We start from the raw sequence: 80,995 nt of genomic DNA, 5'->3' as shown, positions 1-80,995 counted from the left end.
GACCAGCTCGAGGAAGCCCAGCGCATCAACGCCGAATACCGCCGCGCCGCCGGGGCGGCCGACCCGCCGACCGCGGCCTGAGACGGTGCGCGCCCGTCGGCCATCGGCGGGCCCCGCGCACAGGAACACGACACCCTGATCGATGCGGCGGCGATCAGGGCGATCCCTCACTCGCCCACGCCGAGGTCTTCCCACCTGCCCCGCCTGTTCCGGAGGCTGGTTTTGCGCCCTTGTGGCCGGACATGGCGGTCCGTCACCTTCGGTAGCGACACCCGTGTCGATCGCGAGGGGGACCTGTTGGCCAATCCGACCGCACCCGCACCCCGACCCTTCACCCTCTGGACCGGCCGCGCGCTCCTGTACTGGGCACGGCTTCTCCAGCGCACGGTCGGCGTCCCGCGACCGCCGCCGAGCCCGCGTCGCCCGCCGGAACGCCGCGATGCGCGCCGCACACGAACGCGGCATCGACAGGGAGACGATCGCCCACGCGGTCGGTCTGAGCCAGACCCATGTCGGCCAGGCGCTCCGCGGGGTACCCACCGCCGAGTAACCGGCGGGTAGGCCGGCCGGCGGCGGAACCACCCCTGGGGGAGTGCTTCGTCGGCCCGCCCTCGCTCTCCGTCCGACCCGTGGACGAGCTCTCCCACGATCACCATCTCTGCCCCCCTGCGACGGACAGCCGATTCCGCGGCCGCCGCTGTGCGTGACGGCCACCCTGGTGGCCTGCGGCAACTCGGCGGTCCCGCAGTCTTCCTGCGGATCGACGACACCGGCCGTCAGGTGATGGAGACGGCACGGAAGGCGGCGCACGACCAGGGAATCCCCTGCTCCGTCCAAGGCGTTGGCGCCATGTTCCAGACCGTCTTCACCGCCGACGGCCGCCCCACCCCGCCACTACCGCGACCTGCTGCGCGTCGACCGGGCCCGGTCCCACGCCTTCCGACACGAACTCCTCAAACGCGGAGTCCACGCCAACGCCTTCCCACGGCCTGCTGGTTCGTCTCCGCCGCGGTCACGGACGACGACCTCGCGGCCACCTGCGAGGCCGTCGCGGAAGCGTTCAAAACCCTGTGGCGACAAACCCACGATCACCCCGCTGTACCTGAACTCGGGGAGGCGACGTCGGTATCCCGTCCTTCGGAGACGCTTCTCAGTAAAACGATCTACGGGAAGCCAAGTGACCCGCGAATCCGGAAATGATCACCATGGAGGGAATGGTCGGGCATGCTGGTCCGTGATGACGCGGCTGCCCACCTGGGCTACCGGGTTTCCGTCGAGACCGGTTCGAGGAAGAAGAGGCACTGCTTCGCGTTGAATTCGCGCACCTCGGCGACGAAGCGGAACTTATCGCCCGCGCGGACGGTGTCGGGGGTGTTCCGGCCGGTCAGTTTCAGGTTGAGGATGTTGACGTCCTCGTACTGGAAGGCCGGTCCGATCCCCGTGCTCGGTCCCTTGTCACCCGGGCCCAGGAGGAAGTCGTAGCGGGTGTCGTAGTCACCGTGGGGCGCCATATTCACGATCGAGCCGTCGAACGCGACCGTCTTGCCCTTGTACTTGGTCGCGAAGTCCAGGTTCGCGTTGTCGCACGAGTCCGGCGTCTTCAACAGCGCCGCGAACTCCGAGTTGTTCCGAGGCGTGATCACCTCAGCGGCAGCCGACCTGGCCGCTGTCGGGGCCGACGGTTCGGAGGGCTCCGCGCTCGCAGTGGCCGCCGCCGACTTGTTCGACTCGTCCTTGTTCCCGTCTCCGTCTCCGTCCTCGAGCGCCGCGGCCACGCCGATGACGATGGCCAGGATCACGAGGCCCCCGACCGCGGTGCCGATCAGGAACCGCGGCAGCGGTTTCTTCGGCCGGCGGAAGTCGAGGGTGGAGCGCACCATGCCCTGGGTCTGCTCCACGAGCTCCCAGCCGTCCTTCTGCATCTTCGAGATCACCAAGCCGTCGGTGCCGCGAACTGTCTGCACGGTTTTGTGCTCGTACTTGATCTCGTCGGCCATGTGGCTCCGCGCCCCCCCCGAATGAACTGCTCGTACCAACCGCCTCGCGAGCATAGGGGACTCTGCGAGGAACCCGGCATCACCGACGTCGCCCCGGGCCCCAAGCTCGCGACTCGGACCAAGGAGCACTCGGTCCCTGCCCCGACGCCCGAGCCGCCACGCGGACAGCGTCGGCTCGATCAACTCCCAGCGGGCATCGGACAGATCACTCGGATACGGACGTCGTGCAGTCATGCTTCCGGCGTACCGCCGCGGACCGAATGTGCCCAGGCGCACGGCAGCGGCAGTGGAAGCGCACGACCACGCAGAACGGGCATCCTGGGACGAGACAGGATCACGTCGCTTTCCGCCCCGTCCGCAACCTCACAAGCCCCGCAGGCATCGACGGCCTCCATGACCTCACCCGTACGTCCATACAGCGCCTCAAGAATCTGCCGATACGGGGACAGCGCAGGTGAAAACTACCTCTGCATGGTCTTCCATCTGCCGAACGTTCGGAAAGGCCCCGCCTTTGACGCGACGGGAACCTCTCCCGTCGCTGCCCAGCGGGGCCCCATGGCCGCAGCTACTCGGAATACACGGAATCGAGTGCTGTCGCGGCGTCGTGTCAGGAACGCCGTCTGACGCTCCGGCCGGCCCCGATGCCCGCCACCTGCAGGGCCAGGGCAGTCAGCCCGAGCAGCATCACGTTCGCCGAGGTGAACGCGTCGTTGGTGCTGATGTCCGCCGCGTTGATCAGGAAGGCGATGAAGAACAGCACCGCCGCAACTATGCCAAGCATGAACAGGCTCCTCTCGAAGGGTGCTGTCCGTATGCCCCCGCATCAGCCTTGTAAGCCGAGACGGCCGCTCACCGGCACGTCAGAGATCGCTGTCGATGCCGGTGACGGCCGGCGGCCCGAGCGGGGCGTCGGCTTCCGCGATTCCCGCCTCCCCCAGTGCGGCCGAGACGAGCCTCGTCGCGTCCAGTTTCGCCTCGTAACGGTCGGCGGCCTCGACCTCCAGCCGGATGGCGAACGTGCCGTCCTCGTTCAGCGTCAGCAGGTTCACGCCTTCGCTCTCGCTCACGTCTGTGTGCTGGGGGGCCAGCTTCCGTTCGAGGGCGGCGCGCTCGGAGTCGGTGATGCCCGAGGTGAACGTGCCGGGAACGGTGATGACGAAGGTGGTCATAGGGACTCCTCGCGTGGGACGGAGTGTGAGCGTCGTTCTGCTCCCTCATCCTCCGTGATGATCGTGCTCCGAAAGGCTTCTGACATGGCATCGGGCCGCGGTGAAAAGGTGGTGCGTCGAGGTACCGACCTCAGGCGCTCGTGTGGCGTGGAGCGGCTACGCGTCACGGGGCGGCGTGATACGTACGTGCGTGACCCAAGGCGGTGTGCCGTGTGCGTACGCGGCCAGGGGCGGCGTGATGCGCGGGCTTGGGGCCCGGGGCGGCCTGGAAGCGCCACAGCCAGACGGAGGTCGTGGCGAGCAGGCCGGCGAAAACCGCCAGGAGGAGAAGAGACACCCACATCTGCCGGCTTCCGGGATGGGTCCATCCGGTCCAGGCCGCGGCTGCCGCCCACAGCAGGGCACCGGCCGAGTAGAAGGCGCGAACCCGGCGCAGCTGCCGTGCGGCCCGCAAGGACATGAGGCGTTCAGTCTTCGTCGACATGCCCGCCCGTGTACCCCGATCCGCGCTGTCCATCAGCGGCGGCTGGGAGCTGTTCGGCCGATCATGAGGCCCGCTCTTGGGGCTGCCTGCAGCGCGCGGTGCAGGACTCGGTCGGTGCTGCTGCCCGCGAGGAGGCTTGTCCGAACCCAACAGGCCGGCCCGCCGTAGTCGCCGCGGCGGCCCAGGCGGCCCAGGTGCTGGTGTCCGGTGATCATTCGGCGTTGAGCAGACCGCCTGGCGCCGGCTGTCGCCGGCCGCACGGCACCGAACCGGTGACCGCGTGGAGGGCTGGGCGGGTACGGGATGTCGGCATGGTCCTTGAGCCGGGAATCAAGCCGAGGCCGTGTGCCGTTCCCCCGGCATGAACTCCGTACGGGTAACCCCCGAGGTCCTGCGTTACACCGCCTTCTCCGACGATCCCGAGGGAGGCAATCCCGCCGGAATCATCCTCGACGCCACGGGCCTCAGCGACGAGGAGATGCTGGCGACCGCCGCCGACGTCGGCTACAGCGAGAGCGCGTTCCTGACAGCAGCTCCGTCCGGCGAAGCGGGTTCCGGCGGAGCGTCGGACGCCGGGCGCGCGTACACCATCCGCTACTTCAGCCCCAAGGCGGAGGTGCCCTTCTGTGGGCACGCCACCGTCGCGACGGCCGTGGCCCTCGGTGAGCGCATCGGCCCCGGGGACCTGGTGTTCAGCACACCCGCCGGGATCGTGCCGGTCACCGTGACGCGGGAGGGCGGCGCGCTGCGGGCCACGCTCACCAGCGTCGAGCCGTACGTCGAGGAGATCGCGGCCGAGGACCTGGCCGAGGCACTCGCCGCCCTCGACTGGCCGGCCGGCGACCTCGATCCGGCATTTCCTCCCCGTGTCGCCTTCGCGGGCGCCCGCCATCTGATCCTGGCCGCCGCGACCCGCGAGCGCCTGGGCCTCCTGGCGTACGACTTCGCCCGCTTGGAGGCCCTGATGCACCGGCTGGACCTGACGACGGTGCAGTTGGTGTGGCGCGCCGATGCGGAGGTCTTCCACGTGCGCGACCCGTTCCCCGTGGGCGGGGTGGTGGAGGACCCGGCGACCGGGGCGGCGGCCGCCGCGTTGGGCGCGTACCTCCGCGAGCTCGGAATCGTGCCGGAGGCGACGGTTCTCACTCTTCATCAGGGTGAGGACATGGGACGCCCCGGTGTTCTGACAGTGGAACTGCGGGCGGGTGACCGGCGGATCAGGGTCAGCGGTGCGGGGGCCCGCATCCCGTCCTGATCCGAAAGGCGTCGGACTCCGACCGATCACGTCGACCGATCCGCGCCCTCACACGCACGCTGCTCGTCCCCGGCGGCCGCGCCGCGATGCCGGCCGGGGACGATGCTTCTTTGCGGGTGGCTACCCGATCCGGACGATGTCCGGTACGGACAGATGCCGGGTGAGACGGTTGATCACGCAGACGACGGACAGCTGCCCGATGGATGCGGCGCGCACGTCTTCGCCCTCGGGGTCGCCGGCGTTCCACTGCGGCCGGCCCCACGGGGAGCGCACCGCGATGTCGAGGGCGTCGCGGACCGTCCCCTTGGCTGGTGCGGAGAGCCCGGTGAGCGTCTTCGCGGCGGCCGGGGACAGCCGTACCGCCCAGTCGGCGGTCACCGACGGGCGCCGAAGACGTCGCCGAGGTCGACGAAGCCGGTCTCGTCCCGTCCGGAGCCCATGTACTCGTCGACGGCCGGAGCCGCGGCGAGGCGCAACTGCCAGATGCGCGCGATGTCGTGCGACGGGGTGAGGCTGAAGCTGGGGCGGGAGCCGTCAAGGACCTTGACCCGGTCCCGCTCGAAGGCGGGCACCCAGACATCGGCACGGCGGTCGGCGCGCAGCTGCACGAGAACCTCGGCGGGCGCGCCGGGGGGCGGGCGGACGGACAGGCGGGGCGCGAGGGCCGTCGGCGGTGCGACTGTGGGGTCCCACCTGTGTACGTCAGGCTCCATCTATTCATCGACATGACTACTCACTTTATTGAGTAGTATGCGCTTCCGGGTGCGGCACGCTGGTGCCGCGGGAGAGACGGACTGCGCATGAGCAACGGTCAGTACGTGCGATACGTCGCGCTGGGCGACAGCCAGACAGAGGGGGTCGGCGACGGCGACGACATCACCGGGCTGCGTGGCTTCGCGGACCGCCTCGCCGAACGGATCGCGGCGGTGAGCCCCGAGCTCCGGTACGCCAACCTGGCCGTCAGGGGCCGGCTCGCCGGACAGGTCCGCGCGGAGCAGCTCGGCCCCGCGCTCGCCCTCCGTCCCGATGTCGCCACGGTGATCGCCGGGGTCAACGACCTGCTGCGACCCCGGTTCGACCCGGACGAGACCGCTGCCCATGTGGAGGCCATGTTCGCCGCGCTCACCGGTGCGGGTGCACGCGTCGCGACCGTCACGTTCCCCGACATCGCCCGTATCGCGCCTGTCGCGCGCCCCGTCGCACCCCGGATCGCAGCCCTCAACGACCGCATACGGCTGGCGGCGGCCCGGCACGGCGTCGCCCTCGCCGAGACCTCTCCGCACGCCGCCGCCACCGATCCGCGTCTCTGGGCCGCGGACCGACTGCATGCGAGCTCGCTGGGACACGACCGGATCTCCGCCGCCCTCGCGCACGCGCTCGACCTGCCGGGCAGCGACGACTCGTGGACCAGGGAAGTGGCGCCCGACACGGCCGGGACCGCCGGCGCGGTACGTACGGCAGCCGCCGAACTGCGCTGGGCCGCCGGGTTCCTCGGCCCCTGGGTGCTCCGACGCCTGCGCGGCCGTTCCTCCGGCGACGGCCGCGCCGCCCGGCGCCCGGAGCTGCTGCCGGTGAGGATGCCGCCGACCAGCCTCTGAACAACAAGAGTGCCGCGTGGTCGTACCGCGACGATCACGGTCAAGCCGAGGGGGGTGTTCCCTTCCGGCGGGGCGGCGCATGGCGCTCGGCCGAGCCAGCACGGTTGCGGTGCCGACGGGATTCGAACCCGCGAGACAGACAGGGGCAAGGCCGCCCCGTCTCCGTCACTCGCCGCGGAGGGGCCATCCCCCACGGCGATCGCATTGGACCGCTCTGCCACGGCACGCAACCTGCAGGACCACGCGCGGTCCCACTCCGACTCAGGGTAGAGACATCGTTCGTCGCAGACGAGTCCATATCTGTGACGCGACGACCATCGCGAAGCGGCGGTCCCCTGCGGCTTGAGCGGCAACCGGCCGGCCCCCCTCCACCGTCTTCCACACCACACCACGCCGGACGGCAGCCGGCCAGACAGGCCCGGCGTAACCCTCAGGGGCGCTCGAAGGCCTGGAGCACGCCCCCGATCGAGAAGCACAGTGCGCCGGACAGCGTCCCCCAGTTGGCGATGCCGGTGTTGATCAGGCTTCCGGTGTCCGGCCGGGTGAACGCGGCGAGTGCCGAGACCATGAAGAGCACCGAGCCGAACTGATTCACGGCGACGACCCACCAGCCGAGGCTGCGCGAGCGAAGACAGGGCCAGGGCCGGGACCGATGGCAGATCTCGACGAACGCGAGATGCCCCGACACCAGGAACAGCACGCATCCGACCACGTCGGGCGTCCAGATCAGTCGGTTGATCTGCTGCGTGGTGAGCCCCTGCAGAAAGGAGTCCAGCAGATTGACGGCGAAGACGAGAGTGCCGACGAACAGCACGAACGTGCTCAGCCAGTCCAAACGCATCGGCTCGTATCCCCACCACCTCCAGCCGGCCGTGACAAGTCGACCGCCTTCGGGGGAGTGACGGGGCGCGTTCAGCACCTGCAAGAGCGAGGTGTAACCCCCGATGTTGAAGAACAGGCCCCCCGCGAAGTAGATCGACGCACTCTCGACGGCGTCGCTGCCCGAGCCGAACTGAGCGACGGCGGCTCCGAGCGCGAAGAGTGCTCCGCCGATCACGAACGCGGTCGAGGCGACGGCATTGAGCCTACGGAGGCGGCCGAGGGCCTCGGCGTCGGCAGCGGATGACGTGGTGACCGTGCCACCCTGCGCGCGGACCGACAGCGCCCCGCGTTTCCGCGCGAGCCGCGACTCCCACACCACCGTTGCCCCTTCGGAGCGGTGCCACGTGAGTCGGGTGGTGAACGGTCCTGCACCTTCGGCGCGCTGCTCAGGCTGTCCCACGGCGCGAGCCTAGCTCCGTGTGCAGTGACCGATGAACAGCGAAACGTACCTTTTCGCACTATCGGATCCATCCGCTCCCGTCCTGGAAACGGTGTCTTCAGACGGCCTGTCCCGCGCCTCTGGTGCCGCATCAGGCGACGCGCGTCCTCTGCCGAGCGGGCCCCGCGTGACCGCTCGGCAGAGGGCGAGGCGACGAGCGCACGTGGTCAGTGACGGAATTTGTCTTTCGCGCTTTCCTTGGCCGCCCGGGCCTTGCCACGGGCCTCCAGTGCCGCGCCCTTGGCAGCGGTGCCGTCCTTCCCCATCGCATGGGCAAGCTTTCGCACCATCTTGCCGACGACCTGCTCGGTCGTGGCCTTGGTCTTCTCCCCGGTACTCATGACTGTCCCTTCATCGACACCCACCATGCGGCTGCCCCTTGCGCCGGTAGGAAAACGAATCCGGACCTGTCATGTGGCTCTGGCGTGCGCGACGCATATGGGCCCCGGTCAGCCTGCGCAGCGGATGCGGATGCGGATGCGGATCGGGCCTCGGGCCTCTTCGGGCTCGACGGGGTGGCCGCCCTGGGTGGTCTCCACTTCGGCGGCCGTGGCCAGCCGCCGGGCGGCGCGGCGGCGCGCCGGGCCTGCTCAAGACGCTGCGCGAGCACGATCCGGCCGACTCACGTCCATCACCAAGGCCGTCCTCACCCTCGAGAGGCGACGCTGGTGATCCTCAGTAATCCTCCGTCTGGCCGGATTCGGCGAGTCGAACGGCGTTCGAAAAGGCCAGCAATCCGGCCAGGAGCTCCGTACGCCGTACTGCCGGCATCCGGCTCAGTGCCTCGCCGAAGCACGCGTATCGGCGGGTGAGCAGAGCATCGATCAGCCCGTCTCCCGCTGCGGTCAGGACCAGGCCGATCTCTCGCCGGCTCGTGCGGCCGGGTTCGCGGCGCAACAGGCCGGCTGCTTCGAGGCGATCGCACAACCTGCTGACAGCAGGGGGAGCCGCACCGATTTCAACGGCCATCCGGGTGAGGTTGATGCCCGGCTTGTGCCGCAAGATCATCAGTGCTTCCAGTTGGAGGGCCGACAACCGGGGCGATGCGGTGCGAGATGCCTTCGTCCATGCGGTCACCAAAGCCTCTGCGGCCTCGGTCACCTGGACCGACAGCTCGTGGAGAGGGCCCTGCGGTCCCGCGAGGTCCATACGGACGTCACTCCCATGAACAGTTGTGCACCTCTGGAGGAGGCGGACGCTCTTGCGGCACGCATCGGGCGGATCTGTTCCTTGTCGTCTGCCCGCTCTGCCGAAAGTATTCCTGCCTGAGCGTCGTACTTCCCGGAATGTCCCAACCAGGGTGGTCCTCGAAGAATGCCCTGCCCGGTTCGGTGTGTGATCGGTTCGACGGGGCACCCGGAGTTCCGGAGGTGAATTCATGGTCGAGGCGTTGTGACGGGTCGCGGAAGCTGCTCGGATCTTCGGCCCGGACCAGGACGGGCGGCACCGCTGGTATCGCCGGGAGCCACGTCGGCGAAAGGCCGACTGAACAACAACAACTGAACAACACATGCGCAAGTGCCCCGGGAACGGGGGTGTTCATCGTATGCGGAAAAGGAGTGCGTTTCACATGAGCGAGAACGCGTGGAATTTCGCGGAGACGTCGGGCCATCTGGCGGGCACGGATCTGACCGGGTGGAGGGTCGAGGCGACCGACGGCCACATCGGGAAGGTGGACAAGCACTCCGACGAGGTCGGGGACGCCTACCTGGTGGTCGACACGGGGGTGTGGATCTTCGGCAAGGAGGTGCTGCTCCCGGCGAGCACGGTGACCCGGGTCGATCTCGTCGAGCACACGATCTACGTGGACCGCACCAAGGAACAGATCAAGGCCGCGCCGGAGTTCCACTCGGACAAGCATCTCGCCGACCAGCAGTACCGCGAGGAGATCGGCATCTACTACCGCACCGGCGGCCCCTTCGGCGGCATGCCGGTCTGACCGGACCGATGGACGACGCCGGGCGGTCCGCCCCTCGGGGACGGGCCGCCCCGTGCCGTGGTGGGGTCGACAGCCTGGCACCGGCCCCGGAAGGGAAGTGGAGCGATATGGCCGCGCATACGGCAGAGGGTGAGCCGCGCATCGGCGTTCGGACGTACACAGAAGTCGACCTGGCCCTCGGCCGCGTGGAGGAACGGACGTCGGAGACACCGCAGTTCCGCGCCGGCGCGGCTGCCGCGTACCAGTGGGCGATGAGCCGCACCGAGCGCTCGCCCATCACCGGTGCGGAGGCGTGTGGCAGCCCGGACCTGCCGCTGCTCACCGCCGAAGTGGATGCGGCTCTCGTGCAGTTGGTCGGCCCTGCCATCCCGGAGGACAGCCACGCGTACGTGCGTGGAGCCCACGACGCCCTCGCCTGGATCTGCGGGCAGCGGGACCGGGCCGCCTGACGGGGACGGGTTCCCTCGGGCTTCAGCGTTCGTGAGGAGTGGTGGACGCCTGGAGATCGACGGGTGAGGCGGGCAGTCCGGCGGACTCGTCCGCAGGCACGAGGGAGGGGACCAGCCCGTCCTCCTCCGCCCGGCTGAGCGCGTCGGGAGCATTGCCCGGATCGGGCCTCAGCGACAACGGACGAGGCTTCCGGGCCACCGCGTCGGATGTGTAGGTGCCCAGCTCTTCTCCGTCCGGCCCCACGATGGCGAGCTGCGCGGGGAACCCCGTTCCTCCGGTCACCCGGACGACCGGCACGCCGTCCTCGTGCTCCAGTGCCAGCTTCGCCGCGATGGTGGCGGGAGCGTCGGCGGCAGGCTGTTCCTGTGTCATGAAGCGTCCTGTGTCATGAAGCGTCTCCGGCGAAGAGCTGACGAGGCCAGGTGCACACTAACCGGCGCTATTCGCTTGATCCCGGACATCACCGCCATGCGTCCCCGTGTCTCCAAGGCGTGGGCCTCGGCGCCTGAGCGAGACCCCGGATGCCGCGGAGGACGGACCACCACCCGCTCTGCCCGGACCGGTGCCGGGGGTGGCGTCAGACGGATTCCACGGCGCCGCTGCCACGCGCCCCCCGTTCTTCGGGCCGGTCGCCTCGACGGCCGCGCGGAAGCTGTTCAGGCCTTTCGCGAGGGCGTCCTGGTCCTCGGGCGGCATGGACGTGATGATCTTCAGGAGCCCGAGTTCGCGGCGGGCTCTCAGATCCTTGAGGTAGGTTTCCCCATGGCTCGACAGACGCAGCTCCAGTTCGCGCCGGGTGGCCGGGCTGGGGGAGCGTCTGATGAATCCCAGGGCGTGCAGTCGGTCACACATCCGGCTCACCGAGGAGGGTGCCGAGCCGAGTGCCTCGCCCAAGGTGCGCAGGTTGATTCCCCGGTCACGCTCCAGGACGTAGAGCACGCGCAGCTGTGACGAGGAGACAGGAGCGGTCGGTGCCATGTCCCGGCCCTGGCTCCAGAGCACTTCGAGCAGTTCGATGACCCCACGGGTGGTCTGCGCCACAGCATCCCGATCACGGTGCGGGGAAGTCTCGGAACGCATGCCCTCAACTGTGACACTGCACAATGGCTCTGTCAGTCGCTGAGGCATGAGATTTTCCTCATTCATCTCGGATAGGTGGGAACCCAACGGTGGACAGATTCATGGTCGTGGAACGCGCACTGCGAAGAGCCGCGCCGCACGGCCTTCTCGAAGCGGTTCGGGAGACTCTCACCGCCCACTACGCCGCCGAATCCGTCGACCTGCTCATGGCCGACTACGCGATGACCATACTGCAACCCGTCAGCGCGCTTCCCTATACCGTCGACCCCATCCCTGTCCACACCAGCGCCCCCGGCAGGGCCTTCGGCGCACAGGAGCCATACGTCGAGACCGCCGACGGGACCGACCCGGTGACCGTGCACCTTCCCATCAGCGTGCGAGGGGACCGCATCGGCATCCTCACCGTCGTGCTGCCGGCAGACTCCTACGACCGCGTCACCGCACGGGAACTGGAGGACGTCGCCGAAGTCCTCGGCCACGCCATCGTGGTCGCCGAGCGCGACACCGACGTCTATCTCCAGGCCCGTCGCGCCGACCGCCTCACACTCGCCGCGGAGATGCAGTGGCAGTTGTTGCCAGGCCGCTCCTGCACCCGCCCCGAGTACGAACTCGGTGCCCAGCTCGAACCCGCCTACGCGGTCCACGGTGACAACTTCGACTGGTCCACCTCCGCCGACCACCTCACTCTCACCGTGAGCAACGGCATGGGAGAAGGCATCGAGGCGGCCCTCCTCACCAACCTCGCGATCAACGCGCTGCGAAACGCCCGCCGTGCCGGCCTGTCCCTCGCCGATCAGGCGTTCCTGGCCGACCAGGCCATCTACGGGCAGTACCAGGGAGCCGTCCATCTCTCCGCACTGCTTCTGCGCTTCGACCTGGTGACCGGGGAAACCGAGGTCATCGACGCCGGTTCTCCCAAGATGTGGCGTCTGAGGGAGGGCAAGGCCGAGCCGATGGAACTCGAGGCGCAGCTTCCGCTCGGCATGTTCGAGGACACCATCTACACCGCGCAGCGCTTCCAGGCGGAACCGGGGGACCGGCTCCTCTTCGTCAGTGACGGCGTCTACGACGTGACATCACCGGCGGGCGAGCGCTACAGCGAGCGGGCCCTGGTGCGCGCGATGACCAACACCCGTCTCCTCCCACCGTCACAAGTGCCCCGCGCGGTGCTCCAGGAGCTCTCCGGGCATCGCGGTCCCATCGACGCCGAAGACGATGCGATGGTGCTCTGTCTCGACTGGCACGGCCGCCCGGAGCCGGCACCGGAGCCGTAGTGACTGCCGGAGGAGCCGGACGGTCCGCGCGGCGTGGTGCGCCGTCCGGTCTCGCTCCACCCGCTCGTGTGCCCGGGGCAGGATTACTGCCCGTAATTCCGGGTAGTCGCGTCACTACCCTCCGTGATGGCGGGGGTGTCGAGCCCTTCGTGGGGTCGACCGAGGGAAGGAGCGGCCGTGGAAGAGTCCGTGGAAGTACTGCTTGATCGAGTGCAGGAGCGCGGCGGGTACGCTCACCGGCCGGAAGCGGCCGGGGCGGTGCACAGTGTGCTGGAGGTGCTCGGGGCGCATCTGGTCGGCACCGACCGCACAGACCTCGGCCGTCTGCTTCCGCGCCAATGCGGTCGCCTGCTGATGGACGCGGGAGCGGCGAGTGAGCCGCTCACACCGTCGGGCTTCGTCCAAGCGGTGGCCCTGCGCGACGAGATGGACGTCGCACAGGCGAGGCGTGCCGTCACCGCGGTGCTCGCTTCTGTGGCGGACGTGGTGGACGACGAGCTGCTGCGCCGCATCCTCACGCAGCTGCCGCCGGGGCACGCGGGTTTCTTCGGCCGTGCGGGGCTCGCGTGAACGACCGGCGCCCGTGTTGTGTGCCGATGGTTGGGCGTGCTCGGGCGGGGTAGGGAAGGCCGGTGGCCGACCGGGCCCGTCACCGGCACGGCTCGACGTGCCGGTGCGCAGAGAGAAGGACCAGGCAGAGAGGCGGTTCCCCTCGTGACAACCCCCGAGCGAGAGGCCGTGACCGGTACGGGGACGACGGTCGAGCCACTGCTCGACATCCAGCTGCAGTTGCTCATCCGTCTCCTTGAGACGGAACCGCGTTCGAGCCTGCCGATCACACTCACCATGCCGGGCGGCGTGGTCTGTGGAGACCTCATCACGCAAGAGGCGTGGAAGGCCGAATGGGCGCAGAGCGTGCGTCGACTGGGCGGAAAGGGGGCGCAGTTGATCGCCGACTTTCCCGAGAGCGTCGACCAGGTCGTGGACGAGACGTCCCGCGGGCAGCTGCCCGAGCACCTGCCCCGCTGGGTGCACCTGCGGGACGCGACGCTGAGTACGGCGGTGAAGGGCGCCTTCACCCTGCCGGTATGGCGTGGCAGGCTTGCGGACGTATCGGGGTGGTCGTTGGCCAGGCCTGAGTAGGCACGGCGCACCGCGGCGCGGGACCGTGGCTTCATGGCCCCGCGCGGACTTGTCGGTGGTGGTCCTCAGGTCGTGGGTGCCTGGTAGAGACCCCGACCCGCCCGATGCGCGCGGGAAGTCGCGACCAGGCGGTCCAGGGTGGAGCGTACGGTGTTGATGGCGCCGTTCGAGCCGTCGCGGCCGATCACCGCGGCGACCTCCCTGGCTCGCATGGGCGTACCGGCTTTGCCGGCGAGCACGGCGATCACCTGGTCGGTGAGACCGTCGGCATCGGAAAGGGAAGGTGCGCCTTTCCTCCCGGCCGCCGCCGTGTCATTCGGGACCTTCGCCGCCGCCGTCTCGGTTTCCCCGTCCGTAGCCGGTCGCGCCGCCGGGATGTGCGCCTCGGCCTCGACGCCCGGGACGAAGGCGGTTTTCGCGGCGGACAGCGCCTGCAGGGCGGCGAGGGCCGTGCGCACCGATTCGAGCCGCAGTGTGACTGCCGCGATGTCTTCTTCCAGCGCTGCTCGTCGCTTTTCCAGATACGGCAGTTCCGCCTTGAGCTGAGCGGTGGTGGCTTCGAGATTGTCCGTAGCGGTGGCTGGCGACGGCACAGCGGCCTCCTGCGGGTAGGCATAAGGACAGAGCGCTACGTTGCAGACTATGACCGCGGTGTTGTGATCCGCAAATAACTGATGGCACAGGGGCGGCAGTTGAAGGAATGCAACTGTTGCCGTTCGGCTATAGAGCATGCTCCGGCGCCTTGCGCCAGGCATGCGGTGCGTGCCGGGACCGCCCCAGGTCGGACGTCTCGATAGCAAACGGGCGTGTCGACCACGCGCGGGTGCGGCGTCGGCACCGCGAGAAGCGGCCGGCCCGGCTCCGCGTCGCACGGAGCCGGGCCGCCTTCGGTCCGCCCGGTGTGATCCCACGGGCGGAAAGCGAGTCAGTCGTTCATCTCGTTGCCGAAGTCCTTCGCGCACGCGTCGCGCTCACTCTGCGAGTTGGCGCGTTCGACGCAGTCGTCGAAGTTCTTGAACTCGTCCGAGTCGAGGATCGACGCGCCGATGGCGAGGATGACGGCGGAGGCGATCATTCCCAGGGCGCCGAGAACGGCACCGATGAGGGACATCCTGCCGTGTCGGCCGCGCCCGGCGCGGACCTTGCGCGCGCCGATGATGCCGAACACCAGGGCCAGAAGGCCGAGCACGAGGCCACCGAAGACGGTCCAGAAGAGAAGGATCGCCGCGATGCCGAGGACGAGCGAGGCGATCGCCAGACCGCTGCTCCGCTTCCCGCCCGTGGCCGGGGCGGTCTGCGCGGAATCGCTCGGCATCGCAGGGTGGTCGGAGAAGGACACGCCATCACACTCATCTCTGTTGCCGTTCCAACGAGTTGTCTTCGTGCCATGTGCCCGGGGGCGGGCGATGAATGCGTTGTCAACCGGTGTTATCGGGGGAGGACGGCTCGGACGGTCTTGCCGCTCGGCTTCGTGGTGACGGTGACGGCTGTGGCCAGGTCGCGCACCATGGGCCAGCCGAAGCCGCCGGTACCGCCGGTGAAGTCGGGCGTCCGTTCCTGCGGCGGCCGGGGGTCCGAGTCGGTGACGTCGACGGTGATCGAGTCCGTCCGGACCTGAAGGCGCAGGGAGCCCGCGGCACCTCGTGCGTGGCGTACGGCGTTCGTGACGAGTTCGGACACCACGAGTTCGACGGTCGCGACGGCCTGCGCGTCCATCGTCGGGTGGAGCGTGCTCATGAACGTACGGGCGGTTTCCCGAGCCTGTGCGACGGCTTCCGGTCGCTTGGTGAAAGCCATGTGGTCCGGTGGTCCGGTGTTCAGGCGCACGGTGCGTGTCCGCATGAGCCCCTCCTCGTACGGCATGGACGATGTCTGAGACGCACACTTGCCCCGAAACGGACTTGTCACACTCCGCGACGTCGCGGCGGAGTGATGCACAGGGGGAGTGTGACGTGTGGATGCGGGGGTAAGCGTGACTGACCGGCCTGTCGGGGGACGACACGGGCCGGTGGACAGGGGAGGGCGAACATGACGACGACCACCAGGAGATTCACCGGCACCGCCGTCACGGGGCTGCCGGTCATCGTCTCCCCGCGGACGGTCGCGCCGAAGGGCGCCCGCGATCCGACGAGGATGTTCCTCGGCCGGCTCGCCACGGGTGCGGTTCGCCTCGTTCGCCGTGCCGTACATCGTGGGTGGGAGCAAGCGGTTCTTCCGTGACACTTCCTGGGCCGTGCACGTTCCGCGTCGCCTCCGGGAGGCACGCGTCGGACTCGCCCGGGCCACCGAGGAAATCGGCCCCCGGCTCGGTCGCGCTCCCAAGGCCGGCGAACTCGCGGCACTGATGAACCTCACCGAGGAAGAGGTCGTCGAAGCTCGCATCGCCTCCAACGGCTACAGCGCGACCTCACACGTCTCCCGCCTCCTGTCGTGAACCCTGGCGCGGCTTCGGGAAGGAACGAACACCACTGACTGACGTCGTGTCAGGCCGGTGCGATGCGGCTGTGGACCCGGAACCGGACGGTCGCCTCGCCCGCCGCGGGCCGGAGAACGACGGCAACCCGTCCGACGAAGCTGTAACCCTGCTCGGCGGCATGCCGGCACACGACGTTCACGAGGCAGGGCTCCAGCGGTACATCGCAGGCCGTGAGCCGGCGGTGGATCTCCGGGAGCAGCTCGATCACGAAGGTGTTGGGAATCACGACACGCTGTCTGCTCAGGATCAAGGCATTGTCGTCACACTGCCGACGCAGTATCGCCACGAGTTCCTCGTGTCGCTGTTTCGGAGGGAGGAGCAGGGACCAGAGCGGTGTCGTCCATCGTTCCATGACGTGTTCCGCGGTTCTGAGAAGGTGCATCATCTGCCCCTGCCCGACCCTCTGCTCCCCACGCTCACCCGAGAGAGTGACGCCACGATCTCTTCGGATCAGGTCAGGATCCTGCCTGCCGAGGCGGAGACGTTCATCCCCGAGGGTGCGGAGCGGCTGCCGCTCCCTCTGGGTGAGGACGAAGCGCTCCGGGTGCAGCAGGAGTGCTCGCCCCAGTCCGTCACGGACATGGAGAGTGAGCTGCTCGACTTCCGGGAGACGACCCAGGACCGGGAGGCGCTCGTCCACCGTGCGTTGACGGCGGGCATTCCCGCTCCGCGCATCGTCGGGTTGACCGGTGTCGACCCTCATGACATCGGCCGCCTGGCCATGTGACCCCTCTCGAGCAGCGGCGTGGTCCGGGCCCGCGGTCCGGTCCCGGCCTCCTTGCCGGTGAGCTCGCTCCGGAGCAGGGCATCGCTTCGGGCCGGCGTGCGGGCGGCTGCGGAGCACCGGGTCGGCTCACCCCAACGGCACCAGTGCGTGGACGGACTTCCCGCCGGGCGCGGGCGTGATGGTGACGTCCTTGCTGAGGCGCCGGACGAGCCGCAGGCCGAATCCTCCGGGACGCGGTCCTCCCGCATCGGCGGCAGTGTCGGTGGGTCGGTCCCGGTTGCGGTCCGTGACCGTGATCCAGAGGCCTTCGTCGGCGACGGACAGCGTGAAGGCGCGGACGCCGCCACCGTGTCGGATGGCGTTGGTGACCAGTTCGGAGGTCACCAGCAGTGCGTCGGCGAGGACGATGTCCTCGCCCGTCGCCGGCCGCTCCTGGGAGAACCGCTCCTCGAGGATGCCGCGTACCTGGTCACGGGCCATGGCCGCCGTCACCTCACGACGCTGCTCCAGGGTCTCCTTCCGGACGGTGACCGTCTCACCCGTTGTCATGAAGGGAACCCCCTGCTCGGCCTCTTGGTGTACACATGGTGTGCATCTGCCCGCTGAGACCGTTTGCACACGGTAAGTGCCGTTCTGGTTGCATCAGTGCCGCCGGCAGGCCGAGGGCCGCACGGGTCGGACCGCCGCCTCCGTGCCCACCGGTCCCACCTGTGCATACGCCCACACCGGTGCGGAGAGATCTTCGGTGGGCTGCCGTTGACCTGTGACGTAGGGCGAGGCGCGGTGGCGTGCCCCGCCTGTCCGCGCGCGTGCTCGGCTTCGGCGGCCGGGGCTGCTCGAATAGTTGTCGTACGGCTACCATCTTGGGCGAGTCGTCGATGCGGCTGGATCATGCAGGCAGAGGGCGTCTGAGAGGCGAAGATGAGTTCCACCGAGTCCGTCGTGCGGGATCGTCTGGCTGAGGTGCTGACGCGGCGCGGCGCCGATATCGCCGACCGATGGGTACAGCTGCAGCAGGAGCGTGCCGATCCCGACGGGCAGCCCGTGCACGAGGCCGAACTGCGCGAAGAGGCCGACGCGCTCGTCGCCGCTCTGAGCACGGGCATGGGGAGCGACGTCCCGGTCGACCACGTGGTCACCCTGCAGCGTGAACTGCGGGAGACGGTCGTCGACATGTCGCTGCGCCGGGCGAGGAGAGGGGCGCTTCCCACGGCCACCTCGCTGGCGGTGCTGGGGCTCAAGGAAGCTCTCCTGGAGGCCGTGCGGCAGGAGTCGTTCGAGACGGACGATCTGTACGAGGCCGCTGTGCTGATCAACCGGGCTCTGGACGCGGCGAGCGCGTTGTCGTTCGAGACGTACGTCGAGGGCCGCGAGGAGATCATCCGGCGGCAGAGCCGGCAGCTGCTCGAGGCGTCGACGCCGGTGGTGCGGCTGTGGCGGCACGTTCTGGCCGTTCCGCTGATCGGCAACCTCGACACGGCCCGTAGCCAGGTCGTGATGGAGAGCCTCCTCGAGGCCATCCAGAAGGAGGAGGCGCTGGTCGCGATCATCGACATCACCGGTGTCGCCACCGTGGACACCTCCGTCGCCCAGCACCTCATGCAGACCGTGAAGGCGGTGCGGCTGATGGGCGCCGAGTGCATCGTCAGCGGTATCCGGCCGGCGATCGCCCAGACCGTCGTCCAGTTGGGCATCGACCTGTCGGACATCCTGACCCGTGCCAGCCTCGCGGACGCGCTGGCGACCGCCATGCAACTGACCCGGCAGGAGCCCGCCACGGGTGCCGTGGGCGCGGTGCAAGGGGGGACCGGGCACGGGCAGGTGGAGCGATGAGCCGACCGGAAGCCGCCCGTGTGCCGATCCTGCGACTGGGAGACACCCTGGTCACCGGACTGCTCAGCGAACTGGACGACACGTCGGCCGTCGCGCTGGCCGAGGAGCTGACCACCCGCATCGCGGACGACGGCGCGCGGGGCGTCCTCGTGGACATCTCACGGGTGCAGATCATCGACTCGTTCGTCGCGCGTGCCTTGATGGAACTCAGCACGATGGCCCAGTTGCTGGGGGCGCGGGTGATCGTCGCGGGAATGAACCCGGCCGTGGCCGTGACACTGGTGGAGCTGGGGATCGACCTCACCGGCGTCGAGACGGCGCTCAACGCCGAGCAGGGCATGGCTGCCCTGGGCTGGTCGAAGACCGGCCCGGGACCGGTGCCGGGGCAACCGACGGTGGATGGGATGTCAGCGTGATGCGCTCCGAGGAGTCAGGGCCGACACGGTCAGGCGGACCACCCAGGAGGGCAGGGAGCGCCACGGCGACGGCGACGGGCGCGCAGGTCGGAGCCCAGCGAGGCTCCCTCGCCGCCTCCCGCGACCCGAGGGGCGCCGGAGGTACGAACGGCAGCACCCCCTTCGAGTGCCACGTGCGGACCGAGGAGGACCTGCTGCGGGCCCGTCATGCCGTGCGGGCCGCGACACAGGAGCTCGGGTTCAGCCTCGTGGACCAGACGAGGATCGTCACCGCGGCGAGCGAGCTGGCCCGTAACGCCTTCGTCCACGGAGGCGGCGGCGTGCTCTCCATCGAGAGGCTGCGGCGGGCCGGCGCGACGGGTCTGTGCCTGACCGTCCGGGACGAGGGCCCCGGCATCGCGGACCTGGAAGGGGCGCTCACGGACGGATTCACCACCGGCGGGGGACTGGGTCACGGACTGGGAGGAGCGCGGCGCCTCATGCACGAGTTCGAGGTGCGCTCCGCGCCCGGTCAGGGCACCACGGTGATCGCCGTCCGGTGGTCCGACCGGTGACTCCTCTCCCGTATCCGCGGCCGCCCACCGTCCACGTGCCGATCGACCACTACAGCGCCGTGCACCTGGCCACCACCCACGCCCGGGAGATGGCCGTGCGCTGCGGCATGGAGGCGTCGTGGCCCGACCGGGCAGCCGCGGTGGCGAGCGAGTTGGCCAGCAACCTGGACAAGCACGCGACCGACGGGATCGTCTACCTGCAGCCGCTGCCGATGGGGGAGGGGCTGGAGATCCTCGCCGTCGACCGCGGCCCCGGCATGGCCGAGCTCCAGCGGTGTCTGACCGACGGGTACACCACCACGGGCACCCTGGGCACCGGCCTCGGGGCGGTGGGCCGAGTGGCCACCGATTTCCTCATCCGCACCGAGGTGCCGGAGGGAACGGTCACATCGGCCCGTATCAGCGCCGTCGGCGGAACGACCGCCCCGGGCACGGGCATGGTGTGCCTGCCCGCCGACGGCGAGCAGGAGTGCGGTGACGGCTGTGCCGTGTTCGAAACGGACGGTGGCCTCACGGCCGCTGTCGTGGACGGTCTGGGCCACGGAGAGGCGGCGGCCCGGGCGACCCGAAGCGCCCTGCACGTCTTCCGCGACATGAGCGACCAGCCGCTCCCCGACATCATGCGGTCGCTGCACCGGTCCCTGCGCCGCACCCGGGGCGCCGCCGTCGGCCTGGTCCGACTCACGCCCGGAGGCGTGGAGTTCTGCGGAGTCGGTAACATCCGGCTGTGCCTGTTGTCCGTCCACCACGTCCGGCGCCGTCTCGACGGCAGGCCGGGAGTCGTCGGATGGAACCTGCCCACACCGCAGGTGCAGACCGCGGCCGTGGAACCGGGCCAGATCCTCCTGGCGCACTCGGACGGCATCGAGTCCCGCTGGTCGCACGACCCGTCCCCCTTCCTGCTCCGCCTTCCTGCCGAACTGCTGCCGGCAGCAGTGGCCCACCGCCACCGCCGGTCACGAGACGACGCCACCGCACTCAGCCTCACGGGACTGCGATGATCGAACACACCTACGGCGAAAACCTGTTGTCCACCCTGTCCGAGGTGCGGCGGGCCGTGCGCCGCCTCGCCGGCCTGTACGGGCTCCCGGCGGGGACCCGCGCCCGGCTCACCGCCTCCGTCGTGGCGGTGGCCCGGGCCGGCCTGGAGAACGGGCAGAGCCTCCGTATCGCCGCCCGGCGCGGACCGCGGGAGGAACCGGCCGGCCCCGACACGCCGACACTCGTCCTCACCCTCTCCCTGCCGAGCGGCCCCGGGAGCCTGGCGAAGCTGCCGCTTCCCCCCGTCACCACCGAAGGCGGAGTCGAGTGGCGCATCGCTCTCCCCTCGCCTCGGGAGGTCACGGAGGCGGCCGCCTCCGACGAGGCGGTCGAGGAAGAAGCGGTCGAGGAAGAACTGGCCGCCCTCCTGACGGACCTCGACGCCCTGGCCGCCGACCACCAGCAGCTGAAGGCCGAACTCGACGAGACCAACAGCGGCGTCCTCGCCCTCTACGTCCAGCTCGAGGAACGCGACGAGCAACTGCGCCGTGCCCACGGGCAGATGCTGCGCGAGCTGGAGGACGCCCTGAGGCCCGCGCCGCTGAGCGTCCCGGGCCTCGAACTCGCCGTCCACTACGCACCCGCCGACACCGACGCCCCCACCGGTGGTGACCTGTACGACTGGTTCGTCCTTCCCGACGGCAGCGTCCACATCACGGTCGTCGACGCGCTGGGCCACGGAGTGGGCAGCACCCGGGCCGCGCTCGACGTCACCCACACCGTGCGTACGCTCGCGCTGGACGGCTACCCGATGAAAGCCATCGTCGGGCGCGCCAGCGAAGTCCTCAACGGCATGGATCCCCAGCTGATGGCGACCGTGCTGCTGGCCCGGATCAACCCCGCCAGCGGGGAACTGCTCCTGGCCAACGGCAGCCACCCCCCGGCCCTCGTCGTACGGACCGACGGGCCGACCGAGTACCTCGAAGTACCCGGCCGCGGCGTGGGATACCCCCTCCCGGGCAGCGAGCAGGTCCTGCACAGTCATCTCCGCCCGGGTGACCTGCTGATGCTCTACACCGACGGTCTGACCGAGAGCCGCAGGGACCCCCTGGAGGGCGAACAGCGCCTCGCCGCATCGGCCACCCGCAACGCGGGACGGCCCATCCACGAGATTCCCGGCGCCATCGCCGACGACATGCACACCGTGGTCCACCACCCCGACGACACCCTGGCCCTCACGCTGCGTCGCCCGGACGGTGCTTCCGGCCGCTGAACGTCCGCGCGTCAGGAGTCCGGGCCGGGGTCCGGGTGGACCGGTTCGGAGATCCGGGCGCGTGCGGCTTCCAGCTGAGCGGCGAAGGCGACGCCGAGGAACAGGGCGACGCCGGTGAGATTCGCCCACAGGAGCAGGGCGACGAAGGCGGTGAGCGGGCCGTACACGGCGCCGAACGAGCCGCTGTACTCCACGTAGAGGGCCAGTAGCCAGGTCGCGGCGATCCACAGGACGAGATGGACGGCCGATCCGAAGGCCAGCCACGTGTAGCCGGGTTGGCGGCGGCGCGGGGCCCAGCGGAGGATCACCGCCGAGGCGATCACCGCCAGGGCGACGCCGGCGGGGATCTGCGCCCAGTTCCACCACTGCGGCAGGCCCGACGCGGCGTCGGAGGCGGTGCCGGACGCGGTGACGACGGCCTCGGCGAGGGTGTCGCCGGCCACGAGAACGAGGAACCCGGCTGCCATCGGCATCCCTGCCCCCACGGTCAGCAGCAGACTCCTGCCGTACTTGCGGGCGAAGGGCCGGTCGCGTTCGATCCCGTAGATCCGGTTCGTGCCGCGTTCGATCTGTGCCATGGCCGACACCAGGCTCAGCACGGCGAAGCCGAGCCCCAGCCACATCGCCAGCGCGCCGGCCGCGTCGGTGCCGGCGCTGCGGCGCCCCGTGGCGAGGACGTCTTCGATCAGAGCGGAACTGGCACCCGGGGCGATCTGGGTGAGGGCGAGCTCGACCGTCCGGCCGATGCCGTCGGAGTGCAGGGTGGACGCCACCCCGACCAGCGCGATCACGAAGGGCACCACGGCGAGTGCGAGCTGGAAGGCCAGGGCGCGGGAGTGGCTGAAGCCGTCGGCGTACCGGAACCGGAGGAAGGCGTCGGTCAGGAGCGTGCGCCCGCCGTACCGTCTCAGGGCCGTCCATGCCTCGTCCCCGGAGAGCTCGTCGCCGGCCATGTCCCGGGTCTGCGGCACGCGCACAGCCGATCCCATGTTCCACCTCTGTCTTCAGCCGTCGGTCTCCGCCGCGTGTGCTCGTTGTGCACCTCTACCCGGGCAGCGGTCGAATATAATTGCCGTGTAACAAATGTTGTGTTGGTTTCGTACAATGAGGTTGTGACTGTGCCGCGGTCCGTCGGTACGCTGGCCTGTGAGGGAGCGTGCGTGGCCCTGGCCTGCCGGGCCTGGCTCCCGGCACATAGAGAAGCTGGATGACGTGGACAAATTTGCCGCTGTCGAGCGGGCTCTGCGTAGCGCTGCACCGCACACCCTGCTGAACGTGGTGACCGTCGCGCTCATGGAGCAGTACGGCGCCGAGCGTGTCGAACTCCGTCTGGCGGACTACGGGATGCGCTCGCTGCAGGCTGTGGAGAGCGTGCCCTACACGACCGAGCCGGTGCTCATCCACGGCTCACCGCAGGGACGGGCTTTCGGCGCTCAGGAACCGTGTGTGACGCGGGGCAACGGCTCCTTCGACGTCCACCTGCCCGTCACCATCCGCGGCGACCGGATGGGCGTGCTGACCGTCACGCTGCCGGAGGACCGCTACGCGCAGTCGCTGCTGCCCGAGATCCAGCACGTCTGTCAGGCCCTCGGTCACGAGATCCTGGTCGCCGAACGTGACACCGACCTGTACGTCCTGGCCCGTCGCGCGGCCCGGCTCACCCTCGCGGCGGAGATGCAGTGGCAACTCCTGCCCGGGCGCTCCTGCGTACGGCCCGAGTTCGCCCTGGGCGCCCACCTGGAGCCGGCCTACGCCATCTTCGGCGACAACTACGACTGGTCCGCCTCGGCCAACCACCTGACACTGACGGTCACCAACGGCATGGGGGAGGGCATCGAGGCCGCCCTGCTCACGAACCTCGCCGTCAACGCCCTGCGCAACGCGCGTCGGGCGGGCCTGGACCTGGCGGGGCAGGCGGCGCTGGCGGACCAGGCGGTGTACGCCCAGTACCGAGGCAGTGCGTACGTCTCGGTACTGCTGCTGCGCTTCGACCTCGACACCGGCGAGGTCGAAGCGGTGGACGCCGGCTCCCCTCGCATGTGGCGGCTGCGGGAGCGTTCGGTCGACGCCATCTCCTTCGACGCGCAGCTGCCGCTCGGCATGTTCGAGGACACGGTCTACGTCCCCGAGCGGTTCACCGTGGAGCCGGGTGACCGTCTGCTGTTCGGAAGCGACGGTGTGTACGAGGCGTCCTCCCCGGTGGGGGAGCGTTACGGAGAGAGGGCCCTGGCCCGTTCCCTGCTGTCCACCAGACTGCTGCCCCCTGCGCAGGTGCCGGGCGCGGTTCTGCGTGAACTCGCCGGGTACCACGGGGAGACGCCCCTGGACGACGACGCGCTCGTCGTCTGCCTCGACTGGCACGGGCGGCCGGAGGGCGGGGAGGCGGGCGAGGCTTTTTAGCGCTCCTGGGTGCCTCTCGGGGGTGCTCCTCGCCGGTCGGTCTCAGACGCTCCGCGGTGAGGTGCGTGGCGCGGAGTGCGCTCGCGCGCGGTTCCGGGGTCTTCCAGGGCCTCACGAAAGGCCCTGAGGCCGTCCAGCAGTGCGTCGCGGGCGGCGGGCGGCATGTTCTGGATCGGCGCCAGGAGGATCTCCTGCCGCAGTGCCCGCAGCTCGGCCAGGTGGGCCTTGCCGCGGTCGGTCAGGCAGAGCATGAGTTCGCGGCGGCTCACCCGGCTGGGGACGCGCTCGACGAAGCCCATCGCCTCCAGACGGTCGCAGAGTCGGCTCACCGAGGGAGGGGCGGCCCCCAGGAGGTGGCCCAGGCGGCGGAGGTTCATCCCCTCCTCCCGCTCCAGGCAGTACAGGACCCGTAGCTGGGAGGCGGAGACCGACGAGGAGGCGGTGACGTCATTGCTCCGTCCCCACAGGACTTCGAGCAGTTCGATGACGGCACTCGCGGCCTGGGCCGCGCCTTTGGCGGGTTTCGGACGGGGGGCGGGATCTGTGCTCATGCCGGGACGCTCCGCTTCACTCCGGACCGCAACCATATCTCTCCTGTCCCGGGGAGCCGGGGACAGCCGCGTACGTCCGGACGTGTGGGAGGCGGCCGGTGCCCCGGGTGGGATCACGAAGGCGGAGGGGGCCACAGGGGCCGCTCGTCCCCGGGTACGGCGGCCAGCGCCCGGCTCACGGAGGGGAAGCGGCGGAGAGCCTTGCCCGTGCCGCTGACCGTCAGCGTGCGCATGACCTGGGAGCCCACCCCGGAGAGCAGGAGCCGGCCCTCCATGTGCCGGCAGAGCCAGTTCAGTGACAGCAGGCAGTTCAGGCCGCGGGAATCGCAGAAGGCGAGAGCGGTCAGGTCCAGGACCAGGTACCGGTGCCCGTCGGCGACCCGCCTTCCGGCCTGGTCGAGCAGGTCCGTCTCGGTCCGCAGGTCCAGCTCTCCTGTCACCCGCAGGACGGCGCACGAGCCGCCCGCCAGCAGTTCCGTGACGATGATCCGGTCCTTGTCGCCGTACACGCAGTCTCCCTGGCCAGCTTACGACAACCCACGTCAACAGTTGCCACAAAACAACTGTATCCTTGTGGCAACGCTATGGGTCGGACTGCGGGGCGCCGACAGTGACGTCCCGGCATCGGAAAGTGAGAAGACGGGAGTGCGAATCGACTGGGCAGTCCTCGTCCGGCGAGGTCAGGCGGACCGGACGCTCTCGACCGAAGGGGATCGCTGCGGGACGTCGCCCGCATCGTTGAGCGCGTCCTGGAAACTCGTCAGCCCCTTCAGCAGCGCGTTGCGCGCCGACGGAGCCATCGAGTCGATGACCGCCAGGAGCGCCTCCTGCCGCTGGGCCCTCAGGTCGTGCAGGTACGCCTTGCCCCGCGTTGTCAGGTGGAGCTCCAGCTCGCGTCGGCTGACCGGGCTCGGAAGCCGCTGGACGAACCCCAGCGCCTCCAGCCGGTCGCACAGGCGGCTCACGGACGGGGGAGCGGAACCCAGCACCTTGCCCAGCGTGCGCAGGTTGATGCCCTCGTCCCGGTCGAGGCAGTACAGAACGCGCAGCTGGGACGCCGAGACGGGGGTCGAGGACACCATGTCCTTGCCACGCTCCCACAGGACTTCCAGGAGCTCGATGAGCTCGCGGGCCGCCTGGGCGGTCTCCTGTGGCCGACGCTGAGAAGAAGTGGGGTTCGCGTCCATGTCTAGTGACACTCCCAATCAGACGTCTTCGACCGACGGCGCTGCGTGTGCGCCACGTTTCCAGTCTCCACATCTCTCCAGAAAGCGGTAATGGTTCGGTGGAACGACGTGTGATGGTGGAACGCGCCTTGCGCGGAGCACCGCCCCATGGCCTTCTGGACTCCCTCCGTACTCACCTTGCGCAGCACTTCGCGGCGACCGCGGTCGACCTGCTGCTGATCGACTACGGGTTGAGCAGCCTCCGCGCCTTCGGTCACCGCGACGCCGTTCGAGGGCCGGTTCCCGTGGAGGCGAGCCCGGCGGGCACGGTCTTCTCCGAGCAGCAACCATATCTTTCCACCGGAGCGGACCTCACGGTGACGGCGTATCTTCCCGTGGCGGTACGTGGTGAGCGGTATGGGGTCCTGGTGGTCACGCTGCCGCAGGGCCACGAACCGCCCGAGGTCCTCCTCGACCACCTCGGTGCCATCGCCCAGATGCTGGGGCATGCCCTGCGGGTGGCCGAACGGCACACCGATGTGTACCGCGAAGCACGGCGGAACGCCCCGCTCACCCTGTCCGCGGAGATGCAGTGGGAGCTGATGCCGGGGCGCTCGTGTTCGCGCGAGGAGTTCGACCTTCACGCGCACGGCGAACCCGCCTACGCCTCCGGGGGACACCTCTTCGACTGGTCGGCCTCGGCGGACCAGCTCACGCTGGTCGTCGCCAACAGCGCCGGAACGGATGCCGAGGCCGTCCTGGTGAACAACCTCGCTCTCAACGCGATCCGCAACGCCCGCCGCGCCGGCCTCGACCTCGCCGGCCAGGCGGCCTTGGCCGACCAGGCCTTGTACGGGCAGCACCGCGGCACGAGGCATCTGTCGACCCTGCTGATGTGCTTCGACCTGCGCACCGGAGCGGCGCAGATCGTCGACGCCGGCTCCCCGAGCGTCTGGCGCGTGTCCGGGCGGACGGCGTGGCGGGTGGAACTGGAGAGCCAGCTCCCGCTGGGCATGTTCGAGGACACCGTCTACACCGCCCAGCATCTGAGGACCCGGCCCCGGGAGAGGCTGCTGTTCGTCGCCTGCGGTCCTGAGCTGCCGGCATCGCACCCGGCCCACGCGGACTTCGACCGGGCCGTGAGCCGGGCGATCGCCCGCGCGGGTCACCTCCCCGGCGCGGACACCCCCAGGGCCGTCCTGCGCGAACTCGCCGAGCAGGGAGCCGCACCGGACGGCGGACTCGTGCTCTGCCTCGACCTCCGCGGACCGTCGGCGGGCGGCCCGGAACGGAAGGGGTAGGTCTGCGGGGCGCGTTGGCGGGCGGGTGGAGGCGCCACCGCCTGGGCCGTCACGGGGTTTCCACGCTCGCGTACCGGTCGGCCGCGTAAGGGTGGTGCTCGTCCGTCCGCATCGCCGGCTCGGCGGTCGCGTGACCGAGTGCCTCAGGTCACAGGGGGAGAAGGGGCCTTGAGGATGTGGGCCCAGACGCGCTTGCCGTCCTCACGGCTGTCGACACCCCAGCCCGCGGCCAGGTGGTCGAGAAGGTGGAGTCCGAAACCGCCGGTCGCGGTCGTGACACCGGGCGCTCGCTGAGCGGGCCGGGCAGGGCTCTCGTCGCGGACGGCGATGCGAGCGCCGTCGGGTATGGGCTCGAGGTGGAGCCAGGCGTCCGTGCCGGCGTGACGGTGGGCGTTGGTCACGAGCTCGGACACGAGGAGCACGGCGACCTCGATGCGGTCCGTCGGCCAGCCCCAGGTGCCGAGCGCGGTGGCGGTGAGGTCACGGGCACGGGCGAAGGCGCCCGTCTCCAGCGGAATGTGCCAGGTATGCCCGCTCATGTCCATCCCATCCACCAGGGTCCTGGGTCACGCACTCAGAAAACGTCGGATGGAAGGGTACCCGCAACCGTCGCGGCGGACCGGGTTTCGGCCAGGTGGGAAGTGCGGCCGAGGCGGGGTTGTGCGAAGTGGCTTCGCGGGGCATACGGCAGCCATGAGTGATCTTGACGCGGTCGCCCGCGGTGGCGATATGACCGTCTCCCTCGGACGGTCGGCACGTGAGAAACGGAGCGCGGCCTTCAGTCTGCGACAGCTGGTCCTGGCCCTCGGGCTCGCCGCCATCGCCCTGTGCGCGGTCGGACTGACGCTGAAGCTGACCGTCAGGACGGTGACGGAACGCCCTGGCACGGCACTGACCGGGGTCCTGCTTCTCGGCTGCCTCGTCGCCCTGATGGGAAGCAGGCGCCGCCGCCGTGCCGCGGGCCGTGTCGCGTCGAGCCTCGACGGCCTCGCCCACCGCATGGCGGAGGTGCCCGTCCCGCCCGCCGAACCTTGCTCCTCACCGGTGGCCGTGGACGGCGAAGTGCCCGGTGCGTCCGAAGCGTTCCGGGCCGAGGACCTCGCCGCGATGGACCCGGACGGCTTCGAGCAGGCCGTCGCCGCGCTGTGCGAGCGCGACGGCTGCCGGGACGTCCACGTCGTGGGAGGCGCGGGCGACCTGGGCGCCGATGTCGTCGCCACGACACCCGACGGACAGCGCGTCGTCATCCAGTGCAAGCGCTACGGCCCCTTGAACAAGGTCGGTTCCCAGGACGTACAACGCTTCGGTGGCACCTGCTTCTCGATTCACGAGGCCCAGGTGGCAGCCGTCGTGACCACCGGCGAGTTCACACAGCCGGCGGCCGAATACGCCCAGCAGTGCGGGATCCGCTGCGTGGACCACCGTGAGCTCGTCGCATGGACCGAGGGCACGGGCCCCGCTCCCTGGGACTGAGAAGGCGAAGACCGGGCGCCTGCGGGCGTTTGCGCTCGGCGTTGCCGGTGAGACGGAGAGGACCACGGCCGCGGTGCGCACTGCGACGGTGAGACACGCGACAACGAGGAGGAACGGCGATCATGACCGACTGGCGCATCAAGGCCGTCTGCCGCGAGGAGGAGGACCCCGACCTCTTCTTCCCCGTCGGCAGCACGGGACCGGCTTCGCTCCAGGCGCAGGAGGCGAAGACGGTGTGCCGCCGATGCCCGGTTCGGCGGCAGTGTCTGGCCTGGGCCATGGAGGAACGACAGGACTTCGGCGTATGGGGCGGTCTGGACGAGGCGGAACGCCGTGCACTCCGGCGCCGCACCGCACGCGCGGCCCTGATCGTCGGCGGTGAGTGACGCCGTCGGTGATCGCCAGTCGGTGGTCAGCAGGCCTTCGCGGAGGGAGGCGAGGGCGCGGGAGAGCAGGCGTGAGACGTGCATCTGGCTGAGGCCGAGCCGCTCACCGATCTGTACCTGGGTCAGCTCGTCGACGAAGCGGAAGTGGAGGATCCGCCGGTCGCGCTCCTTCAGGGCGGTGATGAGGGGAGCGAGGGCGTGGAAGTCCTCGACCCTTTCCATGGCGGGGTCCTCCGCGCCGATGAGGTCCGCGAAGGCGTCCTCGCCGTCGGGCGCGCCGGTCCCGCCGATGGGGGCGTCGAGCGAGGAGGAGGTGTAGCCGTTGGCGGCGATCCTGGCCTCGATGACCTCCTCCTCCGAGAGGTTCATCAGGGCGGCGAGCTCGCTGACCTTGGGGGCGCGGCCCAGACGGCTGCTGAGTTCGTCGGTGGCCTTGGCCAGTTCGACGCGGGCCTCCTGGAGCCGGCGCGGGACATGGACCGCCCAGGAGGTGTCGCGGAAGAACCGCTTGATCTCCCCGACGATGTACGGCACGGCGAAGGTGGTGAACTCCACCTCGCGCGACAGGTCGAACCGGTCGATGGCCTTGATGAGGCCGATCATTCCGACCTGCGTGATGTCCTCCATGTCGTCGCCCCGGCCGCGGAAGCGTCCGGCGGCGTACCGCACGAGCGACATGTTCATCTCGATCAAGGTGTTGCGCGCGTACTGGTAGTCGTGCGTGCCTTCCTCGAGTACGGCGAGCTGGTCGAAGAACAGCTTGGAGAGCGAGCGGGCATCCTTGGGGGCCACCTTGTGCGGCGCCGCCACCTCGGGCAGTTCCGGGGCCTTCACCGTAGCCGCGGTCGTCGATGCGGGCGGTGCCGTCACGCTCATGTTCGTTCCCCATCCCTAGGCGCCCGCCGACCGGCGCGGTCCGGGCGATGAGCGCCGTATACCCCGAGAACCGAGGTGTATGTACGCCGGTCGCAGAAAGATCATCGTAGCCCGTGAGCGGTGGCCAGGGGCCCGGGAGTCAGGCCTCCCGGACCGAACTGTCCCTGTGGGGGGACCGCTGTCCCCGCCTGCGTGGCTTTCGCCCGCGAGTTACGGCGGGGTAGGCTGACTCGTATTTGTCGTACGGCAATGATTGCCGTACGAGAAAGACGACCTGTCCGGTCGTGGCGGTGTCCGGCTTTCCGGCGGGGCTCCCAGCAGCGTTCAACGAGGAATGGTCATGACTGAGACGACGGTCGACAACGTGCGTGTACCTCGGACACGGGCGCGTGGTGCGGGCAAGGTGGGGGAGCCGGAGCTGCGGCAGCTCCTGGCCGGGCTGACGGCGGTACGCGACGGTGACTTCGGCACGCGCCTGCCGGACGACGCGGACGGTCTGCTCGGCGAGATCGCCACGGTCTTCAACGGTATGGTCGACCAGCTGTCCCTCTTCACCTCCGAGGTGACCCGGGTCGCCCGTGAGGTCGGCACCGAAGGCACCCTGGGAGGGCAGGCCAAGGTGCCCGGCGTCTCCGGCACCTGGGCCGATCTGACCGACTCGGTGAACGCCATGGCGGGCAACCTCACCACCCAGGTCCGCGACATCGCGCAGGTCGCCACGGCGGTCGCCAGGGGCGACCTGTCGCAGAAGATCGACGTGGACGCCCGGGGCGAGATCCTGGAACTGAAGAAGACCATCAACACGATGGTCGACCAGCTGTCCGCGTTCGCCGACGAGGTCACCCGGGTCGCCCGTGAGGTCGGCACCGAGGGCATCCTCGGCGGCCAGGCCGATGTGAAGGGCGTCTCGGGCACCTGGCGGGACCTGACCGACTCCGTCAACTTCATGGCCGGCAACCTGACCGCGCAGGTCCGCTCGATCGCGCAGGTCGCGACCGCTGTGGCACAGGGCGACCTGTCGCAGAAGATCACGGTGACGGCCCGGGGCGAGATCCTGGAGCTGAAGGAGACCATCAACACGATGGTCGACCAGCTGTCCGCGTTCGCCGACGAGGTCACCCGGGTCGCCCGCGAAGTGGGCACCGAGGGCAACCTCGGCGGCCAGGCCACCGTACGAGGCGCGTCCGGTACGTGGAAGGACCTCACGGACAACGTCAACGTGATGGCGTCCAACCTCACCGGACAGGTGCGTTCCATCGCGCAGGTCGCCACGGCGGTGGCGCGCGGCGACCTGTCGCGGAAGATCACGGTCGAGGCCAAGGGCGAGGTCGCGGCACTCGCGGCGGTGATCAACACCATGGTGGACACCCTCTCGGCGTTCGCCGACGAGGTGACCCGCGTGGCCCGTGAGGTCGGCACCGAGGGCAGACTCGGCGGCCAGGCGAGGGTGCCGAACGTGGCCGGCACCTGGAAGGACCTCACCGACAACGTCAACTCCATGGCGAACAACCTCACCGGACAGGTCCGGAACATCGCCCTCGTCACCACCGCCGTCGCCAACGGCGACCTCTCGAAGAAGATCGACGTCGACGCCCGGGGCGAGATCCTGGAGCTGAAGACGACCATCAACACGATGGTCGACCAGCTCTCCTCGTTCGCCGCCGAGGTGACCCGCGTCGCCCGGGAGGTCGGCAGTGAGGGCCGGCTCGGCGGCCAGGCCGAGGTCGAGGGCGTCTCCGGCACCTGGAAGCGCCTCACGGAGAACGTCAACGAGCTCGCCGGGAACCTGACCCGCCAGGTCCGTGCCATCGCCGAGGTCGCGAGCGCGGTCGCCGAAGGCGACCTGACCCGCTCGATCAACGTCGACGCCTCCGGTGAGGTCGCCGAACTCAAGGACAACATCAACGCGATGGTCGGCTCGCTGCGCGAGACGACCCGGGCCAACCAGGAACAGGACTGGCTCAAGTCCAGCCTCGCCCTGATCTCAGGCCTGATGCAGGGGCACCGTGACCTGGCCGTCGTCGCCGAGCTCGTCATGGACGAACTCACCCCGCTGGTCTCGGCACAGTACGGGGCCTTCTACCTGGCCGAGGAAACCGCCGAGGGTACCGAACTGCGACTCGTCGGCTCCTACGGCCGTCCCACCGACACCATGGGCCACGACCGCTTCAAGTGGGGGGAGTCCCTGGTCGGTCAGGCCGCCCGCAGCAGGCGCACCATCGCCGCCGACGGAGTCCCCGCCGACTACATCAGCATCTCCTGCGGCCTGGGCCGCACCGCACCGGGCAGCCTGATCGTGCTGCCCATCGTGGTGGACGACCAGGTCCTCGGCGTCATCGAACTGGCCTCCTTCACCGCTTTCACGCCCGTCCACCGCGACTTCCTCGAACAGCTCATGGAAACGGTCGGCGTCAACGTCAACACCATCGTCGCCAACGCCCGCACCGACGAACTGCTGGGCGAGTCCCAGCGTCTGGCCGGCGAGCTGCGGGCCCGCTCCGAAGAACTGCAGGTGCAGCAGGACGAGCTGCAGCGCTCCAACGCCGAGCTGGAGGAGAAGGCGGCTCTCCTCGCGGCCCAGAACAGCGACATCGAGGGCAAGAACCTGGAGATCGAGCAGGCGCGGCAGGAGCTCGAGGACCGGGCCCAGCAGCTCTCGCTGGCCTCGAAGTACAAGTCCGAGTTCCTCGCCAACATGAGCCACGAGCTGCGCACCCCGCTCAACAGCCTGCTGATCCTCGCCCAGCTGCTCGCCCAGAACCCGACCCGCAACCTCACCGCCAAGCAGGTCGAGTACGCCGGCATCATCCACTCGGCCGGATCCGACCTGCTGCAGCTGATCAACGACATCCTCGACCTGTCCAAGGTCGAGGCCGGAAAGATGGACATCAACCCCGAGCGCGTCGCGCTGCGGCAGCTCCTCGACTACGTCGAAGCCACCTTCCGGCCCCTGACGACCCAGAAGAGCCTCGACTTCACGATCACCACCGCCCCGGGAGTCCCGGCCGACCTGGTCACCGACGACTCCCGTCTGCGGCAGGTCCTGCGAAACCTGATCTCCAACGCGGTCAAGTTCACCGAACAGGGCAGCGTGGAGCTGCGCATCGAGCGAGCCGTCGAAGCCGCACTGCCCGCCTCGGTCCACCGTGACGGCCCCGTGCTGGCGTTCCGGGTCAAGGACACCGGCATCGGTATCGCCGAGCAGCATCTCGAAGCCATCTTCGGCGCCTTCCAGCAGGCGGACGGGACCACGAGCCGCAAGTACGGTGGTACGGGTCTCGGCCTGTCCATCAGCCGGGAGATCGCGCACCTGCTCGGCGGCGCGCTGACCGCGGAGAGCACCCCCGGCCAGGGCAGCACCTTCACCCTCTACCTCCCGGTCGCCCGCCTCGACTTCCCGCGCGAGGCCGAGCGGACCACCGAGGGCACCGGCACGGAGGGCTCGACCGCGGTCGAGCCCTTCGACGCCCGCCGCTCCGCCCGTACGGAGAGCGAACCGCGCAAGCCCCGCCGACTGCTCGTGATCGAGGAGCGCCCGCGCGGACTGCTGTCCCTCGTCGCCGAAAGCGCCGTCGCCGAACTCGCCGGCGGCCACGACCGCGACACCGTCGAACTCGTGGCGGCCGTCGGCCCGGAGGAAGCGGCCAGTGCCCTGGCGACGGCCCCCGTGCACTGCGTGGTGCTCGAACTCGACCGGGCCGACAGCGATGCCATGCACTTCCTCGACGCGATGGACGGCGATGCCGCGTTGCGCAGCGTCCCCGTCCTCGCGCACAACAACCGGCGCCTGGACGCCGCATTCGAATCCGCCCTGCAGGACCGGGCCCGCAAACGGCCCCTGGAACTGCTCTCCAGCCTGGACGAACTGCGCGAGCGGATCGCCCTGTACCTCTCCGCCGAGCAGCCGAGCGACGTCGTGTCCCTGGTCCGCATCGAGGAATCGCGTCCGCAGACCTCACAGACCGTGGACGACTCCCTGCACGGCCGGACGGTCCTCGTCGTGGACGACGACGCCCGCAACCTCTACGCCCTGAGCGGCATCCTGGAGATGCACGGCATCCAGGTCCTCCACGCGGAGAACGGCCGCAAGGGAATCGAGGCACTGGCCGAGCACCCCGACATCGACCTGATCCTCATGGACGTGATGATGCCCGAGATGGACGGCTACACCGCCACCTCCGCGATCCGCCAGATGCCCGACCACGCCGACCTGCCCATCATCACCGTCACAGCCAAGGCCATGCCCGGTGACCGGGAGAAGAGCCTCGCCTCGGGTGCCAGCGACTACGTCACCAAGCCCGTCGACGCCAACGACCTCATCGACTGCGTCCGCCGCTGGGTGAACCCGCAGCACGACGCGCGGGTGACGTCATGACGTCACTCGAGAACACCGACGGCGAAGAGACACGCTCTCCGCGGGCTCGGGACGAGGTGCGTCCCCTCACCGGCTCGGCCCACGACATCACCGTGATCAGGTCGATGGAAGCGGGCCTCGGCAAGGAACCCTCTTCGGCCCCCGCCGCCGATGCCCCGGCAGGGCCTCAGGCCTCCACGGTCGGCCGTCTGGCGGCCACCGTGGAGCGACTCCGCGAGGAGGTACGCGCGGCGCACGCCGCCGCCGAGGGCCGAGCCCTGATCGAACTCGCCAAGGGCGTGATGATCGAACGGCTCGGGTGCGGGCCGGTACAAGCGGCACGGCAGCTCAACGAACTGGCCCAGCAGGCCGGTCTGTCCGCACTCGAACTGGCGGCGGACATCGTCAACCAGGCCGCTCACGACGAGCTCGCCGCGGTGACGGAGGACTTCGTCCGGCACGCGAACGGGACGGAGGGAGAGCCCGCACCGTCCGTCGCCGTCCGGCTGCGCACCGCCGAGAGCGCCGCGCTCTCCGCGAGCGACACCCAAGCCGTCGCCGAATCCCTCCTGGAACACGCCCTCGCCCCGCTGGGAGCGACTGCCGTGGCCGTATGGGCGGCGGGCCTGGAAGCCTCCCTCACCCTGTGCGGCCACGCCGGATTCAGCGCGGACGAGGCAGACCGCTGGCGGTACGTCCCACCCGGCGTCGCGACCGTGGCCCGACAGGCCCTCGAGGAGCGGCGCACCGTACGGATAGAGTCCCTCGCCTCGGTGGGCCTGCCCACCATCGGCCGTGGCCAGACACCGTACGGCGGCCGCGTCGCACTGCCCGCCGGTACCGGGGGCCGTATCCACGGAGTCCTCGAGATCTGCTGGCCCGAGGAGCTCACGCCGCACCCACCGGCCGTGGCGCGCCAGATCGAGGCCCTGGCCGAACTGTGCGCGCACACGCTCGAGAACCTGCCGTCCTCCGTCGGACACCTGACAGGCACGCGGGAGTCGGCCGACGTCTCGGAACTCGTCGACCTCTCGGACGGCCTGTACGACCCCGCACTCGTCCTCATCCCCCAGCTCGACCCTGAAGGCAACCTCACCGACTTCCGCATCCGCCACGCCAACAGCAGCTTCCTCGATCCCGCCGGGCGTCCCCGCAGCGCGGTCAACGGCGCCCTGCTGCTGGAGGCCTATCCGACGGCCGCCGACGACAGCGAACTCTTCGAGAAGATCGAACGCGTCTACGCCACCGGTGAGCCCTTCCGCGCCCAGCGCATGACGCTCACCGCCCTGGTGGACCAGGTACCGCTGGCCTCCGTCGCCGACCTCAGCATCAGCCGGCACGCCGGCAGCGTCCTGCTCATCTGGCGCATCGAGGACGAGACGGCACGCCTTGCCAGTCTCCTCCAGCACGCGCAGCGCCTCGGGCGCATCGGCGGCTTCGAGGAGAACCTCGTCACCGGGGAGATCACCTGGAACGGGCAGCTCTTCGCCCTCTACGGACGAGCGGTCACCGAGAAGCCGGTGTCCCTCCAGGACCTGGCCGAGCACGCGCACCCCGACGACGCCGTGGCCATCGGCCGCTTCCTCCAGGCGGTGCTGCACCATCGCCGTGCCACCTCCACGGCCTTCCGCCTCCAGCGGCCCGACGGGGTCACCCGCCACATCCGGGTCATCGCCGAACCGGTGCTCGACGCCGACGACCGGCTCCTCGCCGTGCGCGGCGCCTACCAGGACATCTCCTCGCAGCACTGGACCGAGGTCGCCCTGGCGGCGACGAGGGACCAACTCGCCCACACCGAGCAGGAGTCGGCGGAGCGGAACCGGCTGGCGCTGCAGCTCCAGCACGCCATCATGCCCCCGACCCGTGTCCCTCTCGCCGCCCCGGGCCTGGACGTCGCCGTGCGCTACCGGCCCGCCGAGACGGAGTCCCTGGTCGGCGGCGACTGGTACGACACCGTGGTCCTGCCGTCCAAGCGCATCCTGTTGTGTGTCGGCGACATCGCCGGCCACGGCATAGAAGCGGCGACCGGCATGGTCGTCCTGCGCAACGCGATGCGCGGCCTCGCCGTCACCGGCGCCGGCCCCGGCCAGCTGCTGTCCTGGCTCAACATCGTGGCGCACCACCTCACCGAACAGGTCACGGCCACCGCTGTGTGCGGCGTGTACGACCCCGAGACCCGCGTCCTGCGCTGGGCCAGGGCAGGACATCTGCCACCGGTACTGGTCCGTGGGGAGGATGCCAGCACCCTTCCGCTGCTCCGTGGCCTCCTCCTGGGCGCTCTTCCCGAGGCGGAGTACGAGGAGGGGGAGGTGCAGCTCGAACTGGACGACACGCTGCTGATGTACACCGACGGGCTCGTCGAGCGCAGGGACACCGCGGTCCACGACTCGCTGTCCCAGCTGCTCGCCGCGGCGAAGGAGCCGACCCCCTCGCTGGAACGCCGGCTCGACCAGTTGCTTCTGCACAGCAGATCGGACACCGACGACGACACCTGCCTCATCGGCATCAAGGTCGCGTGAACCAGGGCAGGGCCCGGCCCCCCTCCGGCGTCACAGGAAGCGGCGGATGGGAAGGACGGCCGTCTCCCCGGCGCGCTGGAGGAACGAGCGGCCCTTCCAGCGGCCGGGCACGATCTCGGTGCTCGCCCGGAGGTCGTGATCGAAGTGCTCGTCGAGGGCGGCCGTGAAAACCGTGTCGAGGACGACGAGCATGACCTCTTCGTCGTGGTCGAGGGAGCGGCGGTTGAAGTTCGTCGATCCGATGAGGGCGGCGGCCCGGTCCACCGTGATGACCTTCGCGTGCATCATGGTCGGCTGGTACTCGAAGATCTTCACGCCGCACGCGAGGAGATCGTCGTAATGGTGCTGTCCGGCCAGCCGGCAGACCCTCTTGTCCGTGTGCGGGCCGGGCAGGAGGATCTCCACCTCGACTCCTCGGCGCGCCGTGGCGCACAGCAGCTCGACGAAGAAGTTGTCGGGGGCGAAGTAGGCGGTGGTCAGCCGGAAACGTTCCCGCGCGCTCTCCAGCACGACCTCATCAGGGTCTGCATGTCCTGCCAGCCGAAGCCGGCCGAGCCGCGCACGACCTGGACCACGGCGTCACCGTGCGGCTGGTGGTCGATGAACCGGTCCCGTTCGTCGAAGAGTTTCTCGTGGCACTCCGCCCAGTTCTGCGCGAAGGCGGCGGCGATGCCGTCCACCGCGGGGCCACTGACCTGGACGTGTGTGTCACGCCATTCGCGTTCGTTGCGGGCGTTTCCGCACCACTCCTCGGCGATGCCGACACCACCGGTGAACGCGACCTCCTCGTCGACGACGAGCACCTTACGGTGGCACCGGTGGTTCTGCTTGAGCGGAGAGAGCCGAAGCGGTCTTCGGAACCAGGACACGTTCACACCGGCGTCCTCCATCGCCCGCAGCTGCTCCTTCTCTATGAGCCGGCTGCCGAAGCCGTCCAGCAGCAGCCGCACGCGTATCCCCTGGCGGGCCCGATCGGCCAGGGCCTGCGCGAACTGTCGCGCGATGTCGCCCCTCCAGTACACGAAGGTCATCATGTCCACCGTGTACCGGGCCGAGCGGATGCTGCCGAGCATGGCCGAGAAGATCTCATCGCCGTTGCGCAGGGGGACCAGCGCGTTGCCCTCGGTCGCCGCGATACCGATCAGACGTTCCAGGCGCCGTCGCAGACGCGCACCGGAGTCGGAGGCCCCCGTGTCGTGCGCGTCCTCCGTGAGCGAGACCGGGCGCAGCGGTTCCTGCGTACTCGTCATCATGCGTCATCTTCCTGATCGTGCCCCGGCTTCCAGGGACACGGGGCGTCGCACACGGGTGTGGCCCCGCGTGCCTCTCCTGGCGGTGCCACACCCGTCGCGTCAGCTCTGAGGGGCCGGTGCGGGTCTACTGCTCCGTGTTCTCCCGGTCTGCGGAGCGAACCTGAGGATCGACGACGGAATCCTGCTGCCGCACGGTCGCGAGTGCTTCGTCGACGTCCGCGTGGATGGGTGTCGTCACATTGAGACCCGTGATCTCGAGGAGGCGCCGGACGGCGGGCGTCGGAGCCACCAGGTGCAGGTCCCCACCCATCTCACGGGCCTCCCGGGCACCCTTGATCACCACGTTGAGACCCGAGGAGTCCATGAAGCTCAGAGCCGAAAGATCCAACACGAGGTGACGGCGCCCGTGCAGGAACTGGTTGGCGATGTGATGGTGCAGGAACGTGGCGGTTTCGATGTCCAGTTCGCCGCCGACGGTAAGAATCGCGGTGACGGCGTCGCGGACCTCGACCTCGACGTCCAGGTTCTCTTCTCGAACGGGCATGGTTCCTGCTTTCTGCAAATATGGTCAGTTCGGGCTGGGCGACGGGCCGCTGCCTGGCGGCGGCTGCCCGGCACGCCTGTGTGCCAGTGATCGGCGACGGGCAGCGCAGCCCTGAGGCAGCACGGCAGGTGCCTCCCGGCGACCGAGCCTCACAACGGATCGCTCTATCGGATGCTCAGGCAGCGGCCGCTTCATCGGCGCGGCCGACGAGTGAGATCAACCGCACACCGTCCAGTCCGATAACTTGTCACCCGGCAAATATTAGCGGGTGGGTCAACTCGGCATTTTCTGACACCTGGCGGGGCGGCACCAGGACCGGCCCTTGGCGGTCCCGGCGTGGGCGATGTGCGGCGGAGGCGGCGCGACGTCCGTCCTCCGAGGCCTGTTCGGTTCCTACCCAGCCGTACGCCGCGCGGTTGCCCCCCGCCTCACTGGCGTCGGAGAACGGCAACGGACCTGACCGATCGGGGCTTCCCCGTCAGCCCGGGATCGGGCCCGTTCCGCCGCCAGGACCGCATGGACCGTGCGGGCGGCATCACGTGCCGTCCACTTCGGCGCCGCCCCGTAGCCTGCGATCTCGGTCGCCTCGCGCATCTTCTCCTGGTGCGCCTCGCCATTGCCCTGCACCCCAGCCTGATGCCCGGCAGGTCACTCCGTGGGCGGCTCCTCACGTCGGGTCCGGCCCGGTGCGCCCACGGGGCGGCGCGGCGCACGCTGGACAAGCCTCACCTCCAGTCGCCGAACCTCTCGAAGAACGCCTCCGCGGAGCGCACACTCGCTGCCGCGACGGCGCCCCGTTGCACCTCCCAGTCGCCGGCGAACGCCTCGATCAGCACCTCCGCAGCCCTGGGCGTACCGATCACCTTGCGCAGGCACTCCTCGCGGCGCGAGCCGTCGAAATGGACGAGGGCCACCCGTGCCACGTTGTACGCGCGGCTCGCGGAGCTCAGACGGTAGGGCGGGTACGGGCGGAACCGGTGCTCCAGCCGTGCCGACGGGACGGCCAGCACGTCGATCCCGGCGCGCCACGCCCGCAGGCTGAAGTCGACGTCCTCGAGCCCCAGCTCGCGAAAGGCCCCGAAGCCGCCCAGCCGCTCGAACACCGCCCGCCGCACCGCCAGGCAGCCGCCCGGCGCGATGGGCACCGGGTACGGGGCGCCGTCCGGCCCCGGAGGCAGCCAGCGGACCCGCAGGGCGGCGTCGATCAGGCGGGCGCCGCAGCCCAGTGCCGTGCCGCCGAAGTCGCGCAGAACGGGTGCGAGGACGGCATCGGGTCCGGCGGCCAGCGCGGCCCGCAGCCGGCCGAGGCAGTCCCGCTCCAGCCGGCAGTGCGCGTCCAGGAACAGCAGGTGCGTGCCCCGGGCGAGCCGGGCGCCCGCGTTGCGGGCCGCCGCGACGCCGCTGCGCGGGATGCGGTGTACCACGACCCCTCGCGCGCGCCACTCCTCCCGCTCCAAGGCGGCACAACTGCCGTCGGTGCCGCCGTCGTCGACGACGATGGTCTCGTCGGCGACGTCCGACCCGGCGAACACGGACCTCAGGGTCTCGTGCAGCTCCGCGCCCTCGTCCAGGCTCGCGATCACCAGCGAAACGGTCACCGACCGCCCAAGAGACTCCCGCTCCGCCCCGGACGCCGTGCGGGTCATTCCAGCGGGGGGCCGGGCGTGCCGGGCGGAACTCCCCCGGGAGGAGACGTGGCGATCAGGTCGATCAGGCCCGGCAGGATGGCCGCGTACCGGATCGAGTCCTGCAGGTAGGCCGTGAGCCCGGCGCTCAGCGCGAAGTGGTAGGAGCTCAGCCGGTCGAGCTCGCCGCCGTCCAGACCGAGTGCCAGCAGGTCGCCGAGCCTCAGCCGGCCCAGGTTCAGCGCGTCGAGCACCTTCTGCGGCGTCGCGGAGAACTCCAGGTAGTCGGCGAAGTCGGTGGACGACTGGAAGTCGGCCTCGGTGAAACCGGCCTGCTCGAGCGCGCGCTCGAGAGCCCGGTCGCCCTGGCGGACCAGATATCCGGCCGACGGCACGTTCGCCTCGCGCAGGTGCTCAAGCAGTTGCTTCGTCACGGCACCGACGAGGCCGATGTTGGTGGCGTTCCGCCGGTCCGTCAGGACGGGAGTGAGATGGGCCCGGTTCTCGCTGCCGACCATGGCGATGCCCACGGCCTCGACGGTCCGCGACCCGATGCCCTTGGGCGGCCACGGCCGCTCCGTCATGGCCAGCGCAAGGACCAGGCCGCCTTGGGACAACAGCGGTTCGAGGACCTCGGAATAGAGGTGCGGAAACCGGTTGCGGCGGCAGAACGCGGCGAGCGCGGTCCGCGTTTCGACGTCGGTCTCCTTCGTCACCGTCATCCGGACCGACTCGTTCGCGGGAGAGTGGTGGGTCATCGCGGGCCTCCGAGGGCGGGGGAGTCTGCACTGGACATCCACCCCGCGACCGCGTACCGCGTGCCGTCGCGCACGGTCGCCACCTCGTGCATCAGGGAGGACCGGAACAACAGCAGCATGCCGGGCTCGGGCACCACGACCACCCGGCGGTCGCGCAGGCCCGGGTCGGTCTCGTAGACGGTGAGCGCGCCGCCGTCGAACGTCGGCAGGGCCTCGCCGCCGTCGCGTCCGTTGAGGTAGAGCAGCAGCGACCACCGGTGGGCGGCCAGCCGGGGCGGATCGTCCTTGTGGTTGGCCACGTCCCGGTGCGCGCGGAAGTAGCTGCCCTTCTCGTACGACATGAAGTACGGGCCGTACAAATAGTCCGCTTCCGAGTCGAACTCCGCGCGGTGGTCGACGAAATAGGACGCCATGCGATCGCCGATGCGGCGTTTGAAGTCCTCCGGGAAGTGGTGGTCGAAGCACAGGCGCAGCGACTCGTCCAGGACCGATTCGCCCGCGCGCACGATCTGGGCCGGCTCCCGCGGCGCCTGCGTCATGGCCCGGATGACGTCGGCGCATTCGGCGACCGAAAGGAATCCACCGGCCGACGCGATGTTCCGCGTCCTGAACTGGGGCTGCATGTCGTGGCGCCTCCCGGTCGCGTACGTCTCATGGGGTGGCACGAGACTCCTCCAGACAAGCGCCGACCACCGCGACCCGCACGCCGGACTAGCCCGACCGACGGGTACGCCGACACATGTGTACGCCGATCGCCCCCGGGCACCGCCCGCCGGCACGCCGCCCGGCCTGTCCGAGCCCGGTCCGGTGCCTCCTCGCGGTCACCCCCTGACCGTGCCGCGCGATCACGACGGGATCCTCGATGAGCCGCACGGTCGGAGTCGGCTCGGGTACCGGACGCTTCCACGCGCCCTCCGCGTCCTCGACCTCTTCCAGCTTCCAGTCACGGCAGGTCCCGTCGAGTGCCAGCGGGTAGAGGGTGAGCGTGCCGTCCCGCGCGAGGTGCATCCGGAGGAAGCCCTTGTGGTCGTCGATGGACTGCCCGGACATCTGCCAGTCGGCGACCGGGCCCCGGTTCGTCCACAGCACCCACAGGGCGAAGAGCTGGGAGCCGAGGGAAGCGCCCATCACGGCGGCGACGACCAGCAGGACCGCCAGGAACGCGAAGCCGTTCCAGGAGGACGGGACCGACCGGGCGATGGCGACGGTGACGGCCAGGGCCGCGGCGGCGACCGCCGCCTGGAACAGCGCGGCCACGACCGGACCGGACGGCGCCCCAGGGCGCCGTCCGCGCAGCAGCCCACTCCACCAGCCGATCACGAAGGGCAGGACGAAGAGGCAGGCACTCGCGCAGAGCAGACCGAGCACGTCGTCGACGCCGGCGCCCCGCAGGGCCCCGACGGGATCGTGCCGGCCCTCGGCCAGCGCGAACGCGCCGCTCGCGATCAGGACGAGCACCATCTGGAGCGCCCCGGCCAGGGCGGCGAATCCGGGGTTGCGCCGCGGGAGCCAGTACCGCGACCAGGGCTTGGCGATCGCGCGGGCGAGCGAGCGGGACTCCGCCGCGTCCGGGTACGTGTGCTGGGCGAGGGCGAACGCCGTCGGTGGGTGGTCCTTCTTCTGCATGCGTGAGGTGGCCGGCGGCAGGGGCAGGGCCTTCGGGAGCCTGTGGGTGGACGAGAGGAACGCGCCGCCCAGGCCGCACGTCACCATCTGGCGCCGCCGGGGGTCCGGGGGCAGAGCGTCGCCGGCCCCGGCCCCGTCATCGGGCAGCCGCTCCGCGTAGCGGGCGTAGTGGTGCTTGTCGCCGGTCAGCCACAACCGGATCGAGGCGCCCGTCTCCTCGTGCTTCCGGGTCGTCCGGTCGAAGCGGGACCGCACGATGTTGCGGTCGAACCAGTGCAGGGAGTTGAAGGCGTCGGGCCTCTCGTCGCTCCTCACCCAGGTGGGCTCGGCCGAGCAGACGATGACGCTGTCACCCGGACGCAGCCGCGGCGAGAAGTGGGTCTCGAAGTAGCGCCGCTGCGGATCGTCGAAGTAGGTGCCGAGCTGGCTGTCCAGTCCGACGAGCCACCAGTGCTGCGGCAGTTCCACGGCGAAGTAGCTCCGGGTCTGCCGGGTCTGCCAGCCGCCGATCACGCTTTCCTGGGTGAACATCCGCAGGAACGCGGTGAGTCCGTCGTACCAGTCGTGGTTGCCAGGCAGCGCGACCATGAGCGGCTCGTCCGGCGCCGACGGGAGCGCCGCGCGGTAGGGCCCTTTCATCCGGTCCTCGTAGGCGGTCGCCGACGCCACCGGGTACACCTGGTCCCCGCCGAGGACGAGCAGCGAGCCACGGGGGAGCGGGCCGGACCCGTCGAAGGCGAGTCGGTCCGCCCCCAGGGCGGATGCCACCGAGGCCGTCGCCTCGAATCCGTCGCCGAGGTCCGCGACGAAATCGATCCAGATCTCCTCGGCGCGGGGATCCGCCAACGGCGCCCGCAGGAGACCGGCCTCCAGCGCGCCCTGGATCTCTCGCTTGTCCGAGTAGCCGGCGAAGACGGCGGCCAGGCAGACCTTGACCGCGGTGCGCGCCAGCTCCTTCGGCGCGAGCCAGCGGACCGGCTCCTGCGGAGTGAATCGCAGTTCGTCCGCGTGTCCGCGCAGCTCATGGAAGTCCATTTCGGCTTCTCCTCGGTCACAGAGGGGACCAGGGCAGGACGTTCTGCGCGTACACGTCCCACAGCTTGCCGAGGAAGAACCGCCCGAACCGTCCCAGGGTGGTCACCCTGCCGCGCGCATTCGGTGCCTCGACCCGGAAGGTGGTGAGTTGCTTCACGAAGTCGGCGGGGCAGATGCGAACGCTTCCCGCGGCCACCGACTGGGCTCCGGACTCCTCGTCGGCGTCGACGTGACCACGGAAGACGCGCGTGTGGAGGACGGACGTGTCCTTCCAGATCCCCCGGCGCGAGTCCTCGCTGACATCCTTGTACCCGCTGAGGGTGAGCCGGTGACCGGCCCGGTCGCTGAAGAACAGGCGGTAGCGCATCCGCAGGTGCTGCGGGCCGGAGTGCTCCACGAACAGGTGGAAGGTTCCGCGCTCGACCGGAAGGCGCCCGCCCAGCTCTTGGCAGAGGATCTCACCGCGCAACTCGGCCTCGTGCTCGGGACCGGAGAGGAAGCGGTCCATCCCCCTGATGTCGACGGTCAGGTGCAGGGCGATGTCGGCGGCGGCGCCGCCCGCCGACGAGGCCGCCTGCCCGGCGTCGTCCTCCCCGAAGACGACACGGCCGACCATGCGTTCGGTGAAGCGCATGCGGGTCGGGTCGTCGGGGCGGCCAGGAGGCACTCCGGGCTTCCAGGAGATCCCCTGGTCCGTGCACCAGCGGCGCGCATGCCGGACTCCGAGTTCCACGGCCTGGGCGAAACGGTCCCGGCTGAAGTTGATGAGGTAGTTCAGGGGCACCTCGCCGCTCAGCAGCCGGACCTCGATCGGGCGCCCGAACTCTCCCTCCTCCCCGTTGCGGATGGCGGCGTTGCTGGCCTCGATCCGGCGCAGCCAGTGTTGCAGTCCGCCGTTGGCCGTCGTCTCGATGATGTGGAAGTAGTTGGCCACGAAGCCGTTGCGCCAGCGGTGCCTTCGGCTGACCGTCCAGATGATCCACAGTTCGTCGCAGCCCCGCCGGATCGCCTCCTCGACGTTCGCGTCGGTCAGATAGACCGGGTCGATGTACGTCTGCCCGTCGATGACGACCGGAGGGAACCACATGGGCAGCGCCACCCCGGCACAGAACCGGTCCTCGTCCATGCGGTCGGCGGTCACCGGCTCCAGCTCGTTGGCGCTGAAGTTGTAGAGGTTGAAGGTGGCTTCACGGTCGGTGGCCCGTATCCGCTCCCAGTCCAGCCCCCAGTCCGGGAAGACGCGACGCCGGTAGCCGTCCAGGGTGAAGAGGGAACGGGCGTAGGGCCCCTTCGGCAGCTCGCGCCAGTTCGGGGTGACGCCCTTCAGCGGAGAGAGCGTGCGCCAGTTGTCGGCGATCTCGCGCCCGGACATCCCCTGGCAGTACATCGCGAGGTTGAACACGCCTCCACTGGCGCCGTCGGCGTGGTCGAACGTCAACTCGGCCTCGTCGAGCAGGACCTGGAGGACGCCGGCCTGGTAGGCGACCTTCAGCCCGCCGCCGGCGAGGAGGAGAGACCTGCGCGGGGATCCGCTGCGGGGCGTGGTGCCCTGTCCGGTCGTCATGAGGCGCTCTCAGAGTTCTGCCGGTGGTCCTCGACGATGCGAAGGGCCGACCGGTCGGCCAGCGCGGCGATGGTGAGCGAGGGGTTCGGGCCGACGGGGCCGGGCAGTACCGAGCCGTCGGCGATCGACAGTCCCGGGTAGCCGTACACGCGGCCGAAGGAGTCCACCACGCCTTCCCTCGCGGTGTGCCCCATCGGAGCGCCACCCACGGGATGCACGGTGATGAGGCGGTTGAGCAACCACAGGGGATTCGCCGCGTAGCGTCCGCCGAGACTGCGCGACACGCGCTCCATGGTCGCGTTCATCTGGTCGAAGTACTGATCGGACGCGGCCAGTTTCCAGTCGAGGTCCAGATGCCCGTCCCGGAGGAACATCCGGCCGTTGGGGACGTCCCTTCCCATGCCGAGCAGCGGCAGGGACGTCGCGGTGAACAGCCCCTTGCCCATGGCGTCACCGAGCTGTCGTCCCACACGGCTGCGTGCGGTACCGGTCAGCTGCGACCACCCTCGACGCAGCAGGAATCTCCCGACGCGGTTGGACATCGTGAGGACGTTGTGCTCGACGAGCCAGTTGAGGAATTCCGGGTACCCGGCGTCCTCGATGTAGAACCCCCGGTCCCTCTCGCCGCTTCCCTTGCGGTCCACCCGCATCGCACTCGTGATGACCGGTCCGAAACTCGGCTCCATCAGGTGCGGCACCGCTTCCCCTTCCTCGGACCGGTCCTGACGCCTCTCCCGGGATTTGAGCACCAGCCCGAGGAAGTCCCCGTTCCCGGAGAAACGCGTGCCAAGGGCCGGGCTGAGCGCGGGGAAGGCGCTGCGGTTCCGCAACAGCAGATAGGTCGTGCCGAGCGTGCCGGCGGAGAGGACCAGCCGCCTGGCCCTGATGGTCCGCCGTACGGGAGGAGCCGACGGATCCTCGTCCCCGGCTGCGCGGTGCTCGATGTACGAGACCTGGAAGCCCTCTCGGACCGGTTCGAACGAGCGGACCTCGCAGAGGGTCCGGATGTCAGCCCCGAGCCGGTGCGCGGCGCTGAGGTAGGTGAAGTCCAGACTGTTCTTGCTGCCGAAGTTGCAGCCCAGGTCGCATTCGCCGACCAGCCTGCACGCATAGCGCGGGCTGTGGTGCAGATTGTCCTCGCCGCCGTCGAGAGGGGCGCCGGGCACCGGGGGGTCCCCGAAGGAGACGGCCAGCAGCGGAAGTTCCCACGGAAGACCCAGCCGCTCGGCCGCCCGGCGCATGGCGAGGGTCTTGGGCGTGCTCCGGTAGGGCTCCACGTCGAAGGGGTATTCTTGCGCGCCCAGCGTGGTCTCGACGGAGCGGTAGTGCGGATCGAGGTCCTCATAGGTGACGGGCCAGTTCTCGTAGCCGCCGTCGAACGCCTCGTGCACGAACCAGCTCTCCGGCTTGCGGATCAGGACGTTCGCGTAGATCAACGACCCGCCGCCCAGCCCACTGGACACGAGCGCGTCCATCTTCGAGAAGCTCCACATGTCGTACATCCCGTACAACCGGGAATCCGGGTCCCAGAAGTTCTTGGCCGCCTCGTGGGGGCTGCGGGGAAAGGACCCGGGCGGGAACGGCTTCCCTCTTTCGAGGACGCATACGCTCAGGCCGGCCTCGGCCAGGCGAAACGTCGTCACGGATCCGCCGAAACCCGAACCGACGACGACGGCATCGAAAACGTCCACGCTCGCCACCTCTGGAGATCGGAGCCGGAACAGCTGCCTGACTTCTCCCTCGTCTGCGGCTGCCGCACGCGCGACCTCTCTCCATGGTTCACCCGCGTGTGGTGAAGCGCATGTCGAAGCGTCGGCCATCACCGGTCAGGGTGTTCGCGCGCCGACGCGATGAAGAGTGCCGGTCAGCGGCGTCTGCTGGATCTGCGCCGAGGTTCGGGCCCTGTGGCTCGCTCCCGAGCGTGCCGACGCCCTCGCGGCGACGGCGTCGATGGGCGCGGCGGTTGTTCGGTCCCCCGCCACCAGCGGCGCGCCGCTGGTCGTCCCGACCGTGCGGGATGACCGTGACCGTCCCGTCCGTGCGGGGTGGCCGGTCGGTGGAACGTGGCCGGTCATTTCGGCCGTGACTGCCGGTCAGACCCGCGGGGCGCGTGGCTCCAGCCGGAACTCGAAGCCGAGGGTGCCCGGGTCGAGCGCGGTCGCGCCGCCGTCGACGGTGAGCGTCGCGCCGTTCACGAACGAGGCGGCGGGCGACAGCAGCCAGGCGACGGCCTCCGCGACCTCGTGCGGCTCACCGGGCCGCCCGGCGGGCAGGACCCGGGTCACCTCCTCGTACGCCGCTTCCAGGCCGTTCCCTTCCAGGCCCGCCTCGTCGGCGAACCGGTTCATTCGGCGGTCGGCCATGTCGGTGCGCACCCAACTCGGGCACACGGTGTTGGCGCGCAGCCCCGCGCCCCCGTAGTCGACCGCGAGCGAGCGGCACAGCTGGAGCAGCGCGGCTTTGGAGGTGGCGTAGGCGGCGTTCCCGACGCCGTTGCGCAGGGCGGACACCGAGGCCACCGCGACCACCGCGCCGCGGGCGTCGAGCAGATGCGGGAGCGCGGCGCGCAGCAGCAGGAACGGACCGGTGAGGTTGGTCCGCATGACCTCGTCCCAGTCCTCCAGGGTCACCTCGCCCACCCCACCGCCCCGCCCGATGCCGGCGTTGAGCACCAGACCGTCGAGCCGCCCGTACGTGCCGACGACCGTCTCGACGAGCGAGGCCACGGCGGCGGGGTCCCCGATGTCCGACGGTACGGGCAGGGCGCCGATCTCCTCGGCGACCAGCTGCAGCGGCTCGGGGCGGCGCCCGGACACCGCCACCTTGTGGCCCGCCCGGGCCAACGACCGCGCGGTCGCGGCCCCGATACCCGTTCCGCCCCCGGTCACCAGGTACACGCGCTCGTCCGCCATGTCCGCCGTCTCTCCCGTGTCCCGTCCGCCGTCCCCGTCCCGGTGATCCTAGGCGCGCGCCGCTCCGGGGCCGGGCAGGCCACGTGCTGTCTGCACGCCCCCACCGCGGCATCCCCCCACCAGTCGCTCACTCCGGCGGGTGGGTGCGTAGCCACTCGGCCCAGGTGATGGTGCCCCGCTTGCCGTCGGGGCAGGTCAGGTCGTGGGCCGCCCGCTCGACCGCGGACGGTACCGGGATACGCAGCAGCTGTCGCTGCCTGCCGCGGATCTGCTGCCACGTCGCGAGGAGTTCGCCCAGCGTGAGCACCTCCGGCCCTCCGAAGTCCACGCACTGCCCGCCGGGACCTTCGGCGAGGCGTCCGACCAGGTGGCCCGCGAAGTCGCGCGAGTCCACCGGCTGGGTCCGCAGATCGGTGGGCAACGGCACCACGGGCAGCCGGGCCGCCTTGCCCAGCATCCGGTCGGTCAGCCAGTGGAACTGGGTGGCCCGGAGGATCGACCAAGGCACCTGCCCGGTGCGTACCAGCTCCTCGGCGGTGTGTTTGACGCGCATGTACGGGATACGGGCCCGGTCGACGCCGACGATGGACACGTAGGCGAAGTGGGCCACCTCGGCCCGGACAGCCGCGTCGAGCAGTCGGCGGGTCCCGTCGACATCGACCTCCGGCGGGCTGCGCCAGAAGTCGACGGGCAGGAGGAAACCGCGCCTGGCGGCGGGGGAGAGCGTTGCTGCGTGAACGACCACCTGGGCCCCGGACACCGCCGCCGTGATCCCCTCGCCGGTAGCGAGGTCTCCTCGGATCCACTCCACATCGGGATCCGATCCCGGTGAACGGGCGAGTACGCGCACCCGGTGCGACGGCTTCAGCCGCGCGACCACGCTCCGTCCCAGATGCCCCGTACCGCCCGTGACCAGAACGGTGTCCATCGGCAGCGCCTCCGGTTCGAGCACGGTGGCCCCCTGCTCCACTGTCTCACCACGGCGGCTCACCGGCATGTACAGCTCCCGCTCCCCGTCCGCCATCGAGCCGGTGACCCGGTCGGGCTGACTCCGTTTCACGAGAACGAGGGATCAATGCCGGGTCAGGCGCTGTCGGCGTGTTCGTCATGGTCCCCACCCGGCTCGTCGGGGTTGCGATTGGTCTCTTCGACCGGCCGACCACGCGGGGACTTCGTGGTCGTCCTCCAGGACGCCGGATGACGGGGCCGCCGGGTCCTGACAGATGGACGAGGGAACCGCGCGGCGTGCCTCAGCGCCCCCGACTCTCGGCCGCTGCTCTGCCTGCACGGTCTGTCGTCCGGAGACTTCACCCCCGCACCGGCTCGTCGCCCTGGTCCGGTCCGGCGCCCACTTCGAGCGTGACCGGCTCGTCGAACGGCCCGAGAAGATCGCCGCATGACCGATCCCCCTCTCGACGAAGAGCCCACCGCGCGCTCGCTCCGACCCGCCAGGAGGCCCCGGCCCTCGCCGCCGCCGTCGAGCAGGGTCTGGAGGGCGAGGTGCCGACATCGCTGGAGGACGTCCACACCCAGCAGCGCCAAGCCGCCGAAATAGTCCGTTCCACCGCGGTCCTGCGGGCCCGGGCCGAGCGGGCCGGACGGCCGACGACGGCCCCCACCCCCGCACCGCGCCAGGCCGGAGGAGTATTCCTGCGGCTGTGTGCGGCGTAGGGCCGGCATGGGACCGGCCGACCGGGTGCGCCCTGCGGACATGGCGGCCTCCGTGCCGACGGTGGCCTTCGCCGCGTTCCCTCCTCCCCTCGGACGCCAAGGGCGCCAAGGACGCCAACCATGGGGGTCGGTCCCGCCACGCCGTCTCACTCGTACGTGAGAAGCGTTCGTCCGAGTGCCCGCGTGACAGGGCCAGCACCTCGCGCACACCGGCGATGGGGGTCAGAGTGGCCGGAAACCGCCGTTCCCCGAGCAAGGCCGGGCCATGGACAAGACACGCTTCATCACCCCCGGCGCGCCGGACGCCCCCGTGCCGGACGAGGCGGGCGAGGTGCGCGAGCGCGGCTCCGCCGTCCGGGCCGTCGCCGAGGCGGCCGCGCGTCCGCTGCCTCTGCTGGCGGCCGTCGCCGCCGCCTTCGTCCTCATCCACCTCGTCCTGGTCGCGCCCGGTCTCGGACTCGGCTGGGACGAGACCGTGTACGTCAGCCAGGTGAGCCCGCAGGCGCCGGCGGCCTTCTTCAGCGCGCCCCGCGCCCGGGGCATCAGTCATCTCGTCGCTCCCGTCACGGCGCTGACCCCCTCGACTCCGGCGCTCCGCGGGTACCTGGCCGCGCTGGCCGGATGCGGTCTGTTCCTCGCGCTGTGGGTGTGGCGGCGGCTGCTGCCCGCTCCCGTGCTCGCCGTCGCCGGGGCGCTGTTCGCGAGCCTGTGGGTCACCCTGTTCTACGCCTCGCAGACGATGCCCAACCTCTGGGTCGCCTACGCGGCCCTCGCCGCGGTGGGCTGCTTCCTGCGGGCCGCGCGGGACACCGGGGACCACCGGGCGCTGATCGGCATGGGCGCCGCGGTGGCGTTCGCCGCGCTGATGCGGCCGACCGACGCGGTGTGGCTGGCACTGGCGCTCGCCGTGGCGGCCCTGGTGATGCGGGGGCCGTCGGGAACCCGCCGCCGGGCCCTGCTGGTCGTCGTGGCGGCAGCCGGCGTGGCCGTCGGCTGCGCCGAGTGGGTCGTCGAGGCGTACGTCCACTACGACGGCCTCACCGCCCGGCTGCGGCGCGCCAGCGAGATCCAGGGCCACCTGGGCTGGTACTTCTCCGTCGACGACCACGCGCGCGCCCTCGGCGGCCGTACGCTGTGCCGGCCCTGCGACGTGCCGTGGCGCTACCCCGCCGCGGCCCTCTGGTTCTTCGCGCTGCCCCTGCTGGTGGCGGGCGGCGTGTGGGCCGCCGTCCGGGCCGGTCTCCGTACTCCCGTCGTCCTGGCCACGGTGGTGGGAGCGGCGCTGGCGGCGCCGTACCTCTTCACCGTCGGGTACGCGGCACCCCGCTTCCTGCTGCCCGCGTACGCGCTCCTTGCCCTGCCCGTGGCGCAGTGCCTGATCCGGGCGTGGGGTCCCTGGCCGCGCCTGCGCCGCACCGCGACCGTTCTCGTCGCCGCGGCCGTGGCCGCCGCAGCCGTCGCCCATCTGGCGATCCAGTACCTCCTGGTCGACGGAGTGGCCGACCGGGTACGACGCGACACCGTCGAGCTCACCCGGATCGCCTCCGAGCTGCATGCCCGGGGCGTGCGCCCACCGTGTGTGATCAGCGGTGAGGAAGCGATCCGGATCGCGTTCCGGACCGGGTGCGCCTCGCGCCAGCCCGGTGGCCATGACGGCAGCATCACGCCGGGCGCCCTGGCGGCCATGGCGCTCCGGCAGCCGGTCGCCGTCCTGGTCCCGAAGGGGCAAAGCCCGCCCGCGTACGCCCATGAGTGGCGCTCCTTCCCGCTTCCTGACCTCGGTCGCCGGACGGGCTTGCGGGCGTACGTGTCCGGTGAGCGAGGAGGGCCGGCTCAGAGCTGATGTCATCTCAGGGGCACGTGGTCGCAGAGCGGGCGGTGACCCGGCAGAAGCCGGCCGGTCCGCACCTGCCGAGGAGCAGGAGGACCAGGTGGCGCTCCCTCGAGGAAGACCCCGGCCGGGGCCGGCTACCGCCGGGCACCGACATCCTCGCCGTCGAAGTCCTCCCCGAGCAGACCGATGGCCGCGGTATCTCCGTCGTCTACCGGCACGACGCCGTCCTGATGCCGTGGCTGATCGTCAGCCCCTGACCACCACCGCCGTCGACCAGTCCGTCACCACGCGCGCGACGCCGTGAAGGAGGAGAGGGTGAAGGAGGAGAGGGTCGGGGGAGAGCGGCTCCGTTGCGCCCGCGACAAGCAAGCCCCGATGCCTGAAGCAGGGCCGCGATCGGGTGCAGGCCGCCCGGGACCTGCTGCCCCGGGGGCCGGACCGCGTTCGGCGACAGGCTGCCGCCGAACGTGTCCCTCGCGGCCGTGGACGCGCTTGCCACCGGTCGGCCGCGGGAGCGGAGCATGCAGCAGCTCGTCGAGCACCGCGTGCCCCCACGCCGGAACGCCTACTGGGCCGAGCAGCTCCTTTCCGACTGGAAGGCACACAGGACGCGTTCGACGGTGATGCCGTGGTCGGCGAGGAAGGCGTTCGCGCGTTGCCGGAAGGCGATGGCGGTGTGCTGGCGTTCGTCGGGCAGGCCGCGGACCGGGCCGATCCGTGCCGGGCCGAGTTCGCGTTCGGTCCGCAGCCGGCAGACCCGGCTCTCGACCGCCGGCGACGTGCGGTGCGGGGCCGGCTGGGACGGTCGGCGAGACCCGTGTCGCCCTCGGTCCGCCTGCCCGACGAACGGTCAGCCGGGCATGACGGTGGGACACGAAGACCTCCGTGTGCGGTGTGGAGCCTGGACACCTCCACCACACCGGAGGTCTTCGCCATGATCCAGACCAGGCAGCGTCGACGACGCTCGTGATCAGTGCACCTGGAACGAGGTTCGTGGCCGGTGGAGGCGTACGGGGCTGCAGGCCGGTTCGAGCAGGCCCTGGTGGAGATCGGTGCGTCGTTCGCGGCGGGTGCGGGGACCTTGCGCGGGTGCCTTGGGTGTGAGGAGTTCCGTCGTACGGTCCCCGGTCATGCCCAGGCGGTGCGGAGTTCGTCGTGGTGGGCGGCGAGCCAGGTGGTGAAGTCCTGGAGGGCGGGGTTGAGGTCGCGTACGGCGGTGACGTCCCGGGCCGCGGTGAAGCGCTGCTCGCATTCCGCGTAGTACTGGAACATGTTTCCCGACTCGTCGGCGCCGGGGAAACCCTGCGCTCGCCATTCGTCCGGTGTGAGGGGCCGGTACCGCACCGGCTCGTCGAGCGCGTCCGTGAGCGCGGTGGCCATGTCGGCGACCTTGAGGTGCTCACCCGCGATGCTGATCGTGGCGGCGATGAAGTCGGGGCCGCGGCGCAGGACGGCCAGCGCGGTTTTGCCCACGTCGTCCACGGCGAGTCCGGCGAGCCGGCTCTCGCCCATCGGGAAGGTCAGTCGGAGGACCCCGTCCGGGCCGCGCTGCGGGGCGAAGGTCCCGAGGAGGTTCTCCCAGAAGAACGTGGTGCGCAGGAACGTGGTCGGGACGCCTTCGTCGAGGAAGTGCCGGTCCGCTTCCGCCTTCGCGTCGAAGTGGGACACCTTGTAGTGCTCCTGGAGTGTGGGCATGCGGTCGTCGTCGAGCGGGACGCATTCCCGTGTGTCCTCCAGCGTGGACCAGACCGCGTGCTGCACGCCCGCGTGGGAGGCGGCCCGCGCGAGCGCCCCGGCCTGGGCCTTCTCCCGCTCCCCGGACAGGTGCTCCCAGAAGTTGGTGACGAGGAAGGCGCCGTACGCGTGCTCGAAGGCCGGTGCGAGGCTCGCCTCGTCGTCCATGTCGGCCTGTACGACGTCGGCGCCCAGTCGCTTCAGTTCCTGTGCCCTGTCCGAGTTCGGGTTCCGGGTGACGGCGCGGATCGTGAAGGCCGGTTCCCGTTCGGCCAGGGCCGCCCTGACGAGGCCGCCACCCTGGCGGCCGGTGGCCCCGAACACCGTGATGATCTTCTTGTCGGTCATGGCTGCATCGCCTCGCACCTCGGACTTGCCGTTGAACTGCCTCTATCCGGCTTGGCGTTGGTCCTACCTGCCCTCGCCTTCCCGCTTGTCCTCGTCGACGATCTCGGCGTCGACGATGTCCTCATCGCCGCGTCCCTCGCCGCCGGCGGTGGGACCAGCCCCGGCCTGGGGCTCCTGAGACCGGGCGTACATCGCCGTGCCGATCTTCTGAGCGGCCGCGTTCAGCCGCTCGACGGCGGTGCGGATCCCGGCGGTGTCCTCGCCCTTGAGCTTCTCCTTCAGCTCGGCGAGCACGGTCCCGACCTCGGATCCGACGTCACCGGGGATCTTGTCCTCGTTGTCCCGCAGCAGCTTCTCGGTCTGGTAGGCGAGCTGCTCGCCCTGGTTGCGGGTCTCCGCCGCCTCCTTCCGGGCACGGTCCTCCTCCGCGTGCCGTTCCGCCTCGCGGATCATCTGTTCGATGTCGTCCTTCGGCAGCGAGGAGCCGCCGGTGACGGTCATCTTCTGCTCCTTGCCCGTGCCCAGGTCCTTCGCGGTCACGTGCATGATGCCGTTGGCGTCGATGTCGAAGGCGACCTCGATCTGCGGGACGCCACGCGGGGCCGGCGGCAGACCGGTCAGCTCGAACATGCCGAGCTTCTTGTTGTACGCCGCGATCTCGCGCTCGCCCTGGTAGACCTGCACCGTCACCGAGGGCTGGTTGTCCTCCGCGGTGGTGAAGACCTCCGAACGGCGCGTGGGGATCGTGGTGTTGCGCTCGATGAGCTTGGTCATGATCCCTCCCTTGGTCTCGATGCCGAGGGACAGCGGGGTCACGTCGAGGAGCAGGACGTCCTTGACCTCACCCTTGAGGACACCGGCCTGGAGCGCGGCGCCGATGGCGACGACCTCGTCCGGGTTGACGCCCTTGTGCGGGTCCTTGCCGGTGAGGGACTTGACCAGGTCCGTCACGGCCGGCATCCGGGTGGAGCCGCCGACCAGGATGACGTGGTCGATGTCCGCGACCTTGACCCCTGCGTCGTTCACCGCCTGGTGGAAGGGGGTCCTGCAGCGCTCGAGGAGGTCTTCCGTCATCTTCTCGAACTGTGCCCGGCTGAGCTTCTCCTCCAGGTGCAGCGGGCCTTCTGCGGAGGCCGTGATGTAGGGCAGGTTGATCGTCGTCTCCGAGGCCGAGGACAGTTCGATCTTCGCCTTCTCGGCCGCCTCGCGCAGCCGCTGCACCGCCATCCTGTCCTTCGACAGATCGATGCCGTACCCGTTCTTGAACCGGGTGGCCAGATGGTCCGCGACCCGCTGGTCCCAGTCGTCACCACCGAGATGCGTGTCCCCGTTGGTGGCCTTCACCTCGACCACGCCCTCGCCGATCTCGAGCAGGGACACGTCGAAGGTGCCGCCACCGAGGTCGAAGACGAGGATCGTCTGGTCGCTCTCCTTGTCCAGGCCGTACGCCAACGCGGCGGCGGTCGGCTCGTTCACGATGCGCAGCACCTTGAGCCCGGCGATCTCACCGGCCTCCTTCGTGGCCGTGCGCTGGGAGTCGTTGAAGTACGCGGGGACGGTGACCACCGCGTCCGTGACGTCCTCGCCCAGGTACGCCTCGGCGTCCCGCTTCAGTTTCTGGAGCACCCGGGCCGAGATCTCCTGCGCGGTGTAGCGCCGGCCGTCGACGTGGCCGTCGGCGGGGAACCGCCACTCCGTCTCGCCCATGTGCCGCTTGACCGACCGGGCGGTCCGGTCCACGTTGGTCACCGCCTGCCGCTTGGCCAGTTCGCCGACGAGAACCTCACCGCCCTTGGCGAAGGCGACCACGGACGGTGTGGTCCGCGCACCCTCCGCGTTCGCGATGACGGTCGGCTCGCCGCCTTCCAGCACAGCCACCACCGAATTCGTCGTTCCCAGGTCGATACCCACCGACCGAGCCATGTCGGCCTCCCAACATCGGCCAGGACACACCGCACCCCGGCGTTCCCACAGCCCGGCGCCTTCCCCACGGGGGAGCGGGCATGCCCTCTCGGCCCATGATCGTGGTCATGTCGTGCCGACGACATGGCGGACAGGAGCACCGGGGACGAAGACGTCGGCGCCGCGAAGGGACCAGGCCGCACCCACAGGGCAACCGGCCGCCCGCCGGAGCGATGACGGAGCCGTCGGCGGGTACGGGCGGGGGGAGGAACGAAGGTGGTGCGCTCATGACCGTGCCGGAGGAGAGCCGGCACAGGACAGACGCGGTGGACGAGGCGGTGACCGGCCCCGGAAGGACCTCGCCCGCGGAACGGAAGAACCAGGGAGAGCCAGGCAAGAAGGACCAGTCCGCAGAGCCCGGATCCCCGATGCGGGAAGCTCCGCTCGGGGACACCGATCCGGACGGCTCGCAGGAGTAGCGAATCGGCGCCCGACAGCCTCCGCTCGCGGGCCGACCACCGCCCGGAGGCTGTCGTAGGGCGCGGGAGGCGCGGGAAGGAGGAACCGCGATGGTGCGCGAGAAGAGGGAAGGAGACGAGGACCAGCGGCGTGCGGCGGCCGAGGAAGCCCGTCGCGCCGGCGAGTCGCCCAGCCACTCGGCGCGACGACCGGAGTGTCGAAGCAGCGCGGGCACCAGCCGGATCGCAGCACCCTCACGCACGAGGAGAAGACGAGCACCCGGGAGGCCGACAAGCAGCGCCACGCGGGGACCACGCCGCCGCGCACCGGTGGCGCGGCGACGGCCGAACCAGGCGGCCGGCCGTCCTTCGCGGGCCGTGGCCGGTCCGGCTGCACCGCCGCCCACGAGCAGCTCCTCCGAGCGGTGACCCGGATGCAGAGCGACCGGGGCGCCGGCGGCCACCCGGACGACGTGGCACGGGCCGCCGGGCTTTCCACGAGCGAGACACGGACGCTCCTGCACGATCTGTCGAGCGTCCACGGCCTGGTCAGCGCGGTGGGCGGAGGTGACACCCCGACCTGGGGCCGCGCTACGAGGCCAAGCCGGGCCGGTAGGACCGGCGAGTCACCGCGGTCGGTTCCGCCACGCCGCACCCGGACGCACGAACCTGCGGCCCCTCGCGGAACCGACCGCCCCGCACGCCGACAACCACCAGGGGAGAACGTCATGGATCACGACCACCTGATCGGCCAGGTGCAGGCCCGCGCCCGTCTGGGCAGCCGCGGCGAGGCCGAGACCGCCACCAGGGCCACCCTGGAGACGATCGCCGAACGCATTCCGGCAGGGCTCGCCGACAACCTGGCCGCCCGGCTGCCGACGGGGGACGGCGAGCACCTGCGCAGGGTCACCACCGCCCCCGACCGGCCGACCACCGGAGTGAGGATGGAGGCGGACGAGTTCTACGACCGTGTCGCACAGCGAGCGGGTGAGGACCCCCGGAAAGCCGCGCAGGAGGCGCGCTGTGTGAGGGAAGTCGTCGGCGAGGCCGTCGAAGGCCGGATGACGGACAAGCTCCGCGAGTCCGTCGGACCCGAGCTGTCCCGGACACTGTTCGCAGGCAGCGCCGGCACCGCCTGAGCTCTCTTACGCCCTTGCCCGGTCGCCACGGCATCCGCAGGGACAGCCCCCGGAGCCGCGCGACTTCACCCGGTCGGCCTCGCCGGAAACATCGGCGAATCCGCCGCGGGTGCGGATTCGCCCTCCCGCCCAACAAGCCGAGCAACAGGGGAGATGACCTCGAAATGATCTCCAGGATGGTGACGGTTCCCGCGGACGGCACGGCACTCACCGGCGATCTGGTGGTTCCGGGACCCGTTCGGGCCGTGGTGCTGTTCGCCCACGGCAGCGGCAGTTCACGGCACAGTCCGCGCAACCGCGCGGTCGCCGCCTCCCTGCACCACGCGGGGCTCGGCACCTTGCTGCTGGACCTGCTGACCGAACGGGAGGAACGCGAGGACGCGCTGACGGTCGAGCACCGCTTCGACATCCCGTTGCTCGCCAGGCGCCTGACCGCCGCGATCGACTGGCTCGGGGAACAGCCGGACACGAGCGGAGCACCGGTGGGACTCTTCGGCGCCGACACGGGCGCGGCAGCGGCCCTGGTGACCGCCGCCGAGCGGCCCGAACGGGTGTCCGCGGTGGTGAGCCGGGGCGGACGGCCCGATCTGGCGGGCGACGCGCTGGAACGGGTGCGCGTACCGGTCCTGCTCATCGTCGGCGGCAACGACGGCACGGTGTTGCGGCTCAATCAGGAGGCCGCCGAGCGGCTGTCCGCGCCGCACAAGATCCACGTGGTGAAGGGCGCCAGGCGCCTGTTCGAGGAACCGGACGCACTGCAGCAGGTGATCGAAGCCGCTCGTGACTGGTTCGTACCGTCGATGGCGACCGAAGCGCCGACGGCCTGAGAGCAGGGCACCGGTCAGGAAGGAGAACCCGTCGGAGCACCGGCCGGGGGCCGGGGTGACGTTCTCGGCCTACGGCTCTGGCCCCTATGGCTCCTACGGCTCCTACGGCCCGGGACCGATAGCGGCCGAACGAGCCGTGGGGCCTGACCGTGTTTTGTCGGCGGTGCGACGGGCAGGCGCGCTGACAAGCCTTGTATCGCCCGACCCTCACTGTCGGAGATGAAGCAGCCATGACTCAGAAGATCCGCGACATCATGACCGAGAGCCTGGTCACCGTCGGTCAGGAGACCACTGTCCACGACACGGCGATCCGGATGCGCGACGAGAACATCGGCAACGTCCTGGTCATGGACGACGGCCGGCTGCGCGGTCTCGTCACCGACCGCGACCTGGTCGTCCGGGCGCTCGCCGAGGGCAAGGACCCCGACCGGTGCACCGTGGGCGAGGTGTGCAGCGGCGACCTCGTCACTGTCGGTCCCGACGAGGACGTGGGCCGAGCGGTGGAGCTCATGCGCGACCACGCCCTGCGCCGCCTGCCCGTGATGGCCGAGGACCGTCCGGTGGGCATCGTCTCGCTCGGCGACCTCGCCATCGAACGCGATGAGGACTCGGCCCTCGCCGACATCAGTGTGGCCAAACCCCACACCTGAACCGTCCGACCCGGAAGTACGTGATCCTCATGCAGCACGACGCCTTCATCGGTTAGGTCCAGAACCGTGCCCGCCTCGCCGGCCGTGGTGAGGCCGAGACGGCCGCCCGCGCCGGCCTGGAGGCGGGCACCCCATTCGTTCCCGACCTCCCCCACGGCGGGCATCCAGGGTGGCCGCGTCCTCCACGCGGACGGCGCCCGGCGGCAGAGCCGCATGGGCGGCCGACCGGGAGGGGCGATCTCCGGCGATCTCCTCGGTGCGAGCGGCTCGGCGTGACAGCCTCCCCGAGCCGGAACGGTGCGGTGCGAGGCCGACGCTTCGACGGTCTCCCGCATCCGCCCCCCGCCTTGCGGCCAGGCCACCGCTTCGTGAGGCAGGGGCGGCCCAGGATCCGTGCCGGAACGTTCCACGGGAACATGGCACGAGCCGACGGAAGCGGAAACCGATTCACCTGGTGACTCGTCCTGGAGAACGAGGCCGAGCGGATGGGAAACGGGTGGAGCAGGCGGACAGCGGTGCGACGTCGATGGCGAAGGCGGCGATGCCCCGGTGGGCACGACGCCGGGCCGCACAGTGGGTTCCCGGTGCGGGTGGGAGAGGCGACGCGGGGGGCCGATCGGTAGGGACGAGGGGGCGGGTCCCCGCCGCATTCGCCGTGCTGACGGCCGGACTGCTGGCGTTCCACCGGGCGCTGCCCAACTCCGTGGGCCGCCTCGGCAGTCTGCTGGAAGCGTTCCTGCCTTGGCTCGGCCTGGCTGTCGTGGTCCTGTTCGGCCTGGCCCTGCTGCGCCGTTCGGCCATCGCGCTGGTGGCCCTGCTGCTGCCGACGGCGGTCTGGACGTACCTCTTCAGCGGGCTGCTCCTGCCTGGTGGAAAGCCCGGCGCGCACGACCTGCTCGTGGTGCAGCACAACGTCAGCGACGAGAACCCCGACCCCGCGGGCACGGCCCTCGCCCTGGCTGACGCCGGGCCCGATCTCATCGCGCTGCAGGAGCTGGTGCCCCGCGCGCTGCCGGTCTACGAGAAGACTCTCGCCCCCTCCCACCCGTACCACGTGGTCCGGGGCACCGTCGGGCTGTGGTCGAAGCATCCGCTGACCGGTGCCCGGCTGCTGGACGTCAAACCGCGGGGACTCGCCGGGCCCTGGAGTCGCGGGCTGCGGGCCGTGGCCCACACGCCGCGTGGCGAGATCGCCGTGTACGTCGCGCATCTGCCCTCGGTCCGCGTCCGGGCGAGCGGCCTCGCATCCTCCTGGCGCGACGAGAGCGCCGGCCTGCTGGGCAAGGCCGTCGAGGCTGAGAAGGTGAAGACGGTGATCCTGTTGGGCGACCTCAACGGCACCGTCGACGACCGCGGGCTGGCCCCGCTGACCTCACGGATGAACGTGGCGGAGCGGGGCTTCGCCTTCAGTTTCCCCGCCGTCTTCCCGCTGGCCCGGATCGACCAGGTCATGGCCCGCTCGGCAACCGTCGGCCACATCCGCACGCTGCCCGCCACCGGCAGCGATCATCTGCCGGTCGTCGGCAGGATCACACCGCACTGAGGGAACGGGCCCGGTGACAACCACCCTGCCTACGGCGGCGATGTCGGGACGGTCGGGTCCGGTGCCGCGTATCGCGGTCTGGCCGGGCACCGGATCAGAAGCGCCCACTTCGGCCGAAGCCGTGGAAAGCCGACGACGAGTGTGGGCGGTGCACGCGGCGCCGAGGGGAACGTAAATGCGTCGACAGCGCCCCTCGGCACCCGGCAAAGTGGCCGTCCGTGACGAGCAGTGAGCTGTGGACCCGCGCGACCGCCGACCGCTACGACGCCGAGGAGACCGAAGCGTTCTCGGCTGCCGTTCTCGAACCGACTCTCACCTTCCTCGCCGAGCTCGCCGGAGACGGCCGGGCACTGGAGTTCGCCATCGGAACCGGACGAGTGGGAGTCCCGCTCCGGGAACGCGGCGTGCCGGTAGTGGGCATCGAACTGTCCGAGCACATGGCCGCGGTGCTGCGGCGCAAGATCGACGAGGACACCCTCCCGGTAGTCATCGGGGACATGGCCACCACCGTCGTTCCCGGCGGGTTCACCCTGGTCTACCTCGTCTACAACACCATCACGAACCTGCTCACGCAGAACGAGCAGGTCGAGTGCTTCCGCAACGCCGCACGGCATCTGGAGCCCGGCGGCCGATTCGTCATCGAGCTGGGCGTGCCGCCGCTGCGGTTCCTGCCGCCCGGCCAGGTCGCGGTGCCGTTCGACGTCTCCGAGCAGCATCTCGGCTTCGACACCTTCGACCTGGTCGAGCAGATCCTCGTCTCGCACCACTTCACCCGTGACGGCGACGACGGGCGCTACCGCCGCGAAAACTCCCGGCACCGGTACGCCTGGCCGGCGGAGCTCGACCTGATGGCACGGATCGCCGGGCTCGAGCTGGAACGTCGTGTCGCGGACTGGGACGGGTCTCCGTTCACCCAGGACTCCGCGAAGCACGTCTCCGTGTGGCGCAAGCCGGCCTGAGGCCGGCCACCGGGCCGTCAACGTTGGCCGTGCCTGTCTTGAAACTCCTACCGGAAGTTCAGGCGTCGCCGGCAGACCAGTGCGCCCCCGAGGGCGCGGAAGGCTTCGTGGACGTCGTCGCGCCTCTCCCGCGGATCCGCAGGCGGCGGAACCAGTGCAGGTGGGCGAATGCTCGCTCCACCACCCAGCGTTGCGTGCCCAGCCCGGGCGGTCACGACGGTTCGTGCGGAGGTGACCCGACCCGATGCTGTACGCACGACCTCCCGGAGGCCCCCGCACGTGAGCGCCGAGGCCCGCACCACCGTCGTACTGATCACTCACAACCGCCGTGACCAGCTGTTGCACACGCTCGACCTACTCACCGCGCTCCCCGAGGTGCCACCGGTGACCGTCGTCGACAAAGCGTTGACCGACGGCACGCCGGAAGCGGTCGCCGCGTACCACCCGCAGGCCATCGTGCCGACCCCCGGCAGCAACCTCGGAGCACCCGGCCGCACCCTGGGCGCACGTCAGGCCCGCTCCCCGTACGTGGCCTTCAGTGATGACGACTCCTGGTGGGAACCGGGCTCGCTCAGCCCCGCGCGGCGGACCTCCTGGACCGGCACGAACGGCTCGGGCTTTTCCGAACTGACGAAGTGCCGGTCGGGCGCGGTGCTCCGAGGCGCTGGCCGAGGGTCGGGCCGTCGCGATCGGATAGGTTCTGGCCATGGTCGAAGACTGGCGGACGGACCGGATCGGAAGTGCTCTGCGAGGTGAGAACCCGGCCGTGCTGCGGCGGCTGGATGCAGGATTCGCGGTGATCGGTGATGTGCAGTTCCTGCCTGGCTATTCGGTGCTCCTGGTGGACGACCCGAAGGTGGAGAGACTGTCGGATCTGCCCAAGGCCAGGCGGCTGTCGTTCCTCTCCGACATGGACCAGCTCGGTGAGGCGGTTGAGCGGGTGTCCCGTCGCACGGACGCAACCTTCCGGCGGGTCAATCTGGAGATCCTGGGCAACACCGATGGGTTCCTGCATGCGCACGTATGGCCGCGTTTCGGGTGGGAGCCGGCCGACTTGGTCGGCATGCCGGTGTGGCTCTATCCCCGCGACAGATGGACCGATGAGCAGTTCGCACTCGGTCCCCGGCATGCCCCGCTGCGCAAGGCGATCGTGGACGAGTTGGCCCGTCTGCGCTCGGCGCGCTGACGGCGGGCCGACGCGGGAGAGCTTGGTGCGGGCGGCTTCGAGGCCGATCCGAAGTCGCTGGACCTCGCCGAGCCGGCCGTTGGCGCGGGCCTCCTCGATGCGGTCACCGAGGTTGCGGACGAACGTGCTCGGGTCCAGGCGGTTCAGCGGAAGGCGTGGGCGTTCTCCGAGGCCCACTGCCGGAACGGGCGGGCCGGCGTTCCGGTGATCCGGGAAACCGTGTCGCGCACCATCTTCAGCTCGTGGTTCACGTCTCCGCCCGTGACGTCGAGCACCGCGTCCGCGGCCTCGGGCCCGAAGACCGCGGCCATCCGTGCGTGGGCCTGCCGGCGGCTGATCTCGACGAAGGGAACCTCCCGGCCCAGTACTGCCGCGATGGCCTCGACCTGCTGTCGGGCGGTCACCGGCTCCGGCCCGGTCAGGGCGTACGTGCGTCCGTGGTGGCCGGGCTCGGCCAGTGCCACGCGTGCCACCGATGCGATGTCCGCGGGGTGGACGGTCGGCAGCGCGGTCTCGGCGTACGGCGCGCGGACGGTCTCGCGGCCACGGATGGACGCGGCCCACGTCAGGGCGTTCGACGCGAACTGCGTCGGCCGCAGGATCGTCCAGGCCGTGCCGGTTTCCTTGAGCAGTTGCTCCACCGCCAGGTTCTCGCCGGCGGGGCCGAGGTGCGGGTGGGTCTGGACGGTGATGGACGACACCGGCACGACGTGCTCCACGCCCGCCTGCCGGGCGGCTTCGAGGATGTCGGCGTCCGGTCCCAGACGCGACACGAGGAACAGCGAGCGCACCCCCTTCAGCGCGGGCCGCAACGACACCGGCTCCGCGAAGTCGCCCTCCACGGCCTCGACCCCGTGGGGGAAGACGGCCCGTGCGGCATCACGGGTGAGCCCTCTCAGAGGCCCGACACCGCGTGCGTGCAGCTCCTTCAGCAGGGCACTGCCTGTGTTTCCGGTGGCTCCGGTCACGAGGATCACGAGCGTGTCTCCCGTCGCCAGATGATCACGTAGGCGACACGCTAAAACCTCGATCACGCTTCAGGTCAAGAAGACGCCTGGCCATGCCCGCGGGTGGGCACGTTCATCCGTACTCGGCTGTCCATGTTCACGTGTCCGCCGCCACCGACCGGCTCCTCGCGCCCTCGCGCCCTCGCGCCCTCGCGCCCTCGCGCCCTCGCCCCCTCACGCCCTCGCGCCCTGGTGGGCCGACCGCCCGGACGCCGGTCCGGTACGACCTCTTGACGCCCCCCGCGCGACCTCCCTAGTGTCACCGCCAGAATTTCGAACGCAGGACGAAATCTCGAACAGCAGGGAGCAACCGCCGTGCGGATCACGGGAATCAGCACGCACGTCGTCGGGACGCCGTGGCGCAACCTGACCTACGTCCAGGTCCATACCGACGAGGGGATCACCGGGGTCGGCGAGACCCGGATGCTGGGCCACACCGACGCGCTCCTCGGCTACCTGCGCGAGGCCGAGATCAACCACGTCCGCGGCTCGGACCCGTTCGCCGTCGAGGACCTCGTACGGCGCATGAAGTACGGGGACTTCGGCCGGGCCGGGGAGATCGTGATGTCCGGTATCGCGGTCGTGGAGATGGCCTGCTGGGACATCAAGGGCAAGGCGCTCGGCGTCCCGGTCTGGCAGCTGCTCGGCGGGAAGGTGACCGACCGGGTGAAGGCGTACGCGAACGGCTGGTACACCACCGAACGCACCCCGGAGGCGTACCACAAGGCCGCCCGGGGCGTGGTCGAGCGCGGCTACCGGGCCCTGAAGATCGACCCCTTCGGCAACGGTCACTACGAGCTCGACCACGAGCGGAGCCGGTACGCGGTCTCCCTCGTCGAGGCGGTGCGGGACGCCATCGGACCCGACACCGAGCTGATGCTGGAGATGCACGGCCGTTTCTCCCCCGCCACCGCGGTGCGCCTCGCCCACGACCTCGCGCCGTTCCGGCCGGCCTGGCTGGAGGAGCCGGTGCCGCCGGAGAACCTCAAGGCCCTGAAGAAGGTGGCCGACAAGGTGGACATGCCGATCGCCACCGGCGAGCGGATCCATGACCGGATCGAGTTCCGCGAGCTGTTCGAGAACCAGGCCGCGGACATCCTCCAGCCGGACGTCGGCCACATCGGCGGCATCTGGGAGACCCGCAAGCTGGCCGCCACCGCCGAGACCCACTACATGATGGTCGCCCCGCACAACGTCGGCGGCCCGGTCCTCACCGCCGCCTCCCTCCAGGTGGGCTTCACCACCCCCAACTTCAAGGTCCTGGAGCACTTCAACGACTTCGCGGACGCCGACATCAAGAAGGTGGTCAAGGGCGCCCCGCAGGTCGACCCGGAGACGGGCTGCTTCCACCTCTCCGACGCGCCCGGCCTCGGTGTCGAGCTCGACGTGGACGCGGCGGCCGAGTTCCCCCAGCAGCAGGCCCGGTTCGACCTGTGGTCCGAGGGCTGGGAGCGGCGCCGGCCGAAGGGAACCCGGTGAGCGGCGAGGCGCTCGTCGTCGACGCGCCGGGCGTGTTCCGGCTCGTCCCGCACGTGCCGCGCGAGCCCGGCCCGGGCGAGGCGCTGGTGGCCGTGCACGCGGTCGGGGTGTGCGGCAGCGATCGCGAGGTCTACCGGGGCAACCGGCCCGAGGGATACGTCCGTTACCCCCTCGTCCCCGGCCACGAGTGGTCCGGGACCGTCGAGCGGGTAGGCGACGGCGTGCCCGGGACGCTGACCGGCCGCAAGGTGGTCGGGGAGGGCTTCCGCAACTGTCAGATCTGTGACCGCTGCCACGCGGGCGAGACGACCCTGTGCACCGCAGGGTACGAGGAGACCGGCTTCACCCGGCCCGGTGCCATGGCCCCCGCCCTCACCCTCCCGGCCCGGCTGCTGCACGTCCTGCCGGACGACGCCGACCTGACCGCGGCCGCCCTCCTGGAGCCCGCCGCCTGCGTGGCGGCGGCGGCGCTCAGGGCGGGCGCCCGGCCCGGTGACCGGGTCGCGGTGGTCGGCACCGGCACCCTCGGCCTGCTCGCGGTGCGGTTCCTCGCGGCGGCCTCGCCGGCGCGGCTGCTCGTCGTCGGCGTGGGGACCGAGTGGGAGCGGCTCGCCCGGCGGCTCGGCGCCACCGACTTCCGCACCCGCGACCAAGGCCTCCCGGACGACTTCGACGTGGTGATCGAGGCCGCAGGCTCCGCCGACGCCGCCCGCACCGCCGCCGGCCTGCTGCGACGCGGTGGACGCCTGGTCCTGACCGGCCTCCCGGCGCCCGGCGCCGAGAAGCTCGATCCCGCCGGCCTGGTCGTCCGGCAGCTGACCGTGCACAGCGTCTTCGGCGCCCCGCCGGCCGCCTGGGCGCACGCCACACGCCTGTTCGCGGCCGGGTTGCTCGACCCGCTGCCGCTTGTCACGCACGAGCTGCCGCTTTCCGAGTTCGGGCAGGCCATGGCGCTCGTGGGGGCCGGCGACCCGAAGGTGGGCAAGGTGCTGCTGCGGCCGTAGGCCGCAAGGGACCGATCTCGAGCCCGGCTTCCAAGCCCAGATCCAGATCCAGATCCAGATCCCGAGACCGAGCCGGGCCCGCGGGCCCCGACCCGGCCCGCTTCGGCACCGTACCGGCGAGGGCGGCCCGTGCCCACACCTCCGAACCATGTCCGATATTTCGAACACGAAGGACAGTCCGTGACCGATGCCTCCGCCCCGACCGCCCGCCGGCCCGCCGAACAGGCGCTCGCCGCGCTCGGCCTGGGCGCGCCCGCCCCTTCCCCCGACGACGCCTCACCGCACACCTTCCCCGGCGGCGGCCGCTGGCGCACCGAGGTCCCCTCCTGCGAGGGGCCCGAGGTGTTGGCCGTGATCCTGGAGGAGGCCGACCGGCTCGGCGTACCGGTGCACCGGATCAGTCAGGGCAGCGGCGTGTGGATGCTGACCGACGCCGAGATCGCCGAGATGGTCGCCGCGACCACCGAACGGGCCGTCGAGCTCTGTCTGTTCACCGGCCCGCGCGGCACCTGGGACACCGGGGCGTCCGTACGTGCCGACTCGCGGGGGGCCGGACCGCGGGCGCGCGGTCACGACGCCGTCGCCGGATGCGTCGAGGACGCCGTACGCGCCACCGAGCTGGGCGTGAAGTGCCTGCTCGTCGCCGACGAGGGCGTGCTGTGGACGCTGCACCGGGCGCGGCTCATGGGGATCCTCCCGGCCGACACCACGCTCAAGGTCTCCGCGCTGATCGGCCCGGTCAACCCCGCCTCGTACGCGGTGTACGAGCGGCTGGGCGCCGACTCGGTCAACGTGCCGAGCGACCTGACGCTGGACCACCTCACCGGCATCCGGCGGGTCTCCGCCGCCCCCATGGACATGTACATCGAAGCCCCCGACGACCTCGGCGGCTATGTGCGGATGTACGAGGTCGCCGAGCTGATCCGGCGCGGCGCACCGCTCTACCTGAAGTTCGGCCTGTCCAAGGCGCCGGGGATCTATCCGTATGGCACCCATCTGCGGACCCTCGCCCTGGACACCGCCCGGGAACGGGTGCGACGGGGCCGCCTCGCCCTGGACCTGCTCGCCCGGCACGGCGCGGACGGCGCGATGGCGCCGCTCGGCTCCCGGCTGCCGGGGCCCCTGAACCGCTTCTCCGCCACGGAATCGCCCGCTCTCGACGACGAGAAGAACGAGGACTGATCACCATGCGCAACCGCAGAGCCGCAGTGACCCCCCTGGCCGCAGCCTTCTGTCTCGCCCTGACCCTGTCCGCCTGTGGCCAGAACGCCGAGGGCGGCGGAAAGGGAGGCTCCGGCGGCACCGAGGGTGCCACCATCGGCATCGCCATGCCGACGAAGTCCTCCGAGCGGTGGATCGCCGACGGCGAGAACGTCGTCAAGAGCCTGGAGGCGAAGGGGTACAGGACGCAGCTGGTCTTCGGCGAGGACGACCCCGACCAGCAGGTCGCCCAGATCGAGAACCTGATCACCCAGGGGGTGAAGGCCCTCGTCGTCGCCGCGATCGACAACAAGTCCCTGAACAACGTCCTCCAGCAGGCAGCCGACGCGGACATCCCGGTCATCGCCTACGACCGGCTGATCCTCGGCTCGAAGAACGTGGACTACTACGCCTCCTTCGACAACGCGAAGGTCGGCGAGCTCCAGGCCACGTACATCGTCGAGAAGCTCGGCCTGAAGGACGGCTCGAAGAAGGGGCCCTTCCGCATCGAGCTGTTCGCCGGCTCCAACGACGACAACAACACCAAGTACTTCTTCAACGGCGCGATGAGCGTGCTGAACCCGTACATCGAGAAGAAGCAGCTGGTGGTCGGCTCAGGCCAGACGGCGCTCAACCAGGTCACCACCCTGCGCTGGGACGGCGGCACCGCGCAGCGGCGGATGGACGACATCCTCACCGCGGCGTACAAGACCGAGGCGGTGGACGCGGTGCTCTCGCCGTACGACGGCATCTCCATCGGCATCCTCTCCGCGCTCAAGTCCGACGACTACGGCTCGAAGAACAAGCCGCTGCCGGTGGTCACCGGCCAGGACGCCGAGCTCGCCTCGGTGAAGTCGATCATCGCGGGCGAGCAGACCCAGACCGTCTACAAGGACACCCGGGAGCTCGCGAAGGTCGCCGCGAACATGGTCGACGCGGTGCTGCACGACAAGAAGCCGGAGGTCAACGACGAGAAGGCGTACGACAACGGCAGCAAGGTCGTCCCCGCCTACCTGCTCCAGCCGGTGAGCGTGGACAGGGGCAACTACGAGCAGGTCCTCGTCGACAGCGGCTACTACACCGCCGCGGACCTGAAGTAGCGGGGAGGGGCGACCATGACGGGACCCGTCCTGGAGATGCGTGCGATCGGCAAGACCTTCCCCGGGGTCCGGGCGCTGTCGGACGTCACGCTGACGGTCCGCCGGGGCGAGGTCCACGCCCTCTGCGGGGAGAACGGCGCCGGCAAGTCGACCCTGATGAAGGTCCTCTCCGGCGTCCATCCGCACGGCAGTTATGAGGGGGAGATCCGTTTCGAGGGCGCCGTCTGTCGTTTCCGGGACATCCGGGCGAGCGAGCGGCACGGCATCGTGATCCTCCATCAGGAGCTGGCGCTCATACCGTACTTGTCCATCGCCGAGAACATCTTCCTCGGCAACGAGCGGGCGACGCGGGGCATCGTCAGTTGGAACGAGACGCTGGAGGAGGCGGCCCGGCTGATGCGCCGGGTCGGCCTCGACGAGCATCCGCAGACCCGCGTCGCGGACCTCGGCGTCGGCAAACAGCAGCTCGTGGAGATCGCCAAGGCGCTGTCGAAGGAGGTGAAGCTGCTCGTCCTGGACGAGCCGACCGCCGCGCTCAACGACGAGGACAGTGCCCAACTGCTCAACCTGATACTTGAGTTGAAGGAGCAGGGGATCACCTCGATCATCATCTCGCACAAGCTGGGCGAGATCCGGCGGGTCGCCGACACGGTGACCGTCCTGCGCGACGGCCGGACCATCGAGACCCTCGACGTGGCCGACCCGGCCACCACCGAGGACCGGATCATCAGCGGCATGATCGGCCGGGGCCTCGACCACCGCTTCCCGGACCGCACCCCGTACGCGGGGGAGCCGGGTACCGCCCCGGCCCTCGAGATCCGCGACTGGACCGTGCTCCACCCGATCGACCGGCAGCGCAAGGTCGTCGACGGGGTCTCCCTGTCGGTCCGGCGCGGCGAGATCGTCGGCATCGCGGGCCTCATGGGCGCGGGCCGCACCGAGCTCGCGATGAGCGTCTTCGGCCGCTCGTACGGGCGGTACGGGGGCGGCACGGTCCTCAAGGGCGGTGCGGCGATCCGCACCCGCAGCGTCCCGGAGGCGGTCGCGCACGGCATCGCGTACGTCACCGAGGACCGCAAGCACTACGGGCTCAACCTCATCGACACCATCGGGCGGAACATCTCGCTCAGCGCGCTCGGCAGGGTCGCCCGGCGGGGTGTGGTCGACGCCCACGAGGAGCGCCGGGTCGCCGAGGGGTTCCGCACCTCCATGAACATCAAGGCGCCCACCGTCTTCGAGCCGGTGGGCCGGCTCTCCGGCGGCAACCAGCAGAAGGTCGTCCTCAGCAAGTGGATCTTCGCCGGTCCGGACGTGCTGATCCTGGACGAGCCGACCCGGGGCATCGACGTCGGCGCCAAGTACGAGATCTACACGGTGATCGACCGGCTGGCCGCCGAGGGCAAGGCGGTGATCGTCATCTCCTCCGAACTGCCCGAACTGCTCGGCATGTGCGACCGGATCTACACCATGGCCGCCGGCCGGCTCACCGGCGAGGTGCCCCGTTCGGAGGCGACGCAGGACGTGCTGATGCGCCACATGACCAAGGAAGCGACGAGGGAGAACGACCATGAGCGCTGACGTCACGGCCGAGAAGCCGGTGTCCGGCCCGTCCGGGGGAGCGGCCCGGCCGGTGCTCGACGGCATGCGCCGGAACATGCGCCAGTACGGCATGCTGATCGCCCTCGGCGCCATCGTGGCGCTGTTCGCGGTGTGGACCGGCGGCGACCTGCTGCTGCCGCGCAACGTGTCCAACCTGGTGCTGCAGAACAGCTACATCCTCATTCTCGCGATCGGCATGATGATCGTCATCGTGGCCGGGCACATCGACCTCTCGGTCGGCTCGATCACCGCGTTCGTCGGCGGCGTGGCGGCCGTCCTCATGGTGCAGCACGACCTGCCGTGGCCGGTCGCGGGGCTCCTCTGCCTGGCCATCGGCGCGGTCGCAGGGGCCGCGCAGGGGTATCTGATCGCCTATGCGGGCATGCCGTCGTTCATCGTCACGCTCGCCGGGATGCTGGTCTTCCGAGGACTGACCGAGGTCTTCCTCGAAGGCCGGACCCTCGGCCCGTTCCCCGAGGGCCTGCAGCAGCTCGCCAACGGCTTCCTGCCCGAGGTCGGACCGACGACGAACTACCACAACCTGACCCTGGTGCTCGGCTTCCTTCTGATCGGGGTCGTGATCCGCCAGGAGGTCCGCAACCGGCGCCGGCAGAGCGCGTACGCCCTCGACGTGCCGCCGGCCGGGCTGTTCGCGGTGAAGCTGGCCGCGCTGACCGCCTCGATCCTGATCTTCACGATGCTGCTGGCCAGCTACAAGGGCGCGCCGGTGGTGCTGCTGATCCTGGCGGTGCTGCTCGTCGGCTTCGGCTATCTGATGCGCAACGCGGTCATCGGCCGCCATGTGTACGCCATCGGGGGCAACCTGCCGGCGGCGAAGCTGTCCGGTGTACGGGACCGGAAGGTCACCTTCCTGGTCTTCCTCAACATGGGCATGCTGGCGGCGCTCGCCGGACTGGTCTTCGCGGCCCGCTTCAACGCGGCCTCGCCGAAGGCCGGGCTCAACTTCGAACTGGAGGCCATCGCCGCCGCGTTCATCGGAGGCGCCTCGATGAGCGGCGGCGTCGGCACGGTGCTCGGCGCCATCATCGGCGGCCTGGTGCTCGGCGTACTGAACAACGGCATGAACCTGGTGGGCATCGGCAGCGACTTCCAGCAGGTCATCAAGGGCCTGGTGCTGCTGGCCGCGGTCGGCTTCGACGTGTGGAACAAGCGGCGGGCCGGCGCGTAGCGGCGCGGGGCCTGCCTCGGCCTCCGAAGGGGGCTGGGGCAGGCCCCGTCCCGCTCCGGGGACGACGACCCCGCTCCGGGTACGGCGAGCAGCGAGCCGGACGGCGGGCGCGGGCGGTCCAGGCCGGTCCGCGCCGTCGTCACGTACAGGCCGGTCAGGTCCGGCCCGCCGAACGCGCAGGCCGTGGGCCGGCGCACGGGCCGGCGTCAGGGCCCGGCCGAGCGCCCCGACGGCGTGTAGCGGCGCACCGCCCCGCCGTCCCACAGCGCCACCCCCACCCAGCCGTCGGCGTCGACGGCGAGCCCGTCGGGGAAGCCCGCGCCCTCCTCGATCAGGGCCGGCGGGCGGCGACCTCGATCACGCCGCACCCCGGTGGCCGAGCCGCTCGGACAGCTCCGCGGCCCCCTTGACGGCCAGTTCCTCCAGCTCGGCGCGGCGGGCCTCGCTCCAGCGGATCATCGGCACAGAGATCGAGAGGGCGGCGACCACCAGGCCCGTGCGGTCGCGCACGGGGGCGGCCACGCAGCTGACGTCCGGGTTGGACTCGCGGCTCTCCAGGGCGACGCCGCGCCGCCGCACGTCGGCCAGCGCGGCGCGCAGCGCGGCGGGGTCGGTGACGCTGTTCGGGGTCATCGCGACCAGCTCGGCGCCGTCGGGGACGCGGGCCGCCAGCTCCTCCTCGGGGAGCGAGGCGAGCAGCATCTTGCCGACGGAGGTGCAGTGCGCGGGCAGCCGGCGGCCGGCCGCGGAGACCATGCGCACGGCGTGCGTGGAGTCCACCTTGGCGATGTAGATGACGTCCGTGCCCTCCAGAATGGCCACGTGCACGGTCTCGTCGCAGGTCTCGGCGACGGCGCGGGCGACCTGCCGGCCCTCGTCGGCGAGGTCGAGCTGCTCGGCGTACCGGCTGCCGAGCTGGTACGGGCGGACGCCGAGCCGGTAGCGCCCGGCCTGCTCCGGGACCGGTACCAGGTACGAGCGGGCGGTCAGCGTGTTCACCAGCTCGTGCACGGTGGTGCGCGGCAGCTGGAGCCGGCGCACGATCTCGGGGGTCGAGACCGTTCCGTCCCCGTCGAGGAAGAGCTCCAGGATGTCCAGGGCCCGGGTCACGGCAGGTACGAGGCGTCCCACGACCGCCCCTCCCTTGCGTTCGAAATATCAACAACCGGTCGGAATGACGAACACAGGCTACTGGCAGACGCCGTCCCTGTCAGGAGGTCACGCGAACGCCTCGACCGCGGCGCCATGTCCCTTTGCTCACGAGGCCCGGAGCCGGCCGCTTTTCGAGCGCGTCGACCTCTGGATTCCGACCCAGGCATGAACCGGTCAGGGGCGGAATGTGCCAGGCCGGACCTCTGGTCCGGCCCTTCTCCGTCGGCAAGGATCGATGCATCGAAAGAGACGGCCGCAGTTGTTGAACACGGGGACGTCTTGGCCGACATCCGGCTGTTGAAGCATGTCGATAAGGAGCAATGGAATGACGCAGACCGCTGTAACCTCGTTCACTGCCCAGCAGGTCGCCGAAGCCGAGAAGGCGGCGCAGACCCTGGAGGCCCTCGTGGCGCGCCTCGGTTCCGACGAGTCGTTCGCCGCGGCTCTGAAGGACAAGCCCCGCAAGACGCTTGCCGACGCCGGCATCGTCATCGAGAAGGAGTCCATGGAGTCGCTCATGCTCGTCGACGCCGATCGTTTCGACCGGGCTTGTGAGCTTCTCTTCGACCTGGTCGACTCGGACTTCCTCATCACGATGTCCACGCCGTCCTGCGGCTGAATCAGAAATCCGGCGCGCTGCGGCTACGTGATTCTCCGTAAGGACTGAGCCGCTACTCGCCCCTCTGGCCGGGGCGCAAGAGCCGACATCTCCGCCGTCCTTGCGCCCCCGGTCATCTCTCTGGGTGAAGAGGTTTTGTATGTCACGCGTGCTGCTGGTCAACCTGGCCAGTCTTCCCATGGACGGGAACCAACCGATATTCCCCATCGGTCTCCGGTGTGTCCAGGACGCCCTGGACCGCGCGGGCCACGTGACGCGACTCATGGACTTCGTTGCGGAGCCGGCCGGCCTGACCGACCTCGACTGGCTCGGTCACGCATGGGATGTCATCGGGTTCACCATCCGGAACATCGACCCCATCGACATCACCTGCAGCACTCATGTCGACGAGTACGTCTCCTTCGCGAAGCGCGTGCGGGCCGAGCTCGACCGGCGTGGGCTCGACCCGGTGCTGGTCGGGGGCGGGCCGGGGTTCAGCCTGTTCGGCGACACGCTCGTCGGCCGGCTCGGGCTCGACGTGGGAGTCATCGGCCCGGGTGAGCAGGTCATGCTCGACATCGCGACGAACCCGCGGTCCTTCAAGGGGAGAGGAGGCGTCCTCCAGGGAAGGCGGCACTGCGGATTCCTCACCGACACCCTGCGCCACCCGGCCTCGCTCATGGCGGCGTACACGAACGCGCACCAGGCGATGATCGGCGTGGAGACCCGACGGAAGACCTGCTACCAGACCTGCGGGTACTGCCCGTACGCGTACATCGAAGGAGACAACGCCGGAGACCTCAAGCCGCTGGAAGTCCTGGCGGACGAGATCCGGGGTATCCACCGTGCGGGATTCAGACGCATCTTCTTCACGGACGGTATCTTCAACAGCGAACTGCGGTTCGCGAAGGAAGTCGTCCAGCTCGTCAAGGATCTCTCCCTGGACGGCTTGACCTGGTCGGCGTACTTCACGCCGAAACCCTTCGACGACGAATTCGGCGAAATGCTCCAGGACAGCGGAGTGGAAGCCGTCGTGGTGTCGCCCGACAGCCTCGACGACGCCATGATGCGCAACCTCGGCAAGTCCTTCTCGAGCCGGCACGTGTCTCGGTTCCTGGAGCGCAGCCGCAAGAACGACCTTCCGGTGAAGGTGAACGTCGTGTTCGGCGGACCGGGCGAGAACAGGGAATCGGTCCGGAACAGTGCCCGTTTCATCAACGAGAACCTCCGCGACGACGAACTCGTGATGCACGTCGGCTATCGGGTGTTGCCCGAGACCGCCCTCGCGAGGCAACTCGGGGCGGACGACGATCAATTGCTCTACCCCGTCTTCTATCCCTTCGATCTCGACGTGTTCAGCTGGATCATCCAGGATCTGGACTCCAGATTCGTCACCCCCCAACTCATGATGAACCTGATGGCCGGCCGTGCGGCTGCGCGCAAGATGGCGAGAACAGAGGCGATGCCCACGATCGCGCCCCCGGGAGCCACCCGCCTTGCCCTGGCCCGGGTAGGAGGAGGCGGTGGCAGTGGCTGCGGAAATTGATGTCGCGCCCCTCGCGCCCCTCGCGAGCCCGCGTACGGGATCGGGACTGACAGCACGCCGCCTTCGCGCCGGAGAGGTCGACGCGGCTCTGCGGCTCTGCCCGTTCGAGGACGTCGACGCCGACGTCGTCCGCCGAGAACTGGCGGCCGAAGCGGACTACTGCTGGATGGGCATGTTCACCCCGGACGGAACGCCGGCGGCGGTGCACCGAGCCATGCGATGGCACCGGCACCTGCTGCTGAAGGGCGTCTTCGTCGACGACGGGTTCCGAGGGTCGGGGGCCGCGCTCGGCGCGGCGTTCGCCGTCCGGGACTGGGCTCGGGAGGCCGGATACGAGGGTGTCGTCGCCTGGGTGGAGCCGAACAGGCCTGAGGCGCGTCTGGCCACCAGGCTGCGGCTGCGTACCGTCGGCCCGCTCCTGCACCGCTACCTCGTCCCACTGCCGTACGGCTCCGACGCGGCGCGTCCGGCCGGGACGCCCCCGCGCACGTCCGGCACGCTCGTCGTTCCGGGCGAAGTCGTTCCGGCCGAGGACGAAGCGGCTCCCATGGTCCGGGAACTGCTCGGTGTTCCGCGGAGTCCCTCGGCCGGCACCCGGCTCGCCTGGGTGCTGGACCGCTCACGACTCGTCCTGAGCGGCAACCCGTGCCGTTCGACGGGTGACCTGGACGGGCTCCTGGCCGCCGCCGAGGACACCGCGGTGTCGGCCGGCGCGACCGCCGCCGAGGTGGTGGTCGAGGCAGCGGACATCCCGGCCGCGTTGACCATGGCCGGCCGGGGGGCGCGGCGGCTGAGCCGTTCCCCGGTCGCTCTGGGCATGGTGACCTTCGCGGGCACGGAACCCTCGGGTACGTCGGTTCGTCCGGCCGCGACGGAGCTGAGGACGCCGTGACCGGAGCGCACGCGGCGCGGCGCGTCTGCCTGGACGAGAGTCCCGAGGTGGCGGCGGAGCTGTTCCGGCGACAAGGACTCGACCCGCGACGTCTTGAGCGACTGCTGTTCTCGACGGCCGACGCGGGTGAAGCCGCCCGGTCGGAGACCGTGAAGCTGCTGGACGCCTGGGGGCGGCCGACCGAGGCCGAACTGTACGTGCCGTCGCGTCGGGACGGGCGCCCCCTGGGCCTGATCGTGGGCCTGCACGGCGTCGGGAGCTCCGGGGCGGTGCTCCAGGACCACCTCCGGGCGCTCGCCGATGCCTGCGGCGCGGTCCTGCTGTGCCCGACCGCGCTTCAACCGTTCGGGACGAGCAACAACTTCGACGTGGCCGGAATCTTCGGCAGCCGGTTCCGGGAGGCCCGGTGGACGACGGAGCCGGGCGATTTCCCGGTACGAGCCCTGCGCTGGGCCCGTGAACACCTGGCCGTCGACGTGAACCGCTGCGCTCTGGTGGGGGCCTCGATGGGGGGCATCGCGACGTGGGGCATGGCGTCGCGCCGCTGGGACGGTCTCGCCATGGCGACGTCCGTCAACGGCGCACCCTCGATCTGGGAGATGTTCGGGCCCGACAACACGATGCGTGAGCTGCTGCCCAATGTCCTGGGCGTGCCGCTGACGGTGGTGCACGGAGCCCGGGACCGGCAGATCCCCCTCGTCCTTGCCCGTGACGCCGTGACGCACCTGAGGGGCCGGGGCCATCCGGGCATTTCGTTCGTCGAAGTGCCGGACGGCGAGCACAAGCTGAGCACGATGGGGATCGAGCCGGGAAATCCGCAGTTCGACGAGGTCGTCCGGTGCTTCGGCGCCGCGAAGAGAACGCCGTGGCCCGGACACGTCCGGCACCGTGCCCGCGAGAGGGCGCACAGCCGGGCCCACTGGGTGGAGATGGACGACCTCCTCCCCGGGAGCACGGCGACCGTGGACGCCCGCGCGGTGGACCGTACGCGCCTGGTCATCCGCGCGTCCGGTTGCTCGCGGCTGCGTCTCTTCCTCAGCGACCGGTTGGTGGATCACGGCCGAGTGCTGGTGACGGTCAACGACGAGCCCCGAGAAATAGATTTCCGTCCGTCTCTGGTCGACGCGATATCCACGTACGGAGAGGCGGATGCCGACCCCGGCCGCATGGCGCAGATGGTCGTCGACATGGCATTGCCCGAGATTCGTGAGGAAGAAGGTACGTCTTGCTGAGCCGTGATGAAATGCGCCGTCTGCTGTTGGCACGCGGCCCTGAGCAGGAGCAGCTGTTCGCGGAGAGCCGGAAGGCACGGAACGAGCACTTCGGTGCGGCCGTCGTGCTGCGAGGTGTCATCGAGCTGACCAACGTCTGCCGGGTGAACTGCGACTACTGCCCGATGCGTCGTGACAACGTACGCGAGAACGACACCTACTTCCTGTCCGCGGACAAGATCGTCGAGCTGGCCGAACTGATCCGGGGCAACGGGATCGACGTCATCCTGCTCCAGGGCGGCGAGACGCCGGCGCTGATGCCGCTCCTGGAGGAGGTGATACCGCGGATCCGGCGGTTGTACGACGACCGGGTCGAGGTCCTGCTGAACGTCGGCAACCTCAAGCGGGCCCAGTACGAGCGACTGCGGGCCGTGGGCGCGACGAGCTACATCCTCAAGCACGAGACGAGCGATCCCGAACTCCACCTCAGCCTTCGGCACGAAACCCTGGAGACGCGCCTGCGGTGCATGCGGGATCTCCAGGAGGTGGGCTTCAAGGTCGGCACGGGGCTGATCTCCAGCCTGCCGGGGCAGTCGCTGGACAGCGTCATCGACGACATCGAGCTGGCGGGTGAGCTCGGTGTGGACATGTGCAGCGTGAGCCCCTTCATCCCGGCCCCGAACACGCCGATGAGCATCTCGCCGATCGGGGACAACGAGCTGGCGCTCAACGTCATCGCCGTTCTCCGGCTGCGCTACCCGCGGTTGCTGATCCCGTCGGTCAGCGCGCTGGAGCGGGTGGGCAGTGGGGGGCAGTCACGCGGCCTGGACGCCGGCGCCAACGTGATGACCGTCAACTTCTCCAGCGCCGGCGACCAGAAGCGCTATCTGATCTACGGGAAGAACCGTTTCGTCGTCACTCTCGACCACGTGCGGGGGCTCGTCCGGTCCTCCGGGCTCGAGCTGAGCGGATCGAGGTTCATCGAGCAGCCCCTGACGAGTGGGGCGGCGGCCTGATGAGCGTCTCCGTGTCCGACGCCGCCGTGTCGGAAGTGGGCACCAGCCGGTTCCTGCGGTTCTGGACCGCGCAGACCGTGTCGCAGGTCGGCCAGCGCTTCGGGATGGTGGCCCTGCCCGTGGTCGCGATCGAGACCCTCCACGCCGGGGCGGCGGAGGTCGGGTACCTGACCGCCGCGCTCACCGTGTGCTATCTGCTGATCGGCCTGCCGGCCGGTGCGTGGGTCGATCGATGGTCGAAGCGGACCACCATGATCAGAGCGGCCGTGGTACGAGCCGTCGTGCTGGCCGGCGTCCCCGTGCTGTGGGCCTTCGACCAGCTCTCCCTCGTGTGGCTGTACGCGGTCGCGGTGATCGTCGGTGTCGCCTCGGTCTTCTTCGACGTCGCGTACCAGTCGTACGTGCCGTTCATCGTCCCCGACAAGGACATCGAACGGGCGAACGCGAGGCTGGAGTCATCGGCCCAGATCTCCGCGGCCGGCGGGCCGGCCGCGGCGGGACTCCTCCTCAAGGCGGTGAGCGCCCCCGTGGTGATCGCCATCGACGCGGTGGCCTATGTGGTGTGTGCCGGTTTCCTGGCGACGGTCAAGGACTCCGAACCGTCCCGCCGTGAGAAGGCGGGAGAGGACTCCCGGCTGGCGCGGGACATCCTGGCCGGCGTCCGGTTCGTCGTGGGCAACCCGGTACTGCGGCGGCTGTGCGTCTCGGTGGGGGTGTCGAACTTCTTCGCCACCATCACCATGACGCTGACGCCCCTGCTCATCCTGAGGACGCTGGGGCTGGGCTCCACGGTCATGGGGGTCGTCCTCGGCGTCGGCACGCTCGGTGGCCTGCTGGCCTCACTCACCCTCCCGAAGGTCCGTGCCCGATTCGACGCGGGCAAGGTCATGGCGGTCGGCCTCATGCTGGCGGGCGTCTCCATGGTGGCCTTCCCCCTGGCCGGATCCCTGGACGGGTCCGCCTTCGTGATCCCGGTCGTCCTGCTCGTCCTCGGCCAGTTCGGAATGACCTGGGGCGCGGTGACCTTCAACATCGCGCAGGTGAGCGTGCGGCAGCGGGTCTGTCCCAAGAACATGCTGGCCCGGATGACCGCTTCGATCCGCTTCGTGGTGTGGGGAAGCATGCCCGTGGCGGCGATCCTGGCCGGCTGGCTCGGCTCGCGCATCGGCATCGTGCCCTGCCTGTGGATCGGTGTGGCGGGTGCCTTCCTGACGGCTCTTCCCGTCATCGGGATGGACCGGCTGATCCGTTCCGCGACACCGGCCCCTGATTCCGGTGTCTGAGGCCCGGCGCGGACTGGCCGAAGCCGTCCTCTCGTCCGGAGGACGGATCGGCGAGGCGCTCCCGGAGGCCACCGCGAACCGCATCACGCGGTGCGCCGAGCAGTACAGGAAGGCAGGTGTCACGGACGGCGACCTGCTCGTGTTCTCCGGCCTCGCGTCGGAGACGCTCCTGGCGGCCGTGGTCGCGTGCTGGAACACCGGTGCCGCCGCGTGGGTGACGCCCCGCGAGCCGGAGACGTTCGTGGCGCACGGCGCGTCCTTCACCGTGACTCCCGGGTCCGCCGAGGAGATCACGGTGGCACGGCGCGCCACCGCGGCCATGCCGGTCCCCGCCGGCCTCGGTCTGCTGCACGAGACGTCCGGATCCACCGGCGAGCCCAAACTCGCGAGGCGCAGTGTCGAGAGCATGCGCGCGGAGCACGTCGGCTACCGCGGAGGCGTGGGACTGGGCGCCGAGGACGCGGTGAGGATCCCCGTACCGGTGGCGCATTCCTTCGGTTCGGGGGTGGCGCTCGCCGCGCTCCTGTCCGGGTGCCGGGTCGACGCCCGTCCGTTCACGACGGCCTCGGGCGTGGCCCGCGACCTGGACCGGGGCAAGAGCACCAAGCTGGCCGTCACCCCGGCCCTGTTGCGGCTGCTGACGAAGACCCGGCGCACGGGTGACTCCCGGCCGCGGGCGGTCCTCGTCGGCGCCGGCACGGTATCGGACGAGCTGGACGCCGCCTGCGCGGCCCGCTTCGGAGTCCCGATCACACGGGGGTACGGGTCGAGCGAGACCGGAGGGATGTTCATCGGATCCCGCGGGCTCGGGCAGCCGATCCCCGCTGTCGGGATCGTCGCTCCGGATCCGGGATCCCGCGGCGAACTGCTCGTGCGCACGGCGACTCCCGTCTGGGGTTACGCACACGAACCCGTACGCGACTCGCTCCTGTGGCGGACCGGGGACATCGTCGAGCGCGACGCCTCGGGCCAGGTGTGGTTCGTCGAGCGCGGGTCCGGAGCCGTACGCGCCAACGGGAAGTTCGTGGACGTCTCCCCGATCCGAGCCGCCGTCGGCGAGGTGGAGGGTGTGGAGGAGGTCGAGTTCCTGGTCCTCCCCCGAGCCGGCGACGCGGAGTTCGAAGACGTCTACGCGGTGGTGTCCGGACGGCCGCCCTCGCGAGAGACCGTGGAGGACGCGCTGTACGCGAGCGCTCCGCCCGGTGTCGCACCACGGTTGAGGATCTTCGCAGAATTCCCGCGGACCGCTGTCGGAAAGCTGGACCGTACTGCGCTCACGGAACGGATCAGGGAGAAATGACCGAACAACTGGTGACGGATTCCCGTGACGGGTTGACGGCGGTGATCGACGCGATCGTCTCCGCCGCCGGGAACGCCGGGGTCGACGATGCCGTACTGGCCCGGCTGCGGTGCCTGCACGCGGCGGACCAGGACACGCTGCTGAAATCGCCTGCGGAGCTCGGACTCGACTCCCTGACCTGGCTGGAGGTGCTCACGGTGCTCGAAGAGCGCTTCGACGTCCTCCTGCCCGACGCGGTGGCCGTGACTCCCGAATCCCGCACGGTCCTCGGTCTCGCACGTGCACTCGCGGACTGCCGGCGCACAGGGCGCTGAATCGGACAGAGAGAAAGGCTGAGTATTCATGAACATCGTTGCCAGTGGCGCACGGTACCGCGTCATCGATGACTTCCTGCCGCCGAACGAACTCGCTGAGATCCGTTCCCTGATGAAGCGCAGGCGATTCGAGGAAGTCGCCAGTGTCATCTATCCGGAGACGGACGGAAACGCCTTCCGCTCCCGTGGGGCCGTGCTCCGACAGGACACCGGGGCGCCGACGGCCGAATCGCGGGAGCAGGACGCGCAGCCCGCCGCCTTCCAGGCGATCCTCAGGGAACTCGGCGCGCACCCCGACATGTTCGGCGCGCCCGGGGAGGACTGGTCGGCGGTCGGCTTCAGCTTCTGGCAGTACCCCGCCGGAAGCCGACTGGGCTGGCACAACGACGTGGCGTCCGGCCGGCTGGGGGAGTTCGTCTTCTTCCTGCACGAGGAATGGAAGGCGTCCTGGGCCGGCGAACTGGTCATCCTGGACGCCGATCCCGACTCCATCGACGTCGACACGACCGGCATGCCCGCGAGGGAGGCCGTCGAAGCGAAG

The 80,995-nt window shown here is 70.3% G+C and carries 78 protein-coding genes, 1 tRNA gene and 9 pseudogenes (1 of these 88 cut by a window edge); 47 read left to right on the top strand and 41 right to left on the bottom strand.

The genetic code is table 11. The features are described from left to right. Positions 1 to 81, top strand: a pseudogene (locus ACFWUY_RS18575) (MerR family transcriptional regulator); the annotation flags it as partial. A gap of 1,178 nt (positions 82 to 1,259) precedes the next feature. Here the strand turns inward: ACFWUY_RS18575 and ACFWUY_RS18570 are convergent. From ACFWUY_RS18570 to ACFWUY_RS18550, 5 genes and pseudogenes are all read right to left on the bottom strand, one after another. Continuing rightward, on the bottom strand, positions 1,260 to 1,997 hold the full coding sequence (locus ACFWUY_RS18570) for a DUF4839 domain-containing protein (RefSeq protein WP_384108876.1): 738 nt from the start codon (positions 1,995 to 1,997) through the stop codon (positions 1,260 to 1,262). Positions 1,998 to 2,132: 135 nt separating this feature from the next. Then, positions 2,133 to 2,231 (bottom strand): annotated as a pseudogene (locus tag ACFWUY_RS18565) (IS5/IS1182 family transposase); the annotation flags it as partial. A 373-nt stretch (positions 2,232 to 2,604) separates the two neighbouring features. Continuing rightward, entirely contained in the window at positions 2,605 to 2,778 is a 174-nt protein-coding gene (locus ACFWUY_RS18560) for a hypothetical protein (RefSeq protein WP_384108834.1), read from the bottom strand. Positions 2,779 to 2,857: 79 nt separating this feature from the next. Then, a complete protein-coding gene (locus ACFWUY_RS18555) occupies positions 2,858 to 3,166 on the bottom strand; it encodes a hypothetical protein (RefSeq protein WP_384108831.1) in 309 nt (102 codons plus the stop codon). Between the two features lie 163 nt (positions 3,167 to 3,329). Further along, positions 3,330 to 3,650: a hypothetical protein gene (locus ACFWUY_RS18550; protein ID WP_384108828.1), complete on the bottom strand. Its 321-nt coding sequence runs from the start codon at positions 3,648 to 3,650 to the stop codon at positions 3,330 to 3,332. Positions 3,651 to 4,011: 361 nt separating this feature from the next. Here ACFWUY_RS18550 and ACFWUY_RS18545 point away from each other — a divergent pair, with 361 nt between their 5' ends. After that, positions 4,012 to 4,905 (top strand): PhzF family phenazine biosynthesis protein, encoded by an 894-nt coding sequence (locus ACFWUY_RS18545; protein ID WP_384108873.1) that lies wholly within the window; start codon positions 4,012 to 4,014, stop codon positions 4,903 to 4,905. Positions 4,906 to 5,025: 120 nt separating this feature from the next. Here ACFWUY_RS18545 and ACFWUY_RS18540 read toward each other — a convergent pair whose 3' ends face one another. Both ACFWUY_RS18540 and ACFWUY_RS18535 read right to left on the bottom strand, forming a co-directional pair. After that, on the bottom strand, positions 5,026 to 5,283 hold the full coding sequence (locus tag ACFWUY_RS18540; RefSeq protein ID WP_384108825.1) for a hypothetical protein: 258 nt from the start codon (positions 5,281 to 5,283) through the stop codon (positions 5,026 to 5,028). Next, positions 5,280 to 5,618, bottom strand: coding sequence for a DUF6247 family protein (locus tag ACFWUY_RS18535; protein ID WP_384108822.1), 339 nt, complete (start codon positions 5,616 to 5,618; stop codon positions 5,280 to 5,282). The genes ACFWUY_RS18540 and ACFWUY_RS18535 overlap by 4 nt, the downstream gene beginning before the upstream one ends. Before the next feature lie 87 nt (positions 5,619 to 5,705). Here ACFWUY_RS18535 and ACFWUY_RS18530 point away from each other — a divergent pair, with 87 nt between their 5' ends. Beyond that, positions 5,706 to 6,503 (top strand): SGNH/GDSL hydrolase family protein, encoded by a 798-nt coding sequence (locus ACFWUY_RS18530; RefSeq protein WP_384108819.1) that lies wholly within the window; start codon positions 5,706 to 5,708, stop codon positions 6,501 to 6,503. A gap of 107 nt (positions 6,504 to 6,610) precedes the next feature. On the opposite strand, the gene ACFWUY_RS18525 is transcribed toward ACFWUY_RS18530, so the two are convergent. The 5 genes and pseudogenes from ACFWUY_RS18525 to ACFWUY_RS18505 form a co-directional block, all read right to left on the bottom strand. Further along, a tRNA-OTHER gene (locus ACFWUY_RS18525) sits at positions 6,611 to 6,729 on the bottom strand. A 204-nt stretch (positions 6,730 to 6,933) separates the two neighbouring features. After that, positions 6,934 to 7,785: a hypothetical protein gene (locus ACFWUY_RS18520; RefSeq protein WP_384108817.1), complete on the bottom strand. Its 852-nt coding sequence runs from the start codon at positions 7,783 to 7,785 to the stop codon at positions 6,934 to 6,936. Positions 7,786 to 7,991: 206 nt separating this feature from the next. Continuing rightward, positions 7,992 to 8,192 carry a hypothetical protein gene (locus ACFWUY_RS18515; protein WP_384108879.1) on the bottom strand — a complete coding sequence of 67 codons (201 nt, stop codon included), beginning with the start codon at positions 8,190 to 8,192 and terminating at the stop codon, positions 7,992 to 7,994. Between the two features lie 81 nt (positions 8,193 to 8,273). Beyond that, positions 8,274 to 8,390, bottom strand: a pseudogene (locus ACFWUY_RS18510) (DUF3253 domain-containing protein); the annotation flags it as partial. 109 nt (positions 8,391 to 8,499) lie between these two features. Then, complete coding sequence (locus ACFWUY_RS18505) at positions 8,500 to 8,973, bottom strand: MarR family transcriptional regulator (RefSeq protein ID WP_384108814.1); 474 nt, start codon at positions 8,971 to 8,973, stop codon at positions 8,500 to 8,502. A gap of 421 nt (positions 8,974 to 9,394) precedes the next feature. Between ACFWUY_RS18505 and ACFWUY_RS18500 the strand changes: the two genes are divergently transcribed. Together ACFWUY_RS18500 and ACFWUY_RS18495 are read left to right on the top strand one after the other, a co-directional pair. After that, positions 9,395 to 9,763 carry a PRC-barrel domain-containing protein gene (locus ACFWUY_RS18500; protein ID WP_384108811.1) on the top strand — a complete coding sequence of 123 codons (369 nt, stop codon included), beginning with the start codon at positions 9,395 to 9,397 and terminating at the stop codon, positions 9,761 to 9,763. A 107-nt stretch (positions 9,764 to 9,870) separates the two neighbouring features. Then, on the top strand, positions 9,871 to 10,212 hold the full coding sequence (locus ACFWUY_RS18495; RefSeq protein WP_384108809.1) for a hypothetical protein: 342 nt from the start codon (positions 9,871 to 9,873) through the stop codon (positions 10,210 to 10,212). Between the two features lie 22 nt (positions 10,213 to 10,234). Here ACFWUY_RS18495 and ACFWUY_RS18490 read toward each other — a convergent pair whose 3' ends face one another. Beyond that, positions 10,235 to 10,585 (bottom strand): hypothetical protein, encoded by a 351-nt coding sequence (locus tag ACFWUY_RS18490; protein ID WP_384108806.1) that lies wholly within the window; start codon positions 10,583 to 10,585, stop codon positions 10,235 to 10,237. Between the two features lie 57 nt (positions 10,586 to 10,642). Beyond that, a complete protein-coding gene (locus ACFWUY_RS18485) occupies positions 10,643 to 11,293 on the bottom strand; it encodes a MarR family winged helix-turn-helix transcriptional regulator (protein ID WP_384108800.1) in 651 nt (216 codons plus the stop codon). A gap of 101 nt (positions 11,294 to 11,394) precedes the next feature. Between ACFWUY_RS18485 and ACFWUY_RS18480 the strand changes: the two genes are divergently transcribed. The 3 genes from ACFWUY_RS18480 (at position 11,395) to ACFWUY_RS18470 (ending at position 13,710) form a co-directional block, all read left to right on the top strand. Further along, positions 11,395 to 12,567 (top strand): PP2C family protein-serine/threonine phosphatase, encoded by a 1,173-nt coding sequence (locus ACFWUY_RS18480; protein ID WP_384108870.1) that lies wholly within the window; start codon positions 11,395 to 11,397, stop codon positions 12,565 to 12,567. A gap of 177 nt (positions 12,568 to 12,744) precedes the next feature. Continuing rightward, positions 12,745 to 13,137: a DUF2267 domain-containing protein gene (locus ACFWUY_RS18475; protein WP_384108793.1), complete on the top strand. Its 393-nt coding sequence runs from the start codon at positions 12,745 to 12,747 to the stop codon at positions 13,135 to 13,137. A gap of 144 nt (positions 13,138 to 13,281) precedes the next feature. After that, entirely contained in the window at positions 13,282 to 13,710 is a 429-nt protein-coding gene (locus ACFWUY_RS18470) for a hypothetical protein (RefSeq protein WP_384108783.1), read from the top strand. Between the two features lie 65 nt (positions 13,711 to 13,775). Here ACFWUY_RS18470 and ACFWUY_RS18465 read toward each other — a convergent pair whose 3' ends face one another. The 3 genes from ACFWUY_RS18465 to ACFWUY_RS18455 form a co-directional block, all read right to left on the bottom strand. Then, on the bottom strand, positions 13,776 to 14,441 hold the full coding sequence (locus ACFWUY_RS18465; RefSeq protein WP_384108779.1) for a hypothetical protein: 666 nt from the start codon (positions 14,439 to 14,441) through the stop codon (positions 13,776 to 13,778). A gap of 194 nt (positions 14,442 to 14,635) precedes the next feature. After that, positions 14,636 to 15,025, bottom strand: coding sequence for a DUF4190 domain-containing protein (locus ACFWUY_RS18460; protein WP_384108774.1), 390 nt, complete (start codon positions 15,023 to 15,025; stop codon positions 14,636 to 14,638). 113 nt (positions 15,026 to 15,138) lie between these two features. After that, positions 15,139 to 15,552 (bottom strand): ATP-binding protein, encoded by a 414-nt coding sequence (locus tag ACFWUY_RS18455; RefSeq protein ID WP_384108771.1) that lies wholly within the window; start codon positions 15,550 to 15,552, stop codon positions 15,139 to 15,141. Between the two features lie 322 nt (positions 15,553 to 15,874). On the opposite strand from ACFWUY_RS18455, the pseudogene ACFWUY_RS18450 reads away from it, so the two are divergent. Further along, positions 15,875 to 16,120, top strand: a pseudogene (locus tag ACFWUY_RS18450) (sigma-70 domain-containing protein); the annotation flags it as partial. A 73-nt stretch (positions 16,121 to 16,193) separates the two neighbouring features. On the opposite strand, the gene ACFWUY_RS18445 reads toward ACFWUY_RS18450, so the two are convergent. Continuing rightward, complete coding sequence (locus ACFWUY_RS18445) at positions 16,194 to 16,538, bottom strand: FhaA domain-containing protein (RefSeq protein WP_384108767.1); 345 nt, start codon at positions 16,536 to 16,538, stop codon at positions 16,194 to 16,196. On the opposite strand from ACFWUY_RS18445, the gene ACFWUY_RS18440 reads away from it, so the two are divergent. After that, a complete protein-coding gene (locus ACFWUY_RS18440) occupies positions 16,482 to 16,913 on the top strand; it encodes a DUF6003 family protein (protein ID WP_384108764.1) in 432 nt (143 codons plus the stop codon). The genes ACFWUY_RS18445 and ACFWUY_RS18440 overlap by 57 nt on opposite strands. Before the next feature lie 126 nt (positions 16,914 to 17,039). On the opposite strand, the gene ACFWUY_RS18435 is transcribed toward ACFWUY_RS18440, so the two are convergent. Continuing rightward, entirely contained in the window at positions 17,040 to 17,462 is a 423-nt protein-coding gene (locus ACFWUY_RS18435) for an ATP-binding protein (RefSeq protein WP_384108760.1), read from the bottom strand. Between the two features lie 372 nt (positions 17,463 to 17,834). Between ACFWUY_RS18435 and ACFWUY_RS18430 the strand changes: the two genes are divergently transcribed. The 5 genes from ACFWUY_RS18430 to ACFWUY_RS18410 are packed head-to-tail and all read left to right on the top strand — an operon-like array spanning position 17,835 to position 21,970. Continuing rightward, the gene (locus ACFWUY_RS18430) at positions 17,835 to 18,746 is read left to right on the top strand and encodes an STAS domain-containing protein (protein ID WP_384108757.1); all 912 of its coding nucleotides are present in this window, start codon (positions 17,835 to 17,837) and stop codon (positions 18,744 to 18,746) included. Beyond that, entirely contained in the window at positions 18,743 to 19,162 is a 420-nt protein-coding gene (locus tag ACFWUY_RS18425; RefSeq protein ID WP_384108750.1) for an STAS domain-containing protein, read from the top strand. Before ACFWUY_RS18430 ends, ACFWUY_RS18425 begins: the two co-directional genes overlap by 4 nt. After that, entirely contained in the window at positions 19,162 to 19,716 is a 555-nt protein-coding gene (locus ACFWUY_RS18420) for an ATP-binding protein (protein WP_384108867.1), read from the top strand. The genes ACFWUY_RS18425 and ACFWUY_RS18420 overlap by 1 nt, the downstream gene beginning before the upstream one ends. Further along, positions 19,713 to 20,717, top strand: coding sequence for a SpoIIE family protein phosphatase (locus tag ACFWUY_RS18415; protein WP_384108747.1), 1,005 nt, complete (start codon positions 19,713 to 19,715; stop codon positions 20,715 to 20,717). Before ACFWUY_RS18420 ends, ACFWUY_RS18415 begins: the two co-directional genes overlap by 4 nt. Next, complete coding sequence (locus ACFWUY_RS18410) at positions 20,714 to 21,970, top strand: PP2C family protein-serine/threonine phosphatase (protein WP_384108741.1); 1,257 nt, start codon at positions 20,714 to 20,716, stop codon at positions 21,968 to 21,970. Before ACFWUY_RS18415 ends, ACFWUY_RS18410 begins: the two co-directional genes overlap by 4 nt. 11 nt (positions 21,971 to 21,981) lie before the next feature. Here ACFWUY_RS18410 and ACFWUY_RS18405 read toward each other — a convergent pair whose 3' ends face one another. Further along, entirely contained in the window at positions 21,982 to 22,959 is a 978-nt protein-coding gene (locus ACFWUY_RS18405; protein ID WP_384108734.1) for a YihY/virulence factor BrkB family protein, read from the bottom strand. A gap of 223 nt (positions 22,960 to 23,182) precedes the next feature. Between ACFWUY_RS18405 and ACFWUY_RS18400 the strand changes: the two genes are divergently transcribed. Further along, positions 23,183 to 24,370: a PP2C family protein-serine/threonine phosphatase gene (locus tag ACFWUY_RS18400; RefSeq protein ID WP_384108731.1), complete on the top strand. Its 1,188-nt coding sequence runs from the start codon at positions 23,183 to 23,185 to the stop codon at positions 24,368 to 24,370. On the opposite strand, the gene ACFWUY_RS18395 is transcribed toward ACFWUY_RS18400, so the two are convergent. From ACFWUY_RS18395 to ACFWUY_RS18385, 3 genes are all read right to left on the bottom strand, one after another. Next, entirely contained in the window at positions 24,367 to 24,921 is a 555-nt protein-coding gene (locus ACFWUY_RS18395) for a MarR family winged helix-turn-helix transcriptional regulator (protein ID WP_384108728.1), read from the bottom strand. The genes ACFWUY_RS18400 and ACFWUY_RS18395 overlap by 4 nt on opposite strands. 113 nt (positions 24,922 to 25,034) lie before the next feature. Then, complete coding sequence (locus ACFWUY_RS18390; protein ID WP_384108725.1) at positions 25,035 to 25,430, bottom strand: STAS domain-containing protein; 396 nt, start codon at positions 25,428 to 25,430, stop codon at positions 25,035 to 25,037. Positions 25,431 to 25,601: 171 nt separating this feature from the next. Continuing rightward, complete coding sequence (locus ACFWUY_RS18385) at positions 25,602 to 26,108, bottom strand: MarR family transcriptional regulator (RefSeq protein ID WP_384108722.1); 507 nt, start codon at positions 26,106 to 26,108, stop codon at positions 25,602 to 25,604. Between the two features lie 98 nt (positions 26,109 to 26,206). On the opposite strand from ACFWUY_RS18385, the gene ACFWUY_RS18380 reads away from it, so the two are divergent. Then, positions 26,207 to 27,388, top strand: a complete 1,182-nt coding sequence (locus ACFWUY_RS18380; RefSeq protein ID WP_384108719.1) for a PP2C family protein-serine/threonine phosphatase — start codon at positions 26,207 to 26,209, stop codon at positions 27,386 to 27,388. A 143-nt stretch (positions 27,389 to 27,531) separates the two neighbouring features. Here the strand turns inward: ACFWUY_RS18380 and ACFWUY_RS18375 are convergent, their stop codons facing one another. After that, positions 27,532 to 27,927 carry an ATP-binding protein gene (locus tag ACFWUY_RS18375; RefSeq protein WP_384108716.1) on the bottom strand — a complete coding sequence of 132 codons (396 nt, stop codon included), beginning with the start codon at positions 27,925 to 27,927 and terminating at the stop codon, positions 27,532 to 27,534. A gap of 154 nt (positions 27,928 to 28,081) precedes the next feature. Between ACFWUY_RS18375 and ACFWUY_RS18370 the strand changes: the two genes are divergently transcribed. Further along, positions 28,082 to 28,861, top strand: a complete 780-nt coding sequence (locus ACFWUY_RS18370) for a restriction endonuclease (protein ID WP_384108713.1) — start codon at positions 28,082 to 28,084, stop codon at positions 28,859 to 28,861. Between the two features lie 122 nt (positions 28,862 to 28,983). Further along, positions 28,984 to 29,247, top strand: coding sequence for a WhiB family transcriptional regulator (locus ACFWUY_RS18365; protein ID WP_384108864.1), 264 nt, complete (start codon positions 28,984 to 28,986; stop codon positions 29,245 to 29,247). 21 nt (positions 29,248 to 29,268) lie between these two features. Here ACFWUY_RS18365 and ACFWUY_RS18360 read toward each other — a convergent pair. Beyond that, positions 29,269 to 30,123, bottom strand: a pseudogene (locus ACFWUY_RS18360) (RNA polymerase sigma factor SigF); the annotation flags it as partial. A gap of 340 nt (positions 30,124 to 30,463) precedes the next feature. Between ACFWUY_RS18360 and ACFWUY_RS18355 the strand changes: the two are divergent. Both ACFWUY_RS18355 and ACFWUY_RS18350 read left to right on the top strand, forming a co-directional pair. Further along, positions 30,464 to 34,498, top strand: a complete 4,035-nt coding sequence (locus tag ACFWUY_RS18355; protein WP_384108710.1) for a HAMP domain-containing protein — start codon at positions 30,464 to 30,466, stop codon at positions 34,496 to 34,498. Further along, positions 34,495 to 36,996 carry a SpoIIE family protein phosphatase gene (locus ACFWUY_RS18350; RefSeq protein ID WP_384108707.1) on the top strand — a complete coding sequence of 834 codons (2,502 nt, stop codon included), beginning with the start codon at positions 34,495 to 34,497 and terminating at the stop codon, positions 36,994 to 36,996. The genes ACFWUY_RS18355 and ACFWUY_RS18350 overlap by 4 nt, the downstream gene beginning before the upstream one ends. Before the next feature lie 30 nt (positions 36,997 to 37,026). Here the strand turns inward: ACFWUY_RS18350 and ACFWUY_RS18345 are convergent. The 10 genes and pseudogenes from ACFWUY_RS18345 to ACFWUY_RS18300 form a co-directional block, all read right to left on the bottom strand. Further along, positions 37,027 to 38,246: pseudogene (locus tag ACFWUY_RS18345) on the bottom strand (phosphatidylserine/phosphatidylglycerophosphate/cardiolipin synthase family protein). 127 nt (positions 38,247 to 38,373) lie between these two features. Then, positions 38,374 to 38,811 carry an STAS domain-containing protein gene (locus ACFWUY_RS18340; RefSeq protein ID WP_384108704.1) on the bottom strand — a complete coding sequence of 146 codons (438 nt, stop codon included), beginning with the start codon at positions 38,809 to 38,811 and terminating at the stop codon, positions 38,374 to 38,376. A gap of 707 nt (positions 38,812 to 39,518) precedes the next feature. After that, positions 39,519 to 40,376 (bottom strand): glycosyltransferase family 2 protein, encoded by an 858-nt coding sequence (locus ACFWUY_RS18335; RefSeq protein ID WP_384108701.1) that lies wholly within the window; start codon positions 40,374 to 40,376, stop codon positions 39,519 to 39,521. A gap of 59 nt (positions 40,377 to 40,435) precedes the next feature. After that, positions 40,436 to 41,176 (bottom strand): hypothetical protein, encoded by a 741-nt coding sequence (locus ACFWUY_RS18330; protein WP_384108698.1) that lies wholly within the window; start codon positions 41,174 to 41,176, stop codon positions 40,436 to 40,438. After that, on the bottom strand, positions 41,173 to 41,799 hold the full coding sequence (locus tag ACFWUY_RS18325) for a 2OG-Fe(II) oxygenase (RefSeq protein ID WP_384108695.1): 627 nt from the start codon (positions 41,797 to 41,799) through the stop codon (positions 41,173 to 41,175). Before ACFWUY_RS18325 ends, ACFWUY_RS18330 begins: the two co-directional genes overlap by 4 nt. An 88-nt stretch (positions 41,800 to 41,887) precedes the next feature. After that, a complete protein-coding gene (locus ACFWUY_RS18320) occupies positions 41,888 to 43,837 on the bottom strand; it encodes a hypothetical protein (protein ID WP_384108693.1) in 1,950 nt (649 codons plus the stop codon). Positions 43,838 to 43,853: 16 nt separating this feature from the next. After that, positions 43,854 to 45,401 carry a patatin-like phospholipase family protein gene (locus ACFWUY_RS18315; RefSeq protein ID WP_384108690.1) on the bottom strand — a complete coding sequence of 516 codons (1,548 nt, stop codon included), beginning with the start codon at positions 45,399 to 45,401 and terminating at the stop codon, positions 43,854 to 43,856. After that, the gene (locus ACFWUY_RS18310; protein WP_384108687.1) at positions 45,398 to 47,092 is read right to left on the bottom strand and encodes a GMC oxidoreductase; all 1,695 of its coding nucleotides are present in this window, start codon (positions 47,090 to 47,092) and stop codon (positions 45,398 to 45,400) included. The genes ACFWUY_RS18315 and ACFWUY_RS18310 overlap by 4 nt, the downstream gene beginning before the upstream one ends. Positions 47,093 to 47,494: 402 nt before the next feature. After that, entirely contained in the window at positions 47,495 to 48,313 is an 819-nt protein-coding gene (locus ACFWUY_RS18305) for an SDR family NAD(P)-dependent oxidoreductase (protein ID WP_384108685.1), read from the bottom strand. A gap of 127 nt (positions 48,314 to 48,440) precedes the next feature. After that, the gene (locus ACFWUY_RS18300) at positions 48,441 to 49,373 is read right to left on the bottom strand and encodes an SDR family oxidoreductase (protein ID WP_384108682.1); all 933 of its coding nucleotides are present in this window, start codon (positions 49,371 to 49,373) and stop codon (positions 48,441 to 48,443) included. Between the two features lie 440 nt (positions 49,374 to 49,813). On the opposite strand from ACFWUY_RS18300, the gene ACFWUY_RS18295 reads away from it, so the two are divergent. The 3 genes from ACFWUY_RS18295 to ACFWUY_RS18285 all read left to right on the top strand — a co-directional run bounded on the left by ACFWUY_RS18295 (position 49,814) and on the right by ACFWUY_RS18285 (position 52,075). After that, positions 49,814 to 49,984 (top strand): hypothetical protein, encoded by a 171-nt coding sequence (locus ACFWUY_RS18295; protein ID WP_384108679.1) that lies wholly within the window; start codon positions 49,814 to 49,816, stop codon positions 49,982 to 49,984. A 265-nt stretch (positions 49,985 to 50,249) separates the two neighbouring features. After that, complete coding sequence (locus ACFWUY_RS18290) at positions 50,250 to 51,827, top strand: hypothetical protein (RefSeq protein WP_384108676.1); 1,578 nt, start codon at positions 50,250 to 50,252, stop codon at positions 51,825 to 51,827. Between the two features lie 35 nt (positions 51,828 to 51,862). After that, complete coding sequence (locus ACFWUY_RS18285; protein ID WP_384108673.1) at positions 51,863 to 52,075, top strand: hypothetical protein; 213 nt, start codon at positions 51,863 to 51,865, stop codon at positions 52,073 to 52,075. A gap of 347 nt (positions 52,076 to 52,422) precedes the next feature. Here the strand turns inward: ACFWUY_RS18285 and ACFWUY_RS18280 are convergent. From ACFWUY_RS18280 to dnaK, 3 genes and pseudogenes are all read right to left on the bottom strand, one after another. Continuing rightward, a pseudogene (locus ACFWUY_RS18280) lies at positions 52,423 to 52,652 on the bottom strand (hypothetical protein); the annotation flags it as partial. 294 nt (positions 52,653 to 52,946) lie between these two features. Then, a complete protein-coding gene (locus ACFWUY_RS18275; RefSeq protein WP_384108670.1) occupies positions 52,947 to 53,900 on the bottom strand; it encodes an NmrA/HSCARG family protein in 954 nt (317 codons plus the stop codon). A gap of 63 nt (positions 53,901 to 53,963) precedes the next feature. Beyond that, positions 53,964 to 55,823 carry a molecular chaperone DnaK gene (dnaK, locus tag ACFWUY_RS18270; RefSeq protein WP_384108667.1) on the bottom strand — a complete coding sequence of 620 codons (1,860 nt, stop codon included), beginning with the start codon at positions 55,821 to 55,823 and terminating at the stop codon, positions 53,964 to 53,966. A gap of 266 nt (positions 55,824 to 56,089) precedes the next feature. Between dnaK and ACFWUY_RS18265 the strand changes: the two genes are divergently transcribed. From ACFWUY_RS18265 to ACFWUY_RS18230, 8 genes and pseudogenes are all read left to right on the top strand, one after another. Further along, entirely contained in the window at positions 56,090 to 56,281 is a 192-nt protein-coding gene (locus tag ACFWUY_RS18265) for a hypothetical protein (RefSeq protein WP_384108663.1), read from the top strand. A gap of 707 nt (positions 56,282 to 56,988) precedes the next feature. Next, positions 56,989 to 57,399 (top strand): DUF2267 domain-containing protein, encoded by a 411-nt coding sequence (locus ACFWUY_RS18260; protein ID WP_384108660.1) that lies wholly within the window; start codon positions 56,989 to 56,991, stop codon positions 57,397 to 57,399. A 164-nt stretch (positions 57,400 to 57,563) separates the two neighbouring features. Further along, on the top strand, positions 57,564 to 58,226 hold the full coding sequence (locus ACFWUY_RS18255) for a dienelactone hydrolase family protein (protein WP_384108657.1): 663 nt from the start codon (positions 57,564 to 57,566) through the stop codon (positions 58,224 to 58,226). Positions 58,227 to 58,456: 230 nt separating this feature from the next. Continuing rightward, on the top strand, positions 58,457 to 58,876 hold the full coding sequence (locus ACFWUY_RS18250; RefSeq protein WP_384108654.1) for a CBS domain-containing protein: 420 nt from the start codon (positions 58,457 to 58,459) through the stop codon (positions 58,874 to 58,876). A gap of 526 nt (positions 58,877 to 59,402) precedes the next feature. Beyond that, entirely contained in the window at positions 59,403 to 60,419 is a 1,017-nt protein-coding gene (locus tag ACFWUY_RS18245) for an endonuclease/exonuclease/phosphatase family protein (RefSeq protein WP_384108861.1), read from the top strand. 218 nt (positions 60,420 to 60,637) lie between these two features. After that, positions 60,638 to 61,378, top strand: coding sequence for a class I SAM-dependent DNA methyltransferase (locus tag ACFWUY_RS18240; protein WP_384108651.1), 741 nt, complete (start codon positions 60,638 to 60,640; stop codon positions 61,376 to 61,378). Positions 61,379 to 61,657: 279 nt separating this feature from the next. Next, positions 61,658 to 61,992 (top strand): annotated as a pseudogene (locus tag ACFWUY_RS18235) (glycosyltransferase family 2 protein); the annotation flags it as partial. Positions 61,993 to 62,084: 92 nt separating this feature from the next. After that, positions 62,085 to 62,564, top strand: coding sequence for an HIT family protein (locus tag ACFWUY_RS18230; RefSeq protein ID WP_384108648.1), 480 nt, complete (start codon positions 62,085 to 62,087; stop codon positions 62,562 to 62,564). Positions 62,565 to 62,707: 143 nt separating this feature from the next. Here ACFWUY_RS18230 and ACFWUY_RS18225 read toward each other — a convergent pair whose 3' ends face one another. Beyond that, a complete protein-coding gene (locus ACFWUY_RS18225; protein ID WP_384108645.1) occupies positions 62,708 to 63,541 on the bottom strand; it encodes an NAD(P)H-binding protein in 834 nt (277 codons plus the stop codon). Between the two features lie 345 nt (positions 63,542 to 63,886). Here ACFWUY_RS18225 and ACFWUY_RS18220 point away from each other — a divergent pair, with 345 nt between their 5' ends. The 6 genes from ACFWUY_RS18220 to mmsB all read left to right on the top strand — a co-directional run bounded on the left by ACFWUY_RS18220 (position 63,887) and on the right by mmsB (position 71,142). Then, complete coding sequence (locus ACFWUY_RS18220) at positions 63,887 to 65,050, top strand: mandelate racemase/muconate lactonizing enzyme family protein (protein ID WP_384108642.1); 1,164 nt, start codon at positions 63,887 to 63,889, stop codon at positions 65,048 to 65,050. Then, positions 65,047 to 66,054, top strand: a complete 1,008-nt coding sequence (locus ACFWUY_RS18215) for a zinc-binding dehydrogenase (RefSeq protein ID WP_384108639.1) — start codon at positions 65,047 to 65,049, stop codon at positions 66,052 to 66,054. The genes ACFWUY_RS18220 and ACFWUY_RS18215 overlap by 4 nt, the downstream gene beginning before the upstream one ends. A 180-nt stretch (positions 66,055 to 66,234) precedes the next feature. Then, complete coding sequence (locus tag ACFWUY_RS18210; RefSeq protein WP_384108636.1) at positions 66,235 to 67,236, top strand: hypothetical protein; 1,002 nt, start codon at positions 66,235 to 66,237, stop codon at positions 67,234 to 67,236. Positions 67,237 to 67,241: 5 nt separating this feature from the next. After that, the gene (gene chvE, locus ACFWUY_RS18205; RefSeq protein ID WP_384108633.1) at positions 67,242 to 68,354 is read left to right on the top strand and encodes a multiple monosaccharide ABC transporter substrate-binding protein; all 1,113 of its coding nucleotides are present in this window, start codon (positions 67,242 to 67,244) and stop codon (positions 68,352 to 68,354) included. A gap of 15 nt (positions 68,355 to 68,369) precedes the next feature. Then, positions 68,370 to 69,932, top strand: a complete 1,563-nt coding sequence (mmsA, locus tag ACFWUY_RS18200) for a multiple monosaccharide ABC transporter ATP-binding protein (protein WP_384108630.1) — start codon at positions 68,370 to 68,372, stop codon at positions 69,930 to 69,932. Further along, positions 69,922 to 71,142: a multiple monosaccharide ABC transporter permease gene (gene mmsB, locus ACFWUY_RS18195; protein ID WP_384108627.1), complete on the top strand. Its 1,221-nt coding sequence runs from the start codon at positions 69,922 to 69,924 to the stop codon at positions 71,140 to 71,142. The genes mmsA and mmsB overlap by 11 nt, the downstream gene beginning before the upstream one ends. A 68-nt stretch (positions 71,143 to 71,210) precedes the next feature. Here mmsB and ACFWUY_RS18190 read toward each other — a convergent pair. Both ACFWUY_RS18190 and ACFWUY_RS18185 read right to left on the bottom strand, forming a co-directional pair. After that, positions 71,211 to 71,504: pseudogene (locus ACFWUY_RS18190) on the bottom strand (SMP-30/gluconolactonase/LRE family protein); the annotation flags it as partial. Further along, positions 71,500 to 72,273, bottom strand: coding sequence for an IclR family transcriptional regulator (locus ACFWUY_RS18185; protein WP_384108624.1), 774 nt, complete (start codon positions 72,271 to 72,273; stop codon positions 71,500 to 71,502). The pseudogene ACFWUY_RS18190 and the gene ACFWUY_RS18185, both read right to left, overlap by 5 nt. Before the next feature lie 346 nt (positions 72,274 to 72,619). On the opposite strand from ACFWUY_RS18185, the gene ACFWUY_RS18180 reads away from it, so the two are divergent. From ACFWUY_RS18180 to ACFWUY_RS18140, 9 genes are all read left to right on the top strand, one after another. After that, positions 72,620 to 72,913: a hypothetical protein gene (locus tag ACFWUY_RS18180; protein WP_384108621.1), complete on the top strand. Its 294-nt coding sequence runs from the start codon at positions 72,620 to 72,622 to the stop codon at positions 72,911 to 72,913. Positions 72,914 to 73,061: 148 nt separating this feature from the next. Then, positions 73,062 to 74,438, top strand: coding sequence for a B12-binding domain-containing radical SAM protein (locus tag ACFWUY_RS18175; RefSeq protein WP_384108618.1), 1,377 nt, complete (start codon positions 73,062 to 73,064; stop codon positions 74,436 to 74,438). Next, the gene (locus ACFWUY_RS18170) at positions 74,422 to 75,330 is read left to right on the top strand and encodes a GNAT family N-acetyltransferase (protein WP_384108615.1); all 909 of its coding nucleotides are present in this window, start codon (positions 74,422 to 74,424) and stop codon (positions 75,328 to 75,330) included. The genes ACFWUY_RS18175 and ACFWUY_RS18170 overlap by 17 nt, the downstream gene beginning before the upstream one ends. Next, positions 75,327 to 76,562 carry a hypothetical protein gene (locus ACFWUY_RS18165; RefSeq protein ID WP_384108612.1) on the top strand — a complete coding sequence of 412 codons (1,236 nt, stop codon included), beginning with the start codon at positions 75,327 to 75,329 and terminating at the stop codon, positions 76,560 to 76,562. The genes ACFWUY_RS18170 and ACFWUY_RS18165 overlap by 4 nt, the downstream gene beginning before the upstream one ends. After that, complete coding sequence (locus ACFWUY_RS18160; protein ID WP_384108609.1) at positions 76,556 to 77,557, top strand: radical SAM protein; 1,002 nt, start codon at positions 76,556 to 76,558, stop codon at positions 77,555 to 77,557. Before ACFWUY_RS18165 ends, ACFWUY_RS18160 begins: the two co-directional genes overlap by 7 nt. Next, entirely contained in the window at positions 77,557 to 78,840 is a 1,284-nt protein-coding gene (locus ACFWUY_RS18155) for an MFS transporter (protein ID WP_384108607.1), read from the top strand. Before ACFWUY_RS18160 ends, ACFWUY_RS18155 begins: the two co-directional genes overlap by 1 nt. Then, positions 78,833 to 80,140, top strand: a complete 1,308-nt coding sequence (locus tag ACFWUY_RS18150; RefSeq protein WP_384108604.1) for an AMP-binding protein — start codon at positions 78,833 to 78,835, stop codon at positions 80,138 to 80,140. Before ACFWUY_RS18155 ends, ACFWUY_RS18150 begins: the two co-directional genes overlap by 8 nt. After that, the gene (locus ACFWUY_RS18145) at positions 80,137 to 80,454 is read left to right on the top strand and encodes an acyl carrier protein (protein ID WP_384108601.1); all 318 of its coding nucleotides are present in this window, start codon (positions 80,137 to 80,139) and stop codon (positions 80,452 to 80,454) included. The genes ACFWUY_RS18150 and ACFWUY_RS18145 overlap by 4 nt, the downstream gene beginning before the upstream one ends. Positions 80,455 to 80,482: 28 nt before the next feature. Next, positions 80,483 to 80,995 carry the 5' portion of a 2OG-Fe(II) oxygenase gene (locus ACFWUY_RS18140; protein ID WP_384108597.1) on the top strand. The gene runs 213 nt beyond the window's last position, so the window shows 513 of its 726 coding nt (coding positions 1-513); its start codon is at positions 80,483 to 80,485; the stop codon falls past the right edge of the window.

This window comes from Streptomyces sp. NPDC058664 (assembly GCF_042716635.1).
Lineage (GTDB): Bacteria > Actinomycetota > Actinomycetes > Streptomycetales > Streptomycetaceae > Streptomyces.
This window is presented reverse-complemented; position numbering and strand designations above follow the sequence as displayed.

Excerpts from the sequence above, each read along its gene's own strand:
- ACFWUY_RS18530 (WP_384108819.1), top strand. The coding sequence starts at position 5,706 with ATGAGCAACGGTCAGTACGTGCGATACGTCGCGCTGGGCGACAGCCAG.
- ACFWUY_RS18395 (WP_384108728.1), bottom strand. The coding sequence starts at position 24,921 with ATGAGCACAGATCCCGCCCCCCGTCCGAAACCCGCCAAAGGCGCGGCC.
- ACFWUY_RS18350 (WP_384108707.1), top strand. The coding sequence starts at position 34,495 with ATGACGTCACTCGAGAACACCGACGGCGAAGAGACACGCTCTCCGCGG.
- ACFWUY_RS18145 (WP_384108601.1), top strand. The coding sequence starts at position 80,137 with ATGACCGAACAACTGGTGACGGATTCCCGTGACGGGTTGACGGCGGTG.
- ACFWUY_RS18275 (WP_384108670.1), bottom strand. The coding sequence starts at position 53,900 with ATGACCGACAAGAAGATCATCACGGTGTTCGGGGCCACCGGCCGCCAG.
- ACFWUY_RS18260 (WP_384108660.1), top strand. The coding sequence starts at position 56,989 with ATGGATCACGACCACCTGATCGGCCAGGTGCAGGCCCGCGCCCGTCTG.
- ACFWUY_RS18425 (WP_384108750.1), top strand. The coding sequence starts at position 18,743 with ATGAGCCGACCGGAAGCCGCCCGTGTGCCGATCCTGCGACTGGGAGAC.
- ACFWUY_RS18495 (WP_384108809.1), top strand. The coding sequence starts at position 9,871 with ATGGCCGCGCATACGGCAGAGGGTGAGCCGCGCATCGGCGTTCGGACG.
- ACFWUY_RS18370 (WP_384108713.1), top strand. The coding sequence starts at position 28,082 with ATGAGTGATCTTGACGCGGTCGCCCGCGGTGGCGATATGACCGTCTCC.
- ACFWUY_RS18320 (WP_384108693.1), bottom strand. The coding sequence starts at position 43,837 with ATGGACTTCCATGAGCTGCGCGGACACGCGGACGAACTGCGATTCACT.
- ACFWUY_RS18155 (WP_384108607.1), top strand. The coding sequence starts at position 77,557 with ATGAGCGTCTCCGTGTCCGACGCCGCCGTGTCGGAAGTGGGCACCAGC.
- ACFWUY_RS18550 (WP_384108828.1), bottom strand. The coding sequence starts at position 3,650 with ATGTCGACGAAGACTGAACGCCTCATGTCCTTGCGGGCCGCACGGCAG.
- ACFWUY_RS18555 (WP_384108831.1), bottom strand. The coding sequence starts at position 3,166 with ATGACCACCTTCGTCATCACCGTTCCCGGCACGTTCACCTCGGGCATC.
- ACFWUY_RS18330 (WP_384108698.1), bottom strand. The coding sequence starts at position 41,176 with ATGACCCACCACTCTCCCGCGAACGAGTCGGTCCGGATGACGGTGACG.
- mmsB (WP_384108627.1), top strand. The coding sequence starts at position 69,922 with ATGAGCGCTGACGTCACGGCCGAGAAGCCGGTGTCCGGCCCGTCCGGG.
- ACFWUY_RS18355 (WP_384108710.1), top strand. The coding sequence starts at position 30,464 with ATGACTGAGACGACGGTCGACAACGTGCGTGTACCTCGGACACGGGCG.
- mmsA (WP_384108630.1), top strand. The coding sequence starts at position 68,370 with ATGACGGGACCCGTCCTGGAGATGCGTGCGATCGGCAAGACCTTCCCC.
- ACFWUY_RS18315 (WP_384108690.1), bottom strand. The coding sequence starts at position 45,401 with ATGACGACCGGACAGGGCACCACGCCCCGCAGCGGATCCCCGCGCAGG.
- ACFWUY_RS18490 (WP_384108806.1), bottom strand. The coding sequence starts at position 10,585 with ATGACACAGGAACAGCCTGCCGCCGACGCTCCCGCCACCATCGCGGCG.
- ACFWUY_RS18505 (WP_384108814.1), bottom strand. The coding sequence starts at position 8,973 with ATGGACCTCGCGGGACCGCAGGGCCCTCTCCACGAGCTGTCGGTCCAG.
- ACFWUY_RS18375 (WP_384108716.1), bottom strand. The coding sequence starts at position 27,927 with ATGAGCGGGCATACCTGGCACATTCCGCTGGAGACGGGCGCCTTCGCC.
- ACFWUY_RS18560 (WP_384108834.1), bottom strand. The coding sequence starts at position 2,778 with ATGCTTGGCATAGTTGCGGCGGTGCTGTTCTTCATCGCCTTCCTGATC.
- ACFWUY_RS18290 (WP_384108676.1), top strand. The coding sequence starts at position 50,250 with ATGGACAAGACACGCTTCATCACCCCCGGCGCGCCGGACGCCCCCGTG.
- ACFWUY_RS18305 (WP_384108685.1), bottom strand. The coding sequence starts at position 48,313 with ATGGCGGACGAGCGCGTGTACCTGGTGACCGGGGGCGGAACGGGTATC.
- ACFWUY_RS18455 (WP_384108771.1), bottom strand. The coding sequence starts at position 15,552 with ATGCGGACACGCACCGTGCGCCTGAACACCGGACCACCGGACCACATG.
- ACFWUY_RS18250 (WP_384108654.1), top strand. The coding sequence starts at position 58,457 with ATGACTCAGAAGATCCGCGACATCATGACCGAGAGCCTGGTCACCGTC.
- ACFWUY_RS18465 (WP_384108779.1), bottom strand. The coding sequence starts at position 14,441 with ATGCTCTATAGCCGAACGGCAACAGTTGCATTCCTTCAACTGCCGCCC.
- ACFWUY_RS18545 (WP_384108873.1), top strand. The coding sequence starts at position 4,012 with ATGAACTCCGTACGGGTAACCCCCGAGGTCCTGCGTTACACCGCCTTC.
- ACFWUY_RS18430 (WP_384108757.1), top strand. The coding sequence starts at position 17,835 with ATGAGTTCCACCGAGTCCGTCGTGCGGGATCGTCTGGCTGAGGTGCTG.
- ACFWUY_RS18460 (WP_384108774.1), bottom strand. The coding sequence starts at position 15,025 with ATGCCGAGCGATTCCGCGCAGACCGCCCCGGCCACGGGCGGGAAGCGG.
- ACFWUY_RS18485 (WP_384108800.1), bottom strand. The coding sequence starts at position 11,293 with ATGCGTTCCGAGACTTCCCCGCACCGTGATCGGGATGCTGTGGCGCAG.
- ACFWUY_RS18255 (WP_384108657.1), top strand. The coding sequence starts at position 57,564 with ATGATCTCCAGGATGGTGACGGTTCCCGCGGACGGCACGGCACTCACC.
- ACFWUY_RS18325 (WP_384108695.1), bottom strand. The coding sequence starts at position 41,799 with ATGCAGCCCCAGTTCAGGACGCGGAACATCGCGTCGGCCGGTGGATTC.
- ACFWUY_RS18405 (WP_384108734.1), bottom strand. The coding sequence starts at position 22,959 with ATGGGATCGGCTGTGCGCGTGCCGCAGACCCGGGACATGGCCGGCGAC.
- ACFWUY_RS18385 (WP_384108722.1), bottom strand. The coding sequence starts at position 26,108 with ATGGACGCGAACCCCACTTCTTCTCAGCGTCGGCCACAGGAGACCGCC.
- ACFWUY_RS18365 (WP_384108864.1), top strand. The coding sequence starts at position 28,984 with ATGACCGACTGGCGCATCAAGGCCGTCTGCCGCGAGGAGGAGGACCCC.
- ACFWUY_RS18420 (WP_384108867.1), top strand. The coding sequence starts at position 19,162 with ATGCGCTCCGAGGAGTCAGGGCCGACACGGTCAGGCGGACCACCCAGG.
- ACFWUY_RS18410 (WP_384108741.1), top strand. The coding sequence starts at position 20,714 with ATGATCGAACACACCTACGGCGAAAACCTGTTGTCCACCCTGTCCGAG.
- ACFWUY_RS18265 (WP_384108663.1), top strand. The coding sequence starts at position 56,090 with ATGACCGTGCCGGAGGAGAGCCGGCACAGGACAGACGCGGTGGACGAG.
- ACFWUY_RS18180 (WP_384108621.1), top strand. The coding sequence starts at position 72,620 with ATGACGCAGACCGCTGTAACCTCGTTCACTGCCCAGCAGGTCGCCGAA.
- ACFWUY_RS18570 (WP_384108876.1), bottom strand. The coding sequence starts at position 1,997 with ATGGCCGACGAGATCAAGTACGAGCACAAAACCGTGCAGACAGTTCGC.
- ACFWUY_RS18435 (WP_384108760.1), bottom strand. The coding sequence starts at position 17,462 with ATGACAACGGGTGAGACGGTCACCGTCCGGAAGGAGACCCTGGAGCAG.
- chvE (WP_384108633.1), top strand. The coding sequence starts at position 67,242 with ATGCGCAACCGCAGAGCCGCAGTGACCCCCCTGGCCGCAGCCTTCTGT.
- ACFWUY_RS18480 (WP_384108870.1), top strand. The coding sequence starts at position 11,395 with ATGGTCGTGGAACGCGCACTGCGAAGAGCCGCGCCGCACGGCCTTCTC.
- ACFWUY_RS18445 (WP_384108767.1), bottom strand. The coding sequence starts at position 16,538 with ATGGAACGATGGACGACACCGCTCTGGTCCCTGCTCCTCCCTCCGAAA.
- dnaK (WP_384108667.1), bottom strand. The coding sequence starts at position 55,823 with ATGGCTCGGTCGGTGGGTATCGACCTGGGAACGACGAATTCGGTGGTG.
- ACFWUY_RS18515 (WP_384108879.1), bottom strand. The coding sequence starts at position 8,192 with ATGGTGGGTGTCGATGAAGGGACAGTCATGAGTACCGGGGAGAAGACC.
- ACFWUY_RS18245 (WP_384108861.1), top strand. The coding sequence starts at position 59,403 with ATGGCGAAGGCGGCGATGCCCCGGTGGGCACGACGCCGGGCCGCACAG.
- ACFWUY_RS18500 (WP_384108811.1), top strand. The coding sequence starts at position 9,395 with ATGAGCGAGAACGCGTGGAATTTCGCGGAGACGTCGGGCCATCTGGCG.
- ACFWUY_RS18535 (WP_384108822.1), bottom strand. The coding sequence starts at position 5,618 with ATGGAGCCTGACGTACACAGGTGGGACCCCACAGTCGCACCGCCGACG.
- ACFWUY_RS18230 (WP_384108648.1), top strand. The coding sequence starts at position 62,085 with ATGGTCGAAGACTGGCGGACGGACCGGATCGGAAGTGCTCTGCGAGGT.